Below are 105,049 nucleotides of genomic sequence, written 5' to 3' on the forward strand. Positions count from 1 at the left end.
AGCGGATATTTGGATATACTTACCTCATGGTAAAATAGATTCGCAGAGAAGAAATCAAGTCGCGCGGGTTGACTGTACGTAATAAAATGTACCTGATGCCCATTAGCGGCCAAGCCCTTGCCCAATTCTGTAGCCACCACACCGCTACCTCCAAATGTTGGGTAACATACAATACCTATCTTCATTTGATAATACAATAAGTTTTATAACAACTGACGATAAACAATGGATGTAACTAAATAATATGCACCCAATTGCATGATTCATCGTTCAATGTGGCTGCAAATTAAACGTTATTTTCTGTAGTAATTGTTAAGTCTATGTCAAGTATTATTCGAGCCCCTTAGCAATCGCTTCGTAAATTACATCCTGAATCCTGGAACGAATATTTAGCTCATACAACTTGTTTGTTACGCTCGGATGAACACGATTTGATAGAAAAATGTAAGTCAATTGATGTTCCGGATCTATCCAAATGCAAGTGCCCGTGTAACCCGTATGGCCGTAGGTCGCAGCTGAAGCCAATGCAGAAGGATAAGCTTTGCTTGTGTCAGGATCTTTCCGATCAAATCCCAGGCCTCTTCTGCTAACGGTTGATTGCTTGCCGGTAAATTCTTCAACAATCCGTGGGGCAAAGTAAATCTCGCCTCCATAAGTGCCTTTGTTCAGTAGCATTTGTCCATAAATAGCTAAGTCGTTTGCCGTACTGAATATTCCGGCATGCCCGGCAACCCCATTGGCCATGGCTGCACCTTGGTCATGTACATAGCCTTGTAGAAGTGTGTCCCTAAAATACGTATCCCGTTCGGTCGGTACGATTTCTTCTTTCGCAAAACGTCGTCGCGGATTGTAACCGGTTTTATACATGCCCAAAGGTTGATAGAATTGTTCCTGTACATAGGTTTCAATAGGCTCAGAGGCTTGCTGTTCAACTACCTCCTTCATTACATACATACTAATGTCGCTATAAACATATTTTCCGGGTGTTTCCAACTTCGATTGAAGCATTTCGGGCCACATAACTTTTCGGTAATAATCACTCAATAAATAGCGTCCATCAGCTATTTTTACATTGTGTGTAGCGGAGGAGTCGCTGCTGACATCTCCCGGTTTAAGATTTTTATAAAAGGGTATAAAGGGAACAAAACCTGCTTGATGGAGCATAACATCGCGTAATTTTACATTACTTTTATTGGTCTGTCTTGCCTGAAAAAGATAGTGGCCGATCGTTTGATTAAGGTCGATTTTTTTTTCTTCATATAAGCGCATTACAGCTGGCGTGGTAGCTGTAATTTTGCTGATAGAAGCCATGTCAAAAATATCAGAAGTGAGTGTCTGTCGCTGTTTTTCATAAGTGTGGAAGCCGTAGGCCTCTTCAAAAATAACCGTACCGTTTTTTATGACCATTACAACGGCCCCGGGGGTAGCTTGTTCTGCAATGGCCTCCCTGACAATCTTACCTATTGGATCGGTCAAGTTTACGCTCTTTATTCCAACTGATTCAGGCAAATCGTAACCTAATCGTGTTTTAATGGTGGTAAAGCCGCTGCCTGCCGGGAAGCGGGGCGAAATGTTCGTCGTCAATTTCCCGGTAATGGCAATTCCGCCAAAAATAGCCGAGGCACTGTTTTGCGCGGCAATCACAGTGGTATCGGTCGACCAAATAATCGGAACATCAAGTTCATCGAGCAAAGCCAATTTTTGCGGCGAACCAAAACCGCAGATGATTACCTTCTTGCTCGCTATTTCATTTTTGATGAAGTCGAGTATCGTTTGACTGGCGGCTACATCTTTTGCAAGTTGAATAATAAGCAGGTTATGAAATTTTATCTGCTCACTTAATAGCTGCAAGGATGCCAGATTTGCATCTCCCCGATAAGTGTCAACAGAAGCATAACGAGATAACATAGTATTAAATTGGTTTGACTGTTCAAAACCCAGATCAATACTGGCTATCTTTAAATCTCTTAGTCCCTTAATAGGAACTAGGCCTGTCTGATTATTCAACGCGATCGTTTGGGATAAGCTTTGTTTTTTTTGAGCTAATACCTGCTGGATATCTTCTTGGTGCACGCTTTGCGCACAGGCATTAAGGGCAATTAAAAGAAAAATAAGAAGGAAAGAGAAGTGCTTTGGTATATACATAAGTTTGCTTTTATGATAATGATCGAACTTAGGCAAATTAACGGTTATATGCAATATGTAGAAATACATCGATAAAGTGTGTTCTTAATTATAAACGAGAAATCTTTGCTACACTCGTATCCACGTGACGATTCGCGATCGAAAGTCTTTGTTAAAATTTCTTAAAACATTCCATCAAGCTATTTATTTAGGTACCTTTGCCAAGTGAAGAAATGTACTATACTGTTAACTTGGTTATGCTGTATACTTCCTTTTTTTGTGCAAGCGCAAAAGGAAGTAAGGTTAATCAGTTCACGGGATTATGAGGCGCGGAAGGAGTGGGGGGTCAATCGATTTTATAAACCTGTTTTTTTACATGAAGGTAGCACGCTATCAGCAGATAGTTCAGACTATAATCCGGAGGAACGCTTTTTTGATGCGTTTGGAAACGTCGTTATTACCCAGCCGAATGGTACGGTGGTATACGCCGATAAGCTTCACTATATAAAAGATGATCGAATTGCCATATTAACAAATAATGTGAGGATGGTAGATACAAAAGGTGCTGTCTTAACAACGAATCACCTTACCTATAACCTCAACTCGAAAATAGGAACCTATACCGGAGGTGGACGCATTGTCAACCAAAAGGATACTCTCAATAGTAAAATCGGTTACTACTTCGAAAACAGCTCGGATGCCTATTTTAGGCATGATGTAGTGGTCCGTACACCCGAGTCCAATATTTTTACCGATACGCTACGCTACAATTCGCTTTCAAAAATGGCCTACTTTTATGGCCCTACCAATATAAAAGGCAAAAACGGTGGTAACCTCTATACAGAAAACGGCGACTACCATACTGAAACCGACCGGGCACGTTTTGGAAAAAATAACCTGTACACCGAAGGAAGTAAATTTTTGCGTGGTGATAGCCTTTATTATGATGGTAAGCAGGGTTATGGACGGGCGATCAAGAATGTTGTATTTATTGATACGGTACAACAAGGAATTTTATATGGCCAGCGAGGTGTTTATCTAAAAAAGGACGAGAGTATTACCATGACGGATAAGGCCTATATGATTATGGTGGTAAATAACGACTCAACGGCCAAGAAGAGCTCGAAGGACAGCCTAGCTACTGATACTTTGGGACAGGATAATCTGCTGTTAGCTTCGCGAGATTCCATACGGAACGACTCCTTAGTTAATTCACCGAAATCCGGTACAGATTCGGTTTATATGGCTGCTGATACGTTGTATTCACGCGTCATTTTTTTGAGGGATTCTAAACCTATTGAACTTAATTTGCGGCGGGATGGAGGCGATTTAGATGCGGAGGAAGAAGAGGATTTTACCGAAGCAGCTACCGATAGTTTGGGGACTGCATCCCTGGATTCAACTTCGACCGATTCTACCCAATTAGTTGACATAGATAGTTTGAACCGAGTAAAAAAATCTGCTCTTTTGAGTGATAGTTTAAACGCTGAATCCTTATTAGACAGTACGATACGAATAAAGAAGCCTGATTTGTCGGCGGACTCTTTGATGAAGCTGGCTTCTGAAGATAGTACCTATAAAAAAGTACATACAAAAGAGCTTAACGAAGAAGGTATTAAAAAGGTGATTGCCAAGAGTACCAAGCTTCGTGATGATTCGATTGCCAAAACACAGCGAGAATTGATCAGCAGTGAGCTGGCGGCTGATAGTTTATTAATCGACTCCATCGGCAGCATTCCGAAGATAGGGCAGGCGGATAGCTCTTTATTATTGGCAAAAGCGTCGGCTTTGGATCGGTCGCCAAGAGATTCGAGTAACCTAGACACCGCTAGAACCCGGATTGTGAAGGCTTACCATCACATGCGTATTTTCAAATCGGATCTACAGGCACGTGCCGATTCGGCTTATTACGGTTATCCCGATTCTGTTATCAGATGTTATGGCAATCCCATGATCTGGGCACAGGGTTCGCAGCTATCCGGTGATACCATTTATATGCAACTGAAAAATCAAAAGCTAGATAATATGCTTTTAAAAAGCAATGCCTTTATCGTTAGTACACAACTCGATTCGGTTAAGTTTAATCAGGTAAAAGGGCGAAAGATTACCGGCTTCTTTACCGATAACAAACTAGCACTGATGTACGTTGACGGAAATGCTGAAAGCATTTACTACACACAGGAAGATAATAAGATAAATGGCATGACCAAAAGTATCGGTGCGCGAATAAAGATCCTATTTAATAACAACGAGGTTTCCGAAATACTCAATATCCGTAAAACCGAGACTAGCTATACGCCGGTTGCTGCATTTGATCCAGATAAAGAGATACTGCCTGGTTTCATTTGGAAACCAAAAGATAGACCAAAAAGCAAAGAAGAGATTATTAACCCCATTTCTATTGCCTCCGAACCTGTAGCAGACAGCACGGAAGGTTCGGCAAAGGACAGTTTGCAAGTCGATTCTACGCAATCTAAGAAAATGACAAAACAAATGCCAACCGTAAAGCGAAAAGAAGGAGTTAAAACGCCGGCACCCAATACGCCCAATAAAGAAAAAGATGCTGTGACTGCCCCCGAACAGAAGCAGCAGCCTGATAGCATAAAAAACAAAGAGAAAACCCTTATTAGCCAATAAGTAGGGGTATTTGCATAGCAGATAAATAAAATGCATCTTTGTTGCCTTACTTAACACCTTGTCGAGATCCAATTATTTAACCGATTAGTTGTCTCGGCAAAGAATATTACACACATAAAAACATATGAAAACGAAGAAAATTTGGTTCTTATTTTTGCTCTTACTTCCATTCACCGTTGTCAGAGCCGATGAAGGAATGTGGTTTCTCATGCATATTGACCGATTGAACCACCGGGATATGCAAAAGATGGGATTACAGCTGACATCTGAAGAAATCTATAGTATTAACCACTCAAGTTTAAAAGATGCCATTGTTCAATTCGGCGGAGGATGTACGGCTGAAATCGTTTCGAAAGACGGCTTAGTCTTGACTAACCATCACTGCGGATATGGTGCTATTGCTGAACTGTCTACGCCTGAGCACGACTATCTGACGAATGGCTTTTGGGCTCGAAGTAAGCAAGAAGAGTTAAAACCTAAATCGCTTTCCGTCCGCTTCTTTGTGCGGATGGACGACGTGTCAAAGCGTATCCTGAGTAAAGTGAATGACCAGATGAGCGAGTTTGAACGGGAGCAGGTAATTAATCGAGAAATTGCACATATTGAACAGGAAAATAGTGAAGGAGGAAAATATGTAGTCTCTGTAAAATCGTTTTACAATGGCAACGAATACTACTACTTTGTATACCAAGATTATAATGATGTTAGATTGGTAGGCACACCGCCGAATAGCATAGGAAAGTTTGGAGGTGATACCGATAATTGGGAGTGGCCACGTCACACAGGCGATTTTTCGTTATTTCGCGTATATGCCGATAGAGAGGGCAATCCGGCCGAATACAACGAAAATAATGTTCCGTTAAAACCTAAGTATCACCTACCCGTCAGCTTGAAGGGTTTTCAGGAGAACGACTTTGCGATGATACTGGGTTATCCCGGGCGAACCAATCGGTGGATGCCTGCTGCCGGAATTGACCAAAATGTGAACTTTGCGTATCCGGCTTGGGTTGAAGCATCCAAAGTTGGTATGGATAACATGAAGAAGCATATGGATCAAAATCAGCAGGTAAAGCTTGAATATGCTTCAAAATACGCACAGGTCGCAAATTATTGGAAAAACAGGCAGGGAATGATTGATGCACTTAGCAAGCATCAAACTGCTGCCACCAAGCGAGCGGAAGAATCAAAATTCAACCAATGGGCAAATAAAAAAGACAATAAAGCCCGATTTGGGGAGGTAATAGAGACCATCAATCGCTATTATGAATTGACTAACGAAAAAAGTCGTCATGATAATTACATGATGGGTATGTTACGTTCAAGTAACTTTGCCTCACTGCCTTATGTTTTGGGAAGGGCGCTGTTAATTTATGCCGATGGTACCGATGCCAAAAAGGCGGAACTTAAGTCGAGCCTGAAAACAGAGATCGCAAGTCAATATGAGAAACTGTATCTGCCGTTGGAACAAGATGTATTGGCTGCGGAGTTGAATCTATATGCAAGCAAGGCTAAAGCAGGAGGCCTAGCTCCTCGTGTTGATTCTCTTAGTCGGGCAAACGGCGGCACTTTTAATAATTATATTAAGCAGGCATTTGAATCGAGTATATTTTCTTCAGAAGAGAAGCTGCTTACTTTTTTAACCAATCCGCAAGCGGAGCAGATCGAGCAAGACCCACTCTTTCTTCTTTCATCTGATTTAATGACTCGGTATCGCTACACCGATGAAGAGCAAAAGAAAGAAGAGGCTAATTTCCAGCGGGCATTTAGGTTGATGGTGGAAGGAATGCGCAAAGCTAACCCGAAAAAAATATATTACCCCGATGCCAATAGTACTTTGCGCTTAACGTATGGTAAAATAACCGCGCTTCCTGCCGATCCTCGAAATGATGCGAAAGAGAACTTCTACACAACGTTGAAAGGGACGATTGCAAAATACAAGCCAAAGGATGAAGAATTTGATCTCCCTCAAAGATTGATCGACCTGTATAAGACGAAAGATTTTGGGAGATATGCTGATCGTGCCGGGTATATGCCTGTGAATTTCCTCACCAATAACGATATAACCGGTGGAAACTCGGGGTCCCCGGTCATCAACGGAAAAGGGGAGTTAATCGGTATTGCTTTCGATGGTAATATAGAAGCAATGGCAGGCGATGTGATTTTTGATCAGCAACTCCAACGGACAATTGCCGTTGATATTCGCTACGTTTTGTTTATCATGGATAAGTTTGCAGGAGCGAAACATTTGGTGGATGAGATGACCCTTGCCGAATAATGGCAATTAATATTGTAAATAGGAGGCTGCTTTTTATGGAAGGCAGCCTTTTATTTTTTCTACATTTTCTGCAATTGCATTTCTTCCATCGAGCCAATGAATAGTGATGCCGTCTTTCTCCATCTTTCTGAAATAAGTCATTTGCCGCTTTGCAAAGCGATGGATTTCCGTATTTAACTTGGTAAATAGCTGATTCCTGTCTATTTCTCCTAATAGAAAAGCAGTTACATATTTATATTCCAAGCCATAAAATTTAAGCTTATCAGCCGGAACGCCCGCTTCGATTAGCCCCTGTACCTCTTCGATCAATCCTGCCGCCAGTCGTTGTTCCAACCGCTGTGTTATCTTAGCACGTCGATCATCCAGAGGTAATTGGATTCCAAAAACCCGCGCATCCAAATGCTGATGCCGATTAATTGGCTCATACGGATTGACCTTTAACCAGCTGGCTATTTCAATGGCTCTAATCAGCCGCTTTTTGGTGCTGATATCGGCCTTAAATCCAATAGGCTGTGGCAAAGATAAAAAGAACTTTTCCAGCTCCTCGATATCCTTTTCCAACAGATTCATTCGAAGATTATCATTCCGAGGAATGGAGGTGAATGCATATTGCTGTAACACTGATTGTATATACAAACCTGTTCCTCCGCACAGAATGGGCGTTTTGCCCTGTGCTTGTATATTAAACCAAGCTTCTTGAAAGTCGTCTTGAAAGTGGGCTACGTGATACGAATCGCCGGCATCACGGATATTAATTAAGTAGTAATCGACGCCCTTATATTCCACCAAATCTTTGCCGGTGCCAATATCCATGCCCCTGAATACCTGTCTTGAATCCGCGCTGATGATGGCGCCGTTTATTTCTTTAGCAAGGGCAACGGCCAGGGCAGTTTTCCCTGAAGCCGTTGGACCCAAAATGCATATTAAACCACGAACTTGGTCCATTTTTCATTGCTGGCATTACTAGCCACCACATTATCGATAAAGGCCATGCCGCGTACGCCATCTTCTACCGTAGGAAAATCTAGCATTTCCGGAGTAGGCGTCTCGCCGTTTAACTTAGCAGACACGGTTAATACAAAGTTGCGGTAGATATTTCCAAAGGCTTCCAATAACCCCTCGGGGTGTCCGGAAGGAATCCGTGTATTATGTTTGGCAGCATTGCTCAAGTAAGCATTGCCCGTACGGTAAATCTGCTTCGGTTGATCAAGTAAATTCACATATAAACTATTTGGTTCTTCCTGGATCCATTCTAGCCCTCCCTCTTCACCATAAATTCTTATACGAATGGCGTTTTCCTCGCCCGCAGCAATTTGTGAAGCGATTAGTACGCCATTAGCGCCGTTGTCGAAACGTATAAGCACATTGCCATCATCATCTAATAAACGCCCTTCTACCAACGTGTTCAAGTCTGCACAGATGTCCGTAATTTTTAATCCGGTAATGTACTCAGCTAAGTGAGCGGCATGTGTGCCAATATCACCCATAGCCCCACTTTTGCCTGATCGTTTGGGGTCAGTCCGCCATGCTGCTTGCGCATTTCCTTCCCTTTCGCTCAAACGGCTTAGCCATCCTTGCGGGTATTCCACAATTACTTTTCTGATTTTACCAAGTTTATTTTCTTTCACCATGGCTCTTGCTTGCTTCACCATCGGATAACCACTATAGGTATGGGTAAGTGCCAATGTCAAACCCGTCTTTTCCACGAGGTCTCGTAATTGTTTTGCTTCTTCCAAAGTAAAAGTCATGGGTTTTTCGATAACCACATTAAAACCATTTTCCAGGGCGAGGCGAGCCGGATCGAAATGGACAAAATTGGGCGTAACTATTGTTACAAAATCCATTCGCACGTCTTCAGGTAGCTGACTTTCCTTTTCTATCATCTCTTGGTAAGTGCTGTAGACCCGACTTGGATCAACAAACAAGGCCTCCCCGGACTCTCTTGAGATTTCAGGATGTACACTAAAAGCACCGCAGACTAATTCGACTAAACCGTCCATTCGAGCGGCAATACGGTGTACTGAACCGATAAATGCATCAATACCACCGCCTACCATGCCCATACGAAGTTTTCTTTTCATTGCTATTATTTAATTAAATTGGTGTTGACATTAATACGAACACTTCCAAAAACCTTGTCTAATTGCTCGGCCTTAACGCTAAATTTGAGCCTTCGTCTCGGCCTTGCTCTTATTGTCGGCTTCGTCAAAAAAGGCGTTTTGGAAAATATCCATAAGTATTGGCCTAAAATAAAAAAAAGATCTTATAACACCTGACGCATTTTTATACTGCCCAGATTTTCTACCCAATGGACGAGATTATCCCGATTTATCCCTAAGTCGGCACATCCTTCATAATAACGAATCTTATCCGTGCCTTGAACCATAAAGCGTTGGGGAGGTAATAATCCTTCTGAGTGGAATCCTAGCTTTTCATAAATTTCTCCCGACGACCAATCCCGATCAACATAAGTCATGATGTCGCTGGGATGAAACGCTGTCGCGAAGCCTTTAAGCAGTTTGCTTAGGCCGCCTACAACCAGATGGCCGGACCGATTACAGAATCGCAACAATTCAAATGAACGGTGCTCGGGTGCCATGTCGCGCATTTTACGGCCGCTGCTAAATATCGCTATGGCCATTAACGTATCTCTATATAGAAGGCCATAGCGATATTTACCGGGAAGAGGCACCTGCAAATGATGTTCTTTTTGAAAAACCAAAGCTTCTTCTTTATTTATTCTAACCAAGGTAGTGCTACGCGCATAAACTCTGTTGGCTAAACCCAGCGCGGCCCGGATTCGAGCCATAACCACGTTGTTTCTGCTTAAAAATAAATCTTCGTCTAAATGTATTTGACGAGTAGCGAGAAGAGGTTCCTCTTTGTGTTTTACATCAAAATGGAGACTATTATAAAATTTGATGGACAAAACCCCCGACTCAACGATGACATTGGAAACGGTGGCAGATTGATCGACGATGGAGGCCGAAATACCGAACTCTTCTTTTAGTTGTTTTATTAATACATCGACACTTTTAGGCTCAGCTTCCATGCTGCAAACTTACTAAACTTGTATCTTTTCGTGCTTAATTATTTAAATGAAGGGTGCGGAGTCGGAATCGTCTATGGACTGAACGCTATCGGGCGATATCCTAACGAACGTAATGGCACATTGGTTTATCAATAAACATTTTTGTCTACCTTTGGCTTATGCGGCTTTTAGAACGTTTTCTGAGATTTGGCGAAGAGCATGACTTGATCAGTCGAGAACAGCGCACCTTGCTGGCAGTTAGTGGTGGAAGAGATTCAGTTTTAATGGTTCATTTATTTGCTAAAGCTATGCTGCCCTTTGGTATTGCTCATTGTAATTTTCAATTGCGAGGGCAACATGCTGACGCGGATGAGGAGCTAGTAAGAAATTTAGCAGCAGAAATGGAAGTGCCCTTGTTTGTCAAGCGATTTGATACCATTGCTTATGCGAGGAAGCAAGGTATTTCGATCGAAATGGCGGCCCGGGCACTGCGATATGAATGGTTTGAGCAAATAAGGTCAGACCAGCACTATCGGTATATTGCGTTGGCCCATCATCAGAACGACTCCGTCGAAACGGTATTGCTTAATTTGACCCGTGGTACCGGGATTGCAGGTTTGCACGGTATCCTCCCAAAACGAGGGGTACTGATCAGGCCGCTCCTATTTCTAACGCGCGAGGAAGTGACGCAGACAGTTTTAGAAAGAAATCTGGTTTACCGAGAAGATGAGTCTAATTTTTCTACCGATTATTTAAGGAATAAAATCCGACTGGAAGTTGTTCCACGTTTAAAGGAGATTAACCCCTCGCTGGAAAGAACCTTTCAGGAAAATAGTAGACGATTTGAGGAGATGGAAACCTTGTTAAAGAACTACAGCGAACAATTAAGGAAAAAGTTATTTGTTGAAACAACTTCCAACACCTATCAAATAGAGTTAAAAGCGCTGCAAGAGCTTAAGCCTTTACGCACGCTGCTGTATGAGTTATTCAGACCTTATCAATTTCTTCCGGAAGTCCTTGATGACCTTGTTTCGATATGGCAGAATGATAATCGAACCGGAAAGCAGTTCTTTTCCGATAGTTATAAATTGCTCCTCGATCGTGAAAATTTAATACTGCAAAAAAAAGAACCCGTTGATTTACCGCATCAATTTTTACAGCCTAATCAGGCGGTGATATGTCAAGGATTTCACTTAACGGTAAAATTGGTAGAAAAACCCGTGAAGATGAATGAATTTGGAAAAGTGGCTGTTGACGCCGATAAATTGCTTTTTCCGCTTTTGGTACGGTCTTGGCAAGAGGGAGATTGGTTTAAACCTTTAGGAATGAAGGGAAAGAAGAAGTTGAGCGACTTTTTTATATCGTTAAAAATATCGCGTTTCCATAAAAAGGAAATCCCCTTGCTTGTAAATGGCAATGGTGACATCGTTTGGGTGGTGCCCCATCGTATGGATGACCGATATAAAATTACAGACAAAACAAAAAAAGTTGCTATCTTAGAATGCATATAAAAATGGAAGAAGACAAACCTTTATTTGTTGAGAATCAATATCTTGGTCGTGACCGTGGTTGGGTCAGCGTACGATTGGTCATGGCGCTTTTTTGCTTTGCAGCTTATTATGTGAGTACGGAGCGCGAGCGAAGCGAGCAACTATTCCTCTTAGTTGGATGCATTATACTGATTGTATCAATCATTATGATGTATATGTTGCATTATCGCATTACGGTGAAGAATAAGAGCGTCATTCTACAAGGGCTGTGGACGGCCAGACTAGTAAAAATAGACCTCAATAGTATTGTTAAAGTTGAAAATGGACTCTACAGTTCATACCTTATTAATAGTCCCGTCTATAATCTTCATCAAAAAGGTAAGATCCGTTTTTACGCCGGTGGGAAAGCTGCGGTGTGGTTAACAGACAGGGACGGCTTAGTCTACGTTGTAGGAACCCAACATCCTAACGATCTGACGCGGGCTATTTTAAAGGCAAAAGAATCGTAAATTTATTGTCAATAACCAGATTTAAAAACTGATCGATATACTATTTACTTAATATTTGCGTAAGTTTGTTAATAAGGCGTGATGCTTATGTTAAGCACGCTTTATAGACGCTCGACGATTATAATTTAATGTAGATATTAATGGGTTTATTAAAAATATTATTAGCTGCTATTTTAATTTTATGGGTGCTCCGTATGCTGGTAACGGTTCTATTTCCATACCTCATGGCAATGTTCGTTGGTAAAATGCAACAGGAGGCCCAAAAGCAATACGAAAGACAAGCGGGATCTTATAGAAGTGAGAATGTTCCGAATACCGACGGCAAAGTGCGCATTGATTATGTTCCTCCCAGGACAACGAAAAGCAAGCCTTCCACAACTAATGGTAGGGTAGGTGAGTTTGTTGATTTTGAAGAAATCAAATAAAGTATCTATTCGCCCGTTTCGGCTATGTTTCGTGAAACGGAACTTATCTGATTTCTTCAGTACAAAGCCATAGACGACAAATTAAGAAAAAATGATATTTCGGGCCATTAAAAGTTCGAAATATCATTTTTTTGTAATAGGTTTGAACCTTAGCTCAAAGAATACAAAAGAATGAAGAATTGGTTCAACCGAAATGCTACTCATTTTGCCATCATAGGCATCTTTATCGTTATCTGTCTTATTTATTTTGCCCCTGCCTGGCAAGGAAAAGTGCTTCTCCAAAGCGATGTCACGCAAGCACAAGCGATGCAGAAAGAGATCATGGACTTTAGGGAAAAGGATGGTAAAGGCCCGCTTTGGACGAATTCAATGTTTGGCGGCATGCCTTCTTACCAGATATGGGTATCTTATCCAAAAAATATTGGAACGCATATCATGGCGGGGCTAAAAGGAGCGCTTCCTTATCCGATGGATGTAGTACTATTGTATTTACTGGGCGCCTATCTTTTGTTAAATGTGCTCAAGGTCAGACCTTGGCTAGCTGCCGTTGGAGCTATTGCATTTGCTTTTACTTCATACAATTTTATCTATATAGAAGCGGGGCATGCCAATAAAGCCTATGCTATTGCACTATTTGCTCCCGTCGTAGCAGGTATTCTGCTGTGCTTGCGGGGTAAAAATCTTTTGGGTGCCGCTATTTTGGCTTTATCACTTGCCCTGGAGATACGCTTTAACCATATTCAGGTAACCTATTATCTTTTTATCGCTTTGCTGATTTTGGTCGGCATCGAATTGTATCACGCGGTAAAGGAAAAAAAGACTGCAACCTTTCTAAAATCCATCGGTTTTATGGCGGTGGCGAGTTTGTTAGCCTTAGCAATCAATGCCGGCTTGTTGTGGACAACCTACGAATATTCAAAGGAATCGATTCGTGGTAAATCCAATATCACTTCCGAAACAAAAGGCTCGGCACAACAGGGAGTAAGTAAAGAATATGCCTATCAGTGGAGCCAGGGAGTGGGTGAAAGTATTACTTTTTTAATTCCGGGTGCCTATGGAGGAGGCTCTCAAAGTAAATTTGATGAGAATTCTAATACCGTGAAATTGCTAAGCAGCCAAGGTTTTGGCGCTGATCAGACTGCCGGTCTTGTGTATTGGGGAGATAAACCCATGACTTCCGGACCTTGGTACTTTGGTGCTGCGGTTCTATTTTTGTTTGTTTTAGGATTATTTGTGGTGCAAAGCCGGATTAAGTGGTGGATTTTATCGGCTACGCTGCTCAGTATTGTGCTTTCATGGGGCCGACATTTTACCCTTGTATCCGATTTATTTTTCGATTACTTCCCTTTGTACAATAAATTTAGAGCGGTTGAATCTACTTTAGTAGTAGCCTCATTCCTCATCCCAATATTAGCAATTATTGCAGTGGACGAGATTATTAAAAATGGGAAAGTGATTGAAAAGCTGGACAAAAAAATAATCTATTCCTTGGCAATTGTGGGCGGAATATCGTTGATCATATGGGTTCTGCCGGATTTATTTTTTAGCTTTCAGGCACCGAATCATCAACAACTTATTCAATCCATTTCGCAGCAAACGCAAAACAATAGTTTCGCCCAATCGCTGGGAAATGCTTTAGTACAGGACCGTGCAGGCTTGGCACGAAGCGATGCCTTCCGATCCCTGTTATTTGTCTTATTGACCGCGGGAGTCGTTTGGTTATTGGCAAAAAATAAGTTGAATGCAAAAGCGGCTACTATTGCTGTAGGCGTTCTTATTTTAGTCGATCTATGGGGTGTGGATAACCGGTATCTCAATAAGGATAGCTTTGTAGAAAAGGAACGTTTAGAGCAATCTTTCTTTAAACCGCGCGAGGTGGATAACTTAATCCTCATGGATAAAGATAAAGAATACCGGGTACTGGATTTAACTGTTGAACCCTTCAACAATGCATCGCCTTCTTATTTTTATAAAAACGTAGGAGGGTACCATGCGGCCAAGCTGATGCGTTATCAGGAGCTATTAGAACGGCAGTTTTCCAAATCCATCAATGAAGATGTGTTGGATATGCTAAACACACGCTATGTTATTACCAATAACCGGGAAGGAACATCTCAAAGTATCCAGCGACGGGATAAAGCCGCAGGAAATGCTTGGTTTGTTGATCGTGTCACTTTCGTTAAAAGCAACGAGGAAGAGATGAACGCCATTGATAGTTTTGATCCTAAGAAAGAAGCCTTTATTCATCAAGAGTTTAAGGGAAAAATTGACGAGAAGCGATTAGGACGTCCTACCAATGCGAGCATTGCGTTGACGGATTATCGTCCGGATCATTTGGTTTACGAATATACCGCTCCGAATGATGTAATGGCTGTATTCTCTGAAATTTGGTACGATAAAGGATGGAAAGCTTTTGTTGATGGACAAGAGATTCCTATTCTGCGGGCAGACTATGTTTTACGTGCAGCTCAACTTCCGGGCGGTAACCATAAAGTGGAGTTCAAGTTCGAACCGCAATCCTATTATATGGGAGAGAATATATCGTTGATAGCGTCTATTATCTTAGTGTTGGGACTGGCATTCGCTATCTGGAAAGATAAGAAGCAAGGAGTAGGGAGTTAGTTGTTAGCAGTTTGGTGTTAGTGTCTAATGAGTAAGACCTTTTATTTCATATGCCTAACACCTTAAACCTTACCCCTTTCCATTGCCTCTAGTCATTCGTTTTTCCAAATCGGATATAGTACAGCAATAAGTTCCACGCAATTACCAAATGATGCCATATATTAGGGAATAAGCCATAGTACTTGGTGAAAATCCTGAATCGCTCCATTAAGCTTTGCCGGTGCCGTTTTTTGGAAAGACCGCCAACCAAGTATTTCGCAACATATTGGTGGGTATTGACAATGCTTTTAGCTTTCTTGGCCGCCTTTAAGATCCAATCAATATCGGCACTTAGCTGATACTGCTCATCATATGGCTCTACAATTGATCTTTTCATGTAAATGGCCTGATGACTAATGGACATGCCATACTTAAAACTTTTCCAGGTAAAGTGCTCCGGCACTTTATGCCTTCGTCTACCTAAACTTTTTCCTGCATGATCAATCATTTCCGTTTCACCGTAGTAAATGTCTGCAAAAGCCTTTGAGGAAAAAATATTGCTCACTGTGTTCGGTGCATAGATTTCATCACCTGAATTCATGAATAGGAGGTAGTCGCCTGTAGCTAAGCGAATTCCTTTGTTCATCGCATCATAGATGCCCTTGTCACGCTCGCTAACAATTTTTGCAATGCCAGATTTATATTTTTCAATAACAGCAAGGGTTCCATCTGTTGAGCCACCATCAACTACAATATATTCGATATTTGGATAATCTTGTCCCAATACAGATAGGAGTGTTCTTTCGATATCCTTTACATTATTATACACAACGGTAATTACCGTTAATAGTGGGAAAAACTCTGGTGAATTTGAAAAAGACATTCCTAATATTTTTTGATGAATTGCTGCCAAAAATCCGGTTGATATTTGTTCCAGGCATGGCAGCCAAAGGGTAAATGGTGACCGGTTAGCTCGTACGATTGACGCGGTTTTCTTTCGAAGGCAAAAGAAAGTGCTTCTCGAGCCTTGGGCTTTTTAAAAGGAACAAATAGCGTCCAAATCATGTCCTCATTCTTGGGAAGCAATCTAAACATCCAGGTAGCCCAAAAACTCCATTTAATGTGGCTTTTTATCTTTCGTAGCGAAAGTCCGCCGTTTCCAACCTTGTTAACCAAGCGTTTCGAGAGGTTAATAATCGGTTTTTTTCCGGAAGTAATGGGAGGAGGTTCCAACCAAGGAGCACCGACATAATCGTACCCTTTTTCTGCCCAAGCTGATAATTCGTCACGAAATACCCAGGCATCTAACTGATAAATTAGAATATAGTCATAAGCTTGGAATGCTTCATAAAAATACTTACCCGTGAGTAGCTTACTATAACCGGTAACACTTTTGAAAAAGGAATCATCAAATCGCTGAATAGTCACGGGTTTATCGGCTAAGTTTTCATAATAGGTTGTATTGAGCGAATGAGGGGCCGCTAATATAATCGGATAGGATCCAAGCACTTCCACGCATTGCCAAAAGGCATACTTTTCATCCGGATCGGCCAGCTCTTTATATATGGGAATAACAACCGCAATCTTCATTTAACAAACCTGTTTTTGAGCTTAAACCATTGGTTAGTAACAAACTTTCGACCTCTTTTTATCCAGCTTCCTTTTCTATTCTTATAAAAATGCTTGACCATTGCTAATGCCGTAGGGTCTTCCTGCACCATTGTCGGAAAAGATGAAACAGGCTTTCTGGATGGATGCACCTGATAAGTGTCTTCTATAATAGAATGAACGCCACTGCCATCATGACCGATATTTTCTATCAACGATTTAGCCGGATACAAAACCAATCCATTTTTCAGGAAAACGGATGCGTGCCACCGAATAGCCCAAGAATCGTTTTTCCCTTTTTTAAAGTCCAATAGCTGTTTCCAATAATTTTTCATTGTACCGTCCACTGTGAAACGGTAAATCTTTTCCAAATCAAACTGCGAATATAATTGATCGATATCCGGTTCAAACTGCTCCCAGGCGCGCTTCCAGGTTGCCCAGCCCCAGCTGTTAATAGAACGTAGAAAAAAGGTTTCAGATAAGGCGTCCTTATCGCGTAGAGGAAACATATAGGCAGCAATTTGCATAACCCGGTGTTCTTTCTCATACCGTTGTAGCGCTTCATTGAAATAGCCAAGTGTATGCGGAGAGCTTAACAGGTCGTCTTCAAAGACAATAACTTTACCGTATTCATTTACAAGTTGTGTAACGCCGGCTATAATGGACTTGGCCAGCCCCATATTTTGATGACGTACTATTAATTTGATTGATTTAAAACCGCTGGATTGATTAATCAGCGCGCGAACCTGATTTACCTTTTCCTCATCTTCAATATGCTTCGCGGCATCTGAAAAGACGAATAAACGACTATCTTCTGCCAATAAATTTTCCTGGAGATATTTGAGGGTCCGTCGCGTGTGCTCAGGCCGATTATACACGAATAAAGCAATGGGTGCTGGATTTTGCATGCGATATCAATTGGTAGGTTTTTCCTTTTTTCCGAGCCGCCCGGCTAAACCGTCAGCAACTGCTATTCTGAATTCTTTATAAGCTTTATGTTTCCCGGTGATTATGCTAATCAGATAATGCCCGGTCATATATAGCCACTTGTTAAGGGCGAAGATAAATCTATTTTTTATAGCATGCCGCGAATAAAAATAAAGCCGATTTCGTACCTGGTAAAAGGTACGGAAATTCCAGAGATCGAGTATCGCCGAACGCCAAAAACGGTGTTTATAAGTAATTCCCTGAGAAATGTCTACATCGTTGATCCGACTGCCCGGAATGAGCCAGATCTCTCCACCCATCTCCGTAATCCGATTGGTATATTCAGAATCATCCACATAAACAAATAGCCGTTCGTCGGGATAGCCAATAAACTCCACGAGTCGGCGGTGTAAAAAGAGGCCGCCATATGGAACGTAGGGAAGCTTACTTGGTCGTAGAGGAGATGAATTGTAGCGATTTTGCCTCGCGAGCTTCCGGTATTGATTGCTAAAGATTCGAAAAAAATGAAAACCCATGAAATTATCGGGTACCAGATAATATTGATAAGGATCAGCTCCTTGTGCAATTAAAACGTGATTTTTACGATCGGTGCGCAGGCTGAACAGAGCTTTCCTGTCTTCAGCCAGTCGAATCGATGGCCAGGCGTTTATTAACTTTTCCAAGGCACCCTCTTCCGGTAAATTATCATCATCTAATAGCCAAACAAAGTCGGCATTGGAATGTGAAACAAAATAACCTAAGCCTGCTTTATAGCCGCCCGCAGAGCCGAGATTCTCCGTCTCCTGAAGGAGGGTAATGATAGGGCTGTTTAATTGATCAAGCTCCTTTTTAAGATCGTAGTCTGAACCGTTATCCACTACGATAATATCCACAACATATTCAAATGACAAGACACGCTCTAATATTTGTTTTAAAAAAGCCCATCGGTTTCCATAGGTTACGGTTAACACACAAACATTATATGCTATCTTTGTCATCTTATTTTATGCAAGTTTACAATAGATAAACAGAAATCGCAATTCAAAATGGGGATTATTAAACAACAAACCTTGAAGGGCACCTTCTTTTCTTATATAGGTGTTTTTATAGGTTTTGTGACCAATACGTTTATTTTAACGAAAGTACTAGATACGGATCAAGTAGGCTTAATTAATATCCTGACGTCCTTTTCGCTGATATTTGCCCAGTTTGCTATTCTCGGTTTCAATGCCACGGCACGCTATTTTCCCTATTTCCGGAATGAGAAGAACAAGCATAATGGCTATTTGTTTTTAGCCTGTGCCATTTCGTTGATCGGCTTTATTCTATTTGTCATTGGAGCCTATGCTTTTAAGGAAGTCATAATAAGTCAAAAATCCCAAGATAATAACTTGTTTCGCGATTATTATTGGTACCTCCTTCCACTCACCTTTGCAAACCTATACTTTAACATCTTTGATTTGTACTCGAGGTTGTTATATGACGCCGCAGCGGGGCGCCTCATTCGTGAATTCACCCTAAAGCTGCTCATTTTGGTATGCGTCGTTTTATTAATATTCCGTATCCTCGATTTCCGGTCGTTCATGTGGTTATGGTTATCAGCTAACCTGATGCCCATGTTGTTGATGATGATCCGATTGGTACGAAAGGGTAACTTTTCACTTAAGCCGAATTTCAACTTTTTAAATAAAGATGTTCAGCGAAATCTCCTCAACTTATGCCTATTCGGCATATTAACCGGCGCTTCGCCACTTCTCGTTGATAACATTGATCGGTATATGGTGAATAGTTACTTTGGCTTGGCCGACACGGGTATATACAGCATCGCAGCCTCTTTCGGAATTATTATCGCTTTGCCAACACGAAGTTTGTATAGCATCGCATATACCGTAATAGCCGAGTCTTGGATTAGAAAGGACATGGCCAATATCCATACCGTGTACAGGAAAAGCTGTATCAATCAATCTATTGTAGCGCTATTTCTCTTTATCCTCGTGTGGGCGAATATACATAATGCGCTGAAGGTGCTTCCACCTGATTATGCCGATGGTGTCTACATCGTTTTCTTTATTGGACTGGCCAATTTATTCGATGCGCTAACAGGGGTCAATGCTGTTATATTAGCTACCTCTCGGTACTATCGATACGACTCCTTTTTTTACCTGGCTTTAGTAGGTGTGACAATTGGCAGTAACTTGTTTTTCATACCTAAGTTTGGGATCACCGGTGCGGCAATGGCTACTGCACTTACGATGCTCATTTTCAATCTTTCGAGATACCTATTTATTTTATTTAAGTTTAAACTCCAGCCGTTTACAGTGCATAATTTGTTAGTGATCGTACTTGGCGTGCTCATTTACTGGTTCAGTACCCTGATTCCTGTTCAGCAGAATCTTTATCTGGATACCTTTATCCGTGGGGGCTTCATCACCCTGTTATATGCCGGGTCGGTCTACTTCCTTCGCTTGTCAAGCGATATTAATGACATGGTTGCTGACCTTCTTGCTAAGCTTAAACGCTCTTAATAAACTCCCGAATAAATTTCGGATGTTTTAAATTTAAAAGCTGCTTCCGGTTTTTTTCAAAAAAGGCATAATCTCCCTGTTTTACCTCATCAATGGTAAAAGGGACGTCCGTGTTTCGGCTTCCTTTTGCCACTACACCAAGCCCATAATCCATGTCTAAGGTAAATACGGTAAGATCCGGACGTGTAACGATCAAATCAGCCACCGTTTTCCAAACATCGCCGTTCCACTGTCCCTGCCAGCCAGGTAAGTCCCAGTTCCGGACTTTTTCCCGGACTTCATTAAATGATCTTTAATGGTGTAGGCGGCAGCCTCATTTAATGGGTTACAGTCGTGCATAACAATAATCCCACCTTCGTTAAGATAGTTCAAGCAGTTCTCCACGTCGCGTTTTGACTGCTCGTAAGTATGCAGTCCATCTACCAATGCTACGTCAATACCATCCTTTAAAACCTTCTTTGCATGGTGCTCAAAAAAGTAATCACTGGTATATTCGTACGTTTCGAACTTCGTTATACCTACTAAGCGTTTTATCTTGAGCGGAAAGCTGAATAAGAACTCGGGGTCAACACCTATCTTCCGTGGGCATTGTATCTTAGAGATAATGGTACCTGTTTGTACACCAATCTCCAGATAAGTTTTGGCGTTTCTTTGTTTAATAATTAAGTTAAGCACATCGAGCCTATTCATATTCACGTTGTTTAATGCAATAATAATAAAATTTACAAAGCGATACGGGTTATTCCATAAAAAAACAGGGTGGCTCGAAAGTCACCCTGTTTTTTTAAAAGTATAAAGATTACTGGAATTTCTTCGCGTTTATCTTACGCTCGTTCTCAGTCAGATAAATCTTTCTTAGACGAATATTCTGAGGCGTCACTTCAATGTATTCATCTGCTTGGATATATTCCATCGCTTCTTCCAACGAAAATTTGATCGCCGGAGCAATACGGACGTTATCGTCACTGCCCGATGCGCGCATGTTGGTTAACTGTTTCCCCTTTACAATATTGACAACTAGATCATTGTCCCGGCTGTGCTCACCTACAATCTGACCTTCATAAATGTCTACGCCGGGATCCACAAAGAAGTGACCTCTATCCTGTAATTTATCGATCGAGTAAGCAGTTGTTTGTCCTTTTTCCATCGAAACAAGTACGCCTGCCAAACGACCCGGGATCGGGCCTTTCCAAGGTTGGTAGTCTTTTATGCGATGCGCCATAACCGCTTCACCGGCAGTAGCGGTTAATACATTGTTTCTTAAGCCGATAATACCTCTTGAGGGAATTTCAAACTCTAGATGTTGCATATCACCTTTTGTTTCCATCACAAGTAACTCACCTTTACGCTGCGTTACCAATTCGATCACTTTACCTGATACCTCAGCCGGTACATCTACTACTAAGGTCTCAATAGGTTCGCATTTTACACCGTCAATCTCTTTTAAGATAACTTGTGGCTGGCCCACCTGTAATTCGTAGCCCTCGCGGCGCATGGTTTCGATCAAGACAGATAAATGAAGAATACCTCTTCCATAAACTAAGAATGCATCTGCCGAGTCGGTAGGAAGCACCTTTAATGCGAGATTTTTCTCCATTTCTTTTTGTAAGCGGTCATGCAAGTGACGCGATGTTACAAATTTGCCCTCTTTGCCGAAGAACGGTGAGTTGTTAATTGTGAACAACATGTTCATCGTAGGCTCATCGATGTGTATAACCTCCAACTGCTCCGGATTTTCAAAATCGGCAATGGTATCACCAATTTCGAAACCCTCAATTCCTACTACAGCACAAATATCGCCCGAAGGGACTTCCTGTACTTTCACCTTTCCAAGGCCTTCAAAAGTATACAGCTCTTTGACACGGGATTTCATCACTTTGCCATCACGCTTTACCAAAGACACCGGTTGATTTTCTTTTATAGTACCTCTAGCTACACGACCAACAGCAATACGTCCTACAAGGATGAATAGTCCAATGAGGTGATTTGCATCTGTAAAGTACCCTCGTTGTACGGGGCAGGAGGTATATGTTCAAGAATTGCATCCAATAGATCCGTGAAATCTTCTGTCGGTTGCTTCCAGTCTTTAGACATCCATCCCATTTTAGAGGATCCGTAAAGTACAGGGAAATCCAATTGTTCTTCTGTGGCATCCAAGTTAAAGAAAAGTTCAAAGACCTGCTCGTACACCTCTTCAGGACGACAGTTTTCTTTGTCTACTTTGTTAACGACAACAATAGGCTTTAGACCTAAGCCAAGGGCTTTTTGCGTTACAAAACGAGTTTGAGGCATCGGCCCTTCAAAGGCGTCTACTAAGAGAATAACCCCGTCAGCCATTTTTAACACACGCTCTACTTCTCCTCCAAAGTCTGCGTGGCCCGGGGTATCAATAATATTTATTTTGACGTCCTTATAACGCACCGAAACGTTTTTGGAAACGATGGTAATACCTCGCTCACGTTCCAGGTCGTTATTGTCCAGAATAAGCTCGCCTGTTTGTTCGTTGTCACGAAACAGTTTAGTGTAATGTAAAATTTTGTCAACCAGAGTCGTTTTTCCATGGTCAACGTGTGCAATAATCGCAATGTTTCTAATTTGTTGCATCCAAGTATGTATATCTCAAATTTGGGGATAAATTGCTTTATGCAATTTATCAATTTCTCATCTGCGCTTTGAGTATCAAAGAACTAAAGGGAAAATTTTGCGCAAAGGTAATTATTCCATTTGAAAAATTAAGCGCTTGGATTGCTTTTATTTTTGACGGTTTTTTCGTCTTTGTCCACTTCGTATAGCAAGCTAGTTGCTTGATTGTGAAAGGTATTTTGGTTATATTTGTATTATGGATATACAGTCGATAGTTGTTTTATTATTGTTTGCCGCGGCCGCTTTTTACCTCGGTCGCATGTTGTATAACAATCTAAAACCAAAAAAGGGAGGCACCTGCGGTTCCAACTGTAAATGCGGTATGGATTTTTCCAACATGCCGGAACAAACAAAATAGTGCCTCTTAAATAGATGTCAGGATTTATAGTTTTTGGATCAAACATACGGCATAGGCCACTACCCCTTCTTTGCGTCCGATAAATCCCATTGTTTCATTGGTTGTGGCCTTGATGGAAATATCCTCTACATCTAAGCCGCTAGCGTTGGATATATGTGCCTTCATAGCTGGAATGTAAGGCTTTATCTTCGGTGCCTCAAGACACAACATGGCATCTATATTACTAAGTTCCCATCCTTTGTTTTTTAATAATTTAATACACTCTTCCAATAGAATTAAACTACTGATGCCCTTCCATTTAGCATCTGTGTTCGGAAAATGATAACCAATATCCTCCAAATTCGCTGCACCCAATATGGCGTCACAAATCGCATGTACCAACACGTCTGCATCCGAATGTCCGAAAGCGCCTGCATGATGATCGATCTTTTCTCCTCCCAGAATAAAGGGATGATTTTCTTTTAATTGATGGACGTCGAAGCCGAAGCCTACTTTTATTTTCATGTTTGTGTTTTTGTTTTATAAGGCAGACTTGTCTGTTCATTTTGTTCATTATTTTGAAAAGAGTTCGCCTTGCCTAACTTATGGCGTGATAGATCTTCTTATAGCATGTCAAAAAAAAGCGGTTTAATTTGCTTTATGATACCTTTTTTGCCAAACTTATCAAAAACCGGCTATAAAAAAAATTATTTGATGGAAGAGATGAAAGGCTATATCATGTATTCAGCATTTGTTGGTCGGTTGCCGTTTTGTTTTAATGTGCTAATTTTGAATGGTGGTGTATTCGCATAAACTATGAAGAAAAATTTTACGCTGATTGTGCTTGCGCTTTGTGGTATTGGGCTCATGTATTCGAGCTGTAGCAAAAAGAGCGGAATGGGTGACCGATCATCAAAAACGGGAATGAAATACAACGACCCGCATAATGGTGGTTTTCAGGTCAATCGAAAAGTGAAGCCCGGTCCCGGTCCCGGACTCGTTATTATTGAGGGCGGCACCTTCGTGATGGGCGGAAGCCTAGATCAGGATCTGGGCTATGAGAACGATAATAAGCGTAGAAGAGTAACCGTTGCTTCCTTTTATATGGATGAAACGGAAGTGGCTAATGTCGATTGGCTTGAGTATCTTTATTGGCTAAATCAAAACTTTCCTAACGACCGACAGTTATATTATAACGCGCTGCCTGATACGCTGGTTTGGCGTAATCCTCTATCTTATAACGAACCCTATGTGGATAATTACCTCCGACACCCGGCTTATCAAGACTATCCTGTTGTCGGCGTTACTTGGGAGCAGGCTAACGATTACTGTGTATGGCGGACCGATCGTGTAAACGAAGAAATTCTGCGCTCGAAAGGAATCTTATTGGATTACAAAAGTAAGGCCGAAAGTGCGGGAGAGAGCACGGCGCAGCCTTTTAATACCGACATTTATTTGAATGGACAATACAAAGGTGAAGGTATAGATGGTAAAAACATGCCGAAAGACCTACGCCCGGGCGCAGAAAAAGATGCCCGGAGGCCGGTACGGTTGGAGGATGGTTTTCTTAAACAACCCTATCGATTGCCAACCGAGGCAGAATGGGAATATGCTGCCTTGGGGCTGATTGGCAATACCATCTACGGAAATGTAGAAGGTTATCGGATCTACCCTTGGGATGGTTTAGGTGTTCGTTCAGGTAAGAAAAAAACGCAGGGCCTTATAATGGCTAACTTTAAGTTAGGTGCGGGTGACAATATGGGAACGGCCGGATACTTAAACGATGCAGGTGATATTACAAAACCGGTGACAGCTTATCAGCCGAACGATTTCGGTTTATATAATATGGCCGGTAATGTGAATGAATGGGTGGGTGATGTGTATCGTAAGCTGACCTATGAAGATTTCGAAGATTTTAACCCCTTCAGGGGCAATGTCTACGTGGACAAAAAATTAGAAGATCCGGAGAAAGGCATTTATGCAAAGGACAAATATGGCCGACCAATTAAGGAGATGGCCAAGGCACCGAGGAAACAGACATGGGAAGAATTGCAGAATCAAACCGCAGCGCAAGATAGCGGTGTAAGTGCATACAATGCAGACATGAGAGGGTATAACGATGAAGTCAGCGACTCCTTATATGGTAAGACAACCTTGGTGAACAACAAATCGCGTGTTTATAAGGGCGGTTCATGGAATGATCGTGCATATTGGTTAAATCCGGCAACGAGAAGATTTATGCAACAAGATGAGTCCTCTGCAACGGTAGGCTTCCGCTGTGCCATGACGCTCGTCGGTAATCCGGAAATTCATACCAATGGCATGCCTCGTTTCAAATCAGCTAAAGTGAAAAGCGGTTTGCGAAAATCTTCAAAGGCGACGCCATAGGCAAGGGAACTTCACCTTCTAGAAAAGAAAGACATAGCTCTATTGTTTATATTTAAAATGCGGGAACGATCTGTAAAGATGTTCCCGTTTTTTGGGTCTTATGGAGAGTTACCACTGTGCACCATGGCACACTTATTATCATTACCCCATGTTTGCGGTTATGATGTAGGCGGACTAGGTGTATTTTTTGGCGAAGAGCATATTAAAAAACTTAGCTCGCAGCTGATCCCTTTGTTACAAAACGTAAAAAAAGCGACTCAAAAGGTCGCTTTTCCTATCATTTTATATGAAATTTTTACTCGAGTTCGGTATAATAAATATTTAATTTGGTCCGGAGTTCATTTTTAGCTTGTGCATCTTCCGGGTTAAAGCCTTTTAGAACAACACTGCTAGGTGCGGTAATGTCTGGCCAAAAAGGAATAGTGTTGGTCATGATCTCCGATACAGGCGCAATATAAACATCCGAATTCTGCACTTTGCCTAAAATGACGTCTTGGATATAAGAGGTTAAAGTAAACACATAACGTTTCGCTTTATCGTCGTAAAAACCACCTAAAGCAAATGGTCCCGCAGCTTGAAACTGTGAGCGCAGATCACGTACAGGCCTTGAATCACCATCTGGAATGGGCTGATTATTGCCTGAAACGTCTTTTCGGTATAGCGTCAATCGAGGTGCCGGTGTGCTTACGGTATTGCTATTGTCGTCATCCACATAAACGACCAATTCTGCCCGGTTAACGGCAATTTTCTTTCCTTTTAACTGGTCAATGTATGGAAAAGATACTTTTGTCCTCAAGCCACCCATAGCTTGTGCATAAACAGTAGTCTGATTAACAGCGGTATTGGCCAGTTGGCTTTGGATAACCGGAGAGAAACTCCTGTTTATACTGGCTGACATATACATAAAAGGAGCGCCGTTGCTGCTGCTGGATGTAGGAACCGGGATTGGAAAGACTTTGGTTAAAGTGTCCGTATCACCCTCTGCATCCGTAACACGATAGGTGACTTCCATGAAGTTCGGCGAATCTGAACTTTGCGGGTTGGTCGGACTTAAAGTCGCAAGTCCACCTATACCTTGCTGTGCATTCTTGTCGATTGTCAAGTAAAGACCTTTTGCATGATTCAAAAATCCGGTCTCCGAGTTTACAGTGGCTGAATCCAGTGTATGCGATAAAAGGCTGCCGATAAAGCTGTTATTTAGCCGTACACGCAGTTCAGGATAGCGTTTTACCGTACTATCTTGGCCGTTACTTCCTCTCACAATTACATTGATACTGTCTTTGAGGTTGAACCGGCGCAGTTGGGTGCTTGCTATATCGTCGCTCTTTACACTCCAATTTTTCGTACTATAATAGATCGTGTTGGGACTATACACCTCATCCAACTGTCTTACTTTAAGCAGGTAGGTGGATGACTGTGAATCACCGACAAAAGAGTTTCCATATCGAACAACCAGCACAGCCGAATCGATCTGAGCGTTTTGGGGGAGACGTATATCGCCACTTTCAGGCCGCAAAATGGCAAGGGCGATGTTCGCTTGCGTTTCACCGAAAACCGGATCTTTATAATACCCAAATGGAAGCTGATTGATATTGATGCTCGGGATATTACTGTTGTTATTGGCAACCCTTATGACTGATCGGGCACTATCATCACGGAGTGTAACTGTTTTGAGCGTTAACGTGTCATTTAGGGTGCCATAAAAGGAATCTCCCGGATTGTTATCTAACCCGATTCCCGCCGGATTCTTGCAACTACTTAAAATAAAGAGACTTATTAACAGCGTCAATAAGTCTCGAGTATAATACTTCATTATAAAATAATATGTTCTATAAAGCTGTGTAAAACCATTATAACGCTTGCCTGATACAGATAAAGTTACAAGGGCTTATTTCTTCCGCCTTGCTGCAGTTCAGCCTTCCTCGCTAAGCCACAGTTTCCAATTCTTCATTGGAAAATTGCTCGTAAAGGTTGGAATAATTTTCGAATTCTGCATCATTTCTGCAGTCAGTTATCGGAATTTCGCTCTTTTTAACAATATTTAACAGTTTTTCATCGATGTTTTCTTCGGATAAAACAACCGCATCGGTATAGTGAAGTGCGCCATTGTACAAACCATAATAGTCTGATGAATCATAGCTTGATAAATCTTCTGCATGCATGTTTCCCGTAAGTGCTTTATCTGCAAAACGCTCGTGCAAAGCATGCTCAAATTTATCTGCATACAGCGAATAGATGATTTTTGTGTCTTTAAAGGTTGGATCATCTTTATAGGCCGTTTTCACATAGGCAGGAATCAAAGCCGTCATCCAGCCATGACAATGCACTACATCGGGAGACCATCCCAATTTTTTAACAGTCTCCAATGCCCCTTTACAAAAAAAGATGGCACGCTCGTCGTTATCCTTAAAGAACTTACCCTCTTTGTCGGTAAATACATGTTTACGTTGGAAATACTCTTCGTTATCCAAAAAGTAAACCTGCATACGGGCAGCTGGGATGGATGCAACTTTGATAATAAGGGGGTTGTCGTTATTGTCCACTACAATATTCATCCCCGAAAGCCTGATCACTTCATGTAAACGGTTCCTGCGCTCATTAATATTGCCAAAGCGAGGCATTAAAATCCGTATTTCAAACCCTTTTTCCTGCATGGCCTGGGGTAACTCTCTTGTTATCTCAGAAATTTTGCTTAGTTCGAGGAAAGGCGACATCTCGTGGGTAATGTACAATATCTTCGTTTTTGCCATCTCCAATAAATTATATTTTAGAATTTTTGAAATGTGAGACTATCAAACACAATGAATCATACCGGTATGAGCCAGCTAAACCTATTTTTGATAGTTTATTAGTCATTAAAATAATTGCTCTAATGAAAATCGGTCTGCAAATATACGCATTATCTTATGATATATCAACGATTTATAAAAAAACCTTTGTAGTTAGGTTTAAAATGTTCAACTTTACCTCCTTGTTTTAATAACAAAAAAATTGGAAATCTTTACTACAAAAATTGCGCTGAAAGCCCATCTATCAGCGTTCAGTTCAAAGGATAAAACAATAGGTTTCGTGCCTACCATGGGGGCTTTACACGAAGGTCATTTAACTTTGATTGAGTATTCCAAGCGCGCAACCGATATTACCGTTTGTAGTATATTTGTTAATCCAACACAGTTTAATGATCCGGCTGATTTGGAAAAGTATCCGAGACCTATCGAAAAGGATGTGGCACTCCTTCAATCGGTGAACTGTGATGTCCTGTTTTTACCTACGGTGGAAGAGATGTATCCACCGAATGACGAACCTTGGTTCTTCGATCTGGGTCGACTCGACAAAATCTGGGAGGGAGCAAAAAGACCCGGACATTATCAAGGCGTTACACAGGTGGTGTACAAACTCTTTGATATTGTTAAGCCCTCGATCGCCTTTTTTGGACAGAAAGATTTTCAGCAGTGTATGGTGATTCAGTATATGGTGGATAAGCTTCATCTACCGCTGCGCCTGCAAATGGTGGATACCGTAAGGGATGCGGATGGATTGGCGAAAAGCTCCCGCAATGTACGACTCTCATCCAATGGTAGAAAACAAGCACTTTCTTTATCAAAAGCATTGTTCATGATAAAACAAGCGTTTGAAAAGGGCACAGGCCCCTTACAGGCAAAGGAGGAAGCACTAAGTTTCCTGGATAAAGTGGAAGGTGTTGAATTGGAATACTTCGCAATCTGTAATCCGAGTGACTTATCGGAAATTGATAGAAAACAACAGGACCTAAGGCCGCTTGTGGTTATATTGGCCGCTTGGGTTGATGGAGTCCGTTTAATTGATAATATAGTGTTGAAGTAAGGCTTTTATAAGCTCTTAGGTGTTAACTGTTAGCTTTGGCGTTCTAACTCCTGAAGCCTAATGCCTAAAACCTTATACCTCCCACCTTACACCTCACACCCTACACCTCTAATGGTAATCTATAGATCATATTTCCGAATAGCAGCGCATCTGTGATAGATTAAATAACAAAATGCGTATCTTTGTGCCATGATTATCGAGGTGTTGAAATCGAAAATTCATCGCGTAAAGGTTACTCAGGCAGAACTCAACTATGTGGGTAGCATTACGATTGATGAAGATTTAATAGAGGCGGCTAATATTATTCCGAACGAGAAGGTGCAGATCGTAAATAATAACAACGGTGCACGCTTTGAAACCTATGTTATAAAAGGCGAACGTGGTTCCGGTATCGTATGTTTGAATGGAGCTGCCGCGCGCTTAGTTCAAGTAGGCGACATTGTGATTATCATTTCTTATTGCCAACTCCCTATGGAGGAAGCCAAAAAGCACGAACCGATTTTGGTTTTTCCGGACCATAATAATAAACTGGTGAAATAGTTTTCATCGTCCCACTAACTTTTTCGCTATTCAATGATGCAATCGCTAAGCCTTTATTATTAGAATAATCTAATTTGATTTAAGTTCGCAATGTGATTACTTTGCATTATACAAAAGGAAGCATATGGTAAAAATATTGCTGATAGAAGACGACGGGCGCTTGGCTAGTTTTATTCGAAAGGGATTGGAGGAACAGCTTTTCTCTGTAACATGTGTTTCGAGCGGCTACGAAGCCCTGGCAGTGACGCAAGATATTTACTTTGATCTGATTATACTGGATATCATGCTTCCCGACGTATCCGGATTCCAGATATGCACTGCTATTCGCGAACGAAAAATTACAAGTCCATTAATTATTTTGAGCGCTTTGGATAATCCGGAGGAAAAGGTAAAAGGACTCCAGGCAGGAGCGGATGATTACCTCGGAAAGCCTTTTCATTTCGAAGAGCTACTTGCACGCATTAACGCGCAATTACGACGAAAATCTTTTGAAAAGGGTATTCTGGATGTACAAAAATACGCAGATCTTGAAGTCAATATTGCGGAACAGGGAGCAAAACGTGCCGGGAAGAATATTCTGCTTTCACCTCGTGAATATAAGCTTTTACTATTCCTGCTAAACAATCGAGAACGAGTGGTTTCCCGCACGCAGATTGCAGAAGCGGTATGGGATATCCATTTTAATACGCATACCAATGTGGTAGATGTATATATTAATTATCTGCGAAATAAAATTGATAAGGGCTTTGCCGCGCCCCTCATCCATACTGTGAAGGGGAGGGGGTACATGCTTAAACAAAAAGAAGAATGACGCTGAGGTTAAAACTCGCTTGGAACTCAACGCTTATTGTTACGCTTATTTTAGGAATCACGTTTACGGGGACCTATCTACTATTCAGGCAACATGTTAAGCATTCATTTTTTCTACAATTACAATCGAGGGCCTTCACAGCGGCTTTTTTTCATTTGGAGAAGGATGAACTAAATGCGCAAAAATATGAGCTGATTGAGCAGCGATATCGTGAAATTCACCGAGAATCTATTCGATTCTTCGATAAAAGCAACCGCATGGTCTTCGAGTACGATACCCTTCAATATCAACTATCAGATGAAGTACTCGGTCATGTACGACAAAAGAAAGTTTTATATTTCACTGATAATGAACGTCAATTTGCAGGTATCTTTTATCGCGACAATGAGGGGGATTATGTTGTTGTTGCTTCCGACACGGATAAGGAGGGGTTGGCTCAGCTCGATAAATTAAAACGCTATCTCTTGATATCCTTATTGTTGGGCGTTTGCCTAAGCTTCCTACTTACGCACTTACTGGCGAAGCAAACATTCCGCCCTTTTTCTCAGCTAATTCAGGACGTAAATTCCATTACGGCGAAGAATTTACACGCCCGGTTGGCTGTAGGCACAAAAGAGAAAGACGAGCTTACCGCACTAACCGAAGCGTTTAATCGCTTTCTGGAACGATTGGAAAAGGGGGTAGACAGCCAACGCAGCTTTCTAAAACACGCTTCGCATGAATTGAAAACACCTTTGGCAGCGATTATTAGCAACTTGGAGATCACCTTATCGCGTCCCCGGACACCGGACGAGTACCGGACACAGATGGGTTCAATACATGTCGATGCCCTTCATATTAAATCTATTTTGGAAGGTTTACTACTTCTATCGGGCTTGGAAGCTTCTTCCGATGTGCCATTTGCCCCCCTTCGTGTGGATGAATTATTATGGGATCTACTGGAAAAAACAAGTATTACCCATCCCGAGGCATTTATACACATCGACTTGGATCAAGTGGAACAAAAGCCCCACCTACTGGAAGTGTCGGGTAATCGCGACTTGCTAATGATCGCAATCGGCAACTTGGTCGACAATGCACTTAAGTTTTCAGACAATCAACCTGTTTTCGTACAATTAAGCGAGCATGAACAGCATCTACAGCTGATAATCAAAGACAGGGGAACAGGAATAGATCCGAGCGAATTAGCGCAGATCTTTAACTTGTTTTATCGCAGTCCGAAGAATCAGGCCATACCGGGACACGGTATCGGACTGCATTTGAGTAAGCAGATATTCGACTTACATCGCATCCAAATTACCGTTCGCTCAGCACTGGGTAGCTATACGGAGTTTGCTTTATTATTCCCATCTTTTAGGTAAGTTGGTAAAATTTCCTTATTTTAAGAGCCGCATTCATCAACATTTACCCAATCATGTCGAATTTCGATGCCCATAATACCACCTTCGCGCAAGCGGTTTCCTTTATCAACCACACCAATCGTCCGGTGTTTCTAACCGGCAAAGCGGGGACGGGAAAAACCACCTTCCTTCGGTATATAAAAGAACATACGTATAAGAAGCTTGCCGTGGTAGCTCCTACGGGTGTAGCGGCTATTAATGCGGGCGGAACCACACTCCATTCGCTTTTTTTCTTGCCTTTCGGTATGTATTTGGCTGATTATACACTTGATTGGAACGATCCGAGCGATTTGATCTACAACAAACAACGCCTTTTCGGAAAAGTAAAACTCACTAAACAACGACGAGCCATTTTACAGGAACTCGATCTATTAATCATTGATGAAGTATCTATGTTGCGGGCTGACACACTTGACGCTATTGATACAATCTTGAGATGGGCCAGACGCAATGCAAGTCCTTTCGGTGGCGTTCAGATGTTATTCATTGGTGATCTGTACCAATTGCCTCCTGTGGTTAAGAGTCATGAGCAAAACTTGCTATATCAGCATTACAGAAGTCCTTTCTTTTTTGATGCCCATGTTATGCAGGAAGCTCCACCGGTTTTGTTGGAACTGAATAAGATTTATCGACAAAAAGATGCACGTTTTATTTCTCTGCTCAATAATATTCGAAACAACTGCTGTTCAGGAGAGGAGCTGGATAGGTTGAATGCGCATTATAAGCCCGACTTTAGTCCTTCGCCGAGCGAAACCTTCATTACTTTGAGTTCGCATAACCATATTGCGGAGCAAATCAATCAACGTAAATTAGAGTCCTTACCGGGGCACGCTGTTTGCTTCGAAGCTGCCATCAAAGGTGATTTTTCAGAGAACTCTTTTCCTACCGAGGGTAGATTGTACCTTAAAGAAGGTGCCCAAATTATGTTTATAAAAAATGACAAAGGAGAAGACCGACGTTACTTTAACGGAAAAATTGGCGTTGTCGACAAAATTGATGCTCGACAGGGAGAAATAAAAGTTCGTTTTCCCGGAGAGAAGGAACTATTCACGGTCGAACAAGAGGAATGGAAAAACCTTCGTTATAATTACGATAAGCAAAGCGATAAAATCAGCGAAGAAACACTGGGAACCTTCAAGCAATATCCTATTCGTTTAGCTTGGGCCGTCACTATTCATAAAAGTCAGGGCCTAACCTTTGATAAGGCGGTTATTGATGCCGGATCCAGCTTTGCCGCCGGGCAGGTGTACGTTGCGCTAAGTCGGTTAACGGGATTGGAAGGATTGGTCCTCCGATCAAAGATTTCGCCGGCAAGTATCCATACGGATCCACATGTCGTGGCCTTTTCCAGTCGTGTTTTATCGGAGGATGAGATTGCAGAAGTGCTACTGCAAGAGCAGAAATCCTATCTTTTGAATAATCTTAGCAAAGCTTTTTCCTGGGGTACTTTGGCGCTTGAAACTAATACCTTCAAAAACGATGTACTAACCAAGAACATTCCCGATAAGAGCCTTGCATATAAGAAAATCGACGCCATATGCTATACTTGCAATCAGCAATTTGAAGTTGCAGAGAAGTTTAATGCCTGGTTAAATAAGGAATTCCGGCATTTAGATGATTTAAACATTGAACTCATTCATGAACGTACTCAAAAGGCCGCTGCTTGGTTCCTCAAAAGTTTAGAGGAGGAGCTTATCACCCCCCTTCAACAACATATGGATGCATGGGCTGCTAAAAAGAAGAATAAAAAATATCAGAAAGAGTTGGCAGACTTATTGTTGACCTACCGGCGGAAACAAGAACAAATCAGGCAAAGCACGTTTATTACGCAAGCCATTCGTGAAGGAAGAAATATACAAGATTTGATCTATGAGGTGGCCAAGCACCAACAACAACATCTTCAGGTAAAAAATGAACAACAACCCAAAAAGAACAAGTCGGTCGTTGGTGAAACGAAACAGATTAGTCTCAAACTCTTTAAAAACGGACATACAATTGATGAGATAGCTACGCTGAGAGGACTTACAACCGGTACCGTTATAGCGCATTTAACAAATTTCATCGGCACCGATTTGCAGGCGAGTGATCTCATGTCTACCCGTAAACTTGAAATTATCATACCCTTGTTGAAGCAATATCCTCAAAAAACAATTACCGAAATTCGCGAGCTGCTTGATCGGCAAGTAGAATTTCATGAAATACGCATTGCACAGGCAGCCTTGCGGCAAGCGACAAAAACAGGCACGCTCGCCTAGCTCTCGATTATTTCATATGAAGTGCTTGCTGTACACTTGGTGCATCATCTTGAGATGCTATCTTAAATATCTCTTTATTATCATAGTTTTGAAAGAGGGTGCGTAACAGCATCACAGCACTGGCTCTAACATAAGAACGTTCGTCGGCTGTTGCCATTTTTTTTACGGTAGGGTAAATCTGCTTTAACTCGTCCTTTGTGAATTTTTCAATCGCGCCAAGCGCCATCAAGCGTATCATCCAGGCACTATCGGTTAAAGCCGCAACAACGATCTCCTTCGCTTTAGCACTATCCAATACATCATTCAGGTTTTCCAATACTTCAAAGCGATCCATAAACAAGGGGGCGTGTTTGTATTGATAAGCCCATTCGTCAAGCGATTTACTTTGCTCTTTCTTCCCAAGGATACACTTTTTTGCATCAAAATTAATTAATTGTGGACTTTTAGTGGCCGGCAAGTGAAAAGTTTGCTCCTGTTTAGTTAGTGTAACCGTTTGACGATCAACATGACCATCTACATAGATGTCAATCGCAATAGGTAGTTTATAGAGCGGCATACTAGCTAAGTCCTGCTTTTGAGCAATTTGTACAATCACCTGTTTTGTGCTGTCTTGATAGTGCGTTTTTATTTCCAAAAGCGGATGACCGGCGGCCAAAAACCACTGATCAAAAAACCAATTAAGATCTTGTCCTGTGACTTGCTCAAAAGCTTGGCGTAAATCATGGACCTCAACAGACTGATAGGCATGTTTTTTTAAATAAAGTTGAAGTGACGCAAAAAAGGCGTCATCGCCAACGGTTTCCCTTAACATATGAAGAATACGCCCTCCTTTTTGGTAAGACACTTCATCAAACATCTGTTCCCGATCCGCATAGTTAAATCGAATAAGGTCGAGCTCTTTGTTTTTGTCCTTCGCAAAATAAGCTAGCTCGTCATTCAATGCATGCATATCCGCCTCTTCTCTTCCATACTTGTGTTCCAGCCATAAGTATTCGCCATAGGTGGCAAACGACTCGTTGAGTGGTAAATTGGCCCAGGATTCAGCGGTTACTAAATCGCCGAACCAGTGATGGAATAACTCGTGAGCAACAATATCTTCATACGTTTCATCCTTATATTCAGCCGGCGTCATATTCATTCGATCAAAGAATACCGAAGCCGATGTATTCTCCATGGCCCCACTTACAAAGTTCCGCACGACAATCTGAGCATATTTATCCCAGGGATAATCCACGCCCAATTTTTTCGAATAGAATTCGAGCATTTCAGGTGTTTTTCCAAAAATCATGGAGGCATATGGCGCGTATTTCGGTTCCATGTAATAGCTCACCTCCTTTCCGCGCCATTGATTTTTGACAATTTTAAAGTTTCCTGCCGCAATCATGACCAAGTACGGCGCGTGTGGCAGCTCCTGCTTCCAAATATCGGTTCTCGTACCATCGTTATTTCTTTTCGATTGCTTTAATAAGCCATTTGATAGGGTAATCATCGAATCAGGAACCGTTAGCGCAATTTGTTGCGTCATTTTCAGCATGGTGTTGTTAATCGTCGGGAACCAATTAGAATTGCATTCGGTTTCGCCCTGAGACCATAGTTGTCTTGGAATGCCTGCTAGTTCATCGGGCTGGATGAAGTATAACCCTCGATCATCGGGCGAAGCAATATCTTTTCCTACTTCCAACTGATTGGGATTGGCGGTATATTCAATAAATATTTTAAAGAGCTCATCACGGTTATATTTTCTATCCAAGGCAATGGCAAGCTTCTTTCCGTCATAGGTGAAAGGTAACTTTTTCCTCGCCGCATCTTGCAGCAGCATGACCGCTTTTACTTCGAAGCCGTTGGCATCCAGTATGACCGAATCTTGTGGGTAAAAATAACTTTGTAGCGTAAGTGTTGCCTTTCCGAATACGCGCGCCCGTTCCCAGTCGAAACGAAGGTCTAAGTCGGTATGCTTTATACTTATTTTAAGCGGATAAGAAGCGTGGTAAACATCCGCGTTCGGTGCGTTGGCGTATATATTAACCGGAGGAATATCGACATGTTTCGTTGTTGCGCAAGACCAACAACTCAAGAGCAAACAGGTAATAGAAATGAAGAGGGAGTTTCTTGACATTATATACGACTTTATTCAGCTAACAGTTTATTGATTTCTTTTTCGAACTCTTGAGTGAACTCGGTATAGTGTTTTCCTGTTGCTGGCCCGCTGAAGCCGGTGTGGATTTTATCAACCGTGCCGTCCTTCTTGATGATGATGGTGGTAGGAAAGGCAGAAAAATTATCCAATGCCGGTATACTTTCTTCCACTTGCCCTTTATCGTTTGTATAACCGGTTAAGAGGATCGGATAGTTCACTTTAAATCGATTTTTTAAGTTCAAAACAGCTGCTTTGGCCTTGTCCATTTCTTTATAACGTTCATAGGCCAAGCCGATAATCTCCAAACCTTTGTTCTTATATTTTTCATAGAACGGTGCTAGAAAAGCGGTCTCGTCCATACAATTGGGGCACCACGATCCCAAAAACTGAACCACTACCACTTTATCTTTAAAACGATCGTCGCTTAACGAGACTTTATTGCCGTCAAGATCCTGAAAGCTGAACGTTATGCGATCGTTTCCGGGTTTTAGCCCGGCAATCTTGTAAGCATCGGGCAACATCGCATCTTCGTCACGTCTGGCCGACCAATTCATCACGGAGCTCGGTCCGGCATACATCTTGCCTTTAATAATATCACTGCCATCAGTTAGATCTCCCGTGAATAATACAGGGCTAGAGCCGCTGAAAGCGGATACCATAAATGTTTTGTTATCCACTACACCACTTAGAAAACGATAGTCTCCAGTTGTTGTAAGAAACGATCCATTCACTTGATTGCCGGATTGCTCAAATTCGCCTACCGCAAAAGTCGTATCGGTGCCATTATTTTTATAAAATTGAACAGACCATCTGCCCGTCATATTAATGACACCTGAATTCTCTTCCTTCACAAAGCGAAACGATTGGTTGGATTCAGCCATGAAGGGCATGGAAATCGTTTTGTTTGGTAAATGCTTAATCCATTTTCCCTGTAATCCATTTGCCGTTTTTACAGCCCTAATCTCACTTTCATAAAGTGGGGTCTTTATAAAAACGGAATCAGCGGTTTCTTCTATCTCATTGATATTCAAACGCTCTTTCCCGTTCAAAAAGGCCATTTGTTTAACCCCCAAGGAATCATATATTTCGAAATTGAAGGGGATATCCACCGAATTATCCGTTTGTAAAGCACCTCTCCACACACCGTTGGTAAGCTGGTTTGTTTTGTCTGTGCAACTTGTAAAAGCGAGGGCTGTGAACAAGCTAAGGAAAAGAAAACGCGCAATATTCATCGTATTATTATTAAGCATTCGGATATCGTTCAATATCCATGCCGCTAAAATACTAATCTTTCGCTTATTATTAGAAGTGATACTAAAAGCCCTCTTTTAATATAGACCGAGCAATCACCATACGCTGGATTTCTGAGGTGCCCTCATAGATTTGCGTTATCTTGGCATCGCGCATGAGCCGCTCAACATGATATTCCTTCACAAAACCATAGCCTCCATGAATCTGTACCGCTTCTACGGTTATGCGCATGGCCGTATCAGAGGCAAAAAGTTTAGCCACCGCCGCAGCTTCCGCATAGGGTTGATGCTGATCTTTCAGCCATGCGGCCTTCAGGCACAACAAACGTGCAGCTTCTATTTGCGTATACATGTCTGCCAACTTGAATTGAATGGCTTGATGCTCGGCAATGGGTTTTCCAAAGGTTGTTCTTTCCTTTGCGTATTTGAGCGCTAGCTCGTAAGCACCGGAGGCAATACCTAATGCCTGCGCTGCTATGCCGATTCGGCCGCCTTCTAACGTTTTCATGGCGAATTTAAAGCCAAAACCGTCTGCTCCAATTCTGTTTTCCTTTGGTACTTTGACATCCGAAAATTGTAAGGAATGGGTGTCTGAGCCCCGTATTCCCAGCTTATTTTCCTTGGGCCCAATTGTGAATCCAGGGGAATCTTTTTCTACGATGAAAGCGTTGATCCCGCGATGCCCAAGGTTGGGGTGTGTTTGTGCGATTACGAGATACACAGCAGCGTTGCTCCCATTGGTAATCCAATTTTTAGTTCCGTTAAGTAGGTAGTAGTCTCCCTTATCTTCCGCAATCGTTTTTTGCGAAGTGGCATCCGAGCCGGCTTCGGGCTCGGAGAGACAAAAAGCACCGATCTGTGTTCCCGCAGCCAGTGGCTTTAGGTATTTTTCTTTCTGCTCTTCTGATCCGAATTTCTCTAAGCCGTAACATACCAGGGAATTGTTTACTGATACGACAACGGAAGTCGATGCATCAATTTTAGACAATTCTTCCATAACGAGCACATAAGAGACTGTATCAAGTCCTGCCCCATTATAGGCAGGATCGGTCATCATCCCAAGAAAACCTAATTCGCCAAGTTTTTTGACTTGGTCTGCTGGAAATTGTTGTTTTTCATCACGTTCTATTACACCGGGTTTTAGTTCAGTTTGAGCAAAATCGCGTGCTGCGTCTCTGATAAGCAATTGTTCTTCAGTTAATTCGAAATTCATAATGCTAGGGTTTGTTCCAAATTTACTGATTTTTTATTATGCAAGCATAATATTTTTGAAATACGAATACGAGCAAAACGAATTAAGACGCAAACCTTAACCTGGGGTGTAGGGAAGATAACCTTTGAATTCAAAAAAACTCATTATCTTAGCAAAAAATAAGAACCATGACAGACATAGCTAAACAGGAAATTTTTGCCGAAATAGAAGAAACACTTAAAAAACAGGGTTTTCACATCGATAAACAGGATCAGACACGTCCATGGGGTGGTTTTTTTGTGATCGACGAGAACCAGGCGCAACAGTTTGCAGATACATACTTCAACGGGCTGAATGTGCAAGACCTAAAAATATCAGGAAAATTAAGTCCAAAAATATTAGTTGTAGCACCACAAAAACGTTTGTCATGGCAATACCATCACCGCCGTGCGGAGATATGGCAAGTTGTTAAAGGAGACGTTGGTGTGGTAATAAGTGATACAGACGTGGAGAATGAAGTGAAGACAAAACATCCCGGTGATGTCATCAAGCTTGAAAAAGGAGAGCGCCATCGTTTGGTAGGCTTAGACGGATGGGGTGTGTTGGCAGAAATATGGCAACATACAGATATCGATAATCCTTCGGATGAAGATGATATCGTACGGGTGCAAGATGATTTTGGAAGATAGGTACAATTAGCCAATGAGCTATGTAATTATTAGCCAATGGTCGATTGATATTTAGTAGTCAATAAAGTAATGAAGTAATACAGCTGATGGCTGGTTGCGGATAACTGATAACTAAAATATGACAAATTACAACGAAGACAGTATACGCTCGCTCGATTGGAAAGAACATATCCGGTTGCGGCCAGGTATGTATATCGGTAAGTTGGGCGATGGATCAGCATACGATGATGGAATTTATGTGCTTTTGAAAGAAGTGGTTGATAACTCCATTGATGAATTTGTAATGGGGGCGGGAAAAACAATCGATATCAGTGTCAGTGAGTTAAAAGTCTCCGTACGCGATTACGGTCGTGGTATTCCGATCGGAAGTGTGGTTGATGTTGTCTCCAAGATCAATACAGGTGGAAAATATGATAGCAAAGCTTTTCAAAAATCGGTGGGACTAAACGGAGTCGGTACGAAAGCAGTCAACGCGCTCTCTTCATCCTTTGTCGTACAATCGTATCGAGCGGGTCGTACGCGTATTGCTGAATTCAGCAAAGGAGAACTCTTGAAAGATGAGGAAAAAGAAACCACGCAGCGCAATGGCACCGCGGTCACCTTTGTTCCAGACGATAGCATCTTTAGAAACTATAAATATAGGCCCGAGTTCGTTGAAAATATGATTTGGAATTACGTGTTCCTGAACACGGGATTGACGGTAAATTTCAACGGACAAAAATTTGTTTCGGAAAATGGCTTGCGCGACTTATTAGAGCGTAATATTGATGTGGAAGGTATGCGCTATCCCATTATTCACTTAAAGGGAGAGGATATTGAGATCGCGTTGACACATGGGCAACAATATGGAGAAGAGTATTACTCTTTCGTAAATGGGCAGCATACTACGCAAGGGGGTACGCATCAGGCTGCCTTCAGAGAGGCTGTCGTGAAAACCGTACGTGAGTTCTATAAAAAGGAATTTGATGCATCGGATATCAGGGCTTCCGTAATTGGGGCCATTGCCATCAAAGTGCAGGAACCTGTTTTTGAATCGCAAACGAAAACTAAACTGGGATCGCAAAGTATCGGCCCCGATGGACCAACCGTGCGCACCTTTATTAACGACTTTGTAAAGAAATCGCTGGACGATTACTTGCACAAACATCCCGATACGGCGGACGCTTTATTGAAGCGTATTCTACAATCTGAACGGGAACGTAAGGACATAGCCGGCATCAAGAAATTGGCCAACGAGCGGGCAAAAAAAGCCTCCCTGCATAATAGAAAGTTACGCGACTGTAAGATTCACTATGACGATAAAAACGAGCGTAATCAGGAAACTACCTTATTTATAACCGAAGGTGATTCTGCCAGTGGTTCTATTACCAAATCCAGGGACGTACAAACACAAGCGGTATTTAGTTTGAAGGGGAAGCCCTTGAACGCCTTTGGGCTAACGAAAAAGGTGGTGTATGAGAACGAAGAGTTTAATTTACTCCAACATGCCCTGAATATTGAGGATGGTATAGACGGTCTCCGCTACAATAATATTGTGATTGCAACAGATGCAGATGTTGACGGAATGCACATACGCCTATTGTTAATGACCTTTTTCCTGCAATTTTTTCCTGATTTGGTAAAGGCAGGACATGTTTCTATTTTGCAAACCCCTTTATTCCGGGTGAGAAACAAAAAGGAAACGATCTATTGCTATAGTGATGAAGAGCGTCAACGGGCGATTATAAAATTAGGTGGCAAGCCGGAAATTACCCGATTTAAAGGATTGGGAGAGATTTCGCCCGATGAGTTTGGTCTTTTCATTGGTAAAGACATGCGCTTAGATCCTGTGATCTTGTCCAAAGATCAGAAAATTCAGCAATTGCTTGAATACTATATGGGTAAAAATACGCCGGATCGGCAAAAACATATCGTGAACAACCTACGTATCGAGCAGGATGTTTTAGAAGAAGAGGCTGCGGCCGCTAAGCTTGCCGATGAATTGAAGGCAGCGGTTTAACGAAATGGAACAGACCCTGATACTTGTTCACTGTACCGATGCGGTCGGTTTAGTTTCGTCCATCGCACACGTCGTAGCAAAATATGGTTTGAATATAACTACCATGCGTGAGTATGTGGACGAAAGTACCAAACGTTTTTTTTCGCGCATCGTTTGCATGGGAAAGGCCGTTGACCCTGAAAAATTAATGCAGGAGTTATTGATGATCCTACCTAAAGGTGCTTCTGTAAAGGTGAATCCGCCAAAACAGAAGCGCCTTGCCATACTGGTCACCAAAGAACCGCACTGCTTGGGCGATACACTGGTGCGCTATTTTTTCAATACACTGGGTGCCGATGTCTGTTGCGTTATCGGAAATTACGATCACCTGCGGTCTTTTACCGAGCGTTTTAATGTACCTTATCACTTTGTAAGCCATGAAGGGAAAACAAAGGATGAATTTGAAAAGGAGCTGCATAAAACAATTTATAGCTACAGTCCGGATTATGTTGTATTAGCCAAGTTCATGCGCATTTTATCACCTGTTTTTATCGCGCATTATCAAGGAAAGATCATCAACATTCATCATTCCTTCTTACCGGCCTTCATTGGAGCGAACCCCTATCAGCAAGCATATACCCGCGGGGTAAAAATTATCGGTGCTACGGCCCATTTTGTAACAGACGATCTGGATGAAGGACCGATTATTGCACAAGACGTAAAACCGGTCAACCATACGTATACAGCTGACGATATGCGCAAAGCAGGAAAAGAAATAGAAAAGGCGGTTTTAAGTAAAGCACTGTCGTTGATTATCGAGGACAGAGTCTTTGTAACCGGTAATAAAACGGTTGTTTTTGAGTAATTAATTGTTAAGGTGCGCCTTATGTAAGCCAAAGGCCCTCCTTTCTGCAAAGTGATTCATCCACGAATCGCTTTTTTTTGTAGATATTTTCCAATCCCTCGAACAGGACGTTTCTCTTTTTTCCATAAGTAAAAATACTTCTTTACTACTTATTGTAACTTATACACAATTTCTAATTTTTTCTTGCATCCTATAGGATCATTGTTTATGTTTACGGCAACCGAATTAGAACTTTATTAGAATTTACAAAAACCAATAAACTAACATATGATTCTACTAGTCGCGCGGAATAATTGTGATTAGTACAATTATAGACTTTTAACATTATAAACAAACCAGCTATTATGAACTTAAATCGAAGTGATTTTAAGCGTGTATTATGCGGGGCTCTTTTGGTAGCGGGATTTCACGCACCTTATGAAGCTTTGGCAAAAACCAATTGGCTAGCGAGGGAAGTTAAGGATAATCTCTCGGCCGTTAAGCAACAATCAACAATCACCGGAAAAGTCAATTCCATGACAGGCAACGAGGGAATACCCGGTGTAAGTGTATTGGTAAAGGGCTCACAAAAAGGAACAACTACCGATGTCGACGGGAAATTTAGCTTAGAGGGGGTGCCGGCTAATGCTACCTTGGTTTTTACCATGGTGGGCTATAAAACACTGGAAGAGCCCGTAAATAACCGCAAATCAATAACCGTCACCCTTCAGGACGATATTGCCAATCTCGACGAGGTCGTGGTGGTGGGTTATGGAACACAAAAGAAAGAAACCGTTACCGGTTCGGTCGTATCAGTAAAAAGTGAAGAATTGGTCAAGTCACCTTCGCTCAATGTCTCAAATTCATTGGCAGGTAGAATGCCTGGTGTCATCGCAACTCAAAGCAGCGGCGAGCCGGGAGGTGATGGTTCTAACATTAAGATCCGGGGAACAAATACCTTGGGAAATAGTAGCCCGCTCATTGTTATTGACGGCATACCGGCAAGACAAGGGGGGGATTGAACGGCTGAATCCGGCAGATATAGATAACATTTCGGTGTTGAAAGATGCTGCAGCAGCTATTTATGGTGCTCGTGCTGCTAACGGGGTCATACTAGTAACAACCAAAAGAGGTAAGTCCGGCCGACCTCTTCTATCTTATACCTACAATCAAGGCTTTGCGCAACCAACGGTGATCCCCGAATTGGCAGACGCTGCGCAGTATGCCGAAATGCGGAATGAACTGGAGGTTTTTAAACTTCCTGTGAACGAATGGCAGGCAGCAAACAGCGCCTTTAGAGAAACAGGCTCCTACACGCGCTCCAACGGATCGGTTCTTACCGCACCATTTCTTCCGGCAGATTTCGAAAAATTCAAAGATGGGTCCGACCCATGGGGGCATCCCAATACCGATTGGTACGATGCTACGCTGAAAAATTGGTCGCCTCAGGCAAGACATAATGTACAGTTGACCGGTGGTTCTGATAACTTTAAATATTTAACGTCCATCGGTTATCAAAATCAAGATGGTTACTACAAAAATTCAGCTACTGGCTATAAGCAATATGATCTGCGGATCAACCTCGACGCAACAATCAGTAAGTATGTGACAACGAAAATCGGTGTATTGGGACGTCAGGAAAACAGGAATTACCCAACCAAGTCCGCTGGAACTATTTTCAGGATGTTGATGCGTGGTAATCCTACCATGCCTGCCTTTTGGCCAAATGGTTTACCCGGTCCTGATATAGAAAACGGAGAGAATCCCGTAGTGATCACAACCGACCAAACCGGTTACGACAATAATAAACAGTACTTTTTTCAAACGAATGGCCAGGTCGATATTACCTTCCCTTGGATTGAAGGGTTGAAATTTACAGGTACGGCGGCCATTGATAAATATATCAAGCAATCGAAGAAATGGGAGACTCCCTGGAATCTTTATACTTGGCAAGGAGCATATGAAGACGATGGGGTAACACCGCAACTGGTGCGTGGTAGACGTGGCCCTGCCGATCCTCGCTTGACACAGGCAAACGAAGATCAATTAAACATTCTCCTTGGTGGTGTCTTAAATTACGACCGCTCTTTCGGTGATCACACCTTTAATGTAATGGCTGGGGTGAACCGCGAAACGATCGATAACGAAAACTTCAATGCCTACAGACGTTATTTTATTTCAACCGCTATTGATCAGCTGATCGCAGGTGGAGAGCGCGAAAAGAATAACAACGGCGGAGCCTGGAAACGCGCAAGACTGAATTATTTTGGTAGGGTAGGATATAACTATAAGGAAAAATATATTGCTGAATTTCTATGGCGATACGATGGCTCTTATATGTTCCCGGAAAACAGTCGTTTCGGCTTCTTCCCGGGTGTTCTCGCAGGTTGGCGAATCTCAGAAGAGAATTTCTGGAAAGAGAATATTTCTTTCATCAACTATTTAAAGCTGCGCGGGTCATGGGGTCGAATGGGTAATGATAATATATACTTCAAAAATAACTACGCAGAAGGGCAATACCTGGAGGATGACGCTAGATTGCAAGAATACCAGTATTACTCAACCTATGGATACGGCACCTATATCGTTGATGGTTTATTGGTTAAATCATTATATGAATCGCGTGTTCCTAACACAATGGTAACATGGGAAGTTGCTGATAATTATAACTTAGGTTTGGACGGTCAGCTCCTCGATGGTAAGATCAATTTTGAGTTTGATGTATTTATGAATAAACGTTCGAATATTTTATGGCAGCGAAATGCTTCGATACCGCAAAGTACCGGTATGACACTACCTGCTGAAAATATCGGAAAAGTGGATAACAAAGGATGGGAGTTCAATATTGGTTATAATGGTGCAGCAGGAGATTTTAAGTATAACATTAACGTCAATGGAGGTTATACCAAAAACAAAATCAAGTTTTGGGACGAAGCACCGGGGGCACCTGAATGGCAGCGTACAACGGGAAGGGTAACAGATGCTCAACTATATTATATTTATGACGGTGTGTTCCGCGATGAGGCTGATATTGCGGCTAATACATTGGATTATAGCGCGATTACCAATAACCTACGTCCGGGGGACATGAAGTATCAAGATTTTGACGGAGATGGAAAAATTACACCGGACGACCGTGTTCGGCGTGATAAGAATAGACAGCCTACTTTTCAGGGTGGTTTGAATATTGGTATGCAATATAAAAACTTCGACCTGACTATCTTATTCCAAGGTGCTATGGGTGGTGAACTCCGGGTTGGTTCGGACGAATCGGGGGCCATCGGGAACTACTTATTGGAATTTTACGAAAACAGGTGGACGGTTGACAACCCAAGCAGCGAACATCCACGCATTACAGATCGGAGCGATCAATACTATTCCTATAACAATACCTATTGGTTGCAAAGCACTAACTATATCCGCTTGAAGAATCTGGAATTAGGCTATACCCTGCCAACCACAATCGGCGAAAAAATAGGGATCAGTAACCTGAGGGTATACGTAAGTGGATTCAATTTGCTAACCTTCAGTAAAATGAAGGCTTATGATCCGGAATCAACCAACGTATTGGGACAGTATTATCCGCAATCACGCATTATTAATACAGGATTGGCGGTAACCTTTTAATGAAAGAAATCATGAAGAAGTCATATAGAATATTAGGTGTTATAGCCTTGTTTTTACTGGGAATAGTCTCCTGTAAAACTGATTTTTTGAACACGGAGCCGATGACCGAAGTGCCTCAACAAGTGGTATGGAGTGATGCCGGTCTGGCAGAAGCATTTATCCTTGAGATGTATAATGGAATCGGGCAGGGGGGCTTTGAAGAAGAAATGCAGTCGTCCATGACCGACGAATCGATGTTTACCCATCCTGGAAGAGGAATAAATACCATTACAGAATCTCGTTCAAACCCCGCTGATCAAGGGATGATCAAGAGAACGTATCTATGGGATTCGCTCTACATGCGCATCCGGGCAACCAATATTGCCTTGAAAAATCTAGCGACGCCACAGTTTGAAAATACTAATAACCTGGTAGAGCGTTTAAAGGGAGAAGCACACTTTTTAAGAGCCTATTATTATCAGCAATTGCTTCGTTTTTATGGAGCAGTGCCACTCATTAATCGTCCTTATGAATTAGGGGAAGCAGATTATACCGTTCCTCGTAATACGTATGAGGAATGCGTCAATTTCATCGTAGCGGATTGTGATACGGCGATTAATTTATTGAACGGGCTCACAGCGAGCACGGGTAGGGCAACCAATGTGGCGGCGATGGCATTGAAGGCTCGAGTACTGGTATATGCTGCGAGCGATTTACATGATATACCTACGGCCTCCGCTAAATCCCCAACCATAGCAGGTTATAGTAATAAGGAATACTTGGGCTATGTAAGTGGAAATCGGATGGAGCGCTGGCAAAAAGCGAAAGATGCTGCAAAGGCCGTAGTGGACCAGTCGGCATTTGCCTATAAAATGGACTTAACGGGTCCCGTTAGTCCGGAAGAAGGAACGGAAAACTACATGGTGTTGTCGTTGGGGGGTGGTAGCAGGGCCGTTGCGGGAGATGGTGGACGAGAAATACTATTGGGACGCTTTTTCGTCGACCTGAAAGACGAGGCAGGTAACTGGCTCGGAAGAAATAATGGACCGAATGGTTATCATAACTGGGCAGGAAATACGCCAATACAGAATTTGGTAGACGATTACGAGATGATCGATGGCTCGCGCTTTAGTTGGGATAACCCCGTACATAAAGCCGCCCCTTACCAAAATAGGGATCCCAGAATGTATGCCACCATTTTACACGATGGATCGGATTGGAAACCACGTACGGATGATGTGAAAGGACGCGACCCTAATAATCAGATACAGACAGGGCAGTATCAGGTAACTAATGCTTCCGGACAAGTGGTGACGCAATATGGATTGGATACCAGAAACAGTCCAATTGAAGATTGGAACGGCACGCATACCGGTTATTACTTCCGCAAATTTACCGATCCGGATCCGGCTGTGGTTGACCAAAACACGCGTCAATTTATCCCCTGGCCGGTATTGAAGTACACAGAAGCCGTATTAAACTACGTAGAAGCCTGTATAGAATTGGGCGAAGATGGAGAGGCGCGTAACTGGTTAAATAAAATTCGTTTCCGTGCAGGCATGCCGGCAGTAACCGAATCCGGTGATGCACTGCGGCAACGTTATAGAAATGAAAGACGGGTAGAGTTAGCCTACGAAGAACATCGCTTCTTTGATGCGAGAAGATGGATGATTGCGCCTACAACTTTAGGAAACAAAATCAGAATCATCCGCATATTTGGAACGCTGAAAGATGGTAAGCAGGTGCGTGTTTATAAGTACGACCCCGAAAATTATAATTACACGTATACGCCCTCGGAGCTCGATCCCGGTATCGAAAACCGCCAATGGTTAGATAAAATGTACTTTATTAGTATCCATCGCGACGAAATGAATCGAAATGCAAAGCTAGTACAGAATCCAGGGTACTAATTTTTAACGAAAAGAGACCTCGGAAAATGGATCACCCAGTCACTATTCGGCTGGGTGATTTTTTTTAAACGCTTAGTTCCCCATTCAACTATTTCTCTACTAACGAATCAGCTTCCTGTCATCATTTCCGTTTTTTTCAAAACTTTTACGGCCATTCATTAGTTTTACAGAAATCAGTTAACAATAACAGTATGGAATATAGAAGAATGGGGCGCACAGGTTTACAGCTCAGTGCATTGTCCTTTGGTTCTTGGGTAACTTTTGCGCGGCAAGTGGATGATACCTTAAGTGACCGTCTAATGGGTATCGCTTATGACGCCGGGATTAATTTTTTTGATAATGCGGAAGTTTACTCACGAGGTGAATCAGAAAGAATGATGGGAAGGGTGTTAAAAGCAAAAAGCTGGGAGCGCTCTTCCTATGTTGTCTCCAGTAAAGTCTTCTTCGGCTGGAAAGGACCCGATAAAAAGCCAAATCAGTATGGATTAAGTCGCAAGCATATCGTGGAAGCTTGTCACGAAGCCTTGCAACGTTTACAGGTTGAGTACCTTGATCTCTATTATTGCCATCGTCCTGATAAAAATACACCGATGGAAGAAGTGGTTCGTACTATGAACACATTAATTCAGCAGGGGAAGGTTCTCTATTGGGGTACCAGTGAATGGAGCGCTGCGGAAATTGTAGAGGCCCATGCCGTTGCTGCCAAATTGAACTTGGAACCGCCGGCAGCTGAGCAGCCTGAGTACAACTTATTCCATCGACAAAAAATAGAGGTTGATTATTTGCCTATTTTCCGTAATCTTGGCATGGGAACTACCATCTGGAGCCCCTTGGCTTCGGGGCTATTAACCGGGAAGTACAATGAAGGCATTCCGGAGGGGTCACGTTTGGTACTGGAAGGCTACGAATGGCTGAAAGATAAGTCCTATACGGATCAAAAGCTCGGAGCTGTGAAGAACCTGAAAAAGGTAGCCGATGAATTAGGGGCCAGTTTGGCAACTCTTTCCATTGCTTGGACGCTTACGAATTCAAATGTGACAACCGCGATTCTTGGTGCAACAAAGGATAGCCAGCTTCAAGAAAATCTAAAGGCCTTGGAAATCCTTCCAAAATTAACACCTGAGTTATTGGCGAAAATTGATGATATTATGGGAACGGCACCGCTATTGCCGGAATATTAAGTATAAGTTGCCAGTTACGGGGTTACAAGTTTCCGAAAGCTTTCAACCCATAACTGGCAACACGCAATTAGCGTTTCTCACCGGCCGCTTTGAATTCCGAGCCCTCTTTCCATTTTGGAAAGCTGCTTTCCTGAGTCAGCGTATAGCCCACATCAAAGAATAAGCGTAAATCTTCTACCATACCATCCAACTTCCATGCGTCATCGAATTCGTCAGCAGGTTGATGATAGCGTTTTTCATTATATGCTTCTTTTTGTGCTAAACCAAATTCTTCGCCCTTTCCTAATACATCATCGCCGGTACTTGGATATAATGCGGGTATACCAACCTTTGCAAAATTGAAATGATCTGAACGGAAGAAATGTCCGGCAGATGGATTCGAATCCGGTTTAATTGTTCTTCCCTGTTTTTTTGCTGCAACTGCCGCATAGTCGTCCATTTCCGATTGTCCGAGCCCGGTTACAATGAGATCTTTAGTCCTGCCAATGGGTGCTAAAGCATCCATATTAATGTTGGCTACTGTCTTTGCCAATGGATAAATCGGATGGGTTGCGTAAAACTCGGATCCCAATAATCCCTCTTCCTCGCCTGTCAAAGCAATAAAAAGTACCGAACGCTCAGGAGCTGTCTTTGCAGCTTTAAAGGCTTTTGCAATCTCAAATAGACCTGCTACGCCGGTGGCGTTATCAACCGCACCGTTATAAATAGAATCGCCTTCGATGGCCTCTCCGATGCCTAGGTGATCCCAATGTGCCGAGTATATAATGTATTCATCCGGACGTTTACTTCCTTTTAATTTTGCTACTACATTATTGGACATGGACTTTTTCGTTTCTTGCGTAATGGTGGTGCCTGTCGTTAGCTTTAAGTCTACCGCCTTGAACCCCGGCTTTTTAGCTTGCTCCAAAACATCCATGGACACGCCGGCAAGTTCAAATAGCCTTTTGGTGGCATCGGCAGTTAACCAACCTTCAAAAGCACATCTCGAAGCGCCATTGTCTTCGGTTTGTAGATTGAGCTGCGGTCCACTCCAGCCGCTTCTTACCACGTTCCACCCGTAACTTGCAGCTTCTGTATTATGAATAATCAACACGCCTGTCGCACCTTGCCGGGCCGCTTCTTCGAATTTATAAGTCCAACGACCGTAATAAGTCATCGTTTCTCCTTTGAATAGGTCCTTGTTGTAAAATCCGGGATCATTTACCATGACCACAACTGTTTTTCCTTTTACATCGAGTCCTGCATAATCATTCCAGTTGAACTCCGGAGCAACGATACCGAATCCGGCGAATACCACATCCGAGCTTTTAACTTCAATAGCAGGCTGAACTCTTCGACTACCTAAAACAACTTCGTCTAGCAATTTAAAATCTACTTTCCCTTTGGATCCCGTAAAGGACAGAATGGCTTTCGGATTTGATTTAATTTCCACCATAGGCACTTCCTGGAAATAACTATCCTTATTCCCCGGTTCGAGGCCTATGTCTTCAAAAGTCCGTTTGATATACTGGATGGTCTTTTCTTCTCCCTTGGTAAATGGTTTTCTACCTTCGAGGCTATCGCTCGATAAATCCTTCACATATTGTGCAAGACTTGCTTCATCGATTTGTTTAAAAGCCGCTGAATCGGTTGTACCAGCCCCTTTTTCTCCGCTGTTACAAGCGAATAAAGAGGGAATAATAAGCGCTAATGCGTATACAGTTTTCTTCATGTCGTAAAATAAAATTTAAATTTAACCCATTCGGGCATAGGATACAAATAAAGGAATGTGATTATTGGCTTTTTTACTAAAACAGGCGTTTCGCTTTTAGCATTACGATGGTGTTTGCATTAAAAACGTTTATTTTAGTCAATTTTATTTTACGTCACACCTGTCCAAAATAAATTTTCTGGACAAAAAAGAGGAGGTTTTCGGCTATAAGAGGCTCTATTTTTTATTGGGAAAGCAAAAGTATCCCTGGGTGTTGGTATAAATTTAATATGACTATCGGCTTTCTAACCTAAAACAGGGATCAATTTAACACATAGATGAATTGTTTATATTAAAGGAACGATTATTTTATTCAACTTTTCTTGATAAAAGTTGAGCAAAATCAAGGCGTGTGTAGGCTACCTTGCATCTGATGGCAAAGCATTCATGGCGCGTATTGGAGCCGTTTCACTTCCTCAATCCGCTTGGGTAGTGCAACATGATCAGCGATGCAAATGCTTTGCTGCTCGTTGCTTCGGTATCCTCCAAGGCCATTTTACCCACGCGCAGGGCTATATTAGGGCTGAAGATAATAATACGTCCGGTTAAAAGTAAAAGCCCTACGTTCTAAAAAATGCCGCCTCCAAAATTTACAAATAGCACGAGGAGGCACGATCCGTTCCTGTAAATTTTAAAGCGGCGAGCTTTCTTTGCTTCTTTATTTCGCGGAGAAAGAAAGAAGTTAAAATAATCGTTCTATTTTTTAAGTAAACCGACCAACGGAGCTCCCATATTTCCTATTATTATTTAACGTTTTGGACGGATATGATTTTACGTCTGTCTGTAGCAAAGTTCCAAGCGATGAGTTTATTCACACATTGCTTATTTTAAAGGTGTTCATGAGCTTCCTACGGTCGGTTTTGGTTACCTTTTACGGACCTTGAAAAAGCTTGAGCTCCTTTAAAAAGAATGAATTAGCGAAAAAAAACCACGAAGTAGCATGAGTGCCTTTTAAAACAAACAATAACGAATAAAAGTAACTAAATAAAAGTTCCTTTTGAAATGCTGAACTTGCTACCCATAATTCCTCTCTTAAATACCAAAATGTTTAGTATTTTTACGGCGCTTAATGATGTCATGAATAGCTTTAAGGAGTTATTACCGTCACAATGACAAAAAATGGCATCGGAAATAGTAAGCAAATTGCTAAAAGCTAATACCTAAAGGCTATAAAAAAATGAGCGAAGAAACAGACAATAACGAACTTTCAGGAAATAACGACGAGGCTCTAAGCCATAACCAAACGATTCCAATATCCGGTTTGTACGAGAATTGGTTTTTGGATTATGCTTCGTATGTCATACTTGATCGGGCGGTGCCGCATATCAACGACGGTTTAAAGCCGGTACAACGTCGTATTCTCCATTCATTAAAAGAAATGGATGACGGGCGCTTTAACAAGGCCGCCAATGTGATCGGTAATACCATGAAATACCATCCACATGGCGATGCCTCAATTGGTGATGCCATGGTTCAGATCGGGCAGAAAAATCTGCTCATCGACTGTCAGGGGAACTGGGGGGATCCTACAACGGGTGATTCTGCAGCAGCGCCTCGTTATATAGAAGGACGTCTGAGTAAATTTGCCAATGACGTTGTTTTCAACCCGGATACCACCGAGTGGCAATTAAGTTATGATGGTCGAAATCGTGAACCGGTTACCTTACCGGTTAAATTCCCCCTATTATTAGCTCAAGGTGCTGAAGGTATTGCGGTTGGTTTGGCTACGAAAATTATGCCTCATAACTTTGTAGAATTGCTGGATGGATCGATTGAAGTTCTTCGTGGCGGACGCCCCAACCTTGTGCCGGATTTTCCGACAGGTGGATTGGCTGACGTCTCCGCCTATAACGAAGGCATGCGCGGTGGAAAGGTAAAAGTGAGAGCACGCATTGAAGAGCGCGACAAAAAGACCCTAGCTATTACTGAAATCCCTTATGGAACTACAACCGGAGGTTTGATCGATAGCGTAATCGCTGCAAACGATAAAGGTAAAATTAAAATCAAAAAAATAGAAGATAATACAGCCGCAACAGTGGAAATTGTAGTGCATTTAGCCCCCGGGATTTCTCCGGATGTAACAATTGATGCGCTTTATGCCTTTACTGATTGCGAAGTTTCTATATCACCGAATACCTGTGTCATTCGTGATGATAAGCCACATTTTATGAGTCGGTGATTGGAATAACAATATCATAACGTATAAACATGTCATATAGAATTGAACGCGATACAATGGGCGAGGTGAAGGTGCCTGCCGATAAGTATTGGGGAGCCCAAACTGAAAGATCCCACGAGAATTTTAAAATTGGTCCGGAAGGTTCGATGCCTAAAGAAATCATCCGCGCTTTTGCTTACTTAAAGAAAGCCGCAGCTTTTACCAATACAGATGCAGGCGTGTTACCGGCAGAAAAGCGGGATTTAATAGCGCAGGTTTGTGATGAGATACTTGAAGGAAAACACGACGGTGAATTTCCTTTGGTAATTTGGCAAACCGGTTCCGGGACACAATCCAATATGAACGTGAATGAAGTGATTGCCAACCGTTCACACGTTATTCAGGGAAATAAATTGGGAGAAGGAAAAACTTTTATCCATCCGAATGATGATGTAAACAAGTCGCAATCGTCGAATGATACCTATCCGACAGCGATGCATATCGCAGCTTATAAGATGTTGGTGGAAACTACTATTCCAGGCGTTGAAAAACTTAGGGATACACTGAAAGAGAAGTCTGATAAATTTAAAGATGTTGTAAAAATTGGCCGTACCCACTTAATGGATGCTACACCTTTAACGCTGGGCCAAGAATTTTCAGGCTATGTAGCCCAACTAAATTACGGATTAAAAGCTTTAAATAATACACTTTCGCACCTTTCTGAGCTGGCATTGGGCGGTACAGCGGTAGGTACCGGGATTAATACACCGAAAGGGTATGATGTCAATGTTGCCAAATACATTGCGGAATTTACGCAATTACCCTTCCGTACCGCTGAAAATAAATTTGAAGCTCTGGCTGCTCATGATGCCATTGTTGAAAGTCACGGCGCATTAAAACAACTGGCGGTATCCCTTATGAAGATTGCAAATGACGTCCGTATGCTAGCTTCCGGGCCGCGTTCGGGCATCGGAGAGATCTTTATTCCGGAGAACGAGCCCGGCTCATCTATTATGCCAGGTAAAGTGAACCCTACCCAGTGCGAGGCCCTAACGATGGTCGCTGCACAGGTAATGGGAAATGACGTAGCCATTACCATAGGAGGTGCTAATGGCCATTATGAACTAAATGTCTTTAAGCCTTTAATGGCTGCCAATTTCCTCCAGTCGGCGAGATTAATTGGTGAAGCTTGCGTTTCCTTTAATGATCACTGTGCGATCGGCATTGAGCCGAACTATGATGGTATTAAAAAACATGTGGAAAATTCACTCATGCTGGTTACGGCCCTGAATCCGCATATCGGTTATGAGAACGCTGCCAAAATTGCGAAGAAGGCCCATAAAGAGAATAAGTCGCTGCGCGAAGCGGCCTTAGAACTCGAGCTACTTACCAATGAGCAATTTGATCAATGGGTGCGCCCCGAAGATATGATCGGTGGTTTGAAATAGGGGTTCTAAAGGATAATGAGGACTCGGAATCATTATTTAATATTTAAAAGCACATACCTTACGCTTGTAGGTATGTGCTTATTGCTTTGTTCTGCCTGCAAGTTTAATCCGAATATACAGGGAGAGGGTGAGCCCTATTTACAAGGGGTGTGGGTGCAAGACTCCATAGCCCACCAAGATCAGCTATTGACCTACAGTTTATATCGTCTTAAGTTTACTTGTGACTCGGTCTATATTACCTTAAAAACCTTTAGCAAGGTAAGAACGGTAGTTGATTCTTGTTACGGCGATGGACAGTGGGAAGAATACGCTAGGGGAGTGTATCTGGTTAGAAATGATAGCTTATTGATAGAATCTACATTTACCCGAAGTAACTGGCGTCAGAAATTATCGGGCTGCCATCGTATCGGTCAATTTTTGCCCCGGTTTAAGTTAGTAAAACATACGGCCGACTCGCTTTACCTCGAAAGCCAATACTATCAAACACCGGTTAATCTGAGGAAAATTGAGCACATTACCTGTGTGCCCAAACCTCTTTGATATTAAACATTTTAGATTTTTTGCTCGTTTTTTTATGAGAATGTTAGCTCAACGGTTCCTGCTTGGAACAGCTATTCTTTGCCTCTCGTCTCTCAATATAATCGCACAGGAGAAGAAGCCCGGACTCTATCAAAGGTTCATGAACGGCAAATTGATGCAGAGTAAACTGGTCCAGAAATTCATCTCGTCAGAAAAAGATTCTACGCGATCAGCTGGTTTTGTGGTGTTGCCTTTATTGGGATATGCACCGGAAACCGGCCTAGAGTATGGACTTTCCGGTATTTACAACTTCTATATTGATAAAAGCGATACGCTCATCCGAACGTCCAGCATTGTATTGCAGGGGTCGTTAACCACAAAAAAGCAATCGAATCTTAAATTGACATCCGATATATGGACAAAAGGCAATGATTATCATATCATTTCAGAGATAAGGTATAAGGATTTTCCATTCAATTTTTATGGAATTGGTGATCAAACTCGAAAAGCAGATAAAGACTCCTTGGTTCAACGATTGTTTAGGCTCAGGTTGGAAGGGGAAAAGAAGATTGTTAAAAATTATTATGTGGGTCTCGGCTTGATTTACGAGAACTATGAATATAATGACGAGGCTCCCGGTGGTATTTACGACTGGACACCACTGTATGGTAAAGAAGGTGGAAAATACCTGGCCTTTGGAATCTCGCAGTTGTATGATAGCCGTAACACAAATATCTACACTACCAAGGGCTACTATGCGCGGGCAGTCTATCATTATATGCCTGATTTCTGGGGAGGGAATAACTTTGAGGGAAGTCGCTTGGATTTCGACTTACGTGCCTTCTTTCCGTTAACACCGAAGTTAACGCTTGGCCTACATGCCACCTACGATGAATACTTCGGCAATGTGCCATTCTATTTATTTCCGCAGCTAGGAAGTGATGAAGTCATGCGAGGGTATTATCCAGGTAGATACCGAGACAAGACATTGATGACCTCGCAGGCAGAGTTGCGCTATCGCGTTCATCCACGTATTGGTTTTACGGCCTTTATGGGAGCTGGGACGGTCTACAATAAAAAGATAGACTTTTCATCGCTGAAACCTTCTTTCGGTGGTGGTTTGCGCTACTTCTTTGATCTGGAACATAATTCGAGCATCCGGATTGATTACGGTATAGGCGAAAAACGTCCCGGAGAGCCGCGGCAATCAGCCTTTTATTTATCGCTCGGCGAAGCGTTTTAGAGTGATCGGCTATCAGCAATCGGTAATCAGCTAAAAATAAAGCTGATAACTCATTTCCGAAAACTGATGGCCTACTAGTAACTAATCTTAAAATGTTCTTTTTCCTGGCCTTTTTTGAAGAAAACCAAGCCAATGAAAAATAGGTCGATTGTTAAAGTTACCTGTGGGTGGTTTTTGATTTCCTGCCAAGCCTCTTTCATGCCATCACTCCAATAAATGTCGTCAAAGATCAGTACAGTCTGTTCATGAACTTTAGGTAGGCAATGATAAAAATAATTTAAAGTCGCCTCCTTCCGATGATTACCATCTAAAAAGAGAAAGTCAATTTTTTCCTGCTCTTGAATAAGCTGCGGTAGGATTATATCAAAGTTTCCTATTTTCAGTTGGACCTGCGACGCACCAAGCTCATCGAGGGTTTGCCGGGCAACAGCCGCAGTCTCCGGGCAACCCTCTACTGTTGTGATGGAGGCATTAGGATTAGCCTTGGCTAGGTAGGCAGTGGTGATTCCTAGGCAAGTGCCTAATTCTATAATGGTTACCGGTGCAAAGCGGTTGGCTAATCGAGCAATAAGCTGTGCAACCCGTTTTGGCTTCAAGGCATTCTTCGCAATCAAACCTACGGCCTTTTGTTTTCCATTATTCATCATCGAACCGGCACCATAGTCGGTTACCGTGATAATTCGTGTGTCCTTCTTTAGCGCTTGCCGCTTTCTTTCGATTTCTTCTTCGTAAGGTTTAGTTGAAAAATCATATATAACCTCATCAACAAGTTTATAAACAAATGGAGAATGCACACCATGGCGTGTTTTAGCGGAGAATTTGTGTATTAGATAATCAATGAAGAAACGGTAGTTTGCCATATACGGCAGCAAAGATAAAGCTTTTATATTTGTTCTTTTCTCTTTGAAAGAAAAGGAACTTTTTTCTTAATCAGCTTTTTCTTGATAAAAAGCCGACAAAACCGAAGAGCAGAGCGATGAGCTCATGAACTCATCTGAAAACAAACAAAAGTGAATAAATCAAGGCTTGTGTAGGCTACCTTGCATCTGATGGCAAAGCATCGCTGGCGCGTATTGGAGCCGTTTCACTTCCTCAATCCGCTTGGATATTGCCATATGAACAGACATGCAAATGCTTTGCGGCTCGTTGCGTCGGTATCCTCCAAGGCCGTTTTGCCAGCGCACAGGGCTATATTTAGGGCTGAAGAAATAATACGTCCGGTTAAAAGTAAAAGCCCTACGTTCTGCTAAAGTATCGCCTAGGAAATTTGCGGTTTGCATGTTGATGCACCACCGTTGTAGCAAAGTTCCAAGCGAGGAGTTTTTTGTTTCTTTTTTGCGGAAAAAAAGAAAAACAAAAAGGTTCCTTTAATATAAGCACTATCCCGCGGTAAATGCTCTGTTTTAAGAATAGATGGATAAACTTTTTTATAAAAGAAAGTTTATCTAAGTTTGCTATACTATTTTTGTTTGCAGCTGTGCAATTTTCTGCCTTGTTGCCGTTATATAGTAAAATACCGAAGCCGGAAATGATGAAGGGCATTGTTTTCGATTTCCAAGAAAAAATGTACTCGATGCAAATGAACCGTATATTCGCGCTAAACCTGATTATCCTCTGCCTGTGGACTTCCTGTAAGCGGGTAGACGACGAGCCAATCTATCCCGCAACGCCTATCTCTAGGCTCTATATATCGTTTTCGGATATCGCTAATTCGGATACGCAGGTTTATCAAAACGCGGTAGTGATTGATCCTGCGGATAGCGCTGGTTATATACCAGCTCCTGTCGGAGCAAATACGGAACCTCAACAGGGAATGGGTATATTCTATAGCCCTGATCTAAAACAAGGATTTCAAGTTAGTAGAAGAGACACAAGTATCCGATATTTCTCAGTTAGTGATGTAGGAAATATTAGTACTTCGACACGTAGTTTTAAAGATGTCTTTTATTTATATAGCCCTCGTGCCATTCGTTACGATAACAAATCCGATCAGTTATTTATTACGAATGATCATCCAGACAGCGCTTCCTTAAACATATACTATAATCCTTCGCGGCTGGTGGGACAGCAATCCCCAAGAAAAAGGCTTAAACTGGCAAATCTTCCTTGGGGTATTTCAACAAATATGACACTTAATACAAGTGATTCTTTGCTATTGCTGTCGATGCAAGGGAATACCAAAGAAATATGGGGTTTTGCATTAAAAGATATTGCTTCCATACAAGACACTTTTATTAACAACGCTAAACCAAATTATACAATCACCATTGCGGGAGCAAATGATATTCGAGGTATTACTTATTCTCCGAGACTTGATATCCTGGTTCTTTCCGATTTAGGTCCTGCGAAACTCACGGATAATCCAAGTAATAATAGTGTGGATGGAAAAATTTATGTTATCGAGAATGCAAAGCAAGCGATAATGGCTGGTGGAACGATTACACCAACAAGAATTATTACCGGAGCAGCTACTGGTTTGGTGGACCCAATAGACGTTGCAATCACCGATTTACCCAATCGAAACCAGTTCATATATGTCATCGATCGAGCAAGGCGACTCATAAGATTTGCATTAGATGCTAATGGGAATATCGAACCCGAGACAAGCAGGGCGTTATCTTTAACGCCAGAATTTATGTATCTTGATTCTCGGGGACCGAATGAGTAACTCATAAAGCGAACATCAGACTTTGTTTATAAATAGCTCAAAGATTGAATCTAATTGTGTCTATCATAGATAGCAGTAAATGAAATAGCTCAATAAGCGGATGAAGAACCCTATTTGACATAGGTAACCCCTAATTGCATATCTTTTAATTTTTTTGCTTCCAGATCTTCAATTTGCTGTATTTACTTATATGATCAAAATCTCGATCGGTATGAACTAGGGGAACTGAAAAGGAAACAGCATAATAGGCAATTAGGCAATCGTTGCTCTTACGTATGGTCACTCCTTTTTTGCGTAGAGATCGAAACAGGTCTGCTGCACCTATGGCTGCTCGTCGTGGAGGCAATTCCAATAAAGTGAAATAGGATAGTGCTTCCTTTATTTCTGTATAAGTTGAATCCTCACGTATTCCCTGGAGAATTTCTTGAACAATGGTGGGCGTAAGTAATACCTCACGATCCGTTTCTATATATTCTTGCAATAATAAAGCTTGCGGTGTGTCATTTTTGTTCAGGAAATCAACCCATACCGACGTATCAAAAAGCAAAGAACTCCTCATAGGCTACGCATCTGGTCGAGATCTCCTTCCCAAGTGCCCTTCTTTCTCAACGCTATAATGCTTTTTCGTTTCAGAGAGGCAATATATTGCTTTAATGCTTCATGAACGACTTCTTTCTTTGTCCTTAGTTTACTTATTTGAAGCGCCTGTTGAATGAGGTTTTCGTCTAGCTCTATATTAGTTCTCATTTCTGTAATTTTTACTATGTGTAAAGATAATAAAATTTATACACATTACGGCTAGTTTAAAAGGCTTTGACCCGAACTGTGTGATTTATCTATTTTTCTATGTTTCAATGCCCTCTTTGTTACAAAAACCTTAACATTTTCATAATGAGTATTTGATCAAGCATTACGAAAATTGAAAAGCTTGTACGACAGGTATTTAAAATTTGATAAAAATTCAATAAAAGCCGTGTTTTATTGCGCTTATGCTTGCTTTTGCTTATGGTAGCTGCTAAATTTGTGATAGCAAAAATGGAGGATATGGAAGTAAATTTACGTCGATTATCTGTTTTTACCGCGGATCTACAGCTGATCTTGGGCAAGAGCATGCGTACATGCCAACGCCATATGCAGTTGATCCGCGACATGTATGCTTTGGAAAAGCAGCAGCCCGTTACGGTATATCATGTTGCAGAATACCTCGATACGCCTGTATCAAAAATAGCTGCCTTTCTGAAGATTAACCGGAATTGAGTGGATAGATGAGCAATGGGATTGCTCCGATGTAAAAAAATTTCTTGGTAAGCCGCGGCAATTGCCCGCGGCTTTTTTTTGTTTGCGGCACACCTAAGGTCTAGAAAGCCTTAATAAATGTCAGTAAGACTGGGATAAACACAATTAAGTTTAAGACAAACGCAAATAAGTTCGAGATAAACATGCTTAAGTTTATCCTTAACACGTATTAGTTTGTTATGAAGGTAGAAGCGTTTGAAGTAAATACAAACAATATGAAGGTAATTTTAAGATAAGTTGAGACACTTTTGATCAAGCTTGCTTTAACCTTGCTCATCTCTGCTATAAACTTAACTAAAGAAATAGCAAACTTGTTTACGTTTGCAATAACAATGAACAATGTTGTTATAAACTAGACCAAGTTTGTCGTAATCTTAATCAAGTTTGAATTAAACACAAACAAGATTACCCCATAATTGGTTAAAATTGTTCTAACGTTGTTCACAGTTGTGACAAAGTTCTATAACGTTCTGTCAGACCTTTCTAAGTTTATATTAACAACGATCAAGATTGTATTAAATCTATATGGATTTGGAATAAATTTAGTCAATAGAGCGTTCGATTTGGTCATCCTTAAACGTACTTTTCCTCCTCTTTTATCGGACAAAAGCGTCAAAAAACGACAAAAACGCCATATGCGTCATTTTCGGACATGGCTTTTTTTGATTCTACTCAATTTTGTTTTGTTCATCAGCGGTTGATGGACTTATACAAATATAAGTAGATGATAACAAAGAGAAAACATCCGTCCAAGCCAACGTAAATGTGCAATAGGCGATAGGCTTTAAGTAATAGGCCATCCCTTCGGGAGACAAGCTTTTTACTTTTTATTTTTTAATTTTTTAAATATGCAAAATAGATACATCGCTATAGGATTTAGTAATATCGCAGACGACGCCATGGCAACTTTAGGAACAACCGTCATTACCGCCATGACGGACAATCCAAATTTCGAAACGCCCGTTCCGGCGTTGACAGATATACAGTTACTCCTTGATGATTATCGGCTCAAACTGGCGGCTACCCGGAAGGGTAGTCCTTTGAACACCAGTGAAAAAAATGTGAGTCGCCAGGCACTCGAGAAAGGGCTCAGGCAATTGGCGTTCTATGTGGATGCTGTTGCCGACGGGGCTTTACATGTTATTTTAAGTTCCGGTTTTCCCGTAAAGCCGCTTCGGTCCTCGTTGATTGCTCCCGCCATACCGGAACGTCTTCGTCTGAGCGATACCGCACAGAGCGGACAAATTCGCTTCGATTTTAACCCGGTTAAAAAAGCCTGGGAGTACGAATACTGCTATGCTACCGAAGTAGACGATAATGGAAACATATTATGGGGCGACATCTTATCTACTACTTCGTCCCGTAACAACATTATCGCTCCGCTGATTCCCGGTGTTGTTTGCCGCGTACGCGTGCGTGCCCGTAATGGAAAAGGTGTAAGTGATTGGAGTGAAGCCGTTAGCTTAATGGCGAGATAATACCAAGCAAGGGGCCGGCGAATTCGGCTCCTTGCCTTTACCCGAAAATACTCAATAAACGTTGTATTTCAGCGGCTTTTTCTAAGCTGCCTGCTTGATTATAGGAAGCTAATAGGTTACGCAAGACACGGCTGACGATCGCCAAGTTATCACACGGCAAAAAGAATTGTTCATCATTAGGCAAATTAAGTTGCTTTAAAAACGATAAGACATCATGTCTTCCAAATATCTGGCCCCTATTAAAAGCATTGATATAAAAAAGAACTCCTGCTTCGTCGGCCTTAATTTGTTCGTCCATATAAGCCAATATAAAGTGGCGTGGCAAATTGACACCATAAATTGGGATATCCAAACGCTGCGCTACAATACTATATAGTGCTGCTAATAAAATCGGGTTTCCTCTCCTCGTTTCCAGCACTTTACCGATGTATGAATTTTGCGGATCGTGGTAATTTTTGGTATTACCTTTGAAGCCATGCATATTGTAAAATACGTTATTTAATAAACGTACTTTCTCCACAGCGCTCATGTTATACATCATTTCCAGCCAAGCATCGCGCTTAATTTCTTCTACTTGATTGATGATGGTTTGATCTTCCAGATCGGGATATTGATATTTATTGACAATAATCAAGCCCTGCAATAAATCAAACCCCCCGCCCATATACCAAAGTTCCAATTCATTAAAAACCTGTTCAAACTGGATTTTATGAATTAGGTTCTCTATCCTCGACTGAAGAAAAGAATCAAATGATTTTTCCCAAGCAGCTTCCAACGGAGCAATAACCGCTGTCCCTAGTGTTAACAACTTCTCCTCAACGTGCCGAAATACCTCTTCATCCGGATCGTCTAATAGATGTATCAAGGAATTTATCTCTTTGTTATTAAGCATATACAAAGATAAAAATAAGTTGTGATTTGTGTGTTATGAGTTGCTTCTCTACCGAGGTTACCACACTCGTATTCAATAGGATGTTTAAATTAAAAGAACGATTATTTTTGTCACTTTTTTCCGCAAAAAGTAACCAAAAACTCATCACTTGGAACTTTGCTACAACGATAGTGCCTCAACGTGCAAACCGCAAATTTCCTAGGTGATATTTTAGCAGAACGTAGGGCTTTTACTTTTAACCGGACGTATTATTTCTTCAGCCCTAAATATAGCCCTGTGCGCTGGAAGATCGGCCTTGGAGGATACCGACGCAACGAGCCGCAAAGCATTTGCATGTCTGTTCATACGGCAATATCCAAGCGGATTGAGGAAGTGAAACGGCTCCAATACGCGCCAGCGATGCTTTGCCATCGGTTGCAAGGTAGCCTACACACGCCTTGACTTTTTGTTCTTTTTGTGTTAAGACAAAAAGAACACGATAAATTTGACTAAGAAAAAGGTTCTTTTTAAATGCACTCAACCTTCCTGTCACCATTGCTTTTTAGACGAATCCTATAAAGGCGTTTAAAAACCTTATGGTACCTGAAATATAGGTTTACATAATCAGGGGAGAGGACCTGTCTCTCCCCTGGATGGTTGGTTTTGTTTATTGAGCTTGTGGCATATGTTGACTGAGTGATTCCATACTTAGCCCCAATCCCTGCGCAATGGCCATGCCGAGCTGCACATCGGCTCTAAACCAGTGACACAGCTGTCGGTTAATAATGAGCTCCTTCTTGGAGCCGGTGATACCCTTCATTGAGGTCACGATATTATGAATGGTGTTTTGTTTGGCTTCCGGTGTCATCAATCTGAAAAGATTTCCAGGTTGCGTATAGTGATCATCCTCGCCCGGCGCGTTGCGGTTATACCAATCGGCAATATCGCTTTCTAAATTCCATGCAGGCTGTTTGTAGCTTTCATCTTCATAGATGCTATCAAAGCTGTTGGGGAAATAGTTTGGCGTGGAGCCTCCATTTCCGTCTACGCGCATATAGCCATCCCGTTGATAATTGGCTACCATAAAAGGGCACCTGTTTACCGGAATTTGCTCATAATTTACACCTAATCGATAACGATGGGCATCCGGATAAGACAAAATCCGCCCCTGCAACATCTTGTCGGGCGAATAGCTAATACCGTCAATAACATGTGCCGGTGCGAAGGCCGCCTGTTCTACTTCGGCAAAATAATTGGATGGATTTTCATTCAGTTCTAAAACGCCCACTTCTTGTAAAGGATACTCTCTCTGAGGCCAAATTTTGGTTAAGTCAAAGGGATTCCAGCGAAAGGCCTTCGCCTGTTCCTCCGTCATTATCTGTATATATAGTTTCCAGCGAGGGAAATCGCCGCGTTCAATCGCTTCAAATAAATCGCGCTGTGCAAAATCAGGATCTTCTCCCCGCATGCGCATCGCTTCGTCATTGGTGAAATTTTTAATGCCCTGTTCCGTTTTGAAATGGAACTTGGTCCATACACGCTCATTATTGCTATTGATGAAAGAGAATGTGTGACTGCTAAAACCGTGCATGTGACGATATCCTACAGGTGTGCCCCGGTCTGACATCAGTATAAGCACCTGATGCAGACTCTCCGGGTTTAACGACCAGAAATCCCACAACATCGTTGCGCTTTTCATATTGGTTTGCGGATCACGCTTCTGTGTATGGATAAAGTCGCTGAATTTTTTTGGATCTTTTACAAAGAAAACCGGTGTATTATTGCCGACGAGATCCCAATTGCCGTCTTCCGTATAGAACTTAACGGCAAAGCCGCGTGGATCTCTTTCTGTATCAGCTGAACCTTTTTCCCCTCCAACCGTTGAAAAGCGTAAAAACAAACGCGTTTTTTTGCCTATCTCATTAAAAATTTTAGCTTTTGTGTAGGTGGTGATGTCCTGGGTTACGGTAAATGTGCCATAAGCACCCGAACCTTTAGCGTGCACCACGCGTTCGGGAATTCGTTCGCGATTAAAATGGGCCATTTTTTCATGCAGGTGAAAATCCTGCAATAATATAGGGCCGCGTGGCCCAACGGTCATCGAGTCTTCATTGTTAGTGACGGGAATACCCGAGGCAGTTGTTAACTTCTTTTTCTCTTCCATGTGTAAAATTGTTTAGTATGATTCCTCTGTCGACCAAAGGTAGTGCTTCGGTATGAACATCTTACATCGAATTTTGCTATGTTTGTATAATCAAAATTTATATTATGACGCTTGTTCAATTAGAATATATTATAGCTGTTGATACATATAGAAGTTTTGTGGCCGCTGCAGATAAGTGTTTTGTAACGCAGCCTACATTGAGTATGCAGATTCAAAAATTAGAAGAATCTTTAGGTGTTCGGATTTTTGATAGGACCCGGCAGCCTATTGTGCCTACCGAAATCGGAGAAGAAATCATCCGACAAGCGAGAGTGGCGGTTTTAGAGAGCCAGAAAATTAAAGAGATTGTCGCTTATAAGAAAGGCGAGGTGGAAGGTGAATTAAAAATCGGTGTGATTCCGACGGTTGCCCCGTATCTATTACCAAAGGTATTAGGCAATTTCATGGAGAAATATCCGAAATTGCATTTGCATGTATGGGAGTATACAACAGAAAAGATAGTCAGGGAGTTAAAAACAGGGGTATTAGATTGCGGTATTTTGTCGACACCGATCCACGAGCCCAATTTGCAGGAACACCCCTTGTTCTATGAAACGTTTGTTGCTTATATAGCTAAAGAAAGCAGTTTGTCAAAGAAAAAAGCCGTTACTGCAAGTGATATATTGAATGAAAAACTTTGGTTACTGAACGAAGGGCACTGTATGCGGAATCAGGTACTGAATATCTGCAATAGGAGGAAAACGATGAACCCGGACGATTCCTTCGAATATAACACCGGCAGTGTAGAAACCCTAAAACGGATGGTGGATACGAATGCGGGCGTAACGATTATGCCTGAATTGAGTATTGCTGAGTTTTCTGTAAAGGAACTTGATCAGGTGCGTTATTTTAAATCGCCCGAACCGGTTCGCGAAATTAGTTTAATCACGCAACAGAACTACCTAAAGAAAAGAGCCATTGAAGCTTTGAAAAGTGAAATTCTACAGATTCTACCGAAGCGTTTTAGAAATAAGAAGAAAAAGGAGGTGATGGATATTGGTTAAATCAATGCTTGAAACTATTACCTGTTATCTCCTGCTGATTGATGCGAACGGCAATGGAGGAGGGTTTGATACCGTCTCCGAACATCTCTGCATTTTTTTCCGTAAACTCAGCGCCGAAAAATAGAATGGAGGATGTGTAGTTTATCCAAAGCAAGATAATTACTATGGAACCGGCGGCACCATATCCGGATGCAGGTGCCGCATGCTGCATATACAAGCCTATCGCCCACTTGCCGATCATAAATAAGATGGCGGTGAAGAAAGCACCCGACCGTACGTCTTTCCACTTGATTTTTACGTCTGGAAGGAATTTAAAAATACAGCCAAAAAGAACGGATAAAACAATAAAGGTTATAAGGGTATTGGCAAGATATAAGGCGATGTTGGTTGTTTCGTCGAAAAGGTCTAAACCAAAAACCTGAAAATCGGGAAGATACTTGATGAGCGTAGTGCTAATAACAGAAATGACAACATTCAAGAGTAAAGAAACAACTAACAAAAAGCCCAGAATAAGCACAATGGAAAAAGACAGCGCACGATCAACAAGTAGTTTTACCCAACCTCTTTTTGGTTTGGGCTTCACGTTAAAGATCATGTTGAGCGAATCCTGCATTTCTACAAAAACTTTTGTCGATGCGTAAATCAATGTGCCCACACCAATAATGGTTGCAATAATGGATCCTTTTCCGACCGATAAGCCTTTTATAAGTGATTGTATAAGTGCGGCGGCATCAGCCCCGACATATTCGTTTATTTGCTGAAAGATTCTTCCCTGTTGTGCATCATCACCCAAAACAAAGCTAACAACAGCCAATATAATGATCAGGAGAGGAGCCAACGCAAATATGGTATAGTAAGATAATGCTGCACTCATTTTCGATACTTTGTCGTCACCGAAGCCAATGACCGTTGCCTTAAGTAGAGTGAAAGCGTCTTTATAAAACTGTTTTCTTAAAACCTTCATATATGCCTTGATTTAACACCTAAAGTGATCATCGATGGGATACAATCAGTAATTCGAGATCTTTCGGGGTTAAATTAAATTTATTGGCTATATCTTTATTCGTTAACTGTCCTTGGTAAAGATAAATGGCATTTCGAATACCCGGTTTGTTCCAGATAACTTTCAATAGCCCGCCCTGTTCCCCAATATCCAACAAAATCGGTGCGAAAATGTTTGTCAGCGCATAGGTGGCTGTTCTGGCAACACGAGATGCTATATTGGGAACACAGTAATGAATAACATCATACTTTCTGAAAACAGGGGAATCGTGATTGGTTATATGAGAGGTCTCGAAACAACCGCCTTGGTCAATACTGACATCAACCAGCACAGAGTTGGGTTTCATTTTAGAAACGGTTTCTTCGGTAATAATACACGGACTTCTGCCATTGGTGGCGCGCATCGCACCTATTACGATGTCACAGGATAGGACCGCTTTTTGGAGTACAATGGGTTGAATAACCGAGGTGAATACTTTATTCCCTAGATTGTTTTGTAAGCGTCGAAGACGATATAATGAACTGTCAAAGACTTTTACCTGTGCACCTAAGGCGAGTGCGGCACGGGTCGCATACTCTCCAACCGTTCCGGCACCGATAATGACTATTTCAGTAGGAGGAACGCCGGTAATCCCCCCCAGCATCAGGCCCTTGCCTTGGAACACGTTACTTAAATATTCGCCGGCAATTAGAATAGAGGTAGCGCCTACAATTTCGCTCATTGCACGTACAACCGTTAACCGGTTATCCTCGTCCCGCAAATACTCATAAGATAGCGCCGTAACCTTCTTCTTCATCATGGCTTTTAAATGCTCAAAGCCCAATAAAGAGGGTTGTTGGCTGGAAAACAGGACCTGGCCGGTTTTCATTAAATCAATTTCTTCCAAGGTGGGAGCCCCAATCTTGACGATAATGTCGCAGGTGTAAATGCGTTCCTTTTCATGAACAATGATAGCGCCCTGCTCGCTGTAGTGATGATCCAGAAAGTTGGCACCGTTTCCTGCGCCGGACTCTAACATAATTTGATGACCATTCTCTACAAGTAAAGCAACAGACAAAGGCGTAAGCGCAATACGGTTCTCCTGAAAGCTCACTTCCTTAGGGATTCCGATTAATAAACTGTTCTTCTTTTTGCCGGTTTCTAGCATGGCCTCCTGTGGCTGCATCATCGCTTGACGCGCCAAGTTAGATAATTCTGTCATACAGAGCTCAATTACACAAAAAATCGGGTTAATTTACGAAAAAGTATCTACAGTTCGTTCATGTTTTATAATTGCGTCTGCCATTCGGATGCAAAACTTGCTCGATTTTGATCGAAAGCATTTTAATCGGTACACAGAAAAAAAGATAAATAGCAGGATAAATGAAGAAATGGGAGCATGCTAATAAAGTTCAGACAAATGGGAAGATGGAATCCCTTTTTGTATCCTAATTTTACGTTCATTTTTTTCTCCGAGCTCAATTGTAACACTCACTACCTCTTCGGGTAGGAGATTAGGGATTTTTTCAGGCCATTCAATAAAACAATAGTTTCCTGAGAAGAAGTATTCCTCATAACCCAGATCTAAAGCTTCCTGTTCCTCTTTCAACCGGTAAAAATCAAAATGATAAACGTTTCCCTGAGGACTATGGTACTCGTTAACGATTGAAAAAGTTGGACTGGCTGCTTGGTCGGTAACCTGTAGTTGCTTGCAAAGCTCTTTAATAAGTGTAGTTTTTCCCGCTCCCATTGGAGCGAAAAACAAAACTACCCGATCATCGGCTACAAAAAGGAGTATTTTTTTTGCCACATCAGGTAGTTCGCTTATGTCGTTAACGGTAAGAATCATGAAGCAAACTTAGAGAAACCGGCATGGATATGCAACGTGCTTTCTAAAGTCTTTTCGTAATACTCACCGGTGAAACCGATTACGATCCTTCATCATTTCGGTGTATACGTAATATACGGAATGATCATCTCTTCAAGAGAAATACCACCGTGTTGAAAAGTTTCGTTGAAGTAATTGACAAACTGGTTATAGTTGTTAGGATAAACGAAATAGGTGTCTTCCTTGGCAAATATAAAACTTGAACTTACGTGAAGTTTCGGCAATTTTGCTTCATGTGGGTTCTTGATGTGTAGTACATCCTTATCAATAAAGTTTAGATTTTTACCCTGTTTGTAACGAAGATTACTATTCGTGTTCCGATCGCCGATTACCTTACTTGCATGTTTTACGCGAATCGTGCCATGTCAGTCGTAAGAATGACACGTACATTTTTTTGCGCGAGCCATTTTAGGGTATCTAAAAGTGGTGAATGTTTGAACCATGACAGCGTGAGCGAGCGATAGGCTGCTTCATCGCTGGCAAGCTCCCGGATCATGGCCATGTCAGTCCGGGCATGGGACAGCATATCGACGAAATTATAAACCAGCACATTAAGGTCGTTTCCCATCAAATTGGATAGATTGTCCGTGATGTCTCTTCCCTGTTCCAGTGTAAGAATTTTATGGTAGCTGAATTTGCATTCTTTCCGAAACGTATTTTTTATTTGTGCCGCTAAAAACTCTTCCTCGTGTAGATTTTTGCCCCCCTCGTCTTCATCGTTTTGCCAAATATGCGGAAAGTTCTTCTCCATATCAAGCGGCATCATCCCGCTGAAAATAGCATTCCGGGCATATTGGGTCGCCGTAGGCAAAATACTGTAATAAGTCTCCTCCGCATCCATACGATAGTAATTGCCGATGATTTCATGTATCACTTTCCATTGATCATATCGTAAATTGTCTATTAAAAAGAAAAAGGTAGGCTTGTTATCCAGTACCGGGAATACTTTTTTCTTAAATAGTTGAGGCGATGAAACCGGCCCGCTCTCCGGATCTTTGACCCAATGCAGGTAATTCTTTTCAACAAATTTCGAAAACTGGGCATTGGCTTCCGCCTTTTGCATGGTCAAGATTTCGTGCATGCCTTCATCTTCCAATTTTTCCAGTGAAAGCTCCCAATAAACTAATTTTTTATAAACATCAACCCATTCATTAAAGTCCAGATTATCATTCAGGGTCATGCCAAGCGTTCTAAACTCCTGCTGGTAAGCCATCGATGTTCTTTCGCTTACTAAGCGTTTATTCTCAGTGAACTTTTTGATGGTCAATAGAACTTGTTTCGGATTTACCGGTTTAATCAGGTAATCATCGATTTGCGAACCTATTGCATCTTCCATCAGAAACTCTTCTTCATTCTTCGTGATCATTACCATGGGGACGGTCGGATTAATGCCCTTTAAAATCCCTAAGGTTTCCAGACCTGTAAGTCCCGGCATATTTTCATCCAAGAATACTAAATCATAAAAGGAATTTTTGAAAGCTTCAACGGCATCATGTCCATTGGTGACTGTTTTTACACCATATCCCTTTTCATTGAGCAGCATAATGTGAGGCTTTAATAAATCGATCTCATCATCTGCCCATAATATATTTGTTTCTTGCATCGTTACGTTATAAGTTTTACGTTCTAAGTCCTATGTCCTATCTCAATATAGAATTACGAACTTACGTAATTGTTTGGAGCCTTTCCGCTTTTTTAACAAAAATTAACAGCGACGTAAATAAATTCAATTTAGATTTGATTTCGATGTAGAAAGAGAAGCTGCATCATGGACATTTCATTAAAAAATAGCACCTTTGTGCTTAAATTTTTTGGCTTTTGAATAAGAAAAAAATTATTAATGATCCTGTTTATGGTTTTGTTTCCATACCATCAGATTTGATATTTGATCTGATACAGCATCGTTATTTTCAACGCCTTCGGTATATTAAACAGGTAAGCCTAACACATTTAGTTTATCCAGGGGCACTACATACGCGTTTTCAACATGCACTCGGCGCTATGCATTTGATGGGCTTAGCTTTAGAGACCCTGAAAGGTAAAGATATCGATATAACAGCGGAGGAAGAAGAGGCCGCCATTATAGCCATATTACTACATGACATAGGTCATGGACCATTTTCGCACTCGTTGGAACACACCCTGGTACAGGGAGTATCACATGAGCATATTTCGTCGTTAATAATGAATGAAATGAACCGGAAATTCAATGGTAGCTTGTCTATGGCGATTGATATCTTTAAAGACAAATATCCAAAGCGATTTTTGCATCAATTAGTGTCGAGTCAGCTTGATACGGACCGAATGGACTATCTCAACAGAGACAGCTTTTTTACCGGTGTTTCCGAAGGGGTGATCAGCTTTGATCGGATTATTAAAATGCTGAACGTTGCTAATAACGGCTTGGTGATTGAACAAAAGGGAATTTATTCGGTTGAGAAGTTTTTAATTGCCCGTAGACTAATGTACTGGCAAGTATACCTGCATAAAACGGTATTAAGTGCTGAACAGATGTTGATTAAAATCTTACAGCGTGCAAAGGAGCTTACCGATAAAGGAAACAACGTATTTGCAACAGAGGCGTTGAAACATTTTATTGATAACAGAGTCACAAAGGAGGATTTTTTACAAGATCGCGCCCATCTCGAATTTTTTACCATGCTGGATGATACAGACATTTTGGCAACTGTGAAAATGGGGGTAAAGCATGAGGATACTGTCTTATCTAAGTTGTGTGAGCAATTTATGACAAGGAGGCTCTATCATGTCGAATTAAGTAATTTTATGCCTACCAAGGAACGAATAGAAGCATTACGTCGCGCAGCTATGAACCTGTTCAAGGTTGGGGAGGATGAAGTGCATTATTTCGTATTCACGCAGTCGGTAGAAAACAGTGCTTACGATGCCGGTGAGGGAAATATTAACATTTTGATGAAGGATGGTACCATCCAAGATATTACGACAGCCTCCGATTTATCGAACTTGGAAGTGCTGGCAAAAAAGGTCAAGAAATTTATGATTGCTTACCCAAAAGAATTGCGGTAGTTGTCAGAAGTTCGCAAAGTATTGATATACAAAGGAATTTAAAATTTGTTCATAAAAATTTAACACATAAATTTGCGCGATGCAATTTACTGCCAAACAAATTAGCGAAATCATTGATGGTTCTATAGAGGGAAACGAAGATGTTGTGGTATCGAGGGTTGAAAAAATCGAAGAAGCTAGCCAAGGGGGGCTTACTTTTTTAGCTAACCCTAAATATGAAAACTACCTTTACACGACAGAAGCATCCATTGTTATTGTCAATAATGACTTAACGGTTGAGGAGCCGATAAGTGCCACGCTTATTCGAGTGAAGAATGCCTATACGGCAATTACCTTGCTATTAGAGCAATATAATAAATTCCGTTTTCATAAAACGGGAGTAGAAACGCCTTCCTATATCCATCCCTCCGCTAAGCTAGGGGAGGATGTATATGTAGGGGCTTTTTCTTATATCGGAGACAATGTTGTACTAGAGGATAATGTAAGCATTTATCCGCAGGTGTACATTGGCGATAATGTTAAGATAGGCGCGGGGAGTATTTTATTCCCCGGTGTAAAAATATATCACGATTGTGTTTTAGGAAAAAATGTGGTGATCCATTCAGGCACTGTTATAGGAAGCGATGGTTTTGGCTTCGCTCCACAAGAGGATGGTACCTATCGTAAAATAAGTCAAATCGGAAACGTTGTTATAGAAGATGATGTTGAAATCGGCTCTAATTCCACAATCGATCGTGCAACGATGGGACATACAATCATTCGAAAAGGTGTAAAACTGGATAATTTAATTCAGTTGGCGCATAATGTGGAGGTTGGAGAAAATTCAGTTATAGCTGCTCAAACAGGTATCTCAGGAAGTACAAAAATCGGTAAGAATGTAGTTTTAGGAGGACAAGTAGGTGCCGTAGGACATATCACGATAGCTGATGGTACACAAGTGCAGGCGCAATCCGGTATCAACCGTTCTATAGATACCCCCGGGTTGAAATGGGCGGGAACACCGGCAAGTCAGTTCCAGAATCAGATGCGAGCACAAGTAGTATTGCAGCGATTACCGGATTTGGAACGCCGCTTGGATCAAATTGAAAAACTAATTAAAAAACTTGACGAAGAATAAATGAGTACTAGCAGCGACAGCGTATGCTAGCCTTAAATTATTAGGAAGAGATGAACGTTAAACAAAGAACACTTAATTCAGAAATTACGATTTCAGGGGTTGGCCTCCACACTGGTAAACATGCTACATTAGTTTTTAAGCCGGCACCTGTAAATCATGGATATAAATTTAAACGAATAGATTTAGAAGGTCAGCCCATCATCGATGCTGACGTGGATAACGTTTCAGACACTTCGAGAGGAACCACGATTACACAAAATGGCGCAAGCGTAAGCACGGTAGAACACTTACTGGCATCCTTAGTAGGAATGGAGATTGATAATGTGCTGATAGAAATTGATGGCCCTGAAGTTCCGATTATGGATGGGAGTGCTTTAATTTACGTAGAAGCCATTGAGAAGGCAGGGTATAAAGATCAGGAAGCAGATCGGGAATATTACGAAATACCTCATAATATACATTATACCGAAGCTGATAGAAAAGTAGAGATGGTTGCGATGCCTTTAGATGGGTATCGATTTACCTGTATGATTGATTATAATTCACCCGTATTGGGAAGTCAACACTCTGCTATTACTAGCATCAGTGAATTTAAAAAGGAAATTGCCTCGTCCAGAACGTTTTGTTTCTTGCATGAATTAGAAATGTTGCTTGAACATAATCTGATTAAAGGAGGTGATTTAAATAACGCGATTGTAGTAGTCGATAAAGATGTGAGTAAAGATGAGCTGAAGCATTTAGCGAAACTCTTTAATCGGGAAGATATCGATGTGGCAAGGGAAGGTATCCTGAATAATATTAAGCTTCGCCATCAGAATGAGCCGGCACGGCATAAGTTGTTGGATATGATTGGCGATTTGGCCTTAGTAGGGCGGCCGTTGAAGGGACATATCATGGCTGCACGTCCCGGGCATGCTGCCAATGTGGCATTTGCCAAAAAGATCAAAGCGCAGATTAGTAGGGAAAAGAACAAGAAGTATGTGCGGGTTTACGATCCGAATATGACCCCCGTTTATGATACGGCGCAGATTATGAAGATTTTACCCCATAGGCAGCCGATGCTGATGGTGGATAAGATTCTGGAACTTACAAAAACTCATGTGGTGGGTTTGAAGAATGTGACAATGAATGAAGACATTTTCATGGGGCATTTTCCAAATGAGCCGCTATTCCCCGGAGTTCTTCAAATTGAGGCCATGGCGCAAACAGGAGGCATATTGGTGTTAAATACCGTACCCGACCCAGAGAATTATATCACCTTATTTTTGAAAATTGAGAACGCTCGGTTTAAAGCACAGGTGAAGCCGGGAGATACCATTATTTTTCACTGTAGTTTATTGCAACCGATAAGAAGAGGTATCGCTCAAATGAAAGGTGTTGGCATGGTTGGCGAAAAGATTGTGGTAGAAGCAGAATTGATGGCACAGATAGTTAAGATAAAAGAAGAAATTAAAGAGCAATAAGATGATCCAACCATTGGCATATATACATCCGCAAGCCAAAATCGCGGAAAATGTAGTGATCGAACCTTTTGTAACTATTCATAAAAACGTAGAAATAGGCGAAGGAACATGGATAGGCTCGAATGTTGTTATCATGGATGGCGCGCGTATCGGGAAAAATTGTCGTATTTTCCCTGGGGCGGTAATAAGTGGCATCCCGCAGGATCTCAAATTTGCGGGTGAAGACACTACCGCTGAAATTGGTGATAATACCACCATCCGCGAATGTGTGACCATTAATAGAGGCACAAAAGATAGATGGCGTACGGTAGTTGGAAATAATTGCCTTATCCAAGCATATAGTCATATCGCCCACGATTGTTTTGTTGGTAATAATTGTATTTTTTCAAATAGCAGCACGTTAGCGGGGCATATTACAGTTGGCGATTATGTGGTGTTGGCGGGCATGGTTGCTGTTCATCAGTTTTGCCATATTGGGTCTCATGCGTTTGTTGCAGGAGGTTCTTTGGTTCGTAAAGATGTTCCGCCCTTTGTTAAAGCAGCGAGAGAGCCACTTTCTTATGTGGGGATTAATTCTGTCGGCTTAAGGCGCAGGGGCTTTTCATCTGAGCAAATCAACGAAATCCAAGATATCTATCGTACCATGTTTGTGAAAAACAACAATTTAACGAAAGCCTTGGATATCATTGAAACGGAATGCCAACCGACGGAGATTCGCGACGAGATCCTGGACTTTGTGCGAAGCTCTAATCGCGGGATTATGAAAGGCTTTGGCCAAGGAAAGGTTGCGCTGTAAGATTTTAACCTAAGCAGCATTAAGCTGCTTATGGTGTTTTTACTGCTGGAGGATTAGCACTTGGATATCATACTCGAAAATATCGGTCGGCGTTTCAATCGAGAGTGGATTTTTAAATCGGTCAATTACCATTTTTTGCATGGAAATAGTTATGCGATTTTAGGCCCTAACGGGTCCGGTAAATCGACCTTACTTCAGGTGTTGATCGGTAGTCTTACAGCATCCGAAGGCACCATTCGATACCTCGATGAAGATCAGAAACTGGATGCGGATATGTTTTTTTCCTCGAGTGCTTTAGCGGCGCCCTACCAAGAGCTGATCGAAGAGTTTACGCTACGTGAATTAATCGATTTTCACTTTTCTTTTAAACGAATGGAAGAAGGCCTGAACGCACAATTGCTAGTTGAATTATTGGATCTCGAACGCGCTGCGGACAAAGAACTACGCTACTTTTCGTCCGGAATGAGACAGCGCACGAAATTGGCCTTGGCTTGCTGTTCGCAAACCCCTACCTTATTTTTAGATGAACCCACATCCAATTTGGATACACAGGGGATCGCTTGGTATCTTAATCTAATTGAGCGATTCGCCAAGAACAAATTGCTGATTATTTGTTCCAATCAAGAACATGAATATAGCTTTTGTCGGCATCAAATTCATATTGAGCAGTATAAAAACTACTAGGCGACTAAATTTTTGGGAATCCAAATTTTAAGGTTACCTTTGCACCACCGAAAAAATGTTTTTACATAATAACTTATAGATATGGCTAAAGCTTCTGATGTCAAGACGGGCAATATATTGCGTTTTAACGGCGAATTGGTATCTGTAGATGAGTATATTCATAGAACTCCGGGAAACCTACGTGCTTTTTATCAAGCGAAGATGCGCAACGTTAGAACGGGTAAGTTGGTGGAGTATCGCTTCCGTACCGATGAGGAGGTTGAGATTGCGCGTGTTGAGACGAACGATTATCAATACCTTTATGATGAAGGAGACTTTTTCGTTGTAATGGATAATGTCTCTTTTGAGCAATATAATATCCCCAAATCGCTTTTTGGTGATTCGGCACGGTTCTTGAAAGAGGGTATGAATGTATTGGTGGCCTTTGAAAGTGAGGAACCGATTATGGCTCAAACACCTACTACGGTAGAGCTTGAGATTACTTATACGGAACCTGCTGTGAAAGGCGATACCTCTACAAACGCCCTGAAAAGCGCTACCGTGGAAACGGGCGTTGAAATTCGTGTTCCCTTGTTCATCAACCAAGGTGATAAAGTTAAGGTTGATACCAGAACCGGGGATTATATCGAACGGGTGAAATAATTTGATTAAGTTTTTAGGTTTAGGTTGATTAGGCGGTCTTTGAGAGCTCTTCTCTAAGGCCGTTTTTTATTTGCCTTTTAATATAGTAGAGACGGAATGTATACAAAACAAGCTAGCAGATTGCGGTTTAAGTTTATGCGCGATCAATTGTCGGATACGCAGTACCATCAGCTCAATGCAAGTTTGCTGAGAAACTTTCAGTCCTTGCCAATGGACAGAATTGCGTACCTCCATACCTTTCTGCCTATATTGGAAAAAAGAGAGCCTAATACATTTCTCCTCATTGACTATATAAAGGCGAATTATCCCAATACAAAAATTGTGGTGCCAAAAAGCGATTTGCAGAAGAACATAATGACCCATTACGTGTTGGGCGAACAAGCATTAATGAAAAACAAGTGGGGCATCGTAGAGCCCGAAGGATCGACCAACCAAGTAGCGGTAGGATTGATAGATGCTGTGCTCTTACCTTTGCTAAGTTTCGACATGGAGGGGAACCGGGTAGGTTATGGCAAGGGCTATTATGATCGCTTTTTAAGCGAATGCCGTCCGGATATTCGTAAAATTGGTTTGTCGCTATTTGATCCCGTTGATAAGATTATTGATTGTGAAGCACATGACATTCCTTTGGATAGCTGCGTAACACCTGAAAAAATATGGGTTTTTTCTAAATAGGCGGCAGCGCTAAATGCGAATACTTAACACCTAAGTGCTAACCAAACAAATCGTTAAGTATTTTAGCCAGTCGGATTCCACCCTTTAGTAGTTGTTGATTCAGCGTGTTGATATGATCGAAGTTATAGCGATAGCTGAGCTTCTCTTCAGGTTGGACATCTTTATACAAAGATTCACTAATCTGGTAAGATTCATACAGCCAGTTTTCCAATGAGCTGTTCTGCCACATAGCGCGCTGTTCCTTTGTGCTGAAATTAATCGCTTGGGTATATTCCGTAAAACTTAGCTGCTGAAAATCTATCAATTGCTCATCCCAAATTCGATGGAGATTCGTGGGGATATTGAACCAATAGAGTTTGATCTTATTACCTCCTAGATCTTCAAAGCGGCCCGTATGCATCGGTTGATGGATGTCGCCCACAATATGTATAATAAGACGAAGGTACATTACCTGAGTGGCTTTATCTAAAGAATGTCGATTTTTAAGCTGCTGAATCAACATAAGGAGCTTGTTGTAAGCATTAGCGGTCGTGTCGCTATGTAGTTGTTGGCTTAGCTGTTCGTAAGTCAGGCCGCTTTTGAAATTTACATAATGCCAACTGCCTAAATAATTGAAAGCTGGGTCAGATTTTATAAAGTCGGGCCAATTCGCAGCCATTGCTAAAGATTCATTACCCAGAATTTCCTGAATATTTTTTCTTGCCCGCTTGCTTAAATGTTGATCGGCAAGCGCACCTACCACACGATGACCGGTAAGCCCCCAAGCGAAGGCAGAATGGTAAGAAAAAAGAAACAGGATAACTATGACATAGAGTATGGCAACTTTCTTCATAGTGCAAAGTTAGTCAAAAGCCATCAGCCATTAGCAATCCGTTTGCTGTTTTATTTCCGTTTTTATTGGTTGATATCCGATCGCTGATCTCCATAAAAATCCTATCTTTGTCAACTAAAACAAAACACATATATCATGAGTGTTGAAAGAGGTCCAATATCACAATTTATAGAGAAAAATTACCTGCATTTTAATGCCGCATCGTTGGTAGATGCTGCCAAAGGCTATGAAGCCCATTTGGATGCGGGGGGCAAAATGATGATTACGTTGGCAGGAGCAATGAGTACGGCCGAACTGGGAATTTCCCTAGCCGAAATGATCCGTCAAGATAAGGTTTCCATTATTAGCTGTACCGGGGCTAACCTAGAAGAAGATATCATGAATCTGGTAGCACACTCTCATTATAAAAGAGTGCCTCATTACCGAGATTTGAGTCCACAAGACGAATGGGATCTATTAGAAAATCACTATAACCGCGTAACAGACACCTGTATTCCGGAGGAAGAAGCTTTCAGGAGATTACAGCAACATATCCACAAAATATGGAAGGATGCTGAACAGGCAGGAGAACGTTATTTTCCGCACGAGTATATGTACAAAATGCTGAAAAGCGGTGTGTTAGAACAATATTACGAAATCGATCCAAAGAACTCGTGGATGTTGGCTGCCGCAGAAAAGAATCTTCCGATTGTGGTACCTGGATGGGAAGACAGCACGATGGGAAATATCTTCGCTTCCTATGTGATTAAAGGCGAGTTGAAAGCTTCCACCATGAAAAGCGGAATTGAATATATGGCTTACCTGGCAGATTGGTACGTAAAAAATAGTGATGGTAAAGGCATTGGCTTTTTTCAGATTGGGGGAGGTATAGCGGGCGACTTTCCGATTTGTGTTGTGCCCATGCTTTATCAAGACATGGAAATGGAGAATATTCCGTTCTGGAGTTATTTCTGTCAGATATCAGATTCAACTACATCTTATGGCTCTTACTCAGGCGCGGTACCCAATGAAAAAATTACGTGGGGAAAGCTAGGCATAGAAACACCTAAATTCATTGTTGAATCAGATGCCACTATCGTTGCACCATTAATTTTTGCTTGGATATTAAAACAGTAATATTTTATAAGGAGCTCTTGAGCTCCTTTCTTGTTTTTCAGCCCGTAGGATGTCATACTACGACCTAGATTTCTACCATGGCCGGAGCTTATAGCCGCCCTCTTAAATAGAGTAATAATATTTTTTTAATATTTCAAATTCCCTTCCCGTATTTTTTCGGATGATTTTTGGCGGGCCTTTAAAAAAGGGCTTAGAAAACTAAATAGAGGCGATTTAAAACAATTTAGAATCATTATAAATTGATAATTAAAGTCACGAAATTGTCACTGATATCTTAATTAGTTATACTTTTGTGCTCAGGTTTTAAAGAGGTATGCCCAGTGCATCTTTGAATCTGTTAGGTTACATTCATATAAAATAGTATAAAGCTCTCAATATGAGAAACATCTCGTTACTTTTTAGAAGTGTTGTAAAGTCCTTGATCTTAGTTTCAGTACTAAGTATGGCAGCTGTGTCTGCCCGTGCGCAGGACGTTAAAGAAGGGGCGTCTCTGTTTAAACAGAAATGTACCTCGTGTCACGCCATCGATAAGGATCTGGTTGGCCCTGCATTGAAAGATGTAAGCAAAAGACATGAGGAAGAATGGTTGATTAAGTGGATTAGAAATTCACAGGCTTTAGTTGCTGCGGGAGACGAACAAGCGGTTGCGCTTTTTGAAGGGCACAACAAGGTCGTGATGACTCCTTTCCCTGATTTGTCCGATGACAATATCAAAAACATATTAGCCTACATCGACGATGCTTCACAGGCTCCTGCCGGTGGAGATGGTAAAACTGCGGGAGGTGATGCTGCAGCTGCCAAGAGCGATGACGTGAGTGATTTTATGCTGTACGGATTGATTGCGGTAATTGTAATCGCGTTCATTGTGATTGTTGTGCTGAACCGTGTTATCAAAACCTTGGAACGAATCATTCTTAACAAAAAGGTGCTTATTGAGGAAGAAGAGGAAGAAACAGAAGGTAAAGACTACTTAGGGACCCTTAAAAAGTTAGCTAAGAATAAAAAATTGGTTTTCTTCTTTGTACTTGGCTTGGTAGCTTTCCTTGGTTCGGCAGGTTGGAAAACATTGTGGAATGTCGGTGTTCACCAAGGTTATAAACCGGTTCAACCGATTAAGTTCTCTCACCAATTGCATGCGGGCGTTAATCAGATCGAATGCCAATACTGCCATTCGGGCGCATTTAAATCAAAAAATGCTTCCATTCCTTCTGCGAACGTTTGTATGAACTGCCATAAATACGTTACAGCCAGTGAGAAGTATAATGGAGAAACTTCACCTGAAATCCAAAAAATCTACAATGCATTGGATTGGGATGGTCAAAAATATGGACCTAATCAACGTCCAATTCAATGGGTTAGAATCCATAACTTGCCCGACTTCGCTTACTTTAATCACTCGCAACACGTTTCAGTTGCAGGAATCGAATGTCAGCGTTGTCATGGACCGATTGAGACCATGGAAGAAGTTTATCAATACTCTCCTTTAACCATGAAATGGTGTGTGAATTGCCACCGTGAAACAGAAGTTAATCACAAAGACAATGCATACTACGATCAGCTGATCGCTGCTCATGAGAAACTAAAAGAGGGCGACAAGATTACAGCTGCATCACTTGGTGGCCTTGAATGTGGTAAATGTCATTATTAATAAATTGAGAATACGCATCTTTAATATATATAGCTTAAATGGATAGCAACAAGAAATATTGGAAAGGCTTAGAAGAACTGGAACAAACACCTGCTTTTGTAAAAAACAGCAAAGGTGAGTTCGCAGAATCCCTTCCTATAGAGAACGTATTAAACGAGGCCGGTTTAAGTACAAAAACACCTCGTCGCGACTTTTTGAAAGCGTTAGGTTTTGGATTGGGAGCAGTTTCGCTAGCGGCTTGCCAAAGCACCCCGGTACATAAATCTATACCCTATTTAATAAAACCGGAGGAAGTGACTCCGGGTATTCCAAATTATTACGCGTCTAGTTACAACGGTCAGAGTATCTTGGTTAAAACGAGAGAGGGTAGACCTATATTGATCGAACCGAATCCTAAATCAATCGGTGTAAATCGGGGAACCGATGCAGCAACGCAGGCATCCGTTTTAGACCTTTATGATATGTCCAAGTTGAAAGGACCGAAGATCAAAGGTAATGAAGCGGATTGGGAGTCGGTTGACGCACAAGTTAAAGCAGCCTTAAATGCAGCTAACAGCGCCGGTAAACAAATACGAATCATCTCGTCTTCCATCAATAGCCCTTCAGCATTAGCTGCAATAGCAGGTTTCATCGCCAAATACCCAACTGCTAAGCTGGTTGAGGTAGATGCCGTGTCCTATGCGGGTATTATAAAAGCAAATCAAGCAAGTTTCGGTAAGGCCGCTATTCCTCACTATCGTTTTGATAAGGCGGATGTGATCGTGAGTGTGGGTGCGGATTTCTTAGGAACTTGGTTAGCGGGAGAAGAGCATACACAACAATATGCCGATAATCGCGGATATAAGTCGCTTGAAAACAAAAAAATGTCGCGTCATATTCAATTCGAAAGTGGATTAAGTATGACTGGCGCAAATGCAGATGCGCGCGTTGCGGTTAAGCCTTCCGAGGAAGCTGCGGTGCTTGTCTCATTGTATAACGCAATTACAGGAGCTTCTTTGGCAGGAGGTCTTTCGGCTAATGAAAAGGCACAAAAGGTAGTTGGTCTTGTATCAAAAGAACTTCAGAATGCAAAAGGCAGATCAGTGGTGGTAGCAGGAAGTAATGACGTTGCTTTGCAAACACTTGCCAATGCCATCAATGCAGCCTTAAACAATTACGGAAGCACGATCGATTTAGATAATGTATCTTATCAGTATAAAGGAAATGATTCTGACTTTACAACTTTCTTGAATGAAGCTGCTGCTGGTCAAGTAGACGTAGCCTTTTTCTTAAATGTGAATCCGGCATACGATTATTTTGACAGCGAAAAAGTCAAAGGCGCTTTAGCCAAAGTTAAGCTCAAAGTATCTTTTGCTGATCGTGAGGATGAAACGGCGGAATTGGTAGATATTTTAGCGCCTAATCATAACTATTTAGAGTCTTGGGGAGATAGTAACGCAAGAGAAGGGTACTTTACAGTCGTTCAACCTACAATCAATCCGGTATTTAATACCCGTCAAGCCGAGCAAAGCTTACTTATATGGTCAGACAATGCGCTTGCTTACCATGATTTTGTAAAAGAAAACTGGGAAAAGAATATACTAGCCGGCACCGGTACAACCTGGGAAAATGTGCTGCAAGCTGGCTTTGAATATAAAGGCGACAAACCCGCACAAGCTTATAGCTTTGCAGGAGATGTAAACGCAGCTGCTGCGGCTGCAGTGAGCGCTAGCAAAGCCTTGGCTAAAGATGTGGAAGTACAATTATATCAAAGTGTGGCCATAAGAGATGGTAAACAGGGAAATAACGCGTACTTGCACGAGTTACCGGATCCTATTTCAAAGGTGACTTGGGACAACTACGTCGCCATTGCGCCTAAATTTGCAGAGAGCTTAGGGCTTGGTGAGAATAGCGTAGTAAAGGTTACAGGAGAGAACGGCTATTCAGTGGAACTGCCGGTGCTGTTGCAACCGGGACAAGCTCAAGGTACAGTTTCTATTGCTATTGGATACGGTAGAACGAAGGCTGGTAAAGCAGGGAACGAGGTTGGACAAAATGCGTATCCATTTGCTAAGTTCGTGAATGGTACACTCCAATTTAATACAACCGCTAAGTTAGAAAAGGTTTCAAGAACCTATGAATTAGCACAAACACAAACACACCATACCATTGAAGGACGCAATGTAATTAGGGAAACTACTTTTAAAGATTACGTGAAGGACCCTGCGCACGGAAGTGGTAATCATGGCGAAAAGCATAAGACTTACGACTTGTGGGATAAGTTTGAGTCGCCAGGGCATAAATGGGTTATGGCGATCGACCTGAATGCTTGTACGGGATGTGGTGCCTGTGTGGTGGCTTGTAATGTGGAAAACAATGTGCCGGTTGTCGGACGGGATGAAGTACGTCGCCGCCGCGAAATGCACTGGTTAAGAATTGACCGCTATTATAGCTTCGAGCATGATGGCGAACAAGTAACAGAGGAAAAGGAATTAGACAGACTAAGCAGAGAAAATGCTAATCTGGATAATGTATCGGTTGTTTTCCAACCCATGCTGTGCCAACATTGCGATCATGCCCCTTGCGAAACCGTGTGTCCGGTATTGGCTACCGTTCACTCTTCAGAAGGCTTGAACCATATGGCTTATAACAGATGTTTTGGTACACGTTACTGTGCGAACAACTGTCCATATAAAGTACGTCGTTTTAACTGGTTCAACTATTGGAATGATTCGCGCTTTGATAATTACCTGAACAATGAGTTCACTCAATTAGTGTTGAACCCGGATGTTACATCTAGATCACGTGGTGTGATGGAAAAATGTACCATGTGTTTACAACGCATCCAAGGTGGAAAATTGAAAGCGAAATTGGAAAAACGTAAGTTGAGAGACGGTGATATAAATACGGCTTGCGCAGCAGCATGTTCTGCTAATGCCATTATCTTCGGCGATATCAATGATCCTAATTCAGAGGTATCAAAGGCGTTGAGAAATGAGCGTGTTTATTATGTACTGGAAGAAATTAACGTACAACCTAACATTGGTTATATGACTAAAGTTAGAAATACTTTTGAAGCTTAATCGGTTTAATTGATCTGAAAAAATAAGAATATGTCATCGCATAACGAATCAATACTTAGAGAACCATTAGTTACCGGTAAGAATATTACTTATGCCAAGGTAACGAATGATATTCTCGTACCTGTAGAGAATAAACCAAATGCGGCTTGGTGGATTGGTTTCACTGTAGCTGCCTTGGGTGCGCTACTATGGGTTTTTAGCGTAAGTTATACATTTTGGACGGGTATCGGCGCTTGGGGCCTAAACAAAACGGTAGGCTGGGCATGGGATATTACCGACTTCGTATGGTGGGTGGGTATCGGTCACGCAGGAACGTTGATTTCTGCGGTATTGCTTCTTTTCCGTCAAAACTGGCGTAACTCCATCAACCGCTCAGCAGAGGCGATGACAATCTTCGCCGTAATCTGTGCCGCAACTTATGTCGTTGCCCACATGGGGCGTCCTTGGTTGGCGTACTGGATTTTCCCGCTACCGAACCAATTCGGTTCATTATGGGTGAACTTCAACTCCCCCCTTGTATGGGATGCTTTTGCGATCTCTACCTATTTTACAGTATCCTTAGTGTTCTGGTATACAGGTTTATTACCGGATATTGCAACGGTTCGCGACCGCGCTACTGGCTTAAGAAGAAGAATATATTCGATCTTGTCGTTCGGCTGGACGGGTAATGTGAAGACTTGGCAACGCTTTGAAATCGTATCATTGATATTAGCCGGTATTTCTACACCGCTGGTACTTTCAGTGCACACCATCGTATCAATGGACTTTGCAACCTCGGTTATCCCGGGATGGCATACAACCATTTTCCCTCCTTACTTTGTGGCGGGTGCGATTTTCTCGGGTTTTGCCATGGTTCAAACCTTACTCTTGATTACCCGGAAAGTTTTGAATTTCGAAAACTACATAACCATGTTCCACATCGAGTCAATGAACAAGATCATCATGGTTACCGGGTCTATTGTAGGGGTTGCTTATCTTACCGAGTTGTTTATCGCTTGGTACTCAGGTTCAGAATATGAAATGTATGCTTTCGCCAATCGTGTTGCAGGGCCGTATTGGTGGGCATATTGGTCGATGATGACCTGTAACGTAATTTCTCCTCAGTTATTCTGGTTTAAGAAAATACGGACAAGCATTCCGATTTCATGGGTATTGTCTATCGTGGTAAATATTGGTATGTGGTTCGAGCGTTTTGTAATTATCGTGACCTCACTGCATCGCGACTATATACCTTCGAGCTGGGCAATGTTCTATCCAACTTGGACTGACGTTGGTATATTTGTTGGATCAATCGGTTTATTCTTTACCTTATTCTTATTGTTCTTACGTGTATTACCGGGTATAGCAATGGCAGAGGTTAAATTATTATTGCATTCCGCTAGTCACCAGCAAAAGCTTAAACTTGTTAAGGAAGGTCACTTGAAATCCGAGCAGGTTGAATTCTACAAAGAATCGCTTACAAGTATGATAGTGTCAGCGAAGAGGAAATTAAAGAATTAGCAAAATAAAAAGATGAGCGACACAAAATATATTTTAGGACATTTTGAACATCCGGACGATTTGATGGATGGAATAGATAAGTTGCAAAAGAGTAACATTTCTATTTACGATGTATATACACCCATGCCAATACACGGTATTGAGGCAAAATTAGGTGTTCCGCCATCTCGTTTGCCAATCGTAGCTTTCATATGTGGTATTACCGGAACCATCTCTGGTATCAGTTTGCTATATTATACACTGCATAAAGACTGGCCTATGATTATCGGTGGTAAACCGACGTTGCCAATGCCCGATTTTGTTCCCGTAACATTCGAGCTAACTATCCTGTTTTGTGCGTTGGGTATGGTGGCTGCATTTTACTTCAGAAGCCATCTTTTTCCGGGAAGAGCTCCACGAGTAATGGATTTGCGCGCAACGGACGATCGCTTTGTAATTGCAATTGATGCTAGATCGAACACCGATCACGAAAAAATTGACAGCTTATTAAAAGACGCAGGTGCGGTAGAAGTACTGTACAATGAAAGGAAATATGTTAGCTATGAATAAGACTAGACTGTTTGGAACCGCATGTTTTGCAATAGCTTTCGCGGCGATAGTATCTTCTTGTGGAGATAAAACAACGCGGAGTACAGGATGGGAATTCTCAAGAAACATGTACGATCCAATAGGATATAATCCAGACCAACCCAATAAGAATTTTGCCAATGGGCAAACGGCTCAGACTCCACCGGAGGGAACTACTCCCGTAGGTTTTGAACGTTTTGATTATCCAAATACGTTAGAGGGCTACGAAGCAGCAAGTGTAAATGTGCACAATCCTTTGGAACGAAACGAAAAGAACCTAAAGGAAGGGGCTCATTTATTTCAGGCCTTTTGCTCGCCTTGCCATGGGCCTGAAGGGCATGGGGATGGAACCATTGTGAACATGGAGAAGTTTCCACCGCCACCTTCATATGCTACGGGCAACTCTTCCCGTGGAGGATTAATGAAGGATTTGACCGATGGTAAAATCTACCATACGATTACCTACGGATTAAATCTAATGGGCTCGCATGCTTCACAATTATCACCTGAAGAACGATGGAAAGTGGTGATGTATGTTCATGAATTGCAAAAAAAATAGTATTATAAACAGTTATATATCAAATGGGAACTCATAGTCACACTACATATAATTTTGACGAGCGCTTTGAATTCGTTGGAAAGGCGAAAACATGGAGCTTGGCAGCAATAATAATTGGTGTTATTGCGATTGTTGCGGGCTTTTATGTGGACGGTAGCCACCGCATGTTCGCCAATTTATTGTTAATGGGATATTATTTTACCTGTGTGTGTGCAGCAGGAGCTTGTTTCTTAGCTATCCAGTTTGTATCCCAAGCCGGATGGTCAACAGGCCTTTTACGTATTCCGCAAGCATTTGCCAGTGTATTACCGATCGCATCGATTATTTTGATCGTAATCACCGCTGCGGGCTTATTTACACATAATCTATACCATCATTGGCACGCCGATGGAATAACGGATCCGAATAGTCCTCACTACGATGCTTTAGTAGCAGGAAAGTCTGCTTTTCTAAATGTACCCGGTTTTTTTGCCAGACAGATTATATTTTTAGGCTGCTACAGCATTTTAGGTGCAGCCTTGTCTAAACTATCTTATAGAGAGGACTTGGAAGGAAGTTTGAATTCTTATAAGAAGAGCTTCAAATTTTCTGCAATATTTCTTGTGATATTTGGTTTTACAACACCTATATGGTCTTTCGATACCGTGATGTCTTTGGAGGCACATTGGTTCTCAACGATGTTCGGTTGGTATAACTTCGCTGCAATGTGGGTAAGTGGTTTATGTGCGATCACCTTAATAATTATTTTGTTGAAACGCGCTGGATACTTAGCTTGGGTGAATGAAAACCATTTACACGACATGGGTAAACTGATCTTCGGTTTCTCTATCTTTTGGACATACGTATGGTTTGCACAGTTTATGTTGATTTGGTACGCAAACATACCGGAAGAAACGGTATATTTCTATAAAAGATGGGAACCCGAGTACAAACCTTGGTTTTGGTTGTCAATAATCATTAACTTTGTAGCTCCTGTTCTGATTTTGATGGATCGTGATGCTAAAAGGAAAGAAAATATCATGCTTTTTGTATGTATCCTGCTGTTAGCTGGACATTGGTTAGATTATTATATCATGATTATGCCCGGAACGGTTGAAAACCACAGAGGTTTTGGTCTAAGTGAGATCGGTTCGATATTAGGTTTCGTTGGTTTATTTACCTATTTAACCTTAGGTAAATTGAGTAAGCAACCGCTGGCCCCAAAGAACCATCCATTTTTGGAAGAAAGTCTTCATCATCAAATTTAGTTTCTTCGATTAGAAAGCGAATTGAAATACGAATAACCGTTAATATTGAAATGAGATATAGAAAGTACATCAATTTTAGAACGATCTTCGGCTTGGTAATGGCTGTTATGCTATCATTGCAAAGTCCAGCTTTTGCTCAGTCAGGAGATAGTACTGCCGCCAAGAACGATACCAGTGCTACTGTTTCAAGTTCAGAGTTGCAGGCTAAAGCGGATTCAGCCGGGACAAATGCGGCGGATACCACCGGTAATGCCGTTGCTGCAAAGACGCCCGCCGGGACAAGTGCAACCAGCAACGCTGCACAAGCAGCACAAGAAGAAGAAAAGTCAATAGACCCTCAGGTATATAAAAACTTCTTTTATTATGTGTTGTTGTTTTTCCTCGTGTGTATCGTGGTTGGTATTGTTGGTAAGATTATCCACGTTTACGAATTAACACGCGAAATGCAAGGAAAAGGAAAACGCGTGAACTGGAATAAGTTCAACGGCATTCTTTTCTTAATAAGCCTTTTTGTAGGATTGTACGGTGCTTATTGGTCATACGTACACCACGGTAGCCTAGCTTGGCACGAAGCGGCATCCGAGCACGGAGCAAAAATTGATAGTATGTTTATCACAACTACAGTGATTACAACCATTGTCTTTGTGCTAACGCATATCTTACTCTTTGGATTCTCATTCATATATAAAAGCAGTGGAAAGCGCAAAGCTTATTTCTATCCACATAATAACCTGATAGAAAAAATATGGACCATTGTTCCGGCCATTGTATTGACAATTCTTGTATTGTTTGGGTTTTTTACCTGGAGAAGTATAACGAATGTACCGGATGATGTAGCTAAAAATGCGCTGCAAGTGGAAATTACGGGCGAGCAATTCGCTTGGACGGTTCGTTATGGTGGAAGAGATAATAAAATTGGTAAAAGAAGTATTAAGTTGACAACCCCTTTGAACGGCTTGGGGATCGACTATAATGATAAAAATGCCTGGGATGATATAATGGGATCTGAAATAGTATTGCCGGTAGGTAAACCTGTTAGATTTACCATAAACTCTAAAGACATCCTACATAGTTTCTATATGCCGGATTTCAGAGTTCAAATGAACGCAGTACCGGGTATGGCTACGCATTTCCAAATGACTCCACGTTTCACAACGGAGGAGATGCGCGAAAAGTTGAACAATCCTGAATTTGATTATGTAATGCTTTGTGCTAAGATCTGTGGACAAGGACACTACAATATGCAGAAGACAGTACGTATCGTATCCGAAGCGGAATACAAAGAGTGGTTGGCATCGCAAACTTATTTCTTTAGCGATGACGTGAAGAAAGAATTCAAAGCTTCGCAAACAGCAAATCAAGAGGGGCAGGCGAAGGATAATAAACAATTGGCGTTAAATTATTAATATATAGAGGATAAGAGCTTATGTCAAGTATAGCAATTCCACATGCAGGCGATCATGGCCATGATGCTCACGGGCATCATCATGAAACGTTTCTGACGAAATATATTTTTAGTCAGGATCATAAGATGATTGCTAAGCAGTTTTTAATTACGGGTATCATCATGGCTTTTTTTGCTATGTTTTTATCCATCTTATTTAGAATTCAGTTAGCCTGGCCTGAAAAGGATTTTCCCATATTGGAAGTTTTCCTAGGCAAGTGGGCAGAGGGCGGTAGGATAAGGCCCGATTTTTTCCTTTCTTTGGTCACTATCCACGGAACGATCATGGTCTTCTTCGTGTTAACTGCTGGTTTGAGTGGTACTTTTAGTAACTTACTGATTCCATTGCAGCTGGGAGCGCGGGATATGGCATCGCCGTTTATGAATATGTTATCCTATTGGTTTTTCTTTTCGGCTTGCGTAGTGATGATTTCCTCCTTCTTTGTTGAAAGTGGACCTGCAAGTGCCGGATGGACCATCTATCCTCCTTTATCGGCTTTGCCGCAGGCTATTCCGGGATCAGGAACAGGGATGACACTTTGGTTGGCAAGTATGGTGCTGTTTATTGCTTCACAGGTAATGGGGGGTATTAACTACATCAGTACCGTATTGAATATGCGCACGAAAGGAATGAGCCTTTGGAGAATGCCTTTGACTATCTGGGCGGTGTTTTTGACGGCCATTGTTGGTTTGTTATCGTTCCCTGTTTTGGTTTCAGCCGTGGTTTTATTGATCTTCGATAGAAGTATGGGTACCAGTTTCTATTTATCGGATATCATTATAGGTGGACAGATCTTACCAAATGAGGGTGGTAGTCCTATTTTATTCCAACACCTTTTCTGGTTCTTAGGCCACCCTGAGGTATATATCGTATTAATGCCTGCTTTAGGCTTAACGTCGGAAGTAATTGCGACTAACTCACGTAAGCCGATATTTGGTTACCATGCGATGGTATATTCACTGATTGGTATTACCGTACTGTCATTTATTGTATGGGGTCACCATATGTTCGTTACCGGAATGAATCCGTTCTTAGGTGGTGTATTTATGATTACTACCTTAATCATCGCGGTACCATCAGCGGTAAAAACGTTTAACTACCTAGCGACCTTATGGAGAGGAAATATCAAATTTACACCGGCCATGTTATTTGCTATTGGTTTGGTTTCATTCTTTATATCGGGTGGATTGACTGGTATCTTTTTGGGTAACTCCGCCTTAGATATTAACTTACACGATACCTATTTTGTTGTCGCGCATTTCCACTTGGTAATGGGTTCTGCATCTATTTGTGGAATGCTTTGTGGTGTTTACCATTGGTATCCAAAGATGTTTGGACGAATGATGAACGATAAATTGGGTTATCTCCATTTCTGGATGACGTTTATTGGGGCATATTTGGTATTTTTCCCGATGCACTTTATGGGAATAGATGGTGTTCCCCGCCGTTATTATTCGTTCACTAATTTCCCATTCATGCAAGAATGGTTGACGGTCAACGTCTTTGTAACATGGGCGGCTATTATCGCTGGGTTTGGACAAGTAGCATTCTTGTTTAACTTCTTCTATTCAATTTGGTTTGGTAAGAAGGCAACACAGAACCCATGGAAATCTAATACCTTGGAGTGGACAACACCGGTAGAGCATTTACACGGAAACTGGCCGGGCGAGATCCCAACAGTTTATCGTTGGCCTTACGATTATAGTAAACCGGGACATGATGATGATTTTATTCCACAAACGGTTCCTTTCTCAGAAACGATGAGTTCTAACTTGCCACACGATTTTGAAGGGGATGCTGTTGCTGAGCAAATTCAACGCGAGTGGGATAAGGAGCATGGTGTCGAAAGAGAATTACATCATTAATAGTTTTGAATAAAGAACTTGGGGTATCTGCCTAAGCTTATAAGCTAATCGGGTGCCCCATTTTTGTGCTAATGAGTGTCTATTTACCTGGCGAGAGGAGATTTGTAGTAGTAAATAAAATTACTATTCTATCGCTCTTTTTGCTTATCCTGGCCGGTGGAGTGGTGAGAAGTACCGGTTCGGGAATGGGCTGTCCGGATTGGCCAAAGTGTTTTGACCAGTACGTACCGCCAACAAACGAGTCTCAGTTACCTGAAGGGTACGAGCAAAAGTACATTGACAATCGGGCAAGAAAGAACGAACGCTTTGCGAAGACATTGGATCTATTCGGATTCGCCGAGTTAGCTGAGGAGTTGAGAAATGATAAGAGCATTCTTCAACATGAGGAGTTTAATGCGGCTAAAACATGGACGGAGTATATCAATAGGTTAGTTGGTGCAGTTACAGGGTTTTTCCTTTTATTGTGTGCTGTTTTTTCCACTGCGTTCCTGAAAAGTAAAAAGCGTATTTTCTATTTCAGCGTACTCAATTTATTTGTTGTATTTCTACAGGCTTGGCTTGGTTCCATTGTTGTTTCCACCAATTTATTGGCATGGGTAATTACCGTACATATGTTGTTGGCATTGGTTATATTGGCAATTAGTATTTACACCTATTTCCAAGCTAAAGTGCTAAGAGACAGTAGCCTGTTGATCAACAGAGGGAATAAATCAGCAAAATTGCTTGCTCTAGTGGTTTTGGTGCTTATTGTTGTGCAGGTAATACTGGGGACAACGGTGCGAGAGGAAATCGATTTCATTGCGTCGTCATCTGACAATCGCGCTGAATGGGTATCGAAGCTAAGTAACTACTTTAACTACCATCGTGATATAGCTATAGGAGTCTTTGTTCTGTGCCTATTATTATTCTTTTTGGTTCGAACGAGATATGCGCATAAAAGTGTACAGAGCGGAATTGTTAATCTGATTGTTCTACTCGTTATTTTGCAGCTCGCCACAGGCTTTATTCTTTCGTATTTGGGAGTTCCGGCTTATGCTCAAACCACACACTTGGTGTTGGCTAGCTTGTTGTTTGGAGCTCAATATTACCTCATGCTCTTACTGGGAAAGACGAGCGAATACATAGGTCAGTAAATTGATTAAAGTGAAGGATTTTATAAGTGATTTAAAGCAGTTAATAAAAGTTCGACTTTCTTTTACAGTCGTATTTTCTGCATCAATTGCTTTTCTTGTCGGGAGTAGGGCACAAGGAGATATCAATTGGTTAAATTGGGCTATTCTAACGATAGGTGGATTACTGGTGACGGGTTCTGCTAATGGTTTTAATGAGATTATTGAACGCGATCTCGACAAATTAATGAAGCGGACAGCGGATAGACCTTTACCATCGGGCAGAATGACGTCGGGACAAGCACTGGTTTTAAGTTTGTTGATGGGGTTAATCGGCACACTTTTATTGGTTCGATTAAATTTCCTTACAGGAGTACTGTCGGTATTTTCAATTTTGATGTATGCGTTCTTTTATACACCCTTAAAGCAAAAGTCGCCCATTGCCGTTTTTGTTGGTGCATTTCCGGGAGCCTTGCCGCCGCTTATTGGGTATTTTGCAGCTTTTAAGGAACCGTTCATTGACGAGATACCACTAATTTTATTTGGAATTCAATTCGTTTGGCAGTTTCCCCATTTTTGGAGTATCGCTTGGGTACTTGATGAAGATTATAAGCGAGCAGGATTTAGGTTGCTACCCACCACGAGGAAGGATACGATAAGTGCCTTTATGGTCTTTTTATCTGCAGCACTACTCATACCTGTCTCTTTGTTACCTACTTGGTATGGTTTTGCAGGATATACGCTCGCAGTTGTGTCGCTTTTGGCGGGGTTAGTATTTGCTTATTTTGCATTGCAGCTATTTTTGAAAAGGGACTTGGCTTCGGCAAGGAAAGTAATGTTTACATCTTTTTTCATATTACCGTTAATGCAATTAGTGTTGTTGTTTGATTTTATTAAGATATGATAATGGTTCAACAAACGGATAATAATAATTATCTAACGTCTTTAAAGGCGAAGAAATTCTCTTTATACGTTTTTTTAGTGGTATCATTCATGCTCTTCGCCGCTTGGTCCAGTGGTTTTATTGTTTATTCGGCGGGAGGGGAAGATAAGGGCTTAAAAACGTTATTACCTAATACTTTTATTTACAGTACGATCAGTATTGTGCTAAGCAGTTTTTGTATGCATTTAGCTTATGGATCGGCTAAAATCGGCAATGTCGTAAAACAACGTTTATGGTTAGGGCTGACCATTCTGCTAGGCTGCTTGTTTTTCTTCCTGCAATATAGTGCCTGGATGGAGCTGGCTAGAAATGGCGTGATGTTCATTAATAATAATGCATCCCAGTCTTTCATCTACGTCTTTGTATGGGCGCATCAAGCGCATATCTTGGCTGGTATCATTGTACTGTTAAATGCTTTTTTTAAAGCTAATAATGGGAACCCTTTAATTAAAAATCGTTTTAGAATGGAACTTGCCACTATTTTCTGGCATTTTCTGGATATTCTATGGATATATATATATGTTTTCTTACTTTTGAATCAATAAAACTAATTAAATGAGTACTACTGTATCGCAATTAGATCAAGTGAAATCTGGACCATGGAATGGTGGTAGATCTCCTTTTGCCATGGAGTATGGCAAAATTATGATGTGGTTTTTCCTGGTATCAGATGCCTTTACTTTCTCCGCCTTTTTGATTTATTATGGTGCACAGCGTTTTGCCCAGGTAACCTGGCCTAATCCGGATGATGTTTTTCAATCCATTCCCGGAATTGCCGATCATGGTTATCCGTTGGTCTTTGTGGGGATCATGACTTTTATACTGATCATGAGCTCGGTTACCATGGTGTTAGCAGTAGAAGCAGGACATCGCAATGCTAAAAAAGAAGTAGTAGGATGGATGATTGCTACCATTATCGGCGGTTTGATGTTTTTAGGCTGTCAGGCTTTAGAATGGTCGCATTTGCATCACGAAGGATATTGGTGGGGCAGTATACCTACGCATTATGAAGGTATTGATAAATTAGGAGCCCAACAATTCGCTAATCTATTTTTTACCATTACAGGCTTCCATGGGTTTCACGTAACCACCGGTGTAATCATCAATATCATCATTCTCTTTATGACGATGGCAAATGTATTTGAAAAAAGAGGAACCTATTTGATGATCGAGAAAGTAGGGTTGTACTGGCACTTCGTTGACTTGGTTTGGGTGTTTGTATTCACTTTCTTTTACTTGGTTTAATTTTTCATTCCTTACGATATACAAATGAGCGAACATAATTCACATATGGAACATACACATGAAGAGCATCATGCTGATATGTCTAAAAAGTTGATCTGGAAGGTTTTCTTTTATTTATTAGCGATTACCTGCCTAGAGTTTTTCATTGCATTGGCATTAGTTTATCATGGGCCTCTTGAAAAAGGACCTTTAGTTAATTTCATCTATATAGTGCTTACACTGGTGAAGGCTTATTATATTGTGGCCTATTTTATGCACTTAAAGTTTGAGAAAATGGGATTTATAGTGTCGACACTCATTGTGTTTGTCTTTATTATATATTTCATTATTCTGTTATTAACGGAAGGATCCTATCTGAGTATACATTTGAATCATGTATTCGGATAGTATTTTCTTTGTAGCGTCTTTCTCGATAGATTGATTAGAGTGGTATATTACGCAGAATGAAAGATCAAACAAAGTCCTTTTCAATAAAGAAGATTGCAATCCTGGTAACCATATTGGCTTTACCGGGATTTTGTTATTATCTACTTCAGGAAAAGGGCGAGAATCGTTATAAATCGTTACCCTTTTATGGCGAAAAGAAATTAACGGGAACTTTTCATACCAAGCGCGGTAAACAGATTCCCGATACACTTTATCATGCCGTGCAACCTTTCAGCATGTTAAACAGCGATAGCTCTACGGTAACCTTTAAACCGGATAGCAGTGTGGCAGTTATTAATTTCTTCTTTACAAAGAAAGAGAAGCTAGCGAAGCCTATTAACCAAGTGATGCAACAGATTGCCAAACGTTTCGAAAAAAACGCCATGGTTGAGCTTTATTCGGTTAGCATTGATCCTTATAGTGACACACCCTCCGTTTTGAAACAATATAAGGAAGGGTGGGGTAAGTTTAGAAATTGGTATATGCTATCACCGGCGAACTACGAAGAAGTTATAACGTTGGCCAAAGATGGCTTGCTGTTAGATGTTGTTTATGACCCAAAAGCGCATACCCCTGTTACGCATAGTTCATCAATCGTTCTATTGGATTCAAAACGAAGAATAAGAGGGTACTACGACGCCTTGGTTAAAACGGATGTTGATAAACTGATTGACGAAATTAAGTTGTTATTAACGGAAGAATTTAGAAATATAAGCATAAGACAATAATGAGTGATAAGGCTATCTTTAGATTGGTTTGGGGCGTATCGGTTTTTGTTTTTGTCGTGGTTGCACTATTGCAAAGTGGACTGATCGCCTGGAAAGTTATACCGGATTGGGTTTTCTATTTGCCTAAGGCGAATGCCATGATTAATGGAACTTGCACCGTCTTGCTCATCATCTCTTTCTTTTATATTCGGAAAGGAAATATTACAATGCACAAAAGGCTGAATATCATTACCTTTATACTTTCTTCGCTTTTCCTGGTGCTTTATATAATCTATCACTCCACCGGTAATGAGGCAAAGTTTGGGGGGCAAGGAATTATTCGTCCCATTTATTTCTTTATATTGATAACGCATATTGTGCTCTCGGCCATTGTACTGCCCCTTGTTCTGTTCAGTTTTTACAGAGGGATGAAGATGCAAGTTGAAAAGCATCGTAAATTAGTACGTTGGAGTTTTCCTATTTGGTTATACGTCACCATTACAGGCGTAATCGTGTACTTAATGATGGCTCCTTACTACAATTAGTCGATAAACTAGCTTCGTGTAAGTAATTTTTATTGCGTAATTTCGTTTTCTATAATAAGGATCAATAAAAAGTTGCGCTATACTAAACAGATTAGCTTTATCATTTAAAAATAAGCAAATGAAAAAGATTCTCAGAATAGCTGGATTGCTGTTTTTTTTGACAATTGCTGCTGTCAGCTATGTCAAACCGGTGTATGCACAATGCGCGATGTGTACTTTAAATGCTGAGCAATCGGTGAAAGATGGCAACAGTCAAGGCAAAGGCTTAAACAAAGGGATATTGTTTTTATTAGCTATGCCTTATTTGGCGGTAGGCGCCGTAGGATATATGTGGTATAAAAAATATCGAAGGAAGCAGGTTGATGTTAATTTCAAACACGACCCGATCAATCTCAACTAGTTTTCATGGAGGCATGGCGGGTAGGAGCAAGATACGTGCGTTAATAGAAGCCCGATGCCCTCAATGCAGAACGGGAAAAATGTTCATTGGTGGTACATATGGCTTTCGTAAACAACGAACTAATGATATTTGTCCATACTGCGGCTTGGAATTTGAAATTGAACCCGGCTACTTTTATGCTGCTATGTATGTAAGTTATGCCATGGCAGTTTTGGAAGTAATCACCATCGGCTTGACAACCTACTTAATTACCGGAAGTGAGTCTCCTTGGCTCTATTCGATTGTGTTGTTTATAGCAGTATTGCTTTTGGCCCCATTTAATTATCGATATTCGCGACTGATTTTGCTGTATTTTCTGACGCCCAAGATTAAATACAATCCAAAATATCAGTTGGATGATTGAGATCAGTTTTCCTTTTATTTAAACGCTATGATACTTTTTAATAAGGCTTTTTGCTTGTTTCTATTTATTGCTTTACTTATAAGTAGTTGCAAAGTGATGTCCCCGAAAGCCTACCAAGCTATGCTAAATGTGCAGGATTCATTAAATCAAGGTTGGCGGACAGCTCAAATCAAAAATGACAACTTAGAAGATGAACTGGCGAAGCTAAGGGCCGACACAGCATCATTGGGAAGAAGGCTTGCTTCATTGGAAGAGAATTTGAGCTCAAGCTCAAGTGAGGCGAAAAAACTGGCCGCAAATTTAGCTGAACGCGAGGAACGCCTGAAAGAGGTAGAAGATGTACTGCGGAAACGAGAGGAAGCAGGTAATCAATTAAAAGATAAGTTGCAACGTGCGCTGTTGGGATTTAAGGAAAGCGGGTTGACCGTTGATATGCGGGAGGGTAAAGTATATGTCCTACTTGCTGATAAATTACTCTTTTCTTCGGGAAGTATCATAATTGATCAGCGTGGGAAACAAGCTTTGGCCGAGTTAGCCAAAGTTTTGAATACGCAGCCCGAAATCAATATGGCCGTTGAAGGTCATACAGATAATCAGAAGGTGAGAAGCTTGGGACAAATAAAGGATAATTGGGATCTCAGCGTTTTGAGGTCAACTTCGGTTGTCAGGTATCTAACAGAGGAAGAGGGAATCGATCCAAAGAGGCTAATAGCAACGGGAAAGGGCGAGTTTACCCCTGTAGATACCGCAGACACACCCGAGGCTAGGAGTGCTAACAGAAGAATAGAAATTGTTCTTTCTCCAAAGCTGGATGAGCTTTATGAATTGATAAAATAGTAGGTAGTTGAATAGCGGGATAGTTGAGTGGTTGAATGGTCGAGTGCTATTTAACAACTTAACCACTCAACTATTCAACTACGAACTAAAAAGGATTATTGATATCGGCAAGCAACGGTAATTGAAGATCCTTGTCTGATAAAATCAGCTCCTCTTGTGGTAAAGGCCATTGGATGTTAAAGGTAGGATCATTGTAACGAACGCCGATTTCATTTGCCTTATCATATTTACCGGTTACTTTGTAACAGAAAATAGTGTTCTCTTCCAGAGCAACAAAACCATGTAAAAAGCCTACAGGTATCCATAGCATTTTGGCATTTGCCTCACTAAGTTCAATGTGGAAGGTTTGGCCAAAGGTAGGTGAGTTTTTTCTAATATCCACAGCGACATCGATCACACTTCCCTTAATTACTCGGACAAGTTTTCCCTGGGCATGAGGACCTGCTTGTGCATGTAAACCACGAAGCGCGCCTTTACAGGAAACCGACTGATTATCTTGGACGAATTTTTCGTCAATGCCATTTTCCCTAAATAATGCTTCGTTATAAGTTTCAAAAAATTGTCCTCGGTTATCTTCCCATATTTTTGGTTCAATAATAACGACTCCTTCGATAGGTGTTTTTACAAAATTCATATTTTATTAGTGTGTAGCTTATATCGTTTTTGTTATGTTCTTAATCGATGTACTCCATAAGGGTATCGAATAAGAAGAGATGTCCATAAAAATCTCCCTGCATCTTCTGTTGTAAAATAGTAAACAGTGATTCTTTGAACTTTAGTATGTCCTCTCTATTATTTGCTAGCAATTGAAGGCTGAACGAGTGCCCCTCATTGGGAGAGTCTAATATTTTTAAAAGTCTTATTTCCTCAAATAAAGAATGAGCTTTCACCAAGGGGATATATTCTGTTTTAAGCCATTCGGTGTACGCTAAAACTTTTTGATCAGAAATAATATGTGTAATATTAAATAAAATCATTCGGCTAAGATAGCAATCCTCTGGCATTAATAGTACTTGCCACGCTAAATCAGCGCAATCGCATGTCTTCTTAATCGATTCTGTATCGGTTTGAATTAAGCAAAAGAGCAATATTAATAGAAGATGACCGAGAAAAAGGTGTTTTATTATAAATGCTTATTGAATATTAAAGGCAGGTATACCGGAGCCAAAAGAAGTGTACTTTAAATGTTACGAGTGAGGTTTGAAAAAAAAAGCTTCTTTTGCTAACTTAACCATAAATATAAGGGCATACAAATCTGGCTGTATGTCTGAAAGAAATCAACAAATTGGGTACAAAAAAGAGGTGGGTATACATGCGGATTTTTACTCCTATCATCGTCGTATTTTTTCTTTTATGCCTTTCCGCTTGCTCGAATTTCGCAAAAAGGGAAGAAATACCGGTGGAAAGTTTTTTTATGAAATCGCCGAAAGGAAACTTTCAGATTTCTCCCAGCGGAAAGTATATTGCCTTTTTGCAGTCATACAAGGGGATTCAAAATATCTATCTAACGACTTGGAATAACACAGAAACCAAAAGGATCACAACAGAAACGGATAAGAATATAGCAAACTATTTTTGGGCAGATGACGACGAACTGGTGTTTTGGAAAGAACGGTCGAAGGATGATAATCTGAATATATATGCTGTCAATAGAACCTCGTTGTCCGTCCGTAACCTCATTACCCCGGAGCCAATGCGATTTCGGTGGGTAAGCCAGCAGGTGAATAATGATGAGTTGTTGATTTCGCTAAATAAACGTGATTCTTCTGCTTTTGACGTATATCGGTTAAATCTTCATAATTGTCATTTAAAGATGGTGGCAAAGAATCCGGGTAATATCAGTAATTGGTTTGCAGATCTGGATGGAAAAGTGCGTTTGGCGGTAGCGAGCGACGGCGTAAATGAGACATTACTTTATCGGGATAATGAGACGAGCGAATTTAAGCATGTTTTCGAGAATAATTTCAAAACAACGGTGAAGCCTCTGCGATTTATTGAGGGGAAAGCAAATCACATATATGCCTTGTCGAATATCAACAGAGATAAGCAAGCCTTGGTCATCATCGACTTGGAGAAAGGAGAAGAAATTAAGACCATTTACGTACATCCGGAAGTCGACATCGACAATATCCGTTTTTCGACCGTTGCGAAAGGGCTTGCTTATGCGGAATACGATACTTGGAAACCCGAAAGACATTATTTTAATAAGAAGATTAAAGAGGTTCATGAAGATCTAACGCGAAGACTAAACGGATACTGGATGCGGGTGATCGATAAGAACGACGCTGAAACGAGGTTCATCATTCGTACTTACGCTGATGACGATCCGGGGGCAATTTACCTATATAGCATCCAAGACGATCATTTAACGAAATTAGCCGATGTTAACCCCGCTTTGAACAGAACAGCATTATGTAAGATGGACTCTATTCGTTACGACGCGCGAGATGGTATGACGATTAGTGGATATTTAACATTGCCCAATCAGCTAAAAAAGCAAAATTTACCGCTTATTGTTATACCTCATAATGGTCCTTCTGCAAGAAATGTATGGGAATATAATAGCGAAGTTCAGTTTCTTGCTAATCGTGGATATGCTGTTTTTCAACCAAACTATAGGGGCTCAACGGGCTACGGAAAAGAGTTTTGGTCAGCCGGTTTCGGTGAGTGGGGCGGAAAGATACAGGAAGATATTGCTGATGGCGTAAGATATCTGATCGATAAGAAGGTCGCGGATCCTAAACGAATTGGCATTTTTGGATATAGTTTCGGCGGATTTTGCGCGCTATACGGTGCCTGTTTTCATAACGATTTGTATAAATGTGCCGCATCCTATTCGGGAATAACCAATTTGTTTACTTATTTAAAAGAAATTCCTCCTTATTATAAACCTTATTTGCAGATGTATTATGAAATCATTGGTAATCCCGAAAAACAGGCAGACTATTTTCGCGCAGTATCACCTGTCTTTCATACGGATAAGATAAAGGGGCCTATTTTTATTGCACAAGGCGGTAAGGACGAACGTGGCAATGTAAACGAGACCAATCAAATGGTACGAGACCTGAAGGGCAAAAACATTAATATAACTTATTTTTTGAAAGAGAAAGAGGGACATTACTTTAAAGATGAACAGGCTCGCTTGGCGTTTTATCAGCAACTTGAAGTGTTTTTTGCCAACAATTTGGGCGCTAATTAATCGGTTTATCGGTATCATATATGCCAAATCATAACCATTATCGAAAAAATTACTGGCTTATTATCACATTTGCTGTCCTGGCATCACTATTATTTATTATAGCCTTGGGCTTTGCAAAGAAATATGCGCGGAAGCTTGTTGAAAATGAATTTGTCGGAAAAAAAATCGATGTTTTAGATAAGAATATAGAGTCTTATAACGACCTTTTTTTTAATAAAATACCGGAAGTATCCTTTTATCAGGGATATCTCGATTCCAATTCTGCCTTCATTTATGCAGACTCCGTGTTAAAAAAGTATGCTTTTGTAAAGCGCATTTTATTCTTTGATGCTTATGTAAGCCACACACCTACAGGATTAGGGATAACGCCCCGTGCCGTGTATCAATTTAGAAGAGATTGTCCGAAGAGCCAGGTAATTTATCGAGCTAACTCCGGTGAAAAATTCGATATTCGTATTGCCGATGATTTTAATAGTATGGCCGCAAGGCTTGCCAGCTTCATTGATATCGCTGATACTTCACGGAGTGTTAATAACGATGAGATAAATAAGTTCTTTTATGCTGTTATTCCTGAGAAAATAACGTACATGAATATTCCTCGGAAAGAGGATATCAAAGCATACAAGCAATTCGTAGAAAGCGAGATTGATAATAACTCGATTTATGAACAGGATATCTTGAGCTATTATATAGATCCGCAGGACCTAAAATTAGTGAATAATCATCCGGAACTTTATGAAAAGATCGAAATAAAACCACTGTTCTATGCAACGCTTGATACCGATCCCGACTTGCTGACTACGGAGAGTCCCTTACCCGGTGCGCTTGCTTCGTATAAAATATACTTTAGCGCTAATAGAAATTTCTTGATAAAGGAGGTTAATAGACGGTTTATGCCACTAGCGCTAATGATTTCCTTAGGCTACTTGGTATTGTTTGTAATTGGGTACCTGATCTATCGAAATATTAGTTTTAATAATAAGATGTTTAAGCTGCAATATGATTTTGTCAATAACCTTACCCATGAATTTAAAACGCCTGTAAGTGTTATTAAAATTGCGGGCAATAATATTCAAAGTGCCAAAGAGTTAAAAGAGGACGCCAGAAAGCTATACGGTAAGATACTGGATGAGGAGGCAGATAAGCTTAATAATCTATTGAATACCTTATTATCTTTTACACAAATTGAGAATAAGTCCATTAAATTGAAATATGAAAAGGTTAATTTAAAAGACTTTTGCGAAAAAATTGTAAATCGGTATCAACTAAAATACCCCGGTTTTGATTTACAATATGAGCTTAAAGATGTGTCAACCTTGCATACAGACCAGGTCTTACTCGGTAGTGTGTTTCAAAATTTAATAGATAACGCTTATAAGTATTCCGAGGAAGGCAGTAAATCGTTAAAAATCACTATTTTTAAGCAAAAAAAGCAAATAATGTTTAAGTTTGTCGATAAGGGAATAGGAATTCCAAGGAGCGAACTTATAAATATATTTAAAAAATTTTATAGAGTAAAAAGTCAGTATAACCAACAAGGCAGTGTAGGTTTAGGTTTGGCATTTTGTAAAGAATTGTTGAATTTTATGGACGGCGATATCCAAGTAAAGAGCACCTTGGGAAAAGGGTCAACTTTTCTAGTAACACTGCCATATGTACATTAATTAGACGAACAGCACAGAAGTAAAACTATGCAAAAAAACACTAAAATTGCTGTAATAGAAGATGATGAAAACCTTCGATTTTTGGTTGTTCATCGATTAGAATCGGAACATTACCAAGTGATACAGGCCTCGAATGGGAAGGATGCGGAGACGTTAATATTAACTGAAAAGCCGGATATTGTATTGTTAGACTGGATGTTACCCGGAAAGCAAGGGTCAGAGGTCTGTGCAAATTTGCGCAAAGCAGGTTTTAATAATCTGGTTATTATGATGACCGCCAAGTCGCAGGACGTGGATAAGATAGACGCATATAGCTTCGGTGTTTCGGATTATATAACTAAACCCTTCAATATGGATGTTTTAGTAGCAATGATCGAAAATAAAGTGAAGTTTTTTGTTAACAACGCAAATGACACTTTATACTTTGGTAACACGGAACACCATCCAAACACGCATTCGTTAATCAGAGATGGGAAAAAAATAGAGCTGACTATTCTTGAAAATCGGATTCTACTTTATTTCTTGCAGAATGTGAATAGGGTTATCAGTAGAGACGAACTTATGCAAGTGGTTTGGGGATACAGTTCCAATGTGAATACCCGCACCCTCGATATGCATATCGTGCGCTTGCGGAAGAAGATTGAAATTAATCCCGATAAGCCGTATCATTTACAAACAGTACGGGGAATGGGGTATAAATTTGTTGCAGATAGAACCTAGTTGTTAATATCTGTTAAACACATTAGTGGATTTGTTTTTTTAAGAAAAAGGAGTTAACTTCGTTGTTAACTCAGCAAGACCACGCTTGGTAATAAGGCGTGGTCTTGCTTGTTTTTTATAATGGAACCTTAAAGTATTATTTTTATGGCAGACGTAACATATTATAGCAAAGAAGGATTGGAAAAGTTGAAGGAGGAACTTCAGTATCTGAAGACGGAAGGAAGGGCCGCCATAGCAAGAGCTATTGCTGAAGCAAGGGACAAGGGTGACTTGTCCGAGAATGCGGAATACGACGCAGCCAAAGAGGCGCAAGGCCTTCACGAAGCAAAGATCGCAAAGTTGGAGGAGGTTTTAGCAAATGCTAGATTGATCGATGAATCTAAATTGGACGTTACCAAAGTGTTGGCTCTATCCATTGTAAAATTAAAAAACACAAAGAATGGAGCGATCATGACCTATCAATTGGTTTCCGAAACAGAGGCAGATCTTAAATCCGGTAAAATATCGGTAAAATCACCGATAGCGCAAGGCCTGTTAGGTAAATCCGTAGGTGATAAAGCTGAAATAGAGGTACCTGCAGGGAAAATCGAACTGGAAATATTGGAGATCTCACGATAGCTTGTATAGCGGTTATGTGCGGTTGCTGCCATAACCGCTTACATGACGCTAACGGTGGGTTAAGTTGTTAGATTTATGCTTTTTTAATTTTTTAATTTTTACTTCCTTGTATTATGTCTTCTCTATTTTCAAAAATTGTATCAGGTGAAATTCCAGCGCATAAAGTGGCTGAGTCAAATGATTTCTTGGCTTTCTTAGACATCAATCCCTTAGCGGAAGGACATGTACTCGTGATTCCCAAAAAAGAAACGGATTATATCTTTGATATGGAAGATGATGAGTACATTGGAATCTGGATGTTTGCCAAAATTGTTGCATCAGCGATCAAAATAGCTTTTCCATGCGAAAAGGTGGGCGTTGCTGTGATTGGACTGGAAGTGCCGCATGCGCATATCCATTTAGTACCTATCAACCATGTAGGTGATATCAACTTCTCGAAAGAAAAACTGAAGCTTAGCAGTGAGCAACTTAGCGAACATGCTGAACGTATCAGACAAGAGCTGGCGAGATTAACGAGTAATTCGTAGTGTTTTCGTACCGCAATGAGGTATAGATCGGTCCTTCTTATTTTAATCGATGGGAATTTTCTTTTATAAAAGATTCCCAGCCAGTATAGCTCTTCTTACCACCGCTTGTGCCGCGTCCTTGAAATGCATGGCAAACCGCCACTGCGAGGCCGTCTGTTGCATCAAGAAATTGTGGGCTCTCCTTGAAGTTTAATAAATTCTTTAACATGGAGGCAACTTGTTCTTTCGATGCACTGCCGTTACCTGTTACGGATTGCTTTATTTTCCTGGGCGCGTATTCCGCTATTTCAATTTTTTTGGCTAAAGCGGCTGCCATGGCTACTCCCTGAGCTCGTCCTAACTTCAGAATGACCTGGATGTTTTTGCCATAAAATGGATCTTCTAAAGCCATGCAATCAGGGTGGTACTGATCGATTAGTGAGGTGGTCTTCTCAAATATACGTTGCAACTTAAGCGCCTGATTTTCCAAATGATCCAGTTTAATGATTCCTAAGCTTATTAAGCTCAGTTGTTTCCCCTTTTCCTGAATTAAACCGTAGCCCATCACTTTGGTTCCGGGATCGATCCCCAAGATAACCCGCTCTTTTAAATCGCTTTGCAACATGTCACAATATTACGATTTTATTAGCATAAACAGGGTTAAGAATGTTCTTTCGGCCTTGCTATGTTATAATTTATTTAAGTTTTCTTAACATTGCAAAAAAAAACACCATGAGCACGAGGGGGAAAAAAAAATAAATAAAGTGTAAGTATTAAAAATTACCGTACTCTTACTGACG

Annotated in this window: 89 protein-coding genes and 5 pseudogenes (1 of these 94 only partly in view); 61 read left to right on the forward strand and 33 right to left on the reverse strand. The window is 41.3% G+C overall.

From position 1 onward, the window contains the following. Together bshA and QT327_RS21935 are read right to left on the reverse strand one after the other, a co-directional pair. Positions 1 to 185: the beginning of an N-acetyl-alpha-D-glucosaminyl L-malate synthase BshA gene (bshA, locus tag QT327_RS21930; protein ID WP_130854468.1), read on the reverse strand. Its footprint begins 958 nt before the window's first position; only the first 185 of its 1,143 coding nucleotides appear in the window; the start codon lies at positions 183 to 185; the stop codon falls past the left edge of the window. Positions 186 to 330: 145 nt separating this feature from the next. Beyond that, entirely contained in the window at positions 331 to 2,145 is a 1,815-nt protein-coding gene (locus tag QT327_RS21935) for a serine hydrolase domain-containing protein (RefSeq protein ID WP_130854467.1), read from the reverse strand. A gap of 258 nt (positions 2,146 to 2,403) precedes the next feature. On the opposite strand from QT327_RS21935, the gene QT327_RS21940 reads away from it, so the two are divergent. Both QT327_RS21940 and QT327_RS21945 read left to right on the forward strand, forming a co-directional pair. Beyond that, the gene (locus tag QT327_RS21940; protein WP_289554055.1) at positions 2,404 to 4,761 is read left to right on the forward strand and encodes an OstA-like protein; all 2,358 of its coding nucleotides are present in this window, start codon (positions 2,404 to 2,406) and stop codon (positions 4,759 to 4,761) included. Between the two features lie 124 nt (positions 4,762 to 4,885). Then, positions 4,886 to 7,036, forward strand: coding sequence for a S46 family peptidase (locus QT327_RS21945; protein WP_289554056.1), 2,151 nt, complete (start codon positions 4,886 to 4,888; stop codon positions 7,034 to 7,036). Between the two features lie 33 nt (positions 7,037 to 7,069). On the opposite strand, the gene miaA is transcribed toward QT327_RS21945, so the two are convergent. From miaA to QT327_RS21960, 3 genes are all read right to left on the reverse strand, one after another. Then, entirely contained in the window at positions 7,070 to 7,981 is a 912-nt protein-coding gene (gene miaA / locus QT327_RS21950) for a tRNA (adenosine(37)-N6)-dimethylallyltransferase MiaA (protein ID WP_013664906.1), read from the reverse strand. Next, positions 7,960 to 9,117: a Gfo/Idh/MocA family protein gene (locus tag QT327_RS21955; RefSeq protein WP_013664907.1), complete on the reverse strand. Its 1,158-nt coding sequence runs from the start codon at positions 9,115 to 9,117 to the stop codon at positions 7,960 to 7,962. Before QT327_RS21955 ends, miaA begins: the two co-directional genes overlap by 22 nt. Positions 9,118 to 9,299: 182 nt before the next feature. Further along, positions 9,300 to 10,088 carry a hypothetical protein gene (locus tag QT327_RS21960; protein WP_289554057.1) on the reverse strand — a complete coding sequence of 263 codons (789 nt, stop codon included), beginning with the start codon at positions 10,086 to 10,088 and terminating at the stop codon, positions 9,300 to 9,302. A 158-nt stretch (positions 10,089 to 10,246) separates the two neighbouring features. On the opposite strand from QT327_RS21960, the gene tilS reads away from it, so the two are divergent. The 4 genes from tilS (at position 10,247) to QT327_RS21980 (ending at position 15,113) form a co-directional block, all read left to right on the forward strand. Then, positions 10,247 to 11,578 carry a tRNA lysidine(34) synthetase TilS gene (gene tilS / locus QT327_RS21965; protein ID WP_289554058.1) on the forward strand — a complete coding sequence of 444 codons (1,332 nt, stop codon included), beginning with the start codon at positions 10,247 to 10,249 and terminating at the stop codon, positions 11,576 to 11,578. 2 nt (positions 11,579 to 11,580) lie between these two features. Next, complete coding sequence (locus tag QT327_RS21970; RefSeq protein WP_242627104.1) at positions 11,581 to 12,066, forward strand: hypothetical protein; 486 nt, start codon at positions 11,581 to 11,583, stop codon at positions 12,064 to 12,066. A 140-nt stretch (positions 12,067 to 12,206) separates the two neighbouring features. Then, positions 12,207 to 12,491, forward strand: a complete 285-nt coding sequence (locus QT327_RS21975) for a DUF4834 family protein (RefSeq protein ID WP_289554059.1) — start codon at positions 12,207 to 12,209, stop codon at positions 12,489 to 12,491. Positions 12,492 to 12,662: 171 nt separating this feature from the next. Further along, positions 12,663 to 15,113 carry a YfhO family protein gene (locus QT327_RS21980; RefSeq protein WP_130854461.1) on the forward strand — a complete coding sequence of 817 codons (2,451 nt, stop codon included), beginning with the start codon at positions 12,663 to 12,665 and terminating at the stop codon, positions 15,111 to 15,113. A gap of 88 nt (positions 15,114 to 15,201) precedes the next feature. Here the strand turns inward: QT327_RS21980 and QT327_RS21985 are convergent, their stop codons facing one another. From QT327_RS21985 to QT327_RS22000, 4 genes are read right to left on the reverse strand one after another with little or no spacing between them, the layout of a single operon-like run. Next, positions 15,202 to 15,975: a glycosyltransferase family 2 protein gene (locus QT327_RS21985; RefSeq protein WP_041387199.1), complete on the reverse strand. Its 774-nt coding sequence runs from the start codon at positions 15,973 to 15,975 to the stop codon at positions 15,202 to 15,204. A 2-nt stretch (positions 15,976 to 15,977) separates the two neighbouring features. Then, positions 15,978 to 16,682 (reverse strand): DUF5672 family protein, encoded by a 705-nt coding sequence (locus QT327_RS21990; protein WP_013664914.1) that lies wholly within the window; start codon positions 16,680 to 16,682, stop codon positions 15,978 to 15,980. After that, complete coding sequence (locus tag QT327_RS21995) at positions 16,679 to 17,608, reverse strand: glycosyltransferase family protein (protein WP_013664915.1); 930 nt, start codon at positions 17,606 to 17,608, stop codon at positions 16,679 to 16,681. Before QT327_RS21995 ends, QT327_RS21990 begins: the two co-directional genes overlap by 4 nt. Before the next feature lie 6 nt (positions 17,609 to 17,614). Further along, positions 17,615 to 18,625 (reverse strand): glycosyltransferase, encoded by a 1,011-nt coding sequence (locus tag QT327_RS22000; RefSeq protein WP_289554060.1) that lies wholly within the window; start codon positions 18,623 to 18,625, stop codon positions 17,615 to 17,617. 48 nt (positions 18,626 to 18,673) lie between these two features. Between QT327_RS22000 and QT327_RS22005 the strand changes: the two genes are divergently transcribed. Further along, positions 18,674 to 20,152, forward strand: a complete 1,479-nt coding sequence (locus tag QT327_RS22005) for a lipopolysaccharide biosynthesis protein (protein ID WP_289554061.1) — start codon at positions 18,674 to 18,676, stop codon at positions 20,150 to 20,152. Here QT327_RS22005 and QT327_RS22010 read toward each other — a convergent pair. The 3 genes and pseudogenes from QT327_RS22010 to typA all read right to left on the reverse strand — a co-directional run bounded on the left by QT327_RS22010 (position 20,139) and on the right by typA (position 22,756). Beyond that, complete coding sequence (locus QT327_RS22010) at positions 20,139 to 20,357, reverse strand: hypothetical protein (RefSeq protein WP_289554062.1); 219 nt, start codon at positions 20,355 to 20,357, stop codon at positions 20,139 to 20,141. The two genes, QT327_RS22005 and QT327_RS22010, sit on opposite strands and share 14 nt — an antisense overlap. Then, positions 20,345 to 20,842 (reverse strand): class I SAM-dependent methyltransferase, encoded by a 498-nt coding sequence (locus QT327_RS22015; protein ID WP_289554063.1) that lies wholly within the window; start codon positions 20,840 to 20,842, stop codon positions 20,345 to 20,347. Before QT327_RS22015 ends, QT327_RS22010 begins: the two co-directional genes overlap by 13 nt. 109 nt (positions 20,843 to 20,951) lie before the next feature. Next, positions 20,952 to 22,756, reverse strand: a pseudogene (gene typA, locus QT327_RS22020) (translational GTPase TypA). A gap of 235 nt (positions 22,757 to 22,991) precedes the next feature. Between typA and QT327_RS22025 the strand changes: the two are divergent. Next, entirely contained in the window at positions 22,992 to 23,153 is a 162-nt protein-coding gene (locus tag QT327_RS22025; protein WP_083812281.1) for a FeoB-associated Cys-rich membrane protein, read from the forward strand. 24 nt (positions 23,154 to 23,177) lie between these two features. On the opposite strand, the gene ispF is transcribed toward QT327_RS22025, so the two are convergent. Next, complete coding sequence (gene ispF, locus QT327_RS22030) at positions 23,178 to 23,657, reverse strand: 2-C-methyl-D-erythritol 2,4-cyclodiphosphate synthase (RefSeq protein WP_013664920.1); 480 nt, start codon at positions 23,655 to 23,657, stop codon at positions 23,178 to 23,180. 291 nt (positions 23,658 to 23,948) lie between these two features. Between ispF and QT327_RS22035 the strand changes: the two genes are divergently transcribed. Beyond that, entirely contained in the window at positions 23,949 to 25,520 is a 1,572-nt protein-coding gene (locus tag QT327_RS22035; protein ID WP_013664922.1) for an SUMF1/EgtB/PvdO family nonheme iron enzyme, read from the forward strand. Between the two features lie 295 nt (positions 25,521 to 25,815). Here QT327_RS22035 and QT327_RS22040 read toward each other — a convergent pair whose 3' ends face one another. Beyond that, a complete protein-coding gene (locus tag QT327_RS22040; RefSeq protein ID WP_289554064.1) occupies positions 25,816 to 27,333 on the reverse strand; it encodes a DUF4270 family protein in 1,518 nt (505 codons plus the stop codon). Positions 27,334 to 27,445: 112 nt separating this feature from the next. Then, positions 27,446 to 28,270 carry a glycogen/starch synthase gene (locus QT327_RS22045; protein ID WP_013664924.1) on the reverse strand — a complete coding sequence of 275 codons (825 nt, stop codon included), beginning with the start codon at positions 28,268 to 28,270 and terminating at the stop codon, positions 27,446 to 27,448. A gap of 241 nt (positions 28,271 to 28,511) precedes the next feature. Between QT327_RS22045 and panC the strand changes: the two genes are divergently transcribed. From panC to QT327_RS22070, 5 genes are all read left to right on the forward strand, one after another. Then, on the forward strand, positions 28,512 to 29,363 hold the full coding sequence (panC, locus tag QT327_RS22050) for a pantoate--beta-alanine ligase (protein WP_289554065.1): 852 nt from the start codon (positions 28,512 to 28,514) through the stop codon (positions 29,361 to 29,363). 189 nt (positions 29,364 to 29,552) lie between these two features. Continuing rightward, entirely contained in the window at positions 29,553 to 29,903 is a 351-nt protein-coding gene (gene panD / locus QT327_RS22055; protein WP_013664926.1) for an aspartate 1-decarboxylase, read from the forward strand. Positions 29,904 to 30,027: 124 nt separating this feature from the next. Continuing rightward, complete coding sequence (locus QT327_RS22060) at positions 30,028 to 30,714, forward strand: response regulator transcription factor (protein ID WP_289554066.1); 687 nt, start codon at positions 30,028 to 30,030, stop codon at positions 30,712 to 30,714. Next, positions 30,711 to 32,075 (forward strand): HAMP domain-containing sensor histidine kinase, encoded by a 1,365-nt coding sequence (locus QT327_RS22065; protein ID WP_289554067.1) that lies wholly within the window; start codon positions 30,711 to 30,713, stop codon positions 32,073 to 32,075. Before QT327_RS22060 ends, QT327_RS22065 begins: the two co-directional genes overlap by 4 nt. A gap of 53 nt (positions 32,076 to 32,128) precedes the next feature. Further along, complete coding sequence (locus tag QT327_RS22070; protein WP_289554068.1) at positions 32,129 to 34,369, forward strand: helix-turn-helix domain-containing protein; 2,241 nt, start codon at positions 32,129 to 32,131, stop codon at positions 34,367 to 34,369. A gap of 7 nt (positions 34,370 to 34,376) precedes the next feature. Here QT327_RS22070 and QT327_RS22075 read toward each other — a convergent pair whose 3' ends face one another. The 3 genes from QT327_RS22075 to QT327_RS22085 form a co-directional block, all read right to left on the reverse strand. Then, on the reverse strand, positions 34,377 to 36,485 hold the full coding sequence (locus tag QT327_RS22075; RefSeq protein ID WP_289554069.1) for a M1 family metallopeptidase: 2,109 nt from the start codon (positions 36,483 to 36,485) through the stop codon (positions 34,377 to 34,379). A gap of 11 nt (positions 36,486 to 36,496) precedes the next feature. Further along, complete coding sequence (locus QT327_RS22080) at positions 36,497 to 37,756, reverse strand: peroxiredoxin family protein (protein WP_242627103.1); 1,260 nt, start codon at positions 37,754 to 37,756, stop codon at positions 36,497 to 36,499. Between the two features lie 64 nt (positions 37,757 to 37,820). Continuing rightward, positions 37,821 to 38,969, reverse strand: coding sequence for an acyl-CoA dehydrogenase (locus tag QT327_RS22085; protein WP_130854449.1), 1,149 nt, complete (start codon positions 38,967 to 38,969; stop codon positions 37,821 to 37,823). Between the two features lie 167 nt (positions 38,970 to 39,136). Between QT327_RS22085 and QT327_RS22090 the strand changes: the two genes are divergently transcribed. From QT327_RS22090 to QT327_RS22120, 7 genes and pseudogenes are all read left to right on the forward strand, one after another. Next, the gene (locus QT327_RS22090; protein ID WP_013664933.1) at positions 39,137 to 39,637 is read left to right on the forward strand and encodes a cupin domain-containing protein; all 501 of its coding nucleotides are present in this window, start codon (positions 39,137 to 39,139) and stop codon (positions 39,635 to 39,637) included. A 118-nt stretch (positions 39,638 to 39,755) separates the two neighbouring features. Further along, complete coding sequence (locus tag QT327_RS22095; RefSeq protein WP_013664934.1) at positions 39,756 to 41,636, forward strand: DNA topoisomerase IV subunit B; 1,881 nt, start codon at positions 39,756 to 39,758, stop codon at positions 41,634 to 41,636. Positions 41,637 to 41,640: 4 nt separating this feature from the next. Beyond that, positions 41,641 to 42,480 carry a formyltetrahydrofolate deformylase gene (purU, locus tag QT327_RS22100; RefSeq protein ID WP_130854448.1) on the forward strand — a complete coding sequence of 280 codons (840 nt, stop codon included), beginning with the start codon at positions 41,641 to 41,643 and terminating at the stop codon, positions 42,478 to 42,480. Positions 42,481 to 42,995: 515 nt separating this feature from the next. Beyond that, a pseudogene (locus tag QT327_RS22105) lies at positions 42,996 to 43,509 on the forward strand (carboxypeptidase-like regulatory domain-containing protein); the annotation flags it as partial. Between the two features lie 6 nt (positions 43,510 to 43,515). Continuing rightward, positions 43,516 to 46,086 carry a SusC/RagA family TonB-linked outer membrane protein gene (locus QT327_RS22110; protein ID WP_289554453.1) on the forward strand — a complete coding sequence of 857 codons (2,571 nt, stop codon included), beginning with the start codon at positions 43,516 to 43,518 and terminating at the stop codon, positions 46,084 to 46,086. An 11-nt stretch (positions 46,087 to 46,097) separates the two neighbouring features. Continuing rightward, on the forward strand, positions 46,098 to 47,975 hold the full coding sequence (locus QT327_RS22115) for a RagB/SusD family nutrient uptake outer membrane protein (RefSeq protein WP_013664937.1): 1,878 nt from the start codon (positions 46,098 to 46,100) through the stop codon (positions 47,973 to 47,975). Positions 47,976 to 48,166: 191 nt separating this feature from the next. Then, complete coding sequence (locus tag QT327_RS22120) at positions 48,167 to 49,156, forward strand: potassium channel beta subunit family protein (RefSeq protein WP_289554070.1); 990 nt, start codon at positions 48,167 to 48,169, stop codon at positions 49,154 to 49,156. A 67-nt stretch (positions 49,157 to 49,223) separates the two neighbouring features. Here the strand turns inward: QT327_RS22120 and QT327_RS22125 are convergent, their stop codons facing one another. Then, entirely contained in the window at positions 49,224 to 50,867 is a 1,644-nt protein-coding gene (locus tag QT327_RS22125) for a M28 family metallopeptidase (RefSeq protein WP_289554071.1), read from the reverse strand. A 372-nt stretch (positions 50,868 to 51,239) separates the two neighbouring features. Here QT327_RS22125 and QT327_RS22130 point away from each other — a divergent pair, with 372 nt between their 5' ends. From QT327_RS22130 to QT327_RS22150, 5 genes and pseudogenes are all read left to right on the forward strand, one after another. Further along, the gene (locus QT327_RS22130; RefSeq protein WP_130854445.1) at positions 51,240 to 51,455 is read left to right on the forward strand and encodes a hypothetical protein; all 216 of its coding nucleotides are present in this window, start codon (positions 51,240 to 51,242) and stop codon (positions 51,453 to 51,455) included. Between the two features lie 628 nt (positions 51,456 to 52,083). After that, positions 52,084 to 53,079: pseudogene (locus QT327_RS22135) on the forward strand (DNA gyrase subunit A); the annotation flags it as partial. A gap of 35 nt (positions 53,080 to 53,114) precedes the next feature. Beyond that, a complete protein-coding gene (fumC, locus tag QT327_RS22140) occupies positions 53,115 to 54,512 on the forward strand; it encodes a class II fumarate hydratase (protein ID WP_013664812.1) in 1,398 nt (465 codons plus the stop codon). A 72-nt stretch (positions 54,513 to 54,584) separates the two neighbouring features. Beyond that, a complete protein-coding gene (locus QT327_RS22145; RefSeq protein ID WP_149105161.1) occupies positions 54,585 to 55,052 on the forward strand; it encodes a fumarate hydratase in 468 nt (155 codons plus the stop codon). A gap of 34 nt (positions 55,053 to 55,086) precedes the next feature. Next, positions 55,087 to 56,274 (forward strand): BamA/TamA family outer membrane protein, encoded by a 1,188-nt coding sequence (locus tag QT327_RS22150; protein WP_013664814.1) that lies wholly within the window; start codon positions 55,087 to 55,089, stop codon positions 56,272 to 56,274. Positions 56,275 to 56,348: 74 nt separating this feature from the next. Here the strand turns inward: QT327_RS22150 and QT327_RS22155 are convergent, their stop codons facing one another. Next, positions 56,349 to 57,134, reverse strand: a complete 786-nt coding sequence (locus QT327_RS22155) for an O-methyltransferase (protein WP_149105162.1) — start codon at positions 57,132 to 57,134, stop codon at positions 56,349 to 56,351. A 719-nt stretch (positions 57,135 to 57,853) separates the two neighbouring features. On the opposite strand from QT327_RS22155, the gene QT327_RS22160 reads away from it, so the two are divergent. Further along, the gene (locus QT327_RS22160) at positions 57,854 to 58,942 is read left to right on the forward strand and encodes a hypothetical protein (RefSeq protein WP_289554072.1); all 1,089 of its coding nucleotides are present in this window, start codon (positions 57,854 to 57,856) and stop codon (positions 58,940 to 58,942) included. A gap of 145 nt (positions 58,943 to 59,087) precedes the next feature. Here QT327_RS22160 and vapC read toward each other — a convergent pair whose 3' ends face one another. Then, positions 59,088 to 59,501 carry a type II toxin-antitoxin system VapC family toxin gene (vapC, locus tag QT327_RS22165; RefSeq protein WP_130854503.1) on the reverse strand — a complete coding sequence of 138 codons (414 nt, stop codon included), beginning with the start codon at positions 59,499 to 59,501 and terminating at the stop codon, positions 59,088 to 59,090. After that, positions 59,498 to 59,689: a type II toxin-antitoxin system VapB family antitoxin gene (locus tag QT327_RS22170; RefSeq protein WP_013664818.1), complete on the reverse strand. Its 192-nt coding sequence runs from the start codon at positions 59,687 to 59,689 to the stop codon at positions 59,498 to 59,500. The genes vapC and QT327_RS22170 overlap by 4 nt, the downstream gene beginning before the upstream one ends. A 297-nt stretch (positions 59,690 to 59,986) precedes the next feature. Between QT327_RS22170 and QT327_RS22175 the strand changes: the two genes are divergently transcribed. After that, the gene (locus tag QT327_RS22175) at positions 59,987 to 60,199 is read left to right on the forward strand and encodes a hypothetical protein (protein ID WP_130854502.1); all 213 of its coding nucleotides are present in this window, start codon (positions 59,987 to 59,989) and stop codon (positions 60,197 to 60,199) included. 887 nt (positions 60,200 to 61,086) lie between these two features. After that, positions 61,087 to 61,716 (forward strand): hypothetical protein, encoded by a 630-nt coding sequence (locus QT327_RS22180; RefSeq protein ID WP_013664820.1) that lies wholly within the window; start codon positions 61,087 to 61,089, stop codon positions 61,714 to 61,716. Positions 61,717 to 61,753: 37 nt separating this feature from the next. Here QT327_RS22180 and QT327_RS22185 read toward each other — a convergent pair whose 3' ends face one another. The 3 genes from QT327_RS22185 to QT327_RS22195 all read right to left on the reverse strand — a co-directional run bounded on the left by QT327_RS22185 (position 61,754) and on the right by QT327_RS22195 (position 64,751). After that, positions 61,754 to 62,608 carry a transglutaminase-like domain-containing protein gene (locus QT327_RS22185; protein ID WP_289554073.1) on the reverse strand — a complete coding sequence of 285 codons (855 nt, stop codon included), beginning with the start codon at positions 62,606 to 62,608 and terminating at the stop codon, positions 61,754 to 61,756. 262 nt (positions 62,609 to 62,870) lie between these two features. After that, on the reverse strand, positions 62,871 to 63,143 hold the full coding sequence (locus QT327_RS22190; RefSeq protein ID WP_289554074.1) for a hypothetical protein: 273 nt from the start codon (positions 63,141 to 63,143) through the stop codon (positions 62,871 to 62,873). 111 nt (positions 63,144 to 63,254) lie between these two features. After that, entirely contained in the window at positions 63,255 to 64,751 is a 1,497-nt protein-coding gene (locus tag QT327_RS22195; RefSeq protein WP_130854499.1) for a catalase, read from the reverse strand. A 104-nt stretch (positions 64,752 to 64,855) separates the two neighbouring features. Between QT327_RS22195 and QT327_RS22200 the strand changes: the two genes are divergently transcribed. Beyond that, positions 64,856 to 65,794, forward strand: coding sequence for a hydrogen peroxide-inducible genes activator (locus tag QT327_RS22200; protein WP_013664823.1), 939 nt, complete (start codon positions 64,856 to 64,858; stop codon positions 65,792 to 65,794). 1 nt (position 65,795) lies between these two features. On the opposite strand, the gene QT327_RS22205 is transcribed toward QT327_RS22200, so the two are convergent. The 4 genes and pseudogenes from QT327_RS22205 to porX all read right to left on the reverse strand — a co-directional run bounded on the left by QT327_RS22205 (position 65,796) and on the right by porX (position 70,267). Continuing rightward, entirely contained in the window at positions 65,796 to 66,758 is a 963-nt protein-coding gene (locus tag QT327_RS22205) for a YihY/virulence factor BrkB family protein (protein ID WP_013664824.1), read from the reverse strand. A gap of 28 nt (positions 66,759 to 66,786) precedes the next feature. Then, on the reverse strand, positions 66,787 to 67,998 hold the full coding sequence (locus QT327_RS22210) for an alanine dehydrogenase (protein ID WP_013664825.1): 1,212 nt from the start codon (positions 67,996 to 67,998) through the stop codon (positions 66,787 to 66,789). 180 nt (positions 67,999 to 68,178) lie between these two features. Next, positions 68,179 to 68,625, reverse strand: coding sequence for a tRNA (adenosine(37)-N6)-threonylcarbamoyltransferase complex ATPase subunit type 1 TsaE (gene tsaE, locus QT327_RS22215; RefSeq protein WP_013664826.1), 447 nt, complete (start codon positions 68,623 to 68,625; stop codon positions 68,179 to 68,181). A 92-nt stretch (positions 68,626 to 68,717) separates the two neighbouring features. Next, positions 68,718 to 70,267: pseudogene (porX, locus tag QT327_RS22220) on the reverse strand (T9SS response regulator signal transducer PorX). A gap of 215 nt (positions 70,268 to 70,482) precedes the next feature. Here porX and QT327_RS22225 point away from each other — a divergent pair. The 7 genes from QT327_RS22225 (at position 70,483) to QT327_RS22255 (ending at position 77,086) form a co-directional block, all read left to right on the forward strand. Then, positions 70,483 to 71,709: an HD domain-containing protein gene (locus QT327_RS22225; RefSeq protein ID WP_130854497.1), complete on the forward strand. Its 1,227-nt coding sequence runs from the start codon at positions 70,483 to 70,485 to the stop codon at positions 71,707 to 71,709. 79 nt (positions 71,710 to 71,788) lie between these two features. Further along, positions 71,789 to 72,826, forward strand: a complete 1,038-nt coding sequence (gene lpxD, locus QT327_RS22230; protein ID WP_013664829.1) for a UDP-3-O-(3-hydroxymyristoyl)glucosamine N-acyltransferase — start codon at positions 71,789 to 71,791, stop codon at positions 72,824 to 72,826. Positions 72,827 to 72,876: 50 nt separating this feature from the next. Continuing rightward, positions 72,877 to 74,289 carry a bifunctional UDP-3-O-[3-hydroxymyristoyl] N-acetylglucosamine deacetylase/3-hydroxyacyl-ACP dehydratase gene (locus QT327_RS22235; protein WP_013664830.1) on the forward strand — a complete coding sequence of 471 codons (1,413 nt, stop codon included), beginning with the start codon at positions 72,877 to 72,879 and terminating at the stop codon, positions 74,287 to 74,289. 1 nt (position 74,290) lies between these two features. After that, positions 74,291 to 75,085 (forward strand): acyl-ACP--UDP-N-acetylglucosamine O-acyltransferase, encoded by a 795-nt coding sequence (lpxA, locus tag QT327_RS22240; RefSeq protein ID WP_130854496.1) that lies wholly within the window; start codon positions 74,291 to 74,293, stop codon positions 75,083 to 75,085. 60 nt (positions 75,086 to 75,145) lie between these two features. Next, complete coding sequence (locus QT327_RS22245) at positions 75,146 to 75,769, forward strand: ABC transporter ATP-binding protein (protein WP_130854495.1); 624 nt, start codon at positions 75,146 to 75,148, stop codon at positions 75,767 to 75,769. 81 nt (positions 75,770 to 75,850) lie between these two features. Beyond that, entirely contained in the window at positions 75,851 to 76,411 is a 561-nt protein-coding gene (gene efp / locus QT327_RS22250; RefSeq protein ID WP_013664833.1) for an elongation factor P, read from the forward strand. 96 nt (positions 76,412 to 76,507) lie between these two features. Then, positions 76,508 to 77,086, forward strand: a complete 579-nt coding sequence (locus QT327_RS22255) for a 5-formyltetrahydrofolate cyclo-ligase (protein ID WP_130854494.1) — start codon at positions 76,508 to 76,510, stop codon at positions 77,084 to 77,086. 37 nt (positions 77,087 to 77,123) lie between these two features. Here QT327_RS22255 and QT327_RS22260 read toward each other — a convergent pair whose 3' ends face one another. Next, on the reverse strand, positions 77,124 to 77,918 hold the full coding sequence (locus QT327_RS22260) for a S1/P1 nuclease (protein WP_130854493.1): 795 nt from the start codon (positions 77,916 to 77,918) through the stop codon (positions 77,124 to 77,126). A 135-nt stretch (positions 77,919 to 78,053) separates the two neighbouring features. Between QT327_RS22260 and QT327_RS22265 the strand changes: the two genes are divergently transcribed. The 19 genes and pseudogenes from QT327_RS22265 to QT327_RS22355 all read left to right on the forward strand — a co-directional run bounded on the left by QT327_RS22265 (position 78,054) and on the right by QT327_RS22355 (position 97,542). Continuing rightward, positions 78,054 to 79,034: a deoxyhypusine synthase family protein gene (locus QT327_RS22265; RefSeq protein ID WP_013664836.1), complete on the forward strand. Its 981-nt coding sequence runs from the start codon at positions 78,054 to 78,056 to the stop codon at positions 79,032 to 79,034. Positions 79,035 to 79,410: 376 nt separating this feature from the next. After that, positions 79,411 to 80,682 (forward strand): cytochrome c3 family protein, encoded by a 1,272-nt coding sequence (locus QT327_RS22270; protein ID WP_013664837.1) that lies wholly within the window; start codon positions 79,411 to 79,413, stop codon positions 80,680 to 80,682. A 38-nt stretch (positions 80,683 to 80,720) separates the two neighbouring features. Further along, positions 80,721 to 83,744 carry a TAT-variant-translocated molybdopterin oxidoreductase gene (locus QT327_RS22275; protein ID WP_289554075.1) on the forward strand — a complete coding sequence of 1,008 codons (3,024 nt, stop codon included), beginning with the start codon at positions 80,721 to 80,723 and terminating at the stop codon, positions 83,742 to 83,744. Between the two features lie 30 nt (positions 83,745 to 83,774). Beyond that, positions 83,775 to 85,252: pseudogene (gene nrfD, locus QT327_RS22280) on the forward strand (NrfD/PsrC family molybdoenzyme membrane anchor subunit). Positions 85,253 to 85,256: 4 nt separating this feature from the next. Then, on the forward strand, positions 85,257 to 85,793 hold the full coding sequence (locus QT327_RS22285) for a DUF3341 domain-containing protein (RefSeq protein ID WP_130854490.1): 537 nt from the start codon (positions 85,257 to 85,259) through the stop codon (positions 85,791 to 85,793). Continuing rightward, positions 85,765 to 86,370, forward strand: a complete 606-nt coding sequence (locus QT327_RS22290) for a c-type cytochrome (protein ID WP_013664841.1) — start codon at positions 85,765 to 85,767, stop codon at positions 86,368 to 86,370. The genes QT327_RS22285 and QT327_RS22290 overlap by 29 nt, the downstream gene beginning before the upstream one ends. Before the next feature lie 23 nt (positions 86,371 to 86,393). Next, positions 86,394 to 87,617, forward strand: coding sequence for a hypothetical protein (locus tag QT327_RS22295; RefSeq protein WP_013664842.1), 1,224 nt, complete (start codon positions 86,394 to 86,396; stop codon positions 87,615 to 87,617). A 50-nt stretch (positions 87,618 to 87,667) separates the two neighbouring features. Beyond that, positions 87,668 to 89,023: a cytochrome c oxidase subunit II gene (locus QT327_RS22300; protein WP_013664843.1), complete on the forward strand. Its 1,356-nt coding sequence runs from the start codon at positions 87,668 to 87,670 to the stop codon at positions 89,021 to 89,023. Between the two features lie 20 nt (positions 89,024 to 89,043). Further along, entirely contained in the window at positions 89,044 to 90,927 is a 1,884-nt protein-coding gene (locus QT327_RS22305; protein ID WP_013664844.1) for a cytochrome c oxidase subunit I, read from the forward strand. Positions 90,928 to 90,998: 71 nt separating this feature from the next. Then, positions 90,999 to 92,060 (forward strand): COX15/CtaA family protein, encoded by a 1,062-nt coding sequence (locus QT327_RS22310; protein ID WP_130854489.1) that lies wholly within the window; start codon positions 90,999 to 91,001, stop codon positions 92,058 to 92,060. A gap of 10 nt (positions 92,061 to 92,070) precedes the next feature. After that, entirely contained in the window at positions 92,071 to 92,940 is an 870-nt protein-coding gene (cyoE, locus tag QT327_RS22315) for a heme o synthase (protein ID WP_013664846.1), read from the forward strand. Next, a complete protein-coding gene (locus QT327_RS22320) occupies positions 92,937 to 93,524 on the forward strand; it encodes a cytochrome c oxidase subunit 3 (RefSeq protein WP_041387191.1) in 588 nt (195 codons plus the stop codon). Before cyoE ends, QT327_RS22320 begins: the two co-directional genes overlap by 4 nt. Positions 93,525 to 93,534: 10 nt before the next feature. Further along, positions 93,535 to 94,224, forward strand: coding sequence for a cytochrome c oxidase subunit 3 (locus tag QT327_RS22325; RefSeq protein ID WP_013664848.1), 690 nt, complete (start codon positions 93,535 to 93,537; stop codon positions 94,222 to 94,224). A gap of 45 nt (positions 94,225 to 94,269) precedes the next feature. Continuing rightward, positions 94,270 to 94,611: a cytochrome C oxidase subunit IV family protein gene (locus QT327_RS22330; protein ID WP_013664849.1), complete on the forward strand. Its 342-nt coding sequence runs from the start codon at positions 94,270 to 94,272 to the stop codon at positions 94,609 to 94,611. A 56-nt stretch (positions 94,612 to 94,667) separates the two neighbouring features. After that, positions 94,668 to 95,378, forward strand: coding sequence for an SCO family protein (locus QT327_RS22335; protein WP_130854488.1), 711 nt, complete (start codon positions 94,668 to 94,670; stop codon positions 95,376 to 95,378). Continuing rightward, complete coding sequence (locus QT327_RS22340; RefSeq protein ID WP_013664851.1) at positions 95,378 to 95,902, forward strand: DUF420 domain-containing protein; 525 nt, start codon at positions 95,378 to 95,380, stop codon at positions 95,900 to 95,902. Before QT327_RS22335 ends, QT327_RS22340 begins: the two co-directional genes overlap by 1 nt. Before the next feature lie 118 nt (positions 95,903 to 96,020). Continuing rightward, complete coding sequence (locus QT327_RS22345) at positions 96,021 to 96,302, forward strand: CAMCR motif-containing small membrane protein (RefSeq protein WP_013664852.1); 282 nt, start codon at positions 96,021 to 96,023, stop codon at positions 96,300 to 96,302. Further along, entirely contained in the window at positions 96,265 to 96,705 is a 441-nt protein-coding gene (locus QT327_RS22350) for a DUF983 domain-containing protein (RefSeq protein ID WP_013664853.1), read from the forward strand. Before QT327_RS22345 ends, QT327_RS22350 begins: the two co-directional genes overlap by 38 nt. 27 nt (positions 96,706 to 96,732) lie before the next feature. Beyond that, positions 96,733 to 97,542 (forward strand): OmpA/MotB family protein, encoded by an 810-nt coding sequence (locus tag QT327_RS22355; RefSeq protein ID WP_013664854.1) that lies wholly within the window; start codon positions 96,733 to 96,735, stop codon positions 97,540 to 97,542. An 85-nt stretch (positions 97,543 to 97,627) separates the two neighbouring features. Here the strand turns inward: QT327_RS22355 and rfbC are convergent, their stop codons facing one another. Both rfbC and QT327_RS28355 read right to left on the reverse strand, forming a co-directional pair. Further along, positions 97,628 to 98,176, reverse strand: coding sequence for a dTDP-4-dehydrorhamnose 3,5-epimerase (gene rfbC, locus QT327_RS22360; protein WP_013664855.1), 549 nt, complete (start codon positions 98,174 to 98,176; stop codon positions 97,628 to 97,630). A 40-nt stretch (positions 98,177 to 98,216) separates the two neighbouring features. After that, a complete protein-coding gene (locus tag QT327_RS28355; RefSeq protein ID WP_130854487.1) occupies positions 98,217 to 98,546 on the reverse strand; it encodes a DUF4286 family protein in 330 nt (109 codons plus the stop codon). 410 nt (positions 98,547 to 98,956) lie between these two features. On the opposite strand from QT327_RS28355, the gene QT327_RS22365 reads away from it, so the two are divergent. From QT327_RS22365 to QT327_RS22385, 5 genes are all read left to right on the forward strand, one after another. Continuing rightward, complete coding sequence (locus QT327_RS22365) at positions 98,957 to 100,741, forward strand: S9 family peptidase (protein ID WP_165446896.1); 1,785 nt, start codon at positions 98,957 to 98,959, stop codon at positions 100,739 to 100,741. Between the two features lie 20 nt (positions 100,742 to 100,761). After that, positions 100,762 to 102,405: a sensor histidine kinase gene (locus QT327_RS22370; RefSeq protein WP_013664858.1), complete on the forward strand. Its 1,644-nt coding sequence runs from the start codon at positions 100,762 to 100,764 to the stop codon at positions 102,403 to 102,405. 27 nt (positions 102,406 to 102,432) lie between these two features. Then, a complete protein-coding gene (locus QT327_RS22375; protein ID WP_013664859.1) occupies positions 102,433 to 103,125 on the forward strand; it encodes a response regulator transcription factor in 693 nt (230 codons plus the stop codon). A gap of 144 nt (positions 103,126 to 103,269) precedes the next feature. Further along, a complete protein-coding gene (gene greA, locus QT327_RS22380; RefSeq protein WP_013664860.1) occupies positions 103,270 to 103,743 on the forward strand; it encodes a transcription elongation factor GreA in 474 nt (157 codons plus the stop codon). Between the two features lie 113 nt (positions 103,744 to 103,856). Further along, entirely contained in the window at positions 103,857 to 104,270 is a 414-nt protein-coding gene (locus tag QT327_RS22385; protein ID WP_013664861.1) for an HIT family protein, read from the forward strand. A gap of 37 nt (positions 104,271 to 104,307) precedes the next feature. Here QT327_RS22385 and ruvC read toward each other — a convergent pair whose 3' ends face one another. Next, entirely contained in the window at positions 104,308 to 104,874 is a 567-nt protein-coding gene (ruvC, locus tag QT327_RS22390) for a crossover junction endodeoxyribonuclease RuvC (protein ID WP_130854485.1), read from the reverse strand. Positions 104,875 to 105,049: the final 175 nt, after the last annotated feature.

Source organism: Olivibacter sp. 47 (genome assembly GCF_030372825.1).
Lineage (GTDB): Bacteria > Bacteroidota > Bacteroidia > Sphingobacteriales > Sphingobacteriaceae > Olivibacter > Olivibacter oleidegradans.

Bases quoted from the DNA above. Each gene is read 5' to 3' on its own strand.
- QT327_RS21935 (WP_130854467.1), bottom strand. From the start codon at position 2,145: ATGTATATACCAAAGCACTTCTCTTTCCTTCTTATTTTTCTTTTAATT.
- QT327_RS21945 (WP_289554056.1), top strand. From the start codon at position 4,886: ATGAAAACGAAGAAAATTTGGTTCTTATTTTTGCTCTTACTTCCATTC.
- miaA (WP_013664906.1), bottom strand. From the start codon at position 7,981: ATGGACCAAGTTCGTGGTTTAATATGCATTTTGGGTCCAACGGCTTCA.
- QT327_RS21955 (WP_013664907.1), bottom strand. From the start codon at position 9,117: ATGAAAAGAAAACTTCGTATGGGCATGGTAGGCGGTGGTATTGATGCA.
- QT327_RS21960 (WP_289554057.1), bottom strand. From the start codon at position 10,088: ATGGAAGCTGAGCCTAAAAGTGTCGATGTATTAATAAAACAACTAAAA.
- tilS (WP_289554058.1), top strand. From the start codon at position 10,247: ATGCGGCTTTTAGAACGTTTTCTGAGATTTGGCGAAGAGCATGACTTG.
- QT327_RS21970 (WP_242627104.1), top strand. From the start codon at position 11,581: ATGGAAGAAGACAAACCTTTATTTGTTGAGAATCAATATCTTGGTCGT.
- QT327_RS21975 (WP_289554059.1), top strand. From the start codon at position 12,207: ATGGGTTTATTAAAAATATTATTAGCTGCTATTTTAATTTTATGGGTG.
- QT327_RS21980 (WP_130854461.1), top strand. From the start codon at position 12,663: ATGAAGAATTGGTTCAACCGAAATGCTACTCATTTTGCCATCATAGGC.
- QT327_RS21985 (WP_041387199.1), bottom strand. From the start codon at position 15,975: ATGTCTTTTTCAAATTCACCAGAGTTTTTCCCACTATTAACGGTAATT.
- QT327_RS21990 (WP_013664914.1), bottom strand. From the start codon at position 16,682: ATGAAGATTGCGGTTGTTATTCCCATATATAAAGAGCTGGCCGATCCG.
- QT327_RS21995 (WP_013664915.1), bottom strand. From the start codon at position 17,608: ATGCAAAATCCAGCACCCATTGCTTTATTCGTGTATAATCGGCCTGAG.
- QT327_RS22000 (WP_289554060.1), bottom strand. From the start codon at position 18,625: ATGACAAAGATAGCATATAATGTTTGTGTGTTAACCGTAACCTATGGA.
- QT327_RS22005 (WP_289554061.1), top strand. From the start codon at position 18,674: ATGGGGATTATTAAACAACAAACCTTGAAGGGCACCTTCTTTTCTTAT.
- QT327_RS22015 (WP_289554063.1), bottom strand. From the start codon at position 20,842: ATGAATAGGCTCGATGTGCTTAACTTAATTATTAAACAAAGAAACGCC.
- QT327_RS22025 (WP_083812281.1), top strand. From the start codon at position 22,992: ATGGATATACAGTCGATAGTTGTTTTATTATTGTTTGCCGCGGCCGCT.
- ispF (WP_013664920.1), bottom strand. From the start codon at position 23,657: ATGAAAATAAAAGTAGGCTTCGGCTTCGACGTCCATCAATTAAAAGAA.
- QT327_RS22035 (WP_013664922.1), top strand. From the start codon at position 23,949: ATGAAGAAAAATTTTACGCTGATTGTGCTTGCGCTTTGTGGTATTGGG.
- QT327_RS22040 (WP_289554064.1), bottom strand. From the start codon at position 27,333: ATGAAGTATTATACTCGAGACTTATTGACGCTGTTAATAAGTCTCTTT.
- QT327_RS22045 (WP_013664924.1), bottom strand. From the start codon at position 28,270: ATGGCAAAAACGAAGATATTGTACATTACCCACGAGATGTCGCCTTTC.
- panD (WP_013664926.1), top strand. From the start codon at position 29,553: ATGATTATCGAGGTGTTGAAATCGAAAATTCATCGCGTAAAGGTTACT.
- QT327_RS22060 (WP_289554066.1), top strand. From the start codon at position 30,028: ATGGTAAAAATATTGCTGATAGAAGACGACGGGCGCTTGGCTAGTTTT.
- QT327_RS22065 (WP_289554067.1), top strand. From the start codon at position 30,711: ATGACGCTGAGGTTAAAACTCGCTTGGAACTCAACGCTTATTGTTACG.
- QT327_RS22070 (WP_289554068.1), top strand. From the start codon at position 32,129: ATGTCGAATTTCGATGCCCATAATACCACCTTCGCGCAAGCGGTTTCC.
- QT327_RS22075 (WP_289554069.1), bottom strand. From the start codon at position 36,485: ATGTCAAGAAACTCCCTCTTCATTTCTATTACCTGTTTGCTCTTGAGT.
- QT327_RS22080 (WP_242627103.1), bottom strand. From the start codon at position 37,756: ATGCTTAATAATAATACGATGAATATTGCGCGTTTTCTTTTCCTTAGC.
- QT327_RS22085 (WP_130854449.1), bottom strand. From the start codon at position 38,969: ATGAATTTCGAATTAACTGAAGAACAATTGCTTATCAGAGACGCAGCA.
- QT327_RS22090 (WP_013664933.1), top strand. From the start codon at position 39,137: ATGACAGACATAGCTAAACAGGAAATTTTTGCCGAAATAGAAGAAACA.
- QT327_RS22095 (WP_013664934.1), top strand. From the start codon at position 39,756: ATGACAAATTACAACGAAGACAGTATACGCTCGCTCGATTGGAAAGAA.
- purU (WP_130854448.1), top strand. From the start codon at position 41,641: ATGGAACAGACCCTGATACTTGTTCACTGTACCGATGCGGTCGGTTTA.
- QT327_RS22115 (WP_013664937.1), top strand. From the start codon at position 46,098: ATGAAGAAGTCATATAGAATATTAGGTGTTATAGCCTTGTTTTTACTG.
- QT327_RS22120 (WP_289554070.1), top strand. From the start codon at position 48,167: ATGGAATATAGAAGAATGGGGCGCACAGGTTTACAGCTCAGTGCATTG.
- QT327_RS22125 (WP_289554071.1), bottom strand. From the start codon at position 50,867: ATGAAGAAAACTGTATACGCATTAGCGCTTATTATTCCCTCTTTATTC.
- fumC (WP_013664812.1), top strand. From the start codon at position 53,115: ATGTCATATAGAATTGAACGCGATACAATGGGCGAGGTGAAGGTGCCT.
- QT327_RS22145 (WP_149105161.1), top strand. From the start codon at position 54,585: ATGTGCTTATTGCTTTGTTCTGCCTGCAAGTTTAATCCGAATATACAG.
- QT327_RS22150 (WP_013664814.1), top strand. From the start codon at position 55,087: ATGAGAATGTTAGCTCAACGGTTCCTGCTTGGAACAGCTATTCTTTGC.
- QT327_RS22155 (WP_149105162.1), bottom strand. From the start codon at position 57,134: ATGGCAAACTACCGTTTCTTCATTGATTATCTAATACACAAATTCTCC.
- QT327_RS22160 (WP_289554072.1), top strand. From the start codon at position 57,854: ATGAACCGTATATTCGCGCTAAACCTGATTATCCTCTGCCTGTGGACT.
- vapC (WP_130854503.1), bottom strand. From the start codon at position 59,501: ATGAGGAGTTCTTTGCTTTTTGATACGTCGGTATGGGTTGATTTCCTG.
- QT327_RS22170 (WP_013664818.1), bottom strand. From the start codon at position 59,689: ATGAGAACTAATATAGAGCTAGACGAAAACCTCATTCAACAGGCGCTT.
- QT327_RS22175 (WP_130854502.1), top strand. From the start codon at position 59,987: ATGGAAGTAAATTTACGTCGATTATCTGTTTTTACCGCGGATCTACAG.
- QT327_RS22180 (WP_013664820.1), top strand. From the start codon at position 61,087: ATGCAAAATAGATACATCGCTATAGGATTTAGTAATATCGCAGACGAC.
- QT327_RS22185 (WP_289554073.1), bottom strand. From the start codon at position 62,608: ATGCTTAATAACAAAGAGATAAATTCCTTGATACATCTATTAGACGAT.
- QT327_RS22190 (WP_289554074.1), bottom strand. From the start codon at position 63,143: ATGGTGACAGGAAGGTTGAGTGCATTTAAAAAGAACCTTTTTCTTAGT.
- QT327_RS22195 (WP_130854499.1), bottom strand. From the start codon at position 64,751: ATGGAAGAGAAAAAGAAGTTAACAACTGCCTCGGGTATTCCCGTCACT.
- QT327_RS22200 (WP_013664823.1), top strand. From the start codon at position 64,856: ATGACGCTTGTTCAATTAGAATATATTATAGCTGTTGATACATATAGA.
- QT327_RS22205 (WP_013664824.1), bottom strand. From the start codon at position 66,758: ATGAAGGTTTTAAGAAAACAGTTTTATAAAGACGCTTTCACTCTACTT.
- QT327_RS22210 (WP_013664825.1), bottom strand. From the start codon at position 67,998: ATGACAGAATTATCTAACTTGGCGCGTCAAGCGATGATGCAGCCACAG.
- tsaE (WP_013664826.1), bottom strand. From the start codon at position 68,625: ATGATTCTTACCGTTAACGACATAAGCGAACTACCTGATGTGGCAAAA.
- lpxD (WP_013664829.1), top strand. From the start codon at position 71,789: ATGCAATTTACTGCCAAACAAATTAGCGAAATCATTGATGGTTCTATA.
- QT327_RS22235 (WP_013664830.1), top strand. From the start codon at position 72,877: ATGAACGTTAAACAAAGAACACTTAATTCAGAAATTACGATTTCAGGG.
- lpxA (WP_130854496.1), top strand. From the start codon at position 74,291: ATGATCCAACCATTGGCATATATACATCCGCAAGCCAAAATCGCGGAA.
- efp (WP_013664833.1), top strand. From the start codon at position 75,851: ATGGCTAAAGCTTCTGATGTCAAGACGGGCAATATATTGCGTTTTAAC.
- QT327_RS22255 (WP_130854494.1), top strand. From the start codon at position 76,508: ATGTATACAAAACAAGCTAGCAGATTGCGGTTTAAGTTTATGCGCGAT.
- QT327_RS22260 (WP_130854493.1), bottom strand. From the start codon at position 77,918: ATGAAGAAAGTTGCCATACTCTATGTCATAGTTATCCTGTTTCTTTTT.
- QT327_RS22265 (WP_013664836.1), top strand. From the start codon at position 78,054: ATGAGTGTTGAAAGAGGTCCAATATCACAATTTATAGAGAAAAATTAC.
- QT327_RS22270 (WP_013664837.1), top strand. From the start codon at position 79,411: ATGAGAAACATCTCGTTACTTTTTAGAAGTGTTGTAAAGTCCTTGATC.
- QT327_RS22275 (WP_289554075.1), top strand. From the start codon at position 80,721: ATGGATAGCAACAAGAAATATTGGAAAGGCTTAGAAGAACTGGAACAA.
- QT327_RS22285 (WP_130854490.1), top strand. From the start codon at position 85,257: ATGAGCGACACAAAATATATTTTAGGACATTTTGAACATCCGGACGAT.
- QT327_RS22290 (WP_013664841.1), top strand. From the start codon at position 85,765: ATGAAAGGAAATATGTTAGCTATGAATAAGACTAGACTGTTTGGAACC.
- QT327_RS22295 (WP_013664842.1), top strand. From the start codon at position 86,394: ATGGGAACTCATAGTCACACTACATATAATTTTGACGAGCGCTTTGAA.
- QT327_RS22300 (WP_013664843.1), top strand. From the start codon at position 87,668: ATGAGATATAGAAAGTACATCAATTTTAGAACGATCTTCGGCTTGGTA.
- QT327_RS22305 (WP_013664844.1), top strand. From the start codon at position 89,044: ATGTCAAGTATAGCAATTCCACATGCAGGCGATCATGGCCATGATGCT.
- QT327_RS22310 (WP_130854489.1), top strand. From the start codon at position 90,999: ATGAGTGTCTATTTACCTGGCGAGAGGAGATTTGTAGTAGTAAATAAA.
- QT327_RS22320 (WP_041387191.1), top strand. From the start codon at position 92,937: ATGATAATGGTTCAACAAACGGATAATAATAATTATCTAACGTCTTTA.
- QT327_RS22325 (WP_013664848.1), top strand. From the start codon at position 93,535: ATGAGTACTACTGTATCGCAATTAGATCAAGTGAAATCTGGACCATGG.
- QT327_RS22330 (WP_013664849.1), top strand. From the start codon at position 94,270: ATGGAACATACACATGAAGAGCATCATGCTGATATGTCTAAAAAGTTG.
- QT327_RS22335 (WP_130854488.1), top strand. From the start codon at position 94,668: ATGAAAGATCAAACAAAGTCCTTTTCAATAAAGAAGATTGCAATCCTG.
- QT327_RS22340 (WP_013664851.1), top strand. From the start codon at position 95,378: ATGAGTGATAAGGCTATCTTTAGATTGGTTTGGGGCGTATCGGTTTTT.
- QT327_RS22345 (WP_013664852.1), top strand. From the start codon at position 96,021: ATGAAAAAGATTCTCAGAATAGCTGGATTGCTGTTTTTTTTGACAATT.
- QT327_RS22350 (WP_013664853.1), top strand. From the start codon at position 96,265: ATGTTAATTTCAAACACGACCCGATCAATCTCAACTAGTTTTCATGGA.
- QT327_RS22355 (WP_013664854.1), top strand. From the start codon at position 96,733: ATGATACTTTTTAATAAGGCTTTTTGCTTGTTTCTATTTATTGCTTTA.
- rfbC (WP_013664855.1), bottom strand. From the start codon at position 98,176: ATGAATTTTGTAAAAACACCTATCGAAGGAGTCGTTATTATTGAACCA.
- QT327_RS28355 (WP_130854487.1), bottom strand. From the start codon at position 98,546: ATGCCAGAGGATTGCTATCTTAGCCGAATGATTTTATTTAATATTACA.
- QT327_RS22365 (WP_165446896.1), top strand. From the start codon at position 98,957: ATGAAATCGCCGAAAGGAAACTTTCAGATTTCTCCCAGCGGAAAGTAT.
- QT327_RS22370 (WP_013664858.1), top strand. From the start codon at position 100,762: ATGCCAAATCATAACCATTATCGAAAAAATTACTGGCTTATTATCACA.
- QT327_RS22375 (WP_013664859.1), top strand. From the start codon at position 102,433: ATGCAAAAAAACACTAAAATTGCTGTAATAGAAGATGATGAAAACCTT.
- greA (WP_013664860.1), top strand. From the start codon at position 103,270: ATGGCAGACGTAACATATTATAGCAAAGAAGGATTGGAAAAGTTGAAG.
- QT327_RS22385 (WP_013664861.1), top strand. From the start codon at position 103,857: ATGTCTTCTCTATTTTCAAAAATTGTATCAGGTGAAATTCCAGCGCAT.
- ruvC (WP_130854485.1), bottom strand. From the start codon at position 104,874: ATGTTGCAAAGCGATTTAAAAGAGCGGGTTATCTTGGGGATCGATCCC.